The sequence below is a fragment of the Lutimonas vermicola genome (assembly GCF_038433205.1).
Lineage (GTDB): Bacteria > Bacteroidota > Bacteroidia > Flavobacteriales > Flavobacteriaceae > Lutimonas > Lutimonas vermicola.
The window spans coordinates 346,028-461,370 of record NZ_JBCDNA010000003.1; the positions used below are offsets into that span (position 1 = coordinate 346,028).

The 115,343-nt window shown below is 36.9% G+C and carries 98 protein-coding genes and 2 tRNA genes (1 of these 100 cut by a window edge); 35 read left to right on the forward strand and 65 right to left on the reverse strand.

The window, feature by feature from the left end; all coding sequences use genetic code 11:
• Positions 1 to 280 precede the first annotated feature (280 nt).
• From AABB81_RS13545 to AABB81_RS13590, 10 genes are all read right to left on the reverse strand, one after another.
• Entirely contained in the window at positions 281 to 2,005 is a 1,725-nt protein-coding gene (locus tag AABB81_RS13545; RefSeq protein WP_342161092.1) for a tetratricopeptide repeat protein, read from the reverse strand.
• Between the two features lie 225 nt (positions 2,006 to 2,230).
• Entirely contained in the window at positions 2,231 to 2,647 is a 417-nt protein-coding gene (locus AABB81_RS13550; RefSeq protein ID WP_342161093.1) for a putative quinol monooxygenase, read from the reverse strand.
• A gap of 233 nt (positions 2,648 to 2,880) precedes the next feature.
• Positions 2,881 to 3,564, reverse strand: coding sequence for a DUF4386 domain-containing protein (locus AABB81_RS13555; protein WP_342161094.1), 684 nt, complete (start codon positions 3,562 to 3,564; stop codon positions 2,881 to 2,883).
• Positions 3,565 to 3,580: 16 nt separating this feature from the next.
• On the reverse strand, positions 3,581 to 4,027 hold the full coding sequence (locus tag AABB81_RS16090) for a DUF6326 family protein (RefSeq protein ID WP_425287346.1): 447 nt from the start codon (positions 4,025 to 4,027) through the stop codon (positions 3,581 to 3,583).
• Positions 4,028 to 4,425: 398 nt separating this feature from the next.
• On the reverse strand, positions 4,426 to 6,057 hold the full coding sequence (locus AABB81_RS13565) for a M28 family metallopeptidase (protein WP_342161096.1): 1,632 nt from the start codon (positions 6,055 to 6,057) through the stop codon (positions 4,426 to 4,428).
• A gap of 107 nt (positions 6,058 to 6,164) precedes the next feature.
• On the reverse strand, positions 6,165 to 7,625 hold the full coding sequence (locus tag AABB81_RS13570; RefSeq protein WP_342161097.1) for a hypothetical protein: 1,461 nt from the start codon (positions 7,623 to 7,625) through the stop codon (positions 6,165 to 6,167).
• A 192-nt stretch (positions 7,626 to 7,817) separates the two neighbouring features.
• Positions 7,818 to 9,164, reverse strand: coding sequence for an amidohydrolase (locus AABB81_RS13575; RefSeq protein ID WP_342161098.1), 1,347 nt, complete (start codon positions 9,162 to 9,164; stop codon positions 7,818 to 7,820).
• 245 nt (positions 9,165 to 9,409) lie between these two features.
• Positions 9,410 to 10,594, reverse strand: a complete 1,185-nt coding sequence (locus AABB81_RS13580) for a dipeptidase (protein ID WP_342161099.1) — start codon at positions 10,592 to 10,594, stop codon at positions 9,410 to 9,412.
• Positions 10,595 to 10,885: 291 nt separating this feature from the next.
• Positions 10,886 to 12,571, reverse strand: coding sequence for a gamma-glutamyltransferase (ggt, locus tag AABB81_RS13585; RefSeq protein WP_342161100.1), 1,686 nt, complete (start codon positions 12,569 to 12,571; stop codon positions 10,886 to 10,888).
• A 1,028-nt stretch (positions 12,572 to 13,599) separates the two neighbouring features.
• Positions 13,600 to 13,673, reverse strand: a tRNA-Ala gene (locus AABB81_RS13590).
• 261 nt (positions 13,674 to 13,934) lie between these two features.
• Here AABB81_RS13590 and AABB81_RS13595 point away from each other — a divergent pair.
• Positions 13,935 to 14,582 (forward strand): DUF433 domain-containing protein, encoded by a 648-nt coding sequence (locus AABB81_RS13595; protein WP_342161101.1) that lies wholly within the window; start codon positions 13,935 to 13,937, stop codon positions 14,580 to 14,582.
• Positions 14,579 to 14,995 (forward strand): PIN-like domain-containing protein, encoded by a 417-nt coding sequence (locus AABB81_RS13600; RefSeq protein WP_342161102.1) that lies wholly within the window; start codon positions 14,579 to 14,581, stop codon positions 14,993 to 14,995. The genes AABB81_RS13595 and AABB81_RS13600 overlap by 4 nt, the downstream gene beginning before the upstream one ends.
• 22 nt (positions 14,996 to 15,017) lie before the next feature.
• On the opposite strand, the gene AABB81_RS13605 is transcribed toward AABB81_RS13600, so the two are convergent.
• The 4 genes from AABB81_RS13605 to AABB81_RS13620 all read right to left on the reverse strand — a co-directional run bounded on the left by AABB81_RS13605 (position 15,018) and on the right by AABB81_RS13620 (position 17,989).
• Positions 15,018 to 15,272 (reverse strand): hypothetical protein, encoded by a 255-nt coding sequence (locus AABB81_RS13605; RefSeq protein ID WP_342161103.1) that lies wholly within the window; start codon positions 15,270 to 15,272, stop codon positions 15,018 to 15,020.
• A 391-nt stretch (positions 15,273 to 15,663) separates the two neighbouring features.
• Positions 15,664 to 16,014 (reverse strand): 4-fold beta flower protein, encoded by a 351-nt coding sequence (locus tag AABB81_RS13610; protein WP_342161104.1) that lies wholly within the window; start codon positions 16,012 to 16,014, stop codon positions 15,664 to 15,666.
• A complete protein-coding gene (locus AABB81_RS13615; RefSeq protein ID WP_342161105.1) occupies positions 15,998 to 16,675 on the reverse strand; it encodes a hypothetical protein in 678 nt (225 codons plus the stop codon). Before AABB81_RS13615 ends, AABB81_RS13610 begins: the two co-directional genes overlap by 17 nt.
• A gap of 429 nt (positions 16,676 to 17,104) precedes the next feature.
• Positions 17,105 to 17,989 (reverse strand): DNA cytosine methyltransferase, encoded by an 885-nt coding sequence (locus tag AABB81_RS13620; protein WP_342161106.1) that lies wholly within the window; start codon positions 17,987 to 17,989, stop codon positions 17,105 to 17,107.
• 307 nt (positions 17,990 to 18,296) lie between these two features.
• Here AABB81_RS13620 and AABB81_RS13625 point away from each other — a divergent pair, with 307 nt between their 5' ends.
• The 5 genes from AABB81_RS13625 to AABB81_RS13645 all read left to right on the forward strand — a co-directional run bounded on the left by AABB81_RS13625 (position 18,297) and on the right by AABB81_RS13645 (position 21,789).
• Positions 18,297 to 18,872: a tyrosine-type recombinase/integrase gene (locus tag AABB81_RS13625; RefSeq protein WP_342161107.1), complete on the forward strand. Its 576-nt coding sequence runs from the start codon at positions 18,297 to 18,299 to the stop codon at positions 18,870 to 18,872.
• A 164-nt stretch (positions 18,873 to 19,036) separates the two neighbouring features.
• Positions 19,037 to 19,759, forward strand: coding sequence for a hypothetical protein (locus AABB81_RS13630; RefSeq protein WP_342161108.1), 723 nt, complete (start codon positions 19,037 to 19,039; stop codon positions 19,757 to 19,759).
• A 130-nt stretch (positions 19,760 to 19,889) separates the two neighbouring features.
• Complete coding sequence (locus AABB81_RS13635; RefSeq protein WP_342161109.1) at positions 19,890 to 20,189, forward strand: hypothetical protein; 300 nt, start codon at positions 19,890 to 19,892, stop codon at positions 20,187 to 20,189.
• Positions 20,190 to 20,242: 53 nt separating this feature from the next.
• A complete protein-coding gene (locus AABB81_RS13640; RefSeq protein WP_342161110.1) occupies positions 20,243 to 20,530 on the forward strand; it encodes a hypothetical protein in 288 nt (95 codons plus the stop codon).
• A 5-nt stretch (positions 20,531 to 20,535) separates the two neighbouring features.
• On the forward strand, positions 20,536 to 21,789 hold the full coding sequence (locus AABB81_RS13645; protein WP_342161111.1) for a tyrosine-type recombinase/integrase: 1,254 nt from the start codon (positions 20,536 to 20,538) through the stop codon (positions 21,787 to 21,789).
• 169 nt (positions 21,790 to 21,958) lie between these two features.
• Here the strand turns inward: AABB81_RS13645 and AABB81_RS13650 are convergent, their stop codons facing one another.
• The 5 genes from AABB81_RS13650 to ahcY all read right to left on the reverse strand — a co-directional run bounded on the left by AABB81_RS13650 (position 21,959) and on the right by ahcY (position 28,637).
• Complete coding sequence (locus AABB81_RS13650) at positions 21,959 to 22,747, reverse strand: RHS repeat domain-containing protein (RefSeq protein ID WP_342161112.1); 789 nt, start codon at positions 22,745 to 22,747, stop codon at positions 21,959 to 21,961.
• Between the two features lie 66 nt (positions 22,748 to 22,813).
• Positions 22,814 to 23,845 carry a hypothetical protein gene (locus tag AABB81_RS13655; protein WP_342161113.1) on the reverse strand — a complete coding sequence of 344 codons (1,032 nt, stop codon included), beginning with the start codon at positions 23,843 to 23,845 and terminating at the stop codon, positions 22,814 to 22,816.
• A 402-nt stretch (positions 23,846 to 24,247) separates the two neighbouring features.
• A complete protein-coding gene (locus AABB81_RS13660) occupies positions 24,248 to 25,660 on the reverse strand; it encodes a hypothetical protein (RefSeq protein ID WP_342161114.1) in 1,413 nt (470 codons plus the stop codon).
• Between the two features lie 771 nt (positions 25,661 to 26,431).
• Positions 26,432 to 27,229, reverse strand: coding sequence for a universal stress protein (locus AABB81_RS13665; protein WP_342161115.1), 798 nt, complete (start codon positions 27,227 to 27,229; stop codon positions 26,432 to 26,434).
• A 91-nt stretch (positions 27,230 to 27,320) separates the two neighbouring features.
• A complete protein-coding gene (gene ahcY, locus AABB81_RS13670; protein ID WP_342161116.1) occupies positions 27,321 to 28,637 on the reverse strand; it encodes an adenosylhomocysteinase in 1,317 nt (438 codons plus the stop codon).
• A 55-nt stretch (positions 28,638 to 28,692) separates the two neighbouring features.
• On the opposite strand from ahcY, the gene AABB81_RS13675 reads away from it, so the two are divergent.
• From AABB81_RS13675 to AABB81_RS13705, 7 genes are all read left to right on the forward strand, one after another.
• Positions 28,693 to 29,334, forward strand: coding sequence for a 4'-phosphopantetheinyl transferase family protein (locus tag AABB81_RS13675; RefSeq protein WP_342161117.1), 642 nt, complete (start codon positions 28,693 to 28,695; stop codon positions 29,332 to 29,334).
• Positions 29,335 to 29,382: 48 nt separating this feature from the next.
• Positions 29,383 to 30,117 (forward strand): phosphoglycerol geranylgeranyltransferase, encoded by a 735-nt coding sequence (locus AABB81_RS13680; protein WP_342161118.1) that lies wholly within the window; start codon positions 29,383 to 29,385, stop codon positions 30,115 to 30,117.
• Positions 30,101 to 30,361: a hypothetical protein gene (locus AABB81_RS13685; RefSeq protein ID WP_342161119.1), complete on the forward strand. Its 261-nt coding sequence runs from the start codon at positions 30,101 to 30,103 to the stop codon at positions 30,359 to 30,361. The genes AABB81_RS13680 and AABB81_RS13685 overlap by 17 nt, the downstream gene beginning before the upstream one ends.
• Entirely contained in the window at positions 30,345 to 30,968 is a 624-nt protein-coding gene (pnuC, locus tag AABB81_RS13690) for a nicotinamide riboside transporter PnuC (protein WP_342161120.1), read from the forward strand. Before AABB81_RS13685 ends, pnuC begins: the two co-directional genes overlap by 17 nt.
• Positions 30,938 to 31,534, forward strand: coding sequence for an AAA family ATPase (locus AABB81_RS13695; RefSeq protein WP_342161121.1), 597 nt, complete (start codon positions 30,938 to 30,940; stop codon positions 31,532 to 31,534). Before pnuC ends, AABB81_RS13695 begins: the two co-directional genes overlap by 31 nt.
• A gap of 36 nt (positions 31,535 to 31,570) precedes the next feature.
• The gene (arfB, locus tag AABB81_RS13700; protein ID WP_342161122.1) at positions 31,571 to 31,975 is read left to right on the forward strand and encodes an alternative ribosome rescue aminoacyl-tRNA hydrolase ArfB; all 405 of its coding nucleotides are present in this window, start codon (positions 31,571 to 31,573) and stop codon (positions 31,973 to 31,975) included.
• 223 nt (positions 31,976 to 32,198) lie between these two features.
• Positions 32,199 to 34,382 carry a TonB-dependent receptor gene (locus AABB81_RS13705; protein WP_342161123.1) on the forward strand — a complete coding sequence of 728 codons (2,184 nt, stop codon included), beginning with the start codon at positions 32,199 to 32,201 and terminating at the stop codon, positions 34,380 to 34,382.
• A gap of 124 nt (positions 34,383 to 34,506) precedes the next feature.
• Here the strand turns inward: AABB81_RS13705 and AABB81_RS13710 are convergent, their stop codons facing one another.
• From AABB81_RS13710 to AABB81_RS13745, 8 genes are all read right to left on the reverse strand, one after another.
• Entirely contained in the window at positions 34,507 to 35,076 is a 570-nt protein-coding gene (locus tag AABB81_RS13710; protein ID WP_342161124.1) for a Tll0287-like domain-containing protein, read from the reverse strand.
• An 11-nt stretch (positions 35,077 to 35,087) separates the two neighbouring features.
• On the reverse strand, positions 35,088 to 35,507 hold the full coding sequence (locus tag AABB81_RS13715) for a rhodanese-like domain-containing protein (RefSeq protein ID WP_342161125.1): 420 nt from the start codon (positions 35,505 to 35,507) through the stop codon (positions 35,088 to 35,090).
• Positions 35,508 to 35,589: 82 nt separating this feature from the next.
• On the reverse strand, positions 35,590 to 37,011 hold the full coding sequence (locus AABB81_RS13720; protein ID WP_342161126.1) for an MBL fold metallo-hydrolase: 1,422 nt from the start codon (positions 37,009 to 37,011) through the stop codon (positions 35,590 to 35,592).
• Between the two features lie 82 nt (positions 37,012 to 37,093).
• Complete coding sequence (locus tag AABB81_RS13725; protein ID WP_342161127.1) at positions 37,094 to 38,827, reverse strand: SulP family inorganic anion transporter; 1,734 nt, start codon at positions 38,825 to 38,827, stop codon at positions 37,094 to 37,096.
• Between the two features lie 55 nt (positions 38,828 to 38,882).
• Positions 38,883 to 40,604: a SulP family inorganic anion transporter gene (locus AABB81_RS13730; protein ID WP_342161128.1), complete on the reverse strand. Its 1,722-nt coding sequence runs from the start codon at positions 40,602 to 40,604 to the stop codon at positions 38,883 to 38,885.
• A gap of 142 nt (positions 40,605 to 40,746) precedes the next feature.
• A complete protein-coding gene (locus AABB81_RS13735; protein ID WP_342161129.1) occupies positions 40,747 to 41,778 on the reverse strand; it encodes a TlpA family protein disulfide reductase in 1,032 nt (343 codons plus the stop codon).
• Between the two features lie 46 nt (positions 41,779 to 41,824).
• Positions 41,825 to 44,728 carry a molybdopterin-dependent oxidoreductase gene (locus tag AABB81_RS13740; protein ID WP_342161130.1) on the reverse strand — a complete coding sequence of 968 codons (2,904 nt, stop codon included), beginning with the start codon at positions 44,726 to 44,728 and terminating at the stop codon, positions 41,825 to 41,827.
• A 57-nt stretch (positions 44,729 to 44,785) separates the two neighbouring features.
• Complete coding sequence (locus AABB81_RS13745) at positions 44,786 to 46,402, reverse strand: 4Fe-4S dicluster domain-containing protein (RefSeq protein WP_342161131.1); 1,617 nt, start codon at positions 46,400 to 46,402, stop codon at positions 44,786 to 44,788.
• A gap of 230 nt (positions 46,403 to 46,632) precedes the next feature.
• Here AABB81_RS13745 and moaD point away from each other — a divergent pair, with 230 nt between their 5' ends.
• Positions 46,633 to 46,875 carry a molybdopterin converting factor subunit 1 gene (gene moaD, locus AABB81_RS13750; RefSeq protein ID WP_342161132.1) on the forward strand — a complete coding sequence of 81 codons (243 nt, stop codon included), beginning with the start codon at positions 46,633 to 46,635 and terminating at the stop codon, positions 46,873 to 46,875.
• Between the two features lie 7 nt (positions 46,876 to 46,882).
• On the forward strand, positions 46,883 to 47,308 hold the full coding sequence (locus tag AABB81_RS13755; RefSeq protein WP_342161133.1) for a molybdenum cofactor biosynthesis protein MoaE: 426 nt from the start codon (positions 46,883 to 46,885) through the stop codon (positions 47,306 to 47,308).
• A 1-nt stretch (position 47,309) separates the two neighbouring features.
• On the opposite strand, the gene AABB81_RS13760 is transcribed toward AABB81_RS13755, so the two are convergent.
• The 10 genes from AABB81_RS13760 to AABB81_RS13805 form a co-directional block, all read right to left on the reverse strand.
• Positions 47,310 to 49,079: a MutS-related protein gene (locus AABB81_RS13760; RefSeq protein ID WP_342161134.1), complete on the reverse strand. Its 1,770-nt coding sequence runs from the start codon at positions 49,077 to 49,079 to the stop codon at positions 47,310 to 47,312.
• 44 nt (positions 49,080 to 49,123) lie between these two features.
• Positions 49,124 to 50,206 carry a ThiF family adenylyltransferase gene (locus AABB81_RS13765; RefSeq protein WP_342161135.1) on the reverse strand — a complete coding sequence of 361 codons (1,083 nt, stop codon included), beginning with the start codon at positions 50,204 to 50,206 and terminating at the stop codon, positions 49,124 to 49,126.
• Between the two features lie 15 nt (positions 50,207 to 50,221).
• Positions 50,222 to 51,337 (reverse strand): NTP transferase domain-containing protein, encoded by a 1,116-nt coding sequence (locus tag AABB81_RS13770; RefSeq protein ID WP_342161136.1) that lies wholly within the window; start codon positions 51,335 to 51,337, stop codon positions 50,222 to 50,224.
• A 159-nt stretch (positions 51,338 to 51,496) separates the two neighbouring features.
• On the reverse strand, positions 51,497 to 51,970 hold the full coding sequence (gene moaC, locus AABB81_RS13775; protein ID WP_342161137.1) for a cyclic pyranopterin monophosphate synthase MoaC: 474 nt from the start codon (positions 51,968 to 51,970) through the stop codon (positions 51,497 to 51,499).
• Between the two features lie 10 nt (positions 51,971 to 51,980).
• A complete protein-coding gene (locus AABB81_RS13780) occupies positions 51,981 to 53,192 on the reverse strand; it encodes a molybdopterin molybdotransferase MoeA (RefSeq protein ID WP_342161138.1) in 1,212 nt (403 codons plus the stop codon).
• Positions 53,193 to 53,200: 8 nt separating this feature from the next.
• On the reverse strand, positions 53,201 to 54,193 hold the full coding sequence (gene moaA, locus AABB81_RS13785; RefSeq protein WP_342161139.1) for a GTP 3',8-cyclase MoaA: 993 nt from the start codon (positions 54,191 to 54,193) through the stop codon (positions 53,201 to 53,203).
• A gap of 87 nt (positions 54,194 to 54,280) precedes the next feature.
• Entirely contained in the window at positions 54,281 to 54,694 is a 414-nt protein-coding gene (locus AABB81_RS13790; protein WP_342161140.1) for a DUF6691 family protein, read from the reverse strand.
• A 12-nt stretch (positions 54,695 to 54,706) separates the two neighbouring features.
• On the reverse strand, positions 54,707 to 55,264 hold the full coding sequence (locus AABB81_RS13795) for a YeeE/YedE family protein (protein WP_342161141.1): 558 nt from the start codon (positions 55,262 to 55,264) through the stop codon (positions 54,707 to 54,709).
• Between the two features lie 65 nt (positions 55,265 to 55,329).
• Entirely contained in the window at positions 55,330 to 55,965 is a 636-nt protein-coding gene (locus AABB81_RS13800) for a Crp/Fnr family transcriptional regulator (RefSeq protein WP_342161142.1), read from the reverse strand.
• A 24-nt stretch (positions 55,966 to 55,989) separates the two neighbouring features.
• Complete coding sequence (locus AABB81_RS13805) at positions 55,990 to 57,240, reverse strand: 3-deoxy-D-manno-octulosonic acid transferase (protein ID WP_342161143.1); 1,251 nt, start codon at positions 57,238 to 57,240, stop codon at positions 55,990 to 55,992.
• 94 nt (positions 57,241 to 57,334) lie between these two features.
• Between AABB81_RS13805 and AABB81_RS13810 the strand changes: the two genes are divergently transcribed.
• The 3 genes from AABB81_RS13810 to rfbB are packed head-to-tail and all read left to right on the forward strand — an operon-like array spanning position 57,335 to position 60,634.
• A complete protein-coding gene (locus AABB81_RS13810) occupies positions 57,335 to 58,480 on the forward strand; it encodes a DegT/DnrJ/EryC1/StrS family aminotransferase (protein ID WP_342161144.1) in 1,146 nt (381 codons plus the stop codon).
• A 43-nt stretch (positions 58,481 to 58,523) separates the two neighbouring features.
• Positions 58,524 to 59,540 carry a UDP-glucose 4-epimerase GalE gene (gene galE / locus AABB81_RS13815; RefSeq protein WP_342161145.1) on the forward strand — a complete coding sequence of 339 codons (1,017 nt, stop codon included), beginning with the start codon at positions 58,524 to 58,526 and terminating at the stop codon, positions 59,538 to 59,540.
• A 35-nt stretch (positions 59,541 to 59,575) separates the two neighbouring features.
• Positions 59,576 to 60,634 (forward strand): dTDP-glucose 4,6-dehydratase, encoded by a 1,059-nt coding sequence (gene rfbB, locus AABB81_RS13820; protein ID WP_342161146.1) that lies wholly within the window; start codon positions 59,576 to 59,578, stop codon positions 60,632 to 60,634.
• Positions 60,635 to 60,642: 8 nt separating this feature from the next.
• Here the strand turns inward: rfbB and AABB81_RS13825 are convergent, their stop codons facing one another.
• The 3 genes from AABB81_RS13825 to AABB81_RS13835 form a co-directional block, all read right to left on the reverse strand.
• Positions 60,643 to 62,364 carry a TonB-dependent receptor gene (locus tag AABB81_RS13825; RefSeq protein WP_342161147.1) on the reverse strand — a complete coding sequence of 574 codons (1,722 nt, stop codon included), beginning with the start codon at positions 62,362 to 62,364 and terminating at the stop codon, positions 60,643 to 60,645.
• A gap of 20 nt (positions 62,365 to 62,384) precedes the next feature.
• A complete protein-coding gene (locus AABB81_RS13830) occupies positions 62,385 to 65,294 on the reverse strand; it encodes a tetratricopeptide repeat protein (RefSeq protein ID WP_342161148.1) in 2,910 nt (969 codons plus the stop codon).
• 240 nt (positions 65,295 to 65,534) lie between these two features.
• Complete coding sequence (locus AABB81_RS13835) at positions 65,535 to 66,791, reverse strand: peroxiredoxin family protein (RefSeq protein WP_342161149.1); 1,257 nt, start codon at positions 66,789 to 66,791, stop codon at positions 65,535 to 65,537.
• Between the two features lie 389 nt (positions 66,792 to 67,180).
• On the opposite strand from AABB81_RS13835, the gene AABB81_RS13840 reads away from it, so the two are divergent.
• A complete protein-coding gene (locus AABB81_RS13840; protein ID WP_342161150.1) occupies positions 67,181 to 67,840 on the forward strand; it encodes a cell division ATP-binding protein FtsE in 660 nt (219 codons plus the stop codon).
• 2 nt (positions 67,841 to 67,842) lie between these two features.
• Here AABB81_RS13840 and AABB81_RS13845 read toward each other — a convergent pair whose 3' ends face one another.
• Both AABB81_RS13845 and AABB81_RS13850 read right to left on the reverse strand, forming a co-directional pair.
• Positions 67,843 to 68,952, reverse strand: a complete 1,110-nt coding sequence (locus AABB81_RS13845) for a glycosyltransferase family protein (RefSeq protein ID WP_342161151.1) — start codon at positions 68,950 to 68,952, stop codon at positions 67,843 to 67,845.
• Positions 68,945 to 70,039 carry a glycosyltransferase gene (locus AABB81_RS13850; RefSeq protein ID WP_342161152.1) on the reverse strand — a complete coding sequence of 365 codons (1,095 nt, stop codon included), beginning with the start codon at positions 70,037 to 70,039 and terminating at the stop codon, positions 68,945 to 68,947. Before AABB81_RS13850 ends, AABB81_RS13845 begins: the two co-directional genes overlap by 8 nt.
• A 138-nt stretch (positions 70,040 to 70,177) precedes the next feature.
• On the opposite strand from AABB81_RS13850, the gene AABB81_RS13855 reads away from it, so the two are divergent.
• From AABB81_RS13855 to AABB81_RS13865, 3 genes are all read left to right on the forward strand, one after another.
• Positions 70,178 to 70,720 (forward strand): UpxY family transcription antiterminator, encoded by a 543-nt coding sequence (locus tag AABB81_RS13855; protein ID WP_342161153.1) that lies wholly within the window; start codon positions 70,178 to 70,180, stop codon positions 70,718 to 70,720.
• Between the two features lie 2 nt (positions 70,721 to 70,722).
• Complete coding sequence (locus tag AABB81_RS13860; RefSeq protein WP_342161154.1) at positions 70,723 to 72,066, forward strand: UDP-glucose dehydrogenase family protein; 1,344 nt, start codon at positions 70,723 to 70,725, stop codon at positions 72,064 to 72,066.
• A gap of 73 nt (positions 72,067 to 72,139) precedes the next feature.
• Positions 72,140 to 72,931, forward strand: coding sequence for a polysaccharide biosynthesis/export family protein (locus tag AABB81_RS13865; protein WP_342161155.1), 792 nt, complete (start codon positions 72,140 to 72,142; stop codon positions 72,929 to 72,931).
• A gap of 14 nt (positions 72,932 to 72,945) precedes the next feature.
• Here AABB81_RS13865 and AABB81_RS13870 read toward each other — a convergent pair whose 3' ends face one another.
• Genes AABB81_RS13870 through rsmI form a run of 3 tightly spaced genes read right to left on the reverse strand, consistent with a single transcriptional unit; the run spans position 72,946 to position 75,143 of the window.
• The gene (locus AABB81_RS13870) at positions 72,946 to 73,374 is read right to left on the reverse strand and encodes an OsmC family protein (RefSeq protein ID WP_342161156.1); all 429 of its coding nucleotides are present in this window, start codon (positions 73,372 to 73,374) and stop codon (positions 72,946 to 72,948) included.
• Positions 73,375 to 73,405: 31 nt separating this feature from the next.
• Complete coding sequence (locus tag AABB81_RS13875) at positions 73,406 to 74,443, reverse strand: dipeptide epimerase (protein WP_342161157.1); 1,038 nt, start codon at positions 74,441 to 74,443, stop codon at positions 73,406 to 73,408.
• A 16-nt stretch (positions 74,444 to 74,459) separates the two neighbouring features.
• Positions 74,460 to 75,143, reverse strand: coding sequence for a 16S rRNA (cytidine(1402)-2'-O)-methyltransferase (gene rsmI / locus AABB81_RS13880; protein ID WP_342161580.1), 684 nt, complete (start codon positions 75,141 to 75,143; stop codon positions 74,460 to 74,462).
• 199 nt (positions 75,144 to 75,342) lie between these two features.
• On the opposite strand from rsmI, the gene aspS reads away from it, so the two are divergent.
• On the forward strand, positions 75,343 to 77,091 hold the full coding sequence (gene aspS, locus AABB81_RS13885) for an aspartate--tRNA ligase (protein ID WP_342161581.1): 1,749 nt from the start codon (positions 75,343 to 75,345) through the stop codon (positions 77,089 to 77,091).
• 83 nt (positions 77,092 to 77,174) lie between these two features.
• Positions 77,175 to 78,965: a chloride channel protein gene (locus tag AABB81_RS13890; protein ID WP_342161158.1), complete on the forward strand. Its 1,791-nt coding sequence runs from the start codon at positions 77,175 to 77,177 to the stop codon at positions 78,963 to 78,965.
• Here the strand turns inward: AABB81_RS13890 and glpQ are convergent.
• Positions 78,962 to 79,942 carry a glycerophosphodiester phosphodiesterase gene (gene glpQ, locus AABB81_RS13895; protein WP_342161159.1) on the reverse strand — a complete coding sequence of 327 codons (981 nt, stop codon included), beginning with the start codon at positions 79,940 to 79,942 and terminating at the stop codon, positions 78,962 to 78,964. The genes AABB81_RS13890 and glpQ overlap by 4 nt on opposite strands.
• A gap of 65 nt (positions 79,943 to 80,007) precedes the next feature.
• Between glpQ and AABB81_RS13900 the strand changes: the two genes are divergently transcribed.
• The gene (locus AABB81_RS13900) at positions 80,008 to 80,241 is read left to right on the forward strand and encodes a hypothetical protein (protein WP_342161160.1); all 234 of its coding nucleotides are present in this window, start codon (positions 80,008 to 80,010) and stop codon (positions 80,239 to 80,241) included.
• On the opposite strand, the gene AABB81_RS13905 is transcribed toward AABB81_RS13900, so the two are convergent.
• On the reverse strand, positions 80,238 to 80,687 hold the full coding sequence (locus AABB81_RS13905; RefSeq protein ID WP_342161161.1) for a nucleoside deaminase: 450 nt from the start codon (positions 80,685 to 80,687) through the stop codon (positions 80,238 to 80,240). The genes AABB81_RS13900 and AABB81_RS13905 overlap by 4 nt on opposite strands.
• Before the next feature lie 2 nt (positions 80,688 to 80,689).
• The gene (gene murI / locus AABB81_RS13910; RefSeq protein ID WP_342161162.1) at positions 80,690 to 81,478 is read right to left on the reverse strand and encodes a glutamate racemase; all 789 of its coding nucleotides are present in this window, start codon (positions 81,476 to 81,478) and stop codon (positions 80,690 to 80,692) included.
• 57 nt (positions 81,479 to 81,535) lie between these two features.
• On the opposite strand from murI, the gene AABB81_RS13915 reads away from it, so the two are divergent.
• Positions 81,536 to 83,323 (forward strand): 1-deoxy-D-xylulose-5-phosphate synthase, encoded by a 1,788-nt coding sequence (locus AABB81_RS13915; protein WP_425287347.1) that lies wholly within the window; start codon positions 81,536 to 81,538, stop codon positions 83,321 to 83,323.
• A gap of 22 nt (positions 83,324 to 83,345) precedes the next feature.
• Positions 83,346 to 84,650 carry a DUF3078 domain-containing protein gene (locus tag AABB81_RS13920; RefSeq protein ID WP_342161163.1) on the forward strand — a complete coding sequence of 435 codons (1,305 nt, stop codon included), beginning with the start codon at positions 83,346 to 83,348 and terminating at the stop codon, positions 84,648 to 84,650.
• Between the two features lie 8 nt (positions 84,651 to 84,658).
• Here the strand turns inward: AABB81_RS13920 and AABB81_RS13925 are convergent, their stop codons facing one another.
• On the reverse strand, positions 84,659 to 86,002 hold the full coding sequence (locus AABB81_RS13925; RefSeq protein WP_342161164.1) for a deoxyguanosinetriphosphate triphosphohydrolase: 1,344 nt from the start codon (positions 86,000 to 86,002) through the stop codon (positions 84,659 to 84,661).
• Between the two features lie 185 nt (positions 86,003 to 86,187).
• On the opposite strand from AABB81_RS13925, the gene AABB81_RS13930 reads away from it, so the two are divergent.
• Positions 86,188 to 88,446 carry an inorganic phosphate transporter gene (locus AABB81_RS13930; RefSeq protein ID WP_342161165.1) on the forward strand — a complete coding sequence of 753 codons (2,259 nt, stop codon included), beginning with the start codon at positions 86,188 to 86,190 and terminating at the stop codon, positions 88,444 to 88,446.
• A 57-nt stretch (positions 88,447 to 88,503) separates the two neighbouring features.
• Here AABB81_RS13930 and AABB81_RS13935 read toward each other — a convergent pair whose 3' ends face one another.
• Positions 88,504 to 90,261 carry a Na/Pi cotransporter family protein gene (locus tag AABB81_RS13935; RefSeq protein WP_342161166.1) on the reverse strand — a complete coding sequence of 586 codons (1,758 nt, stop codon included), beginning with the start codon at positions 90,259 to 90,261 and terminating at the stop codon, positions 88,504 to 88,506.
• Between the two features lie 148 nt (positions 90,262 to 90,409).
• On the opposite strand from AABB81_RS13935, the gene AABB81_RS13940 reads away from it, so the two are divergent.
• On the forward strand, positions 90,410 to 90,757 hold the full coding sequence (locus AABB81_RS13940; RefSeq protein ID WP_342161167.1) for a carboxypeptidase-like regulatory domain-containing protein: 348 nt from the start codon (positions 90,410 to 90,412) through the stop codon (positions 90,755 to 90,757).
• Between the two features lie 111 nt (positions 90,758 to 90,868).
• Here AABB81_RS13940 and AABB81_RS13945 read toward each other — a convergent pair whose 3' ends face one another.
• The 13 genes from AABB81_RS13945 to AABB81_RS14005 all read right to left on the reverse strand — a co-directional run bounded on the left by AABB81_RS13945 (position 90,869) and on the right by AABB81_RS14005 (position 108,883).
• Positions 90,869 to 93,268, reverse strand: a complete 2,400-nt coding sequence (locus AABB81_RS13945; protein ID WP_342161168.1) for a ribonucleoside-diphosphate reductase subunit alpha — start codon at positions 93,266 to 93,268, stop codon at positions 90,869 to 90,871.
• A 246-nt stretch (positions 93,269 to 93,514) separates the two neighbouring features.
• Positions 93,515 to 94,486: a ribonucleotide-diphosphate reductase subunit beta gene (locus AABB81_RS13950; protein WP_342161169.1), complete on the reverse strand. Its 972-nt coding sequence runs from the start codon at positions 94,484 to 94,486 to the stop codon at positions 93,515 to 93,517.
• 234 nt (positions 94,487 to 94,720) lie between these two features.
• Positions 94,721 to 95,569 carry a DUF4412 domain-containing protein gene (locus AABB81_RS13955; RefSeq protein WP_342161170.1) on the reverse strand — a complete coding sequence of 283 codons (849 nt, stop codon included), beginning with the start codon at positions 95,567 to 95,569 and terminating at the stop codon, positions 94,721 to 94,723.
• A 311-nt stretch (positions 95,570 to 95,880) separates the two neighbouring features.
• On the reverse strand, positions 95,881 to 96,723 hold the full coding sequence (locus tag AABB81_RS13960) for an alpha/beta hydrolase family protein (protein WP_342161171.1): 843 nt from the start codon (positions 96,721 to 96,723) through the stop codon (positions 95,881 to 95,883).
• Positions 96,724 to 96,745: 22 nt separating this feature from the next.
• Positions 96,746 to 99,517 (reverse strand): PD-(D/E)XK nuclease family protein, encoded by a 2,772-nt coding sequence (locus AABB81_RS13965; RefSeq protein WP_342161172.1) that lies wholly within the window; start codon positions 99,515 to 99,517, stop codon positions 96,746 to 96,748.
• 80 nt (positions 99,518 to 99,597) lie between these two features.
• On the reverse strand, positions 99,598 to 100,962 hold the full coding sequence (locus AABB81_RS13970; protein WP_342161173.1) for an OmpA family protein: 1,365 nt from the start codon (positions 100,960 to 100,962) through the stop codon (positions 99,598 to 99,600).
• A gap of 164 nt (positions 100,963 to 101,126) precedes the next feature.
• Positions 101,127 to 103,262, reverse strand: coding sequence for a peptidylprolyl isomerase (locus AABB81_RS13975; RefSeq protein WP_342161174.1), 2,136 nt, complete (start codon positions 103,260 to 103,262; stop codon positions 101,127 to 101,129).
• A gap of 95 nt (positions 103,263 to 103,357) precedes the next feature.
• Positions 103,358 to 104,617: a hemolysin family protein gene (locus tag AABB81_RS13980; protein ID WP_342161175.1), complete on the reverse strand. Its 1,260-nt coding sequence runs from the start codon at positions 104,615 to 104,617 to the stop codon at positions 103,358 to 103,360.
• Complete coding sequence (locus AABB81_RS13985) at positions 104,614 to 104,811, reverse strand: hypothetical protein (RefSeq protein WP_342161176.1); 198 nt, start codon at positions 104,809 to 104,811, stop codon at positions 104,614 to 104,616. Before AABB81_RS13985 ends, AABB81_RS13980 begins: the two co-directional genes overlap by 4 nt.
• Positions 104,812 to 104,813: 2 nt before the next feature.
• Positions 104,814 to 105,380, reverse strand: coding sequence for an LPS export ABC transporter periplasmic protein LptC (gene lptC / locus AABB81_RS13990; RefSeq protein ID WP_342161177.1), 567 nt, complete (start codon positions 105,378 to 105,380; stop codon positions 104,814 to 104,816).
• 6 nt (positions 105,381 to 105,386) lie between these two features.
• Positions 105,387 to 106,871 (reverse strand): tetratricopeptide repeat protein, encoded by a 1,485-nt coding sequence (locus AABB81_RS13995; protein WP_342161178.1) that lies wholly within the window; start codon positions 106,869 to 106,871, stop codon positions 105,387 to 105,389.
• An 18-nt stretch (positions 106,872 to 106,889) separates the two neighbouring features.
• Positions 106,890 to 108,158: a BamG family beta-barrel-assembly machinery protein gene (gene bamG / locus AABB81_RS14000; protein WP_342161179.1), complete on the reverse strand. Its 1,269-nt coding sequence runs from the start codon at positions 108,156 to 108,158 to the stop codon at positions 106,890 to 106,892.
• On the reverse strand, positions 108,155 to 108,883 hold the full coding sequence (locus tag AABB81_RS14005) for a type III pantothenate kinase (protein ID WP_342161180.1): 729 nt from the start codon (positions 108,881 to 108,883) through the stop codon (positions 108,155 to 108,157). The genes bamG and AABB81_RS14005 overlap by 4 nt, the downstream gene beginning before the upstream one ends.
• A 99-nt stretch (positions 108,884 to 108,982) precedes the next feature.
• Between AABB81_RS14005 and AABB81_RS14010 the strand changes: the two genes are divergently transcribed.
• Positions 108,983 to 109,055, forward strand: a tRNA-Phe gene (locus AABB81_RS14010).
• Between the two features lie 477 nt (positions 109,056 to 109,532).
• Here AABB81_RS14010 and AABB81_RS14015 read toward each other — a convergent pair.
• Entirely contained in the window at positions 109,533 to 110,339 is an 807-nt protein-coding gene (locus AABB81_RS14015; RefSeq protein WP_342161181.1) for a M48 family metallopeptidase, read from the reverse strand.
• A 169-nt stretch (positions 110,340 to 110,508) separates the two neighbouring features.
• Here AABB81_RS14015 and AABB81_RS14020 point away from each other — a divergent pair, with 169 nt between their 5' ends.
• The gene (locus AABB81_RS14020; protein WP_342161182.1) at positions 110,509 to 110,985 is read left to right on the forward strand and encodes a hypothetical protein; all 477 of its coding nucleotides are present in this window, start codon (positions 110,509 to 110,511) and stop codon (positions 110,983 to 110,985) included.
• A complete protein-coding gene (locus AABB81_RS14025) occupies positions 110,975 to 111,181 on the forward strand; it encodes a helix-turn-helix transcriptional regulator (protein ID WP_342161183.1) in 207 nt (68 codons plus the stop codon). The genes AABB81_RS14020 and AABB81_RS14025 overlap by 11 nt, the downstream gene beginning before the upstream one ends.
• 54 nt (positions 111,182 to 111,235) lie before the next feature.
• Here the strand turns inward: AABB81_RS14025 and AABB81_RS14030 are convergent, their stop codons facing one another.
• Positions 111,236 to 113,446, reverse strand: a complete 2,211-nt coding sequence (locus AABB81_RS14030; RefSeq protein ID WP_425287352.1) for an acylase — start codon at positions 113,444 to 113,446, stop codon at positions 111,236 to 111,238.
• Between the two features lie 203 nt (positions 113,447 to 113,649).
• Here AABB81_RS14030 and AABB81_RS14035 point away from each other — a divergent pair, with 203 nt between their 5' ends.
• Together AABB81_RS14035 and AABB81_RS14040 are read left to right on the forward strand one after the other, a co-directional pair.
• Entirely contained in the window at positions 113,650 to 114,222 is a 573-nt protein-coding gene (locus tag AABB81_RS14035; protein ID WP_342161185.1) for a PH domain-containing protein, read from the forward strand.
• Positions 114,182 to 115,343 carry the 5' portion of an SDR family oxidoreductase gene (locus AABB81_RS14040; protein ID WP_342161186.1) on the forward strand. 263 nt of this gene lie beyond the right edge of the window, so the window shows 1,162 of its 1,425 coding nt (coding positions 1-1,162); the start codon lies at positions 114,182 to 114,184; its stop codon lies beyond the right edge, outside the window. Before AABB81_RS14035 ends, AABB81_RS14040 begins: the two co-directional genes overlap by 41 nt.

Genomic DNA, 115,343 nt, shown 5'->3' on the forward strand with positions numbered 1-115,343 from the left:
CTTCAACTTTTAGATTTTATTATTTATTTTTAAACTCAATCAGTCATATTGTAATCAGAGATCAAGTCTCGATTTATTTCATTTAGTATTTTGTCATTTTTTTTTGGTTTAAGTCCAGCGCACCGTTTGACTCCTTTACTAGCAATGATTGAACTGACCTTTACTTTCTGATTGGCCCTTTAAAGAATTTCTCATTGATTAATGGTTGGTCATCATGAAGAACAATGGTTTTGTAAATGAACGTTACCGTTTTAGGTATATACATTGACAGCAATAGTTATTAGAAATTCATATCCTTGCGCAATTTGATAAAACGCGGATGCTCTAAAAGATCATTCCTGTAAAAAATATCTATATTAAATAAATAGGAACTTGCTTCTTTTTCAGCAATGCTTCTTTCAGCCCAATCCAGAGCTGTTTCCAGCTCTCCTTTTAAATAGTAGACCATGAATACTGCATAGGGATCATCATAGTTGTCAGCATTCACATGTCTGAAAAAATTATCGATTAATTCTTTCTTTTTTTCTTCATTACCGCAAGTGCCGTAATTGAAAATAAATGTACTTTCTATAAGCTCAGATCCCCAGTCTCCCAGTAATTCTCTTGCTTTAATGGCATCAGCCTCAGCTAATTCACATTTGTTTTGAAACATGCGTGAATAACCTCGTTTAACATAACCCCAAATCCAATTAGGGTGTAAAGCCAGGGCTTCACTAAATGCATCTTCTGATTCTTTAAAATTTCCTGCAATCAAATGCACCCAGCCTAAATTATGAAGACTGGAAATTGAAATGGGATCTAAAGCAATGGCTTTATCCGCCATAATTATGGACTCTTTATGTCTTTTCATTGCCCCTAAAAAGGCAGAGTACCTTATGTATGCATTCACATTATAAGGATTAATTTCTAATGATTTTTTATATGAATTTTCTGCACCTTCCCAATTAAAATCGCCATAGAATTTAATGGCTCCATCAACATAATACGCTTCAGATGAGTTGGGATCAAAAGCCAATGCTGTTTGCACTGCAGTCCTGGCCTCATTAAAAATCTCTTCTCGGGTAGCTGTGGAAAACATGGCTTGTATTATTTTTTCATTAGCTATTGCTACATAGGCAGGAGTAAAATTAGGATCGATTTCTATAGCTTTTCTGAAATGTTCAAGTGCATTTTCAGCCTCTTCTTTGGTAGAGCCATAACTTAAGGCTCTCCCCTTCATGAAGTGGGATTTTGCTTTTGGGTTTATTGCTTTATCATTTTGGAAATTACCATCTTTTCTTCTTAAAGAACTTGGCAAGCTATTGAGTAACGATGTAACAATATTTTCTTCTAATTCAATTACATTCTCGTTGTCATAAAACACTTTTTCTCCCCAGATTTGAACATTATCATTCACATTGATGAGTTGGCAGTTCACAACCAATTGATTATTTAAGTTTTCAACTCTTCCGGTTAGTAATAGGTCAGCATCTAATTTTTTTCTAACTCCCGAAGAGTTTCTGTCAGCATCATCCAGAATAAAAGTCGAATTTCTTGATAAAACTTTTAAATTAGTCATTAATGAAAGCCTATTGATTAAATTTTCGGGGATACCATCAGAAAGATATATAAGGGAAGAATCTGTGGATTTATTTTCAAAAGGTAAGACCGCTAATCTATTGGATGAATCGCCAATACTTGCATCAGAAGCTCCATTCACGGTTGGCGTGTTTTTCCAATAATATCCTCCGCAAAATAAGGTTATGGCGAGCACAATTCCATAAGACATTATTTCTTTATATGTAAATTTCTGAATGCCCTTTTCCCCATGATTCCAGTTCCACATGACTGAAACAAAAAAACCGCCAATTAAAAGAATAAGGGAAAAAGTCAATAGCTTTGGGTTAAGCTCATAATTGTTTATAAAAAATTCCACGGCTTGAATAATAACAAACGCGGCAGCCGGATAAGCCAATAAAGATCTCCAGATTTGACGTTTCTTAATATTTTTAAGCTGGTTTTCCATAAACGTGGTTGATTCTTTTAATCTAATGTTTTATTTTTAGTTATGGCTAAGGTGTCGTATGGTCAGTTGATTATTAAAGCACCTAATTTAGCAAATTAAAACCTAACCGGCTTCCCGGCAGGCAGGCAGAGAATTTCTGAGGCAGGAGCGAAGCGAACCGGCTCAGTAATTTTCGCAAGTAATCGAGTATAGATATTTACCTACAGCCAATATTGGCTCATGATTTCACTTCATTTTTTTAAAAATCATTGACATAGTCGGTCTGTCAATTGCTTTCATATCAATTAATTTAAATGACTTAACCATTTTCAGGGTTGTTGTTTTGTAGTACTTAAAATGGGGTGTTTCCAAATGAGATTTATATGCTGTTTGGTCTGCGTAAATTTCCAATATTCTTATTTCAGTCGGATTTTCTGTTTGATACATAGGATAAATGGAAATCACATCTGGTTCTAATTCCATCGAAGCTTTTGCCTCTTCTTTTAGTATTGTTACATATTCATCAAGGTATTCAGGTACGATTTCAATTTCCGAGATTCTAATCATCATTTTATCAGAATTGAATTTTTTATTTTGTGGTTTTTCCTTCCCGCAAGACATACAAAGAACTGTGGTGAGTAATATCAGGCATATTTTTTTCATATTTTGTTTTTTGAGCTTGCAGGTAATGCGTCTGAATATGAAAAGCAGCAGATTTTAAATGTGATACTTTCCCGGTAAAAGAAAGATAATAAAAATGCACAAACCAAATGGCTTACGCTAATACTTCTATTTTTTATATACCATATTGCAGGAATTTATGTGAGTCAGGACCTATATTTTGGTTTATTTTAAATAAGTCTTGCTGGTCCCGTTTCCTTTGGTATTATTACGAATTATTCATTCGCTGGCCGTATTCCAAAAATCAATAAATATCCTATCATCCAGAATTCTCCAACTGTAGCAGGAATGGTTAAATAACTTACCAGGGGGCTTTCAACTCCAATGTAATTAATTGTAGTACTTATCAAGTAGCCGATACCACCGGCAATCAGGGTCCACCCCAACCATACAGGCATTCTTTTTGTGCTTGTTATAATGTATCCCAACGGGATAAGCCAAAGTCCAAAGAAAAGCCCACCGACACCCCAGGCATTTGTAATTAAACTACTTAAAAGTTCAATTAATATTACTTTGTCATCAAGCGATTGAGAAGAATGTGCAATTTTAATGGCAGAACCCATTGAAATTGCACTAATCATAATAGCTACCGAGTTGACCATACCCCAAATACCAACTGACCATGCTGCCCACTCATTTATATCTCTAAACAACCTGTAAAACCATACTGCAGTAAGCGCTTGTGAAACAATAATGGCAAATTCCAATAGAAGTCGGGTTCTGGCAAGGGATTCAAGGTCAATCAGATTTGTTAATGTTTTCTGAGCGTCTTCTGAGTCAAATACCTGAGAGTGAAATATAAGAAATCCCAAAATGCCTGAAATTGCCATGGTTAAGTACCATATTCCTGCGGTTCTTGCTATCCTTACCAATTCACTTTGTTTGTGTTTTGAGTTCATATTATTTATCTGCTTTTTATGAATATTCCTCTCTCGGCCATTTCCATGCCTGTGATATGATTATTGCAAAAACTACAATTTCAACGAAGTTGAATATAACAAAAAATAACTGCCATTCATTATCGATACTAGAAACTATAATTAGAATGGAAATACACGCATATATGGATGCAATAACGATGTTCAACCACTTATTGATTTGCGGTTTTAGAAAAATTGAAAGAAATATCATCAAGGTTGGAATAATTAAAATCACAGAAAAAGTGACTAAAATCCCGGGTGATGTAGGTCCCATTGGAGTTTGAAGCTTCATCATTCTCTCCAATTTCTCTGGGGTCATTAACCGAAAATAGTCGGCATATATGTACAGAAACATCAAAGCTGTCCAAAGAACTGTTAGTTTAACTTTTATGTTAATACTATAATTGGTCAATGGCTTAGGACTGGTCCTTTTTAAACTCATGTTTGTTTTATTTTAGCATTTGGTGTTAAAATATGACGATAAATTGGGATTGTTGTTACAGATTCACTCCTTCATTTTTAAATGTCACATTCTCTGTTTTTATTGAGTCTGTTGATTGTGCTTTTACCTGAAATGATAGAAAAAAATAATAGTCCAGATAAAAAGAAAAAATTCTTCAAATATTTAGTTGTTATAGTGTCAATCGAAATCCAATTCTTTTTGGTTAAAATATATTTCATCATTTCTTTAGCGTTTTTTTGAAGGCATTGCCTATAACGGTCTCGGCTATGAGTAGTTGCGAGGATTTTCAGAAGTAGGCGAGAACAAGCAATTACTTATAGCCATCTTAAGTTTGTAATAGTTTTATTTTTTAATAATATCACTTTCTCATGGAATTATTAATTGTTTTCTCTGATAAGTTTGAATTCGCTTCCTTTCTTCCATTTTGGAAAAGAATTTTCGTTGGCCAGTTTAAAACCAACTTGAAATAAAAGCTGTGCATCAAATTGAACACCACTTAACTCAGTGGTGTTAGGGTTGTATTCATCTGTAGGTTGATGATAAATATTTTTTCTGTAATTTTCATTCCATTGTTTGATTTTATCAATGTTTGAATTAAAACCTTCATAAGATCCTTTGGCATAAAGTGCAGGAATACCAATTTTTGCAAAATTAAAGTGATCTGATCTAAAGAAAGAACCTGCTTCAGGTTTTGGATCAGGATTTATGTAACGACCTTGGGCTATAGCAGCTTCTTCTGCATAATCGTCTAATTCTGATTGACCATAACCAATAACAGTGAGGTCTTTCTTTGCCTCTGGGCTATTAAAAGCATCCATATTAATATTTGCTACGGTTTTTTTCGGGTTGAAAATAGGGTTTTCGGCATAAAAAGCTGAACCTAATAAACCTTGTTCTTCTCCAGTTACTGCCATAAAGACAATAGAACGTTTTGTTACATTACTTTTCCTGAACGCTTCTGCTATAGCTAATAAACCTGCAGTTCCAGATGCATTATCTACAGCACCATTATAAATTGAATCACCTTCGATAGCTTTACCAATACCAAAATGATCCCAATGTGCAGAGTAAATTATAAATTCATCTTTTCTTTCAGTACCAGGTATAAGTGCTACTACATTCTTAGAAACGTCTTTCTTAATTTTATTTTTAATGTTTACAGAAACGTTTAAATTTAACGGAATTGGTTTAAAGCTTTTATTTCTAGCTATGGTTTTATAATCTTGCTCTTTCATGGAAGAAGCATCAAACATTTTTTCAGCACTTTCACCGCTTATCCATGATTCGACATTTAAAAGGGGCAAATCACTTTCTATTATTAAATGAGCGCCACTCCCACTAGATTCTATTACATTCCATCCATAAGAAGCTGGTTCGGTATCATGAATTATAATTAGTCCATCAGCACCTTGCCTAGCAGCTTCCTCATATTTATAAGTCCAACGTCCATAATAAGTCATTTCATTACCTTTAAATAAGGTTGAATCACCAGATTTAAAACCTGGGTCATTAATTAAAACTACAGCTGTTTTGCCTTTCCAGTCGATATCTTCATAATCATTCCATCCATATTCTGGAGCAACAATTCCATAACCTGCAAAAACAAGTTCAGAATTTTCAAGACTAACTTCAGTCACGGTTTTATTTGTCGTGGCTACAAAATCTTTTAAGAGTTTCAAATTGAAACTTCCATTTTTACCAGAAATCACCATATTTTCAGAAGGAGTTCCTGTTATTTCTATCATAGGAACATCTTGAAAAAAACTATCACCATTTCCTGGTAAAAGCCCCAGTTTCTCAAACTCATCTTTTAAATAATTCACGGTTTTTACTTCTCCTTCAGTAAATGGTTTTCTCCCTGCGAATTCATCTGATGCTAACCGTTCAATGTGATTACCAATAGTTGTTTGATCTACTTCAACTATGTTTATTTTTAACTTTTTGTCGTTTTTACAACTGCTAAAAAGCACTGCTGCTGCTGCTAAAATTTTTAAATAATTTTTTATCATTTGTAATTTAAATTAAATGTGTGGTTTAATTATTGCCAACGGTTTGTATATGAAGCGTAGCCCTAAGGGTATGCGCCATACACGGTGTTATGGGCATCATTTTTCTACTAATGGCTAAGCTCACTAACCTCAAGTTCAATCTTTATTTTTTCTTTATCATGTATAATCTGAAGACCATCATTTATTGAGTCGTAATCAGAAATAATTAGGATGTAATAATGAACCCCTTTATGCAACATTGTAATGATCTGTTCCTTGGAACTGTCAATATCAGGTAGCCAATCTAATTTTGCTTTTAATCGAGCATACTCATCACCATCCTTTTGGAGAATAGCGACCTTAGTACCTAGCGAACTTTTCCATTTTGAAATATTGTCGTGATTCACCCCTTTTTCATCATTTATAGAACGCATAGCGAAGTGGGAGAAAAATGGAGCAAAAACTTTATTTCGGTCCGAGTAAGCTTCACTCATCAAAATATTTACGTTGCTGATGTTAGATTGAATATCTGTCAAGTCCTCAGGAAAATCTTCTTCGTAAACCTCTAGATACCTATCTATAAATAAAGAATCAATGGTTCGATCTTTATGTAGGTATTCAGCGACTAAGGGGAAAATAGATTTTGCTACCTTATTGACTTGTGGTACATCGTACCAGTTACCCTCATCGGCTTTTCCTGTAATGTACTGGTAATAAAAGCCCTGTCCAAGTGCAGTGGCTAAGGATTCATCCAATACGCGGTATCCTATTACTTTGTATGGAGACTGGTGGTTTAAAGAATATTTTTCTAATTTATTCTGTAAATCGACTGGCTGATTTTTATAAAGAATATGATCTAATTCATGAAAAACCACACCTAAATCCTCTGCTATATCTCTCCCTTCTCTAATATGCACTGAATAGGTCAATACATTACCATCCGGAGAAGCTATTTCAATGATATTTTTTTCAACTTCAGGTAAGGGTAGTACATAGACAATCATGGGGAAATTATTATTCCAATTTGTCCCGTAAAAGTTTATTGCCTTTTCAAATACTTTGTTGAAATCACCTTTAGAAGCTTCTCTGGTAAGTTCTTCAATATATGTTTCAAGGGCTTCTTCATTTGGTTTCCATAATAATTCTTCGTGAAGATCTTGCAAATTAATTAAGCTTTCTGCTATGCTATTGATGTCATTTACTGGTAACATTCCAGCAATGCCTAATTTAAACTCATTGATGTCGGCTGAGTTAGCCGCTGCCACTTTTAATAATTGCCATAATTGAACGTTATAATTTCTATATTCTGGATACCCTTTAAAAGTATAGGAGTAGAAAGTATTAATATTCTTGATTGTTTTGATCGCCCTGATTAGATCCTTATTTTTTGCATACTCACTTTGATCAAAGGCCATTTTTATCGTGGGAGATGCAGCTGGGGAACCAACTAGACCTTGTGCAAACATATAAAGCGAGTAAAACTTGTTGGTCTTAAAGTTGATTTGCTGATCAGCTATATCAATATCCTGTGCGTTTAACTTTAAGACAGTGGCTACACTAATTATGATTATAAAAATTTTTCTTCTCATTTTTTTAAATTGAGTTTTACATCATGAATGAAAAAGTCATTAATAATAGAACTAGGATATTGCCCATAACGGTTTGTATATGAAGCGTAGCAACCGAATGGGAGATATGATTTCATATACATTGTTGTGCTTTCATTATTTAGCTTACTAAGCTTTGCTAAAAGCACGATAGCCTCTTCCTTAACTTATCTTTTATTGACTGTTCAACTCCATATAATCAAACACCAAATTACACAAGGCATTGACACCAGTCTTAAACGCACTATCATCCATGAGGAATTGTGGCGTATGATGGTCTCCGACGGTTTTTGGATCTCTACCTTTGGTCGTTGCGCCAACGAAAAAATATAGTCCTGGTACTTTTTGGGCAAAGAATGAAAAATCCTCTGCACCTGTAGTGGGAGGGATCAAAATCACATTTTCCTTTCCAGCGGTTTTCTCCAAAGTTGGTAACATCAAACTCGTTAACTTTTCATCATTATACGTGACCGGAAAATGAGTGGAGTACGGAAGTTCAATCATTGCGGTCGTTCCACCGGCACGTGCAGTCAATTCAGTAATCTCTCTGATTCTTTTAAGCACAAAGGCCTCGTCTTCATTGGTAAATGTTCTGATCGTGCCCAACATTTCTACCTGTTCTGGTATGATGTTACTGCGATTCCCACCATTGATAGCTCCAATAGTTACCACAGCCGGGTTATTGGTTAATGTAACGTTGCGACTTACAATAGTTTGCAGGCTTGTAATAATTTGAGCCGAGACCACAATTGGATCAATACCAACCCAGGGATATGCGCCATGTGCTGGGGTTCCTTTAACGGTAATTTTCATGTCATTGACGCCTGCCATTATACCTGCGGGTCGGTATGCAATTGTACCCACTTCGTAGAAAGCATCCAAATGCAGTCCGAAAATAACATCCACCTGCGGATTTTCGAGAACCCCTTCCTTTATCATTAATGATGCACCCCCTTCTTCGCCTGCTGGGGCACCTTCTTCGGCCGGTTGAAAGATAAATTTTACGGCACCCTTTAAATCGGTCTTCATTGCTGAAAGTATTTCTGCAACTCCCATTAAAATAGCGACGTGACCATCGTGTCCGCAGGCATGCATTACCGAAGTTTCATTGCCATTATAAGTGGTTTTTACTTTCGATGCATATGGTAAATTATTCTTCTCTTCAACAGGCAAGGCATCCATGTCTGCTCGAAGTGCTACAACGGGACCAGGCTTATCCCCTTTGAGAATCCCAACAACGCCAGTCATACCTACTTTTGTTTGTACATCTATACCAAGTGATTCTAAATGTTTGGCTATTAGAGCCGCTGTACGAAATTCACGATTTCCCAATTCTGGATTTTGGTGTATATCGTGTCGCCAATCGATAACTTTCTGCTCTATCTTATCAGCTATTTTATTAACCACTTTACTGTGGTCTTTGAATTGGGCAAAAGCTAAAGTCGTAAAAAGCATTAATATGAACAACGATAAAGTTTTTATAGGGTATTCAAAGTGTGATTTGTTGATTTTTATTTTCATTTATTCAGTATATTATGGATTAAGTGTTTTTTGAAAGTATTTAAACATTTGTTGTTGATTGGTATTTCAATTTATGGGAAGGTAGGATAATTAATTAACTCGAGTTTTAGATAATGAAGCACAACGGTGTGGGTATGAGTAGTAGCTCTCCCCTGATGTTGATTATATTTTATTTGTTTTTACTTTGATCTTCCTTGTGTTACGAATTAAAGCTATTGCTTATACCCGTCTTAAGTTTGTAATAACTATATTTCATTTGCTTTTAAAACTCTTAAGAAATTACTTCCGAGAATTTTGACAATATCTTTTTCGTTGTATCCTTTTTCTAATAATGCTTTAGTAATTACAGGATATGTTGAAACATCATCCAATTGTAGAGGAGTAAGATTAATTCCATCAAAGTCGGATCCCAGACCAACATAATCTACACCAACCAGTTTAACAATATAATCTATATGATCAATCAACTTAGATAATGGTGGTCTCATCAGTTCTGCTTCAGTTGTATATTTTTTATATAGGTAATCCATCATATACCATTCATCCATTCCGCTATTCATGAGAGAATCACCTTCAATAGAGTACTTTTCAAGAAAGGCCATTTCTTTTTCACCAAAACTATTGTCAATAAAACCAGGATGAAAGTTTATCATAATGACACCACCATTGGTGGCAATTGCTTTTATTTGATCATCTTTTAAATTTCGACGGCTCGGGACAAGACTATAGACCGAGCTATGAGAAGCAATAATTGGCTTGTTGGTAATCTTAATAACATCCCAAAATGTCTGATCGCCAGAGTGACTCACATCTATCATCATTCCTAATTCATTCATTTTAGTTACAACCTGTATTCCAAAATCTGTTAGTCCTTTTTGTGGAAGGTTTGGATTTGTTGTTTCATCTGCAGCGCTAGTTGCCCAAGAAGGAGCTACATTATGAGTTAAAGTTAAATATCTAGCGCCACGTTTATAGAGAGCTTCTAATTTATTAAGGTCATCTTCAATCATATGACCACCTTCAACACCAAACATTGCTGCAATTTTATTTTCATTTATAGCTTTTAAAATCATATCAGAGTTGGCAACTTTAATAATCTTATTTGGGTTACGAGCTATTGCTGCATCTAGACTGTCCATTTGCCTATTGGCTAATGTAAATGCATTTTCCACACCTCCATCGCTATACACAGAAAATATTTGAACATCTAAACCTCCCTTTTTCCAACGGTTCAAATCGCTGTGTGTTTTCCCTGTTAAATCTTGATCTAACATTATTCCTAAGTCCGCAGTTTTCATCAGTATGTCATTGTGGGTGTCAATTACAATTGCCTCATTATGAATCTCTATAAATGTTTTAGATTCAGATTCTTTATCTGGTGAAGATTTACAAGATGATAAAACAATAAGCAGGACAATAAAATATCTCATAGATTTAAATTTAGAATTTTGGTTTTTAATTACTGCCAACGTTTATGTATAAGATTAGTTGCGTGGTTTAAGCACCTAATTTAGCAAATACAAACCGAATAGAAAATCGGCGATACACGAGCGAAGCGAACTGGCGCAGCAATTTTCGTAAGCAGGCTTGCTCTAGCAATTAATTTTATACGGTGTTGTGCTTAGTTGTTTAGTGAATTCTGAATTTCACCTATCTAAGTTGAATTTGATTTGTCGGTAAAGAATTCTCCAATTAACAGGGACAGCAATCAATAACGAAACTCAATACCCGGCTGCCTGACCGTCTTTTCGGCTTTCGGAAGCGCCTCGATAGACTTTGTTAATGCTATCCCACATGATGCCCTGATAGCCACCATATGACCCTCCATGAATGACCTTGTGTCTTCTGGATCTCAAGCCTCGAATGGTCTCATATGAGATGCCGGATTCCACATAAACTTCTCCCGATCCATTGGCTTCTTCTCCTGTAGGAGATGAGGAGCCTCGATGCTCCCAGCGTGGGGCATCACCTGCCTCTTGCATATTCATGCCAAAGTCAATCAAATTCATTACGATCTGTGTGTGTCCCTGTGGCTGGAAGTCTCCACCCATCACGCCAAAACTCACCCAGGGCTGACCATCTTTGGTAATGAATGCAGGGATGATCGTATGAAAAGGTCTTTTGCCCGGCTCATAAGTATTGGCCTGTCCTTCCTTTAAGGAAAACAGTTCACCCCTGTCTTGCAGCATGAATCCAAGTTTTGGTGGTACCATACCAGATCCCATGCCTCTGTAGTTGCTTTGAATGAGTGATACCATATTGCCATATTTATCTGCTGTGGTCATGTAGATAGTTTCCCCGATACTAATCTCACCAGCGCCGTATTTTCCGGCGCGATCGCCTATTTCTTCTTTCCTTTTCTTGGCGTATACATCCGAGATAAGTTCTGCTACGGGTACATTGGCAAAGTCCATGTCTGCGTAGTATTTTGCACGATCTTCAAAAGCTAGTTTTTTTGCTTCAGTAAAAAGGTGCAAATGCTTTTCGCTACCAAATTCAATAGCTGAAAAATCATACTCCTCCAAGATTTGAAGCATTTGTAATGCCGCAATACCTTGCCCATTGGGAGGGAGTTCCCAAACATCATATCCTCTATAGTTGATGGAAACTGGCTCCACCCATTCGGATTGATGGGTTGCCATATCTTCCATAGACAGAAATCCGCCTTTTTCCTTAATGAAACTAGTGATAGTTCTGGCGATTTCTCCTTTGTAAAAGGCATCGCGTCCCTGCTTAGCTATGGTCCTGTAAGTATTTGCCAGGAACGGATTTTTATAGATTTCCCCTTCTTGAGGTAGTTTTCCTCCATTTTGATCTATATAAGTGGCCTTGATATTGTCATATCCCGATGCTTCAAATCGATTGACCGACCCAAGATAATAACCTATGAGCTGTGTAAGCGGAAAGCCTTCCTCTGCATAGTTGATAGCAGGCTGAAGGATATCAGCCATATCCATAGTTCCAAACTTTTTCGAAAGTTCAAACCAGCCATCAACAGCTCCGGGTACACTAACTGGAAGCGGCCCGTAGGCTGGTATTTTCTCCATGTTTTCCTTTTGGAAATACTCCAACGTCAAACTTTTTGGAGACCTCCCACTGGCGTTGAGTCCATAGAGTTTCTGGGTTTTGGCATCCCAAATGATAGCGAATAAGTCACCACCGATTCCATTTCCGGTTGGTTCCATCAGTCCTAAGGCTGCGTTTGCGGCTATTGCAGCGTCGATAGCATTGCCTCCTTTTTGTAAAATATCTACACCCACCTGTGTAGCTAGTGGATGACTGGTGGCCACCATACCATTTTTAGCGATAACTTCAGAGCGTGTTGCGAATGATTTGCCGACCAGACGGTCCTGCGCCTGAAGAGAGAAAGAAAAGATGAAAACGAAGATGGGTAGTGAGTATTTCATAAAGATTAGTAATTGGAATAAGGTATAAATATTTTTAGAAACTTTAAATAAGCAGATTTTATATGGAATTTTATCATTGGTTGGTCATGATTAAGCAGAACTAGTTAATAAAGTGTATATAGTGTTTATACGCAATTATCCGCATACGCTGTCATCCTTTTCTATTATTGACTTTCTACTCAATAATTACGTTAAAAGGGCTTTTTATTTTTGCGAGAGAGCGACTTCTTACTTGAGCATATATTTTTTAAAACCAAAACAGCACTGTCTGATAAGATGGTTGTTCTATCTTTCTTGCCCTTACCTACCCTGACGAAGATAAGTTTTTTATCATAATTTAAATCCTTAACTTAAATAGCAGCATCAAAGATTTGGATAATGACCATTTATTTTATGGTTTCAACAATAAAAGCTGGCTGATAGACTAAACATCATCATTTTGATTCATGGACTAAATTAGAGTTCCAATTGTGAATATTCATGTAAATTGCCTAGCAGCAATTTTACATTTTCTCGCATAAAAAGACGTTCAATTATGTTCGATTTTATATGTAGCCGGATTAACTGCGTTGATCCCAATTATGGGCTCTTAACAACAAAAAGAAAAGCCCATCGGGGTTTGAATTTTTATTTCTTTCAGCGATGATATTAAGGGATTATGTTCCATGATCCCTAAATGGTGCCCCTAACAACAAAAAAGAAAAACCACGCTAAAAGCGTGGTTTGAATTTTTATTTCTTTCAGTGATAATATTAAGGGATTATGTTCCATGATCCCTAAATGGTGCCCCTAACAGCAAAAAAGAAAAACCACGCTAAAAGCGTGGTTTGAATTTTTATTTCTTTCAGTGATAATATTAAGGGATTATGTTCCATGATCCCTAAATGGTGCCCCTAACAACAAAAAAGAAAAACCACGCTAAAAGCGTGGTCATTTTTATTCCCTAAAATTTTATTCTCAAACTTCGTTTGGCCCAAAATATTTGGGAATAAAAAAAGCCTTCTACCGAAGGCTTTTCTTTTTTGTTGTGGAGCTACGGGGATTCGAACCCCGGACCTCTTGACTGCCAGTCAAGCACTCTAGCCAACTGAGCTATAGCCCCATAAACTGTAAATACAGGATTTACAACACTTTTCTATTTCTCATAGAAAAAAATAGAAGTGCAAATATATACAATTGTATACATTTTACTACAAAAACCCACCACAAAAACCCACCACCAATTTAATTCATAAAAAAAACTTAAACATTGATGACATAGACCTTCTAAAAAATTTTTACATCCCTTTAATAGAAAACCCAAAGTACATTTAGTACTTTTGAAAATAATCATTTTTAAATGAACTTCGAGAATAAGCCAAAATTGGGATTAGGAATTTATACTGCATCTGAAATTGCACAAATACTTCGTGTTCCTTACAGAAAAGTTTATACCTGGATGAACAAATACTGGGATGGTAAACTTGGTGAAGAGTATGACACTAAATACTCCTGGCAGATGCACGGCACAAGGGCTGTAAGTTTTCATACATTCATCGAATTTTACATAATGATGCGGTTTTCCGAAGCGGGTGTTCCACCTAGAAACGTATTAAAAGCGCATTCTGAATTAGTACAGATGTATAATACTGCTTTCCCTTTTGCCTTAAAGGAAGTTCTAATGGGTATACATAGTGATGGAAAACAAATTTATTTAAGAACCAAAAAAGGAATTATTGAATTAAATGGCACAAAGCAATTTAACCTTGAAATAATTCAATTGTTTTTTGTTAATCTAGAATTTGATAAAGATAATTTGGCTTCTCGTTTTTGGCCTATGGGTAAAAACAAATCCATTTTAGTAGACCCAAAGCGAAGATTTGGTCACCCTATTATTGATGGTAAAAACATAGAGCCAGGAATAATTCAAAATCATTATAAAGCTGGAGACCCCGTCAAATATATTGCCCATGTTTACCAATTGTCTGAAGAAGAAGTGAATCACGCTTTAGAATATTGTAGTGCGGCATGATTATCTATTTGGACGAAAATATGCCACCCCATTTAGCCAAAGGATTCCAAATCATTCAATTTCCTGAAGGCTTAAAAACCAATCTAAATATAGAAGTTAAATTTTTACCCGATACATTTGGACATGGAAGTAAAGATGTTGATTGGATTCCAAAAGTTGGAAAAGAAGGAAGTTGTGTCATCACACAAGACATTAATATTTCAAAAAGACAAGATGAATTGGATTTGTTTCAAAAACATAAAGTAGGTATCTTCTTTTTAAAAGGTCCGAGTAAAAAAAAGGGGTTAAGCATATGGGAAATGACTCAAGCCTTAGCTAAGAATTGGGATGAAATTTGTCATATAGCAACTGCTCATAAAAAGCCATTTGGATACGAGTTTAGTTTAACAAGAAAAATGAAGAAGGTTATTTAAATGAAAAAGGAAACGTTTTAGATTAATTTACATTTTTATATTTAATCCTGACCCATTTATATAATTCAACGAACAGTATCACCAGCAAAACAATAATTCCTATAACCATTTTTAGTACCGTTCCGATTACCGATACACTGTCACCAAATGAGGACGTATTAGAATTAAGTTGAGCACCTCTAAATGCCCTAGTCCAATGTTCAGCTTCCAAATCAAATTTAATTTGATTAGAGACACTATTGTCGTTTGGTCTGAATTTGTAATCTTGGGTGGTCATATTATAGGATTTAATGGTAATGAATCTAATTGTTTATACAAGGATAACAAAATTATATAATTGATGCAAGAACCTGGTAATCATATTGTTACCATTCGTAAAAAATAAATCAAAATTATACTGTCAAATACTATCCTGTGAGCTCCCAGGGATTGATTTAAGAGCTTTTCTCTGTAAATAAACCAAATAGTATTGAACAAAAAATAGAGCTCTTTAATCCAATACATCAAGTCTTATTCTTATTTAGATATTTGCTATTTATTATTATATGGATATCGAAACTAATAGTAATAAAATTGCATGTCAATCAGTAGATTTCGATTTTAAGAAAGAATTGGAGTTACTCAAACAAAAGGCTCATATGATAAATGCTGAACCATCAACTAGAGACCTAATTCATAAAATCTTCCCACTGAAGTTTTGACCACCCAAATTTTGGTGGTTTTGGTGACGGTGGAGGTGGAGCTACTTTGGTAGATGGCCTAGGTTTTTTGATTGGTCTGGATGGTTTTGACTTTAATGATGGTAATGCGGGTCCATTTTTAGCCCCATTCATAAATGCCACCACTCGACCATCTATATCTCTAAAGAAACTTTGGTTCAGAATTCCACTGTAGGTAGCATTGGAATTATAAACGGCATGACCAATGAAAAAACCAATGAAATTACCTTTTATATCATATAGGTCTTTACCATTGAGCCAAGCAACAACTTGGCCTTGTCTGTTATAAATTGCTTGCATCTTTTATTTTTTTGATTTTGATTCCATCTGATTCAAGGTTATTTCCCAGTACGCCCCAATACAGACCATTCATATCTTTGTTCATCTCTTTACATATATAGAATATGGCGGCCAATTCATAATCATAGCGTTGTACATCTATAACACCTATAGGTTCTAATCCTTGTAAGAGTTCTTTTACTTGGTAAAGCTTAAGGTCTGTTTTTAGTACAGCATGATTATGATTTCCATTATTAACTGAATAGGTCTCTGTGGTGTAGAACATTCGAGTATTGCCAGAGGTGCTATTAACTTCTATCTTACCGTAAAGCTCGTTCATAAGGGTAACACACTCCATTTTGGTTTTAGGCTCCTGATAAGTCACTGTTACAAAGTAATCCCAATTTAAAAATGATAAGTGTTGTTCTAACGTATCGTTACGATGCATACACTCGATGGTATTAGATAGGCTTCTGTTTCTTTGTATAAGGTCAAAGAGTTCAGGGCTGGTGAATTGTTCCATCATTTTGAAACTGTACTTGTAAGGTTTGGATTTCATTTTAAACCAATCCAAATCTGGATTCTCCTTGAGTAGCCTATCCCTTCTTCTTTCCAATGTTCTGACGGATATATTATTTATACTGCTAAATTCTTTTGCCGTGTACCAATTTTTTAACTTCATAATCTTTAATTTTTACTATTAGCCGTAAAGACTCAATACAAGGTTTCTTGTACTTATATAATTAACCATACGTCATTTGTCCAGAAAGTCAATAGTTTTCCTTAAAATTTTTATAATATTTTATTTGGACAATTGTCGTAATGCTTCTTGGAGCGTTTTGATAGCCCCCAATTATAAATATGTTTGTTAGTCCAAAAAAGTGACTATTGTCAGAATAAATTTATAAGGGAAGGTACTAGGGAGGCATTTGACAGATTGTAATACGCTGATAATAGGGATTCTATGATGGGGTGCAGGTCTGTTAGAAATATGATATTTTATTAAAATTTATTTCAATGGGTCCGTCTAACCCCACTGCGTTAACGTGCTGGCAGGGCATAATTTTGATTAGGTTATTTTCAAACCAGTATCCTGACGGAATTCATAATGTTAAGCCAATAGATTTGCACCCCTTAAGATATGTTTTATTACTTCTAAGGTAAATCCATTACCGATGGCATGAGCTGCTGGTGTTTTCTTCAATAGCCTAGTATAACCATCAGGTAAGGTCTGAAGTCGTTCCAGTTCTTTTATGCTGAATAGTCTGAATAAGGATTTAACAGTATTATCATCCATTGTATCTATTGTTGATAGCTTTTGTTTCTTGGTCAGCTCAGCAAATGATTTATCTAAATAAACCACGTTACCCAGGGATTTGTTAAGGTATCGAATCAGCCCTTTTTTAGTGTGGGGCACATTTTTGGTCAGCACACAATTGGATTTGATTCTATCGGTATATCCATTGGTGATATTATCGTTTAATATGATTTGTTTATCGTCTGGAATGGTTATCGGTATATTGCTCCAATAGATACGGTGTCGATTCTGGGCACTTACCATATTAGAGTTCATTGAAATGCCCTTTACTCCCAGAAGCTTATCAAATAGGCTCCTATCTGTCCTAGACATAGACCCAACATTTTCAAATAAAAAATATTTAGGTTTAACCTCTTCCAATAACCTCAGCGCATGAAAAAATAAGGATGATTTTTTACCATGTAATCCCTGACGGTTTTTTCGTATACTCGAAAGGTCCTGACAAGGGGAACCACCAATCAATAAATCAATTGGTGGTAATGATGTACCATCAATATTTATAATATTACCCAGTTGAAATGTATCTGGAAAATGATGTTGACTAACCTCGATACAATTTTTATCAATTTCACTAGAAAAATAATTGTTGATGGGAATGTTTAATTCTTTTAATGCTAATTGCGCTACACTAATTCCATCAAATAGTGATAACACGTTGATTCCTGTTTTAATGTTCATTGATTGCTTTACCAATAAATATTTGGCAAAACCTCAACCGACCTTATTTACAACATGATTCAGGAAAAAAAATCACTCATCTCAATAAACATGGGGTTTCCCATAGGATTATAGTTCAAAATAAATTATAAAAGGCTGGCATGGGAACATTTTTCCTCCTATCCTTGTTGAACAACTTTCACTTTTAGTAGTAAGTGAAAGGTACGCTATAAAACACAGTATAATAGATAGTTACATAAAATAGAATATTAACCACTTTCACTTACATCAAAATAGTGGTAATAGTGAAGGATAAAACCAAAAAATTATGGCACTTAAGGGACAGAAAACAAGCTCCGATTTTTTAGAATGGGAAAAGATGAAGACCCTAGTATTAAAATTAGAACGAGATGGTGATTACAAATTTGCATTATTAATTGCAACGGGTTCCTATATTGGATTAAGAATATCAGACCTTCTTCAGCTCAAATGGGAACGGTTATTGAATCAAGATACTTTAACGATTACAGAAAAGAAAACTGGTAAGACCAGAACCATCACGGTCAATCCAGAACTTCAAGAAATCCTGAACCGTTTGTATATAAAGATGGAAGCCGCACCTGAACAATATTTATTTGTGAATCGTTTTGGTAAAAAACCAATTTCGGTACAACATGTGAACACCAAGTTGAAGGAAATTTTTACTCATTATAACATACCTGGTAGATTTTCTAGTCACTTTATGCGAAAAACCCTTGGTCGGAGAGTATGGCAGATGAATAAGTATAGTGACCAAGCTTTATTATTGTTATCACAACTATTTAATCACTCATCAACCTCAACCACAAAGATATATTTAGGAATTAGGGAACAAGAAATTAGTAATTTGTATCTAAGTGTTTAAAATATTTTAAAACCTTTATATGAAAGAGTTTTTAACTTTTCTGCATATCATTTATAATAAAAGACATGTTGTAATATCGTAAATATATTGAATATAACTTGTTTAATTCAATAATAAATGTTATATTTGCATAAAATATATGAAAATACAACAATATTCAATATATGAATGATAACTATAAGCATTGGACCACTGAACTTTTAACCCTATTTGGGATGTGGTTATGGGAAGAAGAAGAGTATGGTCATGCACTATTATGCATCCATGGACCACAGTGGGGTTATAAGATAGGTCAACAACTCAAATTATCATGGGAAGATGTGTTCAATGATGATTGGGGTGAATTTAAACATGAGCTGGAATTAGAAGACAATTCCGAAATTGTCAGACCAATTACGGGCAAGGCTTTGGAATATCTTGAGAAGGCCTTTAAAATGCTAAAAGAGAGAAATGAAGGTGATAGTATTTATTTGAATTATAGAACGGGAAAACCTTTGACGACTTCAACGCTTAACAGAGAGTTAAAAAAGCATAGTGACCAATTTTTATATGAATTAACCGAGAAACTAGGCTATGAAATAAAATTAAAGCCATTGAAATCAAATGCTTTTCAGATTGCTTGGGTACTCAAAATGTTGGACCGTTATCGCTATTCAAAAAAATGCATGATAGAAATGTCTAAATTCATGGGGCATCGTACCTTAAAAGATACCATCGAATTGATAGAGATTGAACCAATGGAAAAGATTATTTATGATTTTCTTGGCAGTGAAATGTGCAGAACTACTTCTGATATATTACAAGACAAAGAACAACTATCAATATATGTTAATGACGCAATAAACGATAGTTATACTGAATTTAAGAAGAGTATAACTCACCTATAAACAACCCCATATATCAACATCTAAAAATTCAGAAGTTTCCTGAAGGAGGATATTTATGACCTAAACAGAACGAAAATAATTTATAACCAGAGTAGTTAAATTACACAACTAATCACAAAACCATGAGATTATGATATACCAAATAGATATGAGAAAAGAAAGCCTATTAGCCGATATAAACTATATGTCAAATTACGTTAATGAAAATGAAGAATTGTTATCATCTGACGGTAATGAAAAATTAGATGAAGCATTTCTAAGAAAGGATGATTTGAATGAAAACTTAGATTCAAATCCAATCGAATTATTATTAGAAGTACATGAATTATATATTGAACTTCAATGTGCATTTGAAGATTATGAAAGTGATATTGAAAATGATTTGATAATATCAGAAGAAGAACGTCATAATAAAGTGCAATTAAGATAATGCTATGTTTATTTCTACATATAGACCACCTTAAATTAGGTGAAATAGCCAAAATGCTTGGCTTGATAGACAATAGGTCAGCTAAAAAATGGCTGACCGATAATGGTATTCCAATTAAGAAAATTGGGGGCAAAAATGTTGTGGACAAATTTACTTTTGAATTCAAGAGGCAACAATTAGTAGTAGAAGACCTAAAAAAAAGTTATCCGAATAACTGGTTCGAGATATATGACGCAAACACAGAAGACAAAGGGATGGTACAAGCTATTCGTGAGTTGTATCCAAATTTGGATTTAATTAAAAAAACAAGTAAGAACCGTATAAAGAAATATATAAAATGATGAGGTTGAAAATTAAAAAGAATATGTACAGTTTGAGGGTTTATTGTACAAAATGTAAAAGACAATACAACTATCATAACATAGAAAATTGTGACCATGCCGAATACCAACATTATAAATCTTTGGTATCAGATATTAATGGAAGAAGAAGAACCAAAATGTATCGAACAAAAAATTTTGATGAAGCATTGATTTCAGCTATTCAATTTAGAAAAGATGTGAAAAACGGAGTTTTGGAGAATTATTCCAAGGTTGAGGTTTATGACCCAAATAATCTATCAATTATTGATGCTGCCAATTTATTCTTAAATTTTTGCCATGGAAACAATGTGCCTAGCCATAAAAAAAAGAATATATCTAAAAATCACCTCTCGGATATTGAAAGAAATGTTAAGCAGCTAATCAATATTTTTAGGGAAAATAATGTCAATGTCGAAATGACGACCATAAATTCGTTGAATGATTATCATGTTGGATACTGGTACGACCACGTAACAAGCAACTATTCCGTTGGAAGTTATCCAACAAAGCTCAAAATTATCAAGTCCTTTATCAACCATATGATTGATGAGGTTGGTGTTACAATGGGTAACCCATTCAAAAGTGTGAAATTTGATGCGATAGTATATGACACAAGCTCAATTACAAAAAAGGAGTTTTTAGCTGTATTGGATGCGGTTGATAATAAATCACCTTACAAGCAGCTCCAGGGCAAGCGTAGAGAGCGCAAAAATCACTACAGACCCTATTTGATTGATGGATTCAAACTAGCCTTATATACTGGTCTAAGGCGTGAAGAATTAGTTACTCTATCTTGGAATGATTTGTATTTTAGTGAAAAAACTGATGGTCTCATTTTTTTAACCGACAATCTAAAAGTTGAAAGAATCACTGGAAAAAAGTATAAGAAAAAATATATTCCAGTAGGCCCTGACCTCTACAGTTTACTTGTTGAATTGGGATATGAAGATTTCAAGGATAGCACCTTAAACGTTCTTCATCCTCATAGAGTTTCTGGTATAAAGACCATAATAGCCAACCTATCCAAAGGATTTACCCATTTTTATAAGCAAGCCTTTCCTAGTAAGAAACGAAAAACATTCAAAATACTTAGAAAAACGTACCTATCATATTTGAATAAAGCTGTTGGAGATGATTCAATTGAATTAAGTTCTCATGGTAGTAAGAAAATACTTTCCACTCATTATATTGATGCCGAGGTTGTTGCTAAGGGATTAACTATGAAAATTTTTAAATAAAAAATATATCTAATTATTGTCAACAGAATAATGAACGTACCACCTAGTGTTTACATCAGACCGAACTGGGTCAATTTTAAGCCTAGTCAATTTTCAACATGAATAAATCACTCGTTTTCATTAATCAATTTGAACCTTTTATCGTATAGTTCAAAAACGAAATAGAATTTTAATCGTATTCTATTTTTCTTTCTTCTATAATAATTGGCACTCCATCAAGATATTCTATCTTTTTAATAATATTACCCTTCTTATCAAACTCATATGTAAAACTCTCTGTATAATCATATTTTTCTCCATTATCAGTACTTCTTCCTTTATACTTTTTCGAAATCAAATAACCTTCATCACTGTATTTCAATAATTGTATATTTTCATCATTAGGAACATAACTACTAAACTCTGTAGTTTTGATTAACCTTCCTTCATTATCATATTCATATGTAAAATAATCTTTTTCTGTTCGAGTTGCTCTTATTAAATTTCCTTCATTATCATATTCATATTTAAAATTACCTTTTTCAAAATCAATATATTTGGAGCTACCATCCTCCTTAAAGTGTGTTTCCCCTATCAAAACACCATTGTCATCATATTTGTAAGTTCTTTTTAACACAAACTGACCTTCTTCATTTATGATTTTTTCAATTTCGTTACAATTATTATCATATTTAATTAATTCTTCATAAGGCCCTCTATATTGTTGTTTGTCATAAATAGTTTTAGTAATAAAACCAATATTATCGTACATTATTAAAAGTGTTTTTCCACTTTCTTTTTTATAACCTTTAAAAATTTTCCCACCCTTTTCTTTAGCTTCATAAAAATCACATCTTATTGATTTGACATCCCCTCTTAAACTCAAATGGTTTAGGTCACAATCTCCTATTTTATCTTTAGCACAATTACTGAGTAAAATAATCAATAATAAGTTGCGGAATAGTTTTATGTTCGTCATGTACAATTTTATTAATTAGTTAATACTTACTGTTTGATTTTATAATAATAATTCTTTTTTATATCATTATTTTGGAGAATTTACATATGTACGACCACCTAATACCGCAGGTGCAACTTGCATTGCTTCTCCTGGTTTAAATGATATAACATTTTCAATCCTATTCTTTTTAAATAGAACTCTTATATGTCGGATTTCATTATCTGAATCATCTAGTGCTGCATACCAGTAAAAATAAGTGTCATAAATCATTACGGTACTATATTCTTTATCTGGCTCCCCCAGTAACTGTTTCATTTGATAACTACTACTTCCCATTAATAAAGATTTTAATGCGCTAAATTTCAGAACAGGTTGGCCATTTTTTTCATAAACTTTTTCCGTATGTTCATCAGTATCCCTTGAATCCATTTCAATTTCAGACTGATTATTGATAATGTTCTTATTAATTTTAATTCGCTCTAGGACTCTCTGATTATCGTCATTGCAAGTCCAACCACTTCTACCTTCTATAAGCATCAATTGATTTGCTGATTTGACTTCAATTTCAATTTCAAATGGCTCCTCAGGATAAAAACCTCCGTACTCTCTGGAATTTTCTTTTAGGATTAATATGTTATTATCATATGAAGAATTACCCTTGATTTTCCCTAATCCTGCACAGAGATTTACTATGATTTCAAATTTGTTATTCGGTAACAGTGTTAGATAATAATCAGCTAAATTATCCTCAATTAAATACTCTCCAATTAAATCAGAGTATCTTGACACATTACTTTTTTTAATGTCAATGATTGAATTGCTTAAAACGTATCCAATTCTTTCCACAGTTTCGTGATTTTGACTTTTTTGATAAAATTTAACCTTTAGCCATTCGGCTTTGACTCCATTAATTTTATCTTTCTTGTTGGTAATTTCAATGACTTTGATTCTAATCAAGTATGGTATTCTATCAATTTCAAATGCATCAATATTAGGTTCATTTCTTATCGAAATACCTTCAACTGTTGAAACGAAATAAATATCATTAATTTCATACTTTTCATTTGTACAAGAGGTTAATAGAAAGATAGCAACGATAATGATATAGTTTCTCATAGCAAGAATTTTAATTAGGAATTTAGAAAAAAAATGAAGCCATTAAAGACAGAGATAAGTAGATAATTTTTGTCATATTTTCTCTAGAATATAGGATTAAAACTGCCTATTAAAGGTATTGGGTTATGCCGTGTTCTGAAAATAGAATTAAATTTAGAGCTTAAATCTTTATAATGAGGTGATTTATATCAGTTTAAGGTAGTTTACCATTCTATTATAGAATAGAGTCAAATGAAATGATTAGTATTTATCTCAAAATATTATGTTCGTAATTGAAAGTGCAATAACAATGATAAGCAGAGTTAAGTTCTCTACTTGTTACCGTAAATTTATGGGTAAGAGTTTTGCAATGCATTCAAGACAGGGGTCTGAGCCTCCTAATCGACTATAAATAAATATTTCTTATCGGAATAAATCATTAGAAAACTCCCCATTACTCAATAAAGAATCGTTTATCAAATAAGAAGTACCATATGCTTTTCGAGTAGATTTGTCTCTTGAAAACCCTACGGTGATTAATATGGAATTGTTTATGATTAACATATTATTTATAGAGGCATATTTTTCTGAAATATAATGATTGTTTAGAATTTTTCCTGATTTGGCTTCAATAATTTCAATGTATGGATTATCAAATCCAAGATACCCTCCATCTCCAGAAGCTCCTCCAATAATAATTTTAGAATTAGTTTCACAAATAGAATTTAACTGTGTGAAATATTTTTTTTCAATTGACCAAAGACGGTTATTTAAAATTGAAAATCCTTGTAATCTAAAATGGTTGGAAATAGAATTATTATTGATATTTAAATTGGAAACATTTACAAATATACCCTGTTCTGGCAAAAAATATACTTTTTCATATTTACCCTCAAATTCATCAAATAGAACTTTGACAATTTTATTATCTTTTATTATATAATAGAAAATTCTTGATTCACTCCTTATTGCAACATAATGAGTATTATTATAAACCCAATAACCAGCCAATCTAAACCAGTTTGAAAATCTCTCAGAATTAATGTCAGATTTGACCAATGTTTCAAACTTCTCTGTAGCACCCTCGAAATGAGATGATTTGTAAAATATGTAAGGATTATCAGTTGTAAGGTCAATTTTAGTTTCAAATGATTGTCCTTGGGGTTTTATGAATAAAAATCTTTTATCAGAGAAATGTGATTTTCCAATAACTGCAATTGACCTGGAATTAGTTTTTCCGTCTTCAAAGGAAAAGGACTCTACAGTATTTCTTCCTTTAATTTGAAAACCACTGTTGTAATCATATAACTTAAATGTTTTATTACTTGTTGAACCAAATTCTAATTTTAAATTGCCACTATCCGAATATAATTCACTGAATAAATTAAATTGGGAGGTAAAAGTTGATGAAGTAATTAACCCACCTGGGTCTTCATACTCAGTTCCTCTTTCAAACCAAAAGTTACCCCCCATCATGGTTTTTTTAATTATGTGAAAAGATGCTACGATATTCTGATACTTGTAACTTCTTCCTATTACATACAAATCACTTCCAGTGGAATAAATAAAATCTGTTTCTCCTAGACCTTTTAACTCAACCTTAAATGGAGGCATATTTTCCTTTTCTAAAGATTCACGGACTTTATTTGAATTATTCAAAAATCCCTTGTTGTATTTGATTGAAGAATCTGGTTGCATGAATTCAACCATAACTAAATCAAAATTATTATTTTCAAGATGATTAGTTGTTTTTATGAAATTCTGTGAGTACGTAAAGGAACCGAATAAAAGAGTTATTGTTATCAATAATAAAAGATTAGTTTTTGCCTTTTTCATGTTTAATAAATTTATGTAATATGATAATTTCGCTTCCTTATTTTGAATATTCATTTAATTTAAAAAAGAGAATAAATTTAGAAGCCCACTCTGACTTCACTCCCCTTGAATATCCAATTGTGCTATAGTTTTATTTTTAAACCGTTCCATCCTCTTTAATATTCCCAGTAGAATTATAGTTGCCCAATTGTATTCTTTAGGCATTAATGGATATAACACTTAAATGAGAAGTAATAATAAAACAGAAGTTTTCATATGAGGGGAGTTCAAAGGTTTACTTGTAAAAGATAAGACATAATTCAAATTAAGATACTGATATTTATCACCTTATGGGAAAATACCCTGATAGGGGTATTCTAAATCATATAATAATTTATGAAAGAATAATTTTCCTGTAAGTTAGATTAGAACAATTTATGAATGGATTTCATCTAAAATATGTTAATATCGAAAAGCAAAGTCTATTAACATTGACAAGTAGAGTTTAGTTACTCCTTGCATTACTCTATATTTTGGGTTGGAGTGAAGAGTGTGTTAATAGTACATACAAGACTAGGTGTCGGTGCCTCTTTCTTGGTATCAATTATAAATTAAAAAATTACTTAAATACGCACCACCATACCCCACCACCAAAAAAAATATAATTTGATAAATCTCTTGAAACCCGTGATATATATGGAATTTGATGTTGTTGTTAAAGTAGATGTATTTGACTGCCAGTCAAGCACTCTAGCCAACTGAGCTATAGCCCCATAATTTTGAGGAAGCAAATTACGACATTCCTTTTAAAACAAGCAAGGGAATATTACTGTTGAAGTCAATTTTTTTGACCCTGTCGTCTTCCCATAGTTTTTTAAAGAAACCCCTTCTTCGTCGAATCACGCATAGCATGTCAGGCTTCTCTACATTCAGGAATTGAAGAACTCCTTGATAAACAGTTGCATTGGTTGTGGGGATATGAGTATCAATAAGGCTTTTCAACTTATCATTTAATTCAAGGTCCTTTGCATCTAACTTAGGCGTTTTTACCTGTAGCAAATTAATGTTTGAATTAAAAGTTTGTTGAATTTTCACAAGAAGATCCAAAGTCTCTACTGATTTTATTGAGCCTGATTTAATGGTCATCAATATCTTTTTAACAGGTTTGAATTTGACCTGTGCAGGAATGATTAAAACAGGTACTTTGGTGTCTTTTATGATACTTCCCGTGATTTTCCCCAGAAAGACAGTATCATCCGCTCCATCGTTCTTGGTGGATGCAATAATAAGGTCAATATTCAAAAGTTTATTCAATTGCTTCAAAGTATCAATCACCGAATATCCTTTTAAGGTACTTGTGATGATCTTTACATCCTTTCTGTCTACATTGTTCAAATGTTCTTTTAAGGTCTCTTTACTATCCCGTTCCATAATCTGGTCAACATTCAACAGGCCGCCACTTATCTTGGGGCTACTATAAACGTGAACCAAATAAATTTTGGCACCAACAGCTTGAGCAAAATCAATTGCGTATTGTAAAGTGTTCAGGGCATTAATATTGCTTCCAACCGGAACTAGAATGTTTTTCATAAGGCAATGACTTAACTATACTTAGGGTTAAAAATAAATAAAACTTCCAAGTTATAGACCGGAAGTTCTATTTATTTAGTCTTATACTATATTAATACCTGTAATAATCAGGTTTAAAAGGGCCTTCAACTTTCACGCCAATATAATCAGCTTGTTCAGGACGAAGTTCTTCCAGCTCAACTCCAATTTTTTCCAAATGAAGCCTTGCCACCTTTTCATCCAAATGCTTAGGAAGCATATATACCTTGTTCTCATAATTAGCTGAGTTCTTCCAAAGCTCGATCTGTGCAAGGGTCTGATTGGTAAATGAGTTACTCATTACAAAACTAGGGTGGCCAGTGGCACAACCAAGATTTACAAGCCTTCCTTCAGCCAGAAGAATAATTTCCTTACCATCAATATTGTATTGGTCCACCTGAGGCTTGATCTCGATTTTTGTATCACCGTAATTTGCATTTAACCAGGCCATATCAATTTCATTGTCGAAATGCCCGATGTTACAAACAATGGCTTTGTCTTTCAACGCCCTGAAATGACGTTCCTGAACAATATCTTTGTTTCCGGTTGTAGTGATAACGATGTCTGCTTTGCCAATAACATTGTCCATTTTTTTAACTTCAAAGCCTTCCATTGCTGCCTGTAATGCACAAATTGGATCTATTTCGGTCACAATTACTCTAGCACCTGTTCCTTTAAAAGAGGCTGCTGTCCCTTTTCCAACATCACCATATCCTGCGACCACAACAACTTTTCCTGCCATCATCGTATCTGTGGCTCTGCGGATTGCATCAACGGCGCTTTCCCTGCAACCGTATTTATTATCAAATTTTGATTTGGTAACCGAATCATTTACATTGATCGCAGGCATGGGTAAAGTGCCTTCTTTCATTCTTTCATATAATCGATGTACGCCGGTAGTAGTTTCTTCAGAAAGTCCCTTGATCCCTTTAACTAACTCAGGATATCTATCAAGTACCATATTCGTTAGGTCTCCTCCGTCATCAAGAATCATATTCAATGGTTTTTTGTCTTCACCAAAGAAGAGCGTTTGTTCAATACACCAGTCAAACTCTTCTTCTGTAAGGCCTTTCCAGGCATAAACAGACACCCCGGTTTCTGCTATGGCAGCTGCAGCCTGATCTTGTGTTGAGAAAATATTACAGGAACTCCAGGTTACTTCGGCTCCCAAGGCAACAAGGGTTTCAATTAAAACCGCAGTTTGAATGGTCATGTGTAAACAACCAGCAATTCGCGCACCTTTTAAAGGTTGCTCGTCTTTATATTCTTCACGAAGACTCATTAAACCCGGCATTTCAGCTTCAGCCAAATGAATCTCTTTTCTTCCCCATTGGGCAAGGTTAATGTCTTTAACCTTATATTTTACGTAAGTAGATGTTTCTGAACTCATAATTTTTATATTTGTTTAGAGTTTGCAAAAATACAAAATACCTATTTAAAATTGTATGCCTATTTATAAAACCATTAATTCTGAAGGGGGAACCAAGATCTTTGTATGGAAAATCGAAGAATCTTTTGACGAATTGAGCCGCGGTTTGATATTGACCGAAAACAGCAGGTCCAGGCTGGAAGGAATGAAATCTCTGCTGCATCAAAAAGGGTTTTTAAGTGTAAGGCAATTACTGAAACATGCTGGTTATCAAGATAAAGATCTTTATTACAACGAATATGGAAAACCTTTTTTGAATAACGAAAAACATGTTTCCATTACGCATTCCTTTGAATTTGTAGCAGTTTTGATCAGTGATTATGATGCGGGAATTGATGTCGAAAAGAACAGGGAAAAAATTATTACAATTCAACACAGATTTGTGAATACCCAGGTGGATTCGCTGTCTGATGAAGATCTGGTTAAGCAATTGACAGTCATTTGGGGGGCAAAGGAGTCTATGTACAAAACCTATCCTTATGGGGGATTAAGTTTTCATGACCACATTGGGATTAAACCTTTTTTGTTTGCTGAAGGCAGGTCATCAGGAAGCGTTATATTTGACACCTGGAAAAAGGACTATGAAATAAGGTTTGAGTTTTTAAAAGAAGGATTTACACTGGTTTATGCTATAGATAACCAGGCTTTTTTGAATTAGTTCAAGAAGCATTATATATGTGAGCAGTGAAACGAAGTCAGCGCAAGTATGATTTATGAGCATTTTTTATCGGCGATGAATGAAGGCAGCAAGCTTCTTGCTATTTTATTGGATCCAGACAAGGTGGATGATGATGCTCTGCTTGAAACGCTTGGCAAGATTAATGATTCCATTGTCGATTTTATTTTTGTGGGAGGAAGCAGTGTTGAGGATGAAGCAACAAACAGCTTGGTATTGAAACTGAGAAACCTGACCACCCTCCCTGTTGTTTTGTTTCCCGGGCATTATCAGCAGATAACAGCTCACGCTGATGCCATCTTGTTTTTATCCCTGATTTCGGGAAGAAATCCTGAGTATTTAATCAATCAGCAAGTCAAGGCCGTTCCTTATATTCAAAAAACTGCATTGGAGGTGATTCCTACCGGATATATCCTGATTGACGGGGGGAAGGAAACCGCTGTGCAAAAAGTGAGCGAGACAAACCCCATGGCCTCAAATGATATTGAAAAAATCACACAAACTGCTATCGCCGGAATGTATATGGGGAATAAGTTGATTTATTTAGAAGCAGGGAGCGGTGCTACAACACCGGTAAGTACTTCTGTGATCAGATCAGTAAGAAATAACATAGATGTTCCGTTAATCGTTGGAGGCGGAATCAGGTCAAAGGAAGAACTACTCGAAGCCTATAAGAACGGGGCGGATCTTGTGGTCATTGGAACTGCCTTTGAAGAAAACATAGATTTCCTCACTAAATTCATGAAAAATGAACATATCTATTGATATATCCATGTATCCATTACATGAGAATTTTGAACAGCCCGTTATAGAATTTATCAAAACGTTGAGGGACTCTTCCTTTCATGTGGAAGAAAATGGTTTGAGCACTCAAATTTTCGGGCCTTATCAAGAAGTCATGGCTTTTGTTAATTCAAATATTCACAGTTCGCTTCTGAATGAAAGGAACTGTGTTTTTATTTTAAAAATCGTCACCGACGACAGAAGTCATCATGCACCAGATTATTGATTACCTGTTTGAACAGTATCGGGATTACCAAACGCTGGATATTATTCTGGAGATCGTTGCCGTGATTTTTGGGTTTCTTTCTGTTTGGTATTCAAAGCAAAACAAGATTTTTGTTTTTCCAACCGGTATGATCAGCACTTCTATTTTTGTCTATTTACTCTATAACTGGGGGCTACTGGGCGATATGATGATCAATGCCTATTATTTTATTATGAGTGTTTATGGCTGGTACATTTGGACAAGAAAAATAGACGCAACTCATGTAACCCCTATTAGCCGAACCAACGATCTGGAGAAAAAGCAATCGGTATTTATTTTTCTCGTCACAATAGTTTTTGTTTTTATCGTATATTATTACAGCGATAAATGGAACAACTGGACAGCCTATGTTGACACAATAACAACTGCTATTTTCTTTGTGGGAATGTGGTTGATGGCCAAAAGAAAAATTGAGAATTGGATTTATTGGATTTTAGGGGATATTATATCAGTACCCCTCTACCTTTATAAAGGCCTGGCCTTTACCAGTTTTCAGTATTTAGGATTTACATTTATTGCGATTTACGGATATATAGCATGGAAAAAGCACTTGAACAGTTACCGGTAAATTTGGTTAAGATTGTATTATTTGGACCTGAATCAACGGGTAAAACAACCATGTCGGAGTTGCTGGCCAAGCATTACAACACCGTGTGGGTTCCGGAATATGCCCGGGAATATTTACAGGAGAAATGGAACAACGAAAGAAAGACCTGTGAAGATGACGATCTTATCCCCATTGCCAAGGGTCAGATAGCCTTGGAGAATAAGCTCGCTTTAAAAGCAGATAAGATTCTGATTTGTGATACTGATTTGCTGGAAACCAAAGTATATTCTGAAGAATATTACGGTGGGTTCGTACACCCGAACCTGGATAAATACGCCCTTAAGAATCAGTATGACCTTTATTTGTTGACCAATATTGACACCCCATGGGAAGCAGATGATCTGCGCGATCGCCCTGATCAAAGAAGGGAGATGTATGATGCATTTGAAAACGCTTTGATAAGCTATAATCGCCCCTATGTTAAATTAAACGGAGATATCAAAAACAGGATGTCGGTGGCCATCAAGGCCATTGATGCCATCTTAAAAAACAGAAATGATTTGGACAGTTACTCCAGTCAGTTATAAATTTTCATTACAGATTTAGGTCTTATTTGCACTACTATGGATATTGAAAAGCTTTTGAATGAAGTGACATTCACCTTTACAAGGTCAGGAGGTCCCGGAGGGCAGCACGCGAATAAAGTTTCCTCAAAAGCGGTTATTATTTTTGATATAGAAAACTCTCAAGCTATTTCTGACGAGGAAAGGATGAGGCTATTGAAAAAACTTACAGGAAGACTGAACAGGAAAAATCAAATTATATTGACATGTGACGAGAGCAGAAGTCAGCATACCAACAAACAGATTGTAACAGATCGCTTGTTGTCAATACTCAGAAATGCCCTTAAATTATCTAAAACAAGGGTTCCTACCAAGGTTAGCAAATCAGAAAAAGCAAGAAGGCTGGAAGCCAAAAAAAGGCATGGAAAAAGGAAGGCTCTGCGACAAAAGCCCAAATTTGACTAATTTGTTCAATATGATTTTTTAATTGACAAATGTTGGTTACATTTGCATTGATCTTATAAGGGGTGCCCAATATAGGCTGAGATTAAACCCGTTGAACCTGGAACAGATAATGCTGTTTAGGGACAAGATTTTCAACAAAACTGAGAATCTGAGTATATCCATTCGAATTTCACCTCTTTAATTCGAATTTTGCAAACTAAAATATCCCATTTGGGAATTAAAAATGAAACAACTTGTTGTTATTTTCATCATGTGCGCTTCTATGGGGTCATATGCACAGGAAAAAAGTATTTTAAAGGACACCATAAATCTTGATGAGGTACTGGTCAAGGCTACAAGGGTGGATGAAAAGGCCCCTTTTGTCAGGAGCAATGTCACAAAAGAGGAAATTGAATCCAGGAATCTTGGGCAGGACATTCCTGTACTCCTGAATTTTTTACCAAATGTAGTGTCTACATCTGATGCGGGCAACGGAATAGGCTATACCGGCATAAGAGTTCGAGGTAGTGATGCGACAAGGGTCAATGTAACAATTAATGGGATTCCATTAAACGACAGTGAATCTCATGGGGTATTTTGGGTGAACCTGCCTGATTTTGCCAGTTCTACCCAGAGCATGCAATTGCAAAGAGGGGTAGGGTCCTCTACCAATGGGGCAGGTGCCTTTGGAGCGAGTTTGAGTCTCTCTACAAATGGTATTCAAGAAGACGCTTTTGCCGAAGTTGGATTTTCAGGAGGGTCATTCAACACTTTAAAAGCAAACATTCAGTTCGGTTCGGGAATCCTTGGGGGAGATCAAAAGTTTAAATCTGAGTTTACCGGAAGGGTCTCAACGATTCAATCAGATGGTTATATTGACAGGGCTTCTGCGGATCTTAGATCCGTTTACCTTTCGGCAAGTATCTTTAGTGAAAAAACCTTGATCAAGGCAATTGCTTTTGGAGGTCATGAAATTACCTACCAAGCCTGGTATGGAATTGACAAGGAGACACTTAACACGAGCAGAAAATACAATCCTGCCGGGGAGATCTATGACGAGAATGGTGCTTTAACAGGATATTATGAGAATCAGGTAGATGATTATAAGCAGGATCATTACCAATTGCATATCAATCATGACTTTGGTAATGAATGGACAGGTAACCTGGCCTTTCACTATACCTATGGAAGAGGTTTTTATGAGCAGTATGAAAATGATGCCGATTTTTCTATCTATGGTTATGATCCCATTACAGTTGGCGGAGAAGAGATCAATTCAACCGATTTGGTGCAAAGGAAATGGCTGGATAATGACTTTTACGGAACAACCTTTTCGGTTCTTAAGAGCTTTGACAAAATAAATATGATTGTCGGAGGTGCTTTTAATCAATATGATGGTGATCATTTTGGAGAAGTGAAATGGGCAAAATACGGTAGTGAAATGATTGATGACCGCTTTTACGATAATACCGGAAAAAAAACTGATTTTAATCTTTACCTCAAGGCCGATTATGCATTGAATGAACAATGGAGCTTGTTTGCTGATATGCAATACAGATTTGTAAATTACGAAGTAGAGGGGATCGATGAAGGACCTGTAAATATTGAGCTTAAGGATAAAAATAATTTTTTTAATCCAAAATTTGGCCTGACTTATTTTCTTGATAAAAGCAGCTTTTACCTATCTTATGCCAAAGGTCATAAAGAGCCCAAACGAGCTGATTATTTAGCCAATAACAAGGTCAAGCCAGAATCCTTGGATGATTTTGAATTGGGCTGGAATTATAACACCGGTAATTTTAGGTTAAAGACGAATCTGTACTATATGAATTATGTCGATCAACTTGTTTTAACCGGGAACATAGATAATGTGGGAAACCCCATTGCCGATAATATTGGGAAGAGCTATCGATTAGGCCTTGAGATTGATGCAGCCATAAGATTCGGTGAAAAGTTTTCCTGGCAACCAAATCTGGCATTCAGCACAAACAAAAATATTGATAAGTATTATGAATTTGATGGCAAATTGACCAATTTTGGAAATACCGATCTTTCATTTTCCCCGGGTTTTATTGCCGGAAGCAATATCGTTTTTGAACCATTGGCAAATATGAAAATCAGTTTACTTTCTAAATACGTTGGCGAGCAATATATGAGTAATATTAAATTGGAGGCTTCTAAACTGGAGGCATATTTTGTGAATGACCTTCATGTAAGCTATGAGATTACAATGAATAAGGCATTAAAATCGATTGTCTTCAGTGGTTTGGTCAATAATCTTCTAAACGTCAAATACGTATCAAACGGATACTTCTATACCTATGATGACACATGGAGTGATCCTGATCAAATCACTACAATTACCGGGGCCGGATACTATCCTCAGGCCGAATTGAATTTTTTGTTAGGGGTTAATCTTAAATTTTAAACTGCAGCCTAAGCCGAAGAATTATTTATATATAAGCCTGTTAGAGCCATGCTTTCAATAGTAAAAAGGTTTGATGGAGCAGGTTTCAAAAGATTAGGACAGCGATAAAACCCTTGGATCAGGATTAGGGTTTTGAAAAGGCAATGCTCCATATACCCCTAAGGTCTCCTTCTTTAAAACCTGTGGCGAGGTCATTTGGGTAATGAGATTTGATGATTGAATCTGCAGCTCTGGAAAGTTCCTGATCAAGCGTCCCATGACAGATTAAACACTTTTTCTCAACTAAAACAGGAGCATAATAGTTTGGATTTCCGTGTTGGTCAAGTCTTACAATGGGCTCAAGGGGAATTCCTTTTTCTATATTTGCTTCAAATTCCCTGAGAATGATTTCTTCATTTTCAGAAGGCTTATTCAAAGGATTTCTTGTTTTTAGAGAGGTTCTTTTTATCTCAATGCCAAAACTATCTGCCATTTTTTGGGTCAGGGGAAGTGCTGCAGTATTACAAAATTCAACCGCTTCAACAAGTCCTCCGGATTTCATTTTGTTTGTAAGAGTTCCGGACAATTCTGCCCCTGTGCTTTTTGAGATGATGCCTCCTTTTTCCTTATAGGCTTGAGTTTCTTTATCAGACAAGGATGTGTTGCATGAGGCCAAAAGCATTGAAAAAAGAAGAAAAAACATCAACTGATTCATACTTCGATGTTTTAGTTAACTTTTTTAAAGCCTTCCTTTTCCCATTCCATAATGCCTCCTTTAAGGTCATAGATTTTTTTAAAACCCATTTCTTCCATTATTTTGGCCGCACTGCCACTTCTTCCTCCCATTTTGCAATAAACATACACCTCTTGATTTGTGTCAAGTTCCCCTAAAAGCTCTTTAAAGTTTCCTGCTCTGAAATCAATATTCACCGAATTTTCAATATGGCCTGAAGCATATTCCTTAGGCGTTCGCACGTCGATTAAAAGAATATCCTTATTGGCTTTGTTTAAGTCTGCAGGGGCAATCAGGCTAATTGCAGAAGCTGAATCCTGATCTGAGGATTTGTCATTTTTTTTCTGATCACATGATACCAGGCTTATCCATAACATCACAATCAGTAAAATGCTTTTGTTTTGAGTATTCATCTTTACTTAGTTTAAGGTATTTTACGTAAAATTACATAAAAAAAGGGAGCTTGCGCCCCCTTTATGATTTGTCTAATCTAAATTATAATAGTGTTGTGGGACAAACATAATCTGTCATCGGAACCTCTGTTTCCTTGAGATCCTTAAATCCACCCCTGACATCTGTTACTTTTTTTACGCCATTAGCCTTGAATATAGATGCAGCAATCAGAGAACGATATCCACTGGCACAGTGCAGAAAATATTCTTTATCAGGATTTATCTCAGAGAAATTCTCATGAATAAAATCGAGGGGGAAATTTTCTACCCCAACAACATGTTCCGATAAATACTCTGATTCTTTTCGTACATCAACAGGTTTTTCCATTTCGCCTTTAGTCAATTTCTCAGCGAATAAATGCGCTGATATTGAGCCAATCGTATCCACTTCAAAACCATGGCTTTTCCAATTTGCTATTCCACCTTCTAAATAACCTAATGTGTTATCGTACCCAACTCTTGAGAATCGTGTTACAATTTCGTTTACCCTGTTCTCACTGTCGGCAATAAAAATGATTTTTTGATTGATGTCTTTTATGAGTGCTCCAACCCAGGGAGCAAAATTACCGTCAATACCAATATACCAGGCTCCGGGAACAGTTCCTTCTTCGGCATATAATTCTTTACTGCGCGTATCAACAACAAGAATATCTTTTTGTTCACTCATTTCTTTGAAAGTTGCAGCATCCAGAGGGGTTGTTCCTTTATGTAAAATGTCTTCAATACTCGTATTGATAGTTTTATTCATTCTAACATTATTTGGGAAATATTGAGGTGGTGGCTTTAAACCAGTAGTGACTTCCACAATAAATTCCTCCTTTGTCATATCCGCACGAAGTGCATAATTCGTTTTCTTTTGATTTCCCAGGGTATCAAACGTTTCGCTACTCATGTTTTTTCCACAGGCAGAACCTGCTCCATGATTAGGATATACAATGATATCATCAGGAAGTGTCATAATTTTATTTCGAAGGGAATCATACAAGTGTCCTGCTAAGTCTTTTTCTGTTAATTTACCTTGTTTTACAGCTAAATCAGGTCTTCCAACATCACCTATAAATAAACAGTCACCTGTGCATACATAAGGTGTATTTCCCTCATCATCGGTAATTAAATAGGAGGATGATTCCATTGTATGACCCGGAGTATGCAGCAACGTTATTTTACCTTCACCAAGGGGGAATTCTTCTCCATCTTTTCCATTATAAATGTCATATTCAGCAGATGCGTTTGGCCCAAAAATGATTTTAGCCCCGGTTTTTTGCGCTAAGTCATATTGTCCGGAAACAAAATCTGCATGAAAATGCGTTAGGAAAACATATTTTATTTTAGCATTATCGGCTTCCGCCATTCTTAAATACGGTTCGGTCTCACGAAGAGGATCAATAACAGCAGCTTCTCCATTTGACTCAATATAATAAGCCATTTCAGCCAGGCATCCTGTGAATAATTGTTCTACTTTCATTGTTTTTTATTTTAAATTTACTCAAAGTTAAGGAAAGATGAATTATCATATGTAACACTTGTTACCATAATCTTCCACTTTTTTAACGATTAGATTGTTTCGTATACTCCTGATAACTATAAGGTTTCGGTAGCTCAAAGCAGTTTTCTTTGTAGCAATCGACAGCTTCTTGTATACTCATAAAGCAATGATCGTACCGAATTTTTTTCATGAGTTTTGATTTCACCAGGGCATCTCTTACGGGGCCTTTCAGGCCTGCGAAAGCCAACGTAATATCTCTTGAAGAAAAATAGTCGTGGACTTCTTCAAGGGCATAAACGGCACTGCTGTCTAAAGCATTTAAGCTTTCAGCATCGATAATAAGCAATTTGAGCGACGGACCTTTTTCCAGCGAAAATTCTTTAAGCTTATCCTTGAAGTATTGGGTATTTGCAAAATATAATTGGGCATCAAATCTCACAATCAGGATTTCTTCCTCAATGATTACATCGTCAAATCGATTTATGTTTCTGTAGAAATGGGTTCCCGGTACATTGCCAAGAACAGCCATATGGGGTTTGGTTGATTTGTAAATCAGCATAGCCAAAGAGAGTACAATACCAAAAAGGATGCCCTCCTTAATTCCTACAAAAATTGTAATCAACAAAGTAGTGTTCAGAATAATCAAATCCCTTCGGTTATAACTCAATAGGTTTTTCGGCATGGAAAAATCCAATAGCCCGAACGCAGCAACTATAATAATGGCGGCAAGGATTGCTTTTGGTAAAAAGAAAAAAGTTGGGGTAAGGAATAATAAAGACAAAGCGATAATTAATGCTGCTATCAGAGATGAGAGCGGAGTCTTTGCTCCCGATTGGTCATTTACTGCTGTTCTTGCAAAGCCTGCCGTGGCAGGATAGGTTTGAAAGAAGGATCCAACCATATTTCCAAAACCAAGGGCAATTAATTCTTTATTGGCATTTACCTGATAACTGTTGTGTTTTACCTCTACTGATTTAGCAATTGAAATGGCTTCCATAAATCCAATGAGGCCCAGGGTCAATGCCAGCCCTGAAAGTTCCTCCATCAAGGCCATATCAAATGATGGAATGATGAATTTGGGCAACCCTCTGGGAATTTCTCCCAGAATCATAATCCCTGCCTGATCCAATTTGAATGCGTAAACGATAAGAATTCCAAGGACGACAACCAGCAGGGCAGCAGGAATTTTTTTATTGATGTTTTTGAAGGCCAAAAGCATTATTATACCTGCGAGTCCGATAAGGGCAGTCGGCCAGTGAATTTCAGAAAATTTGTGAATAATGTCTATGAGTAAAATGTGCATTTGGTTACTCCGATCTACTTGTATGCCAAAAAGATTACCCAATTGGTTTACAGCAATGATAACAGCCGAGCCTGAAGTAAAACCACTAATGACCGGTTTGGATAAAAAGTTAACTAAAAAACCAAGATGAAAAAGGCCAAACAGAAGTTGAAAAAACCCTACCATAAAAGCAAGCAGTATGGCTAAGACTATAAAGTGTTCCGATCCTGTGGCTGCAAGAACGCTAATTCCCGAAGCTACGATCAATGAATCCATGGCCGCAGGTCCAACAGAGAGTTGCCTTGAAGTTCCCAAAATAGCATAGACTATTTGAGGGATCATAGCGGTATAGAGTCCATAAATAGGAGGAAGGCCCGCGATAATCGCATAGGCAATTCCCTGGGGAATCAGGATGACGCCAATCGTCAAACCAGCAAAAAGATCATTTTTTAGCCAGGCCTTCTTATAATTTGGCAGCCATTGTAAAATAGGAATATGCTGTTTTAAATGCATAAACTACTGTAAATACATGAGTTAATTACTTTTTTATAAGATAAAAAAAGGAGTTTTAGCATTCGTGAAAGATACGAACTTTACAATTCTCACAAATCTTTTTATCCAGCTTATCGAAGATAGCATGAATAGCCGTTGCTTTATCCACATAAAAGTTTTCTACCCCGATTTCTTCTCTGAACCCTCCTTTTTTCAGGATTTGCTGACTTACGATTTTTAGTCCGCTGAAATAAATTCCACCACCTCTTTGCTGCCATTTTTTTGCCTCATAAGCAAGCCATGTAGCTCCGGCAAGATCAATAAAATTAATTCCTTTGGCGACGATTAATACGTGTTTTACTTCTCCTCTTTCATAGAGATTCGCAAAGAACTCCGAAACGACCTCTAGTGCTCCAAAATAAATTGAACCATCTATCCTTACGATTTTAAGCTGCGGGCATTCCTTGACATCAGGGTTTCTAATGACATTGATAAAGCGATGTACCTTGGTAGTTCCAAGAACGGCAATATTTGGTTTTGCCGTTTTTTCCAAATAAAAGAATAAAGAAAGTCCTATCCCCGAGAACAAAGCTGTTTCGAGTTCAAAAAACAATGCCCCAAAAAGGGTGGTTCCCAAAACGATTAGTTCTCTTCCACTGCTTTTGAACACCTGTTGGATATGATGAAAGTCAATAAGGTTATAACCCACGAGCAGGATAATCCCTCCCATGGCCGATTTAGGCAGAAATGAAGCATACTGTGAGAACAACAACAAAACAACCATCAAAAAAATAGCGGCAAAGATCGCAGACATTGGGGTTTTGGCTCCGGCCTGATAATTGACTCCTGATCTTGTAAAAGATCCGGATCCCATATAGCTTGAAAAAAAACTGGCGACGATATTAGACAATCCCTGTCCTTTGAATTCCTGGTTTCCGTCTATCCTTTGATGAGAAGACAGGGCAATAGACCTGGCGATGGCAACAGCTTCAATCAGTCCGAGCAATGCCAGGGTAAGGGCTCCTGTACTTAATTCCTGAATGTTTGTTATTGAAAAAGCAGGAATGCGAAAAGGAGGTAAACTCGATGGAATCTCACCTACATTTTCTATACCATTTGCTTCGCCGCCTAAAAAGTAGGCAAGAACACTACCAAGAACCATAGCGATAAGCATATAAAACCTCGAAAGAGGTTTTATAAATTTTTTAACGAGAATAGCAATCAGCATGGTTCCTATGGCTACACCAAAAACATACCAATTCGTTTGATCAATGTTTAAAATAATTGTTTTTAAAATCGTATAGAATGAACTCCCTCTGGGAACTTCTAATCCAAATACATGCTGAAGTTGTTTAAAGGCAATCAACACGCCTGCTCCTGCAGTAAAACCAATAATCACCGAATGCGAAACAAAATTGACCAGTTTACCCATTCTGGCGAGGCCCATGGCAAATTGGATAAGACCTGCCATAGCTGTTAATACAAGAGTAAGCGCAACATAGTTTTCAATATCTGTAGTGGCATCTGCCATTTCGCTCACCGTGGCAAAAACAACAATTGAAATTGCCGTGGTAGGCCCTGAAATCAAATGATAGGAAGAACCAAATAGAGCTGCGATAACAGGGGTAATCATCGCTGTATAAAAACCATATACCGGTGGTAAGCCTGCAATAATTGCGAAAGCCACGGCCTGCGGTATCACAATTATTGTTCCTGTCAACCCTGCAATTAAATCATCCTTCCAAGACTTTTTTGCCAAGGGCAACCATACTAAAAAAGGAAAAAATCTTTGCAGCATCGTGTGCAATTTTAGGTTTATTATAGTCGCAATTCCACCAAAAAACTTAACAGTTTCTCGGCCAGGAATTTAAAATCGTGAATCATTTGGTGATCCCTGTACCAAAAGACCTTGACAATAAGGTCAAGCCTATAATTTATGGTTATATATTTTCTTCTTCAAATAATTTGATCAGTGCTTCACTTGAAGGCCTTGGTGCACTTGCACTCACGATGTTGCCTTCCGGATCAACAAGAATAAACCGCGGAATTCCATTGATTCGATAGTCTTGAACAAATTCTGATTTCCATCCCTTAGGTGCAAAAATTTGTATACCTCCCAGTTCTTTTTCTGCAACCATTTTTTTCCAGTCTTCATTGGCTTTTTCCCATGATCCACCATGTGATCTGTCATCGTCTATGGACATACTCACAAAGGCAATATTTTTGCCGTGGTATTGTTTTTCAATCTTTTTCAAGGAAGGAATTTCAGCCTTACACGGTCCGCACCAAGTAGCCCAAACATCAATATATACGTATTTTCCTTTAAGATCAGAAAGGGAAGTTTTCTCACCAGTAATATTTTCATAATCGATAAACAAAGGAGAGGGTGTCCCTTTAGGGAGGTCTCTTTTCATTGCCAAATCTGCATTGATATACCTTCTGTAAGAATTAAGCATAGGATCTATGCTTTTTAAACTGCTGTTCACAACCGATGTATCAATGCTCTGGTCTGAATTATAAAAGCTAGTCAGCTCATCCTTTATTGACATAAATTTTTCTTCACGAGCAACAGAATCTAAAGCCATAAGCTCATCAAGGTCAAGTAAACGTTCTTGTAACAAAGATTTTTGGGCTAGGAAATTACTGTGCTCAGCACCATTTCCCGAGAATTTAACCGTTTCATCAAACATTTTAGTATCCAGAGTTATGACAAGGTCAAATCCATTTTTCAAAAATACAGAAGCAGATTCGCCTCCGTCATAAAAAGTGTATTGCCCGGTTTCTATCTTAAGAGTGTCCCTAAACGACCCATCCTCATTAACAGGAATAGTTTTGGAATAGTTTCTACTTCTAATGACTACAGAATCACTGTTCTTATCAGTAATATTTCCAGATAACGAAACATAATCTTTTGGCTCGTTTTTACAGGATGCGATGGCCAGCGCAACCATGAAATAAGCAATTTTTCTCATTTGTGTTTTTTTAATGTAACTTTTACGGCCAAATATAAAATTAATTCTACTTTTCAGGATTGTTTTTATCGTCTTTTATATAATACGTTGATTCATCAGGTTTAAATGCTCTTTTGAACCATAGTGGTCTGCGAAGACCGTCCGGACCTGGTGCCGGCCTGGCCATGGCTAACCATTCTTTATATACCTCATGTGATTTATTGGTGTCGACAAAAATATCACCATAGTTGTCATCCGGCCCTGGTTTTTCGATGCGCACCCTTTGATGCCAGGTGTGCATGCCACTGATCGGGTCGGGATGAACAGCATGAGTTATGTTTTGATGAACTCCTCCGTCTTTCCAAAATATCCTTTTTGAGTCACTATCGCTTGATTCAAAAGGCTTAATACCCCTTTTTGTACTCATTTTCCATTGTCCTGTAGCTGTATTTTCAATGTCAACAGTGTTTGTGGCCCAACGGTTTCCATCAGAATCTTGTTCTCTTCTCCATCTTCCAATATGATGAGAACAAGCTACGACTCCGGGCTTCATTGACTGGGTGACCCACACTTTATCAATGAAATATCCTATATCCGTGTTCATTTTAACCAGGTCCCCGGTTTTAAAATTCCATTTGGCAGCATCTTCAGGATGCATCCAGATAGGATTTCTATTTGAGATTTCCACGAGCCATTTGGCATTGCCCGACCTTGAATGAATAAGGGTTGGCAGCCTAAATGTCGGAACCAGCACGTATTCACCTTTGGATTTGTCTAATACATCATTATGGATATGACTTTTGATATAGGTTGGTGTTGAATATTCGGGCCAGTTCCAGTCAACCATCGTTTGAGAATAGAATTCGTTTTTCCTTGACGGGGTTGGAAAACCAACCATGGCTTCTCCGTTGATCATAACCCCGATATCTTTGCCATTCTTCCTGATGACGCCGTTTTTTTTATCTACCACAGATCCCTTCAACTGTTCTTTGCTCAACAGGTTTTCGTTCTTTTTGTAAGACTCTCCTTTTTCAATTTCAAAGGCCCCGTATTTAGACATATATTCAAATTCTGACAGACCTTCTTTTTTTGCAGCTTCCGGTAAACCCTGGATTCTTTCAAATATATATTGATAGTATTCTTCAATGGTAATTTTTTCGCCGGGTCGTTTTGGCGATTCAAAATGTTTGCGGATACCCATGCTTCCGTCCGGATCAATCCTCCAGCTCAACTCGATCCAGAATTCATCTTCTTCCCATACTTCTCCGGGGTTCGCTTCATAGGTATATTGAACAGGGGTTCCGTTTCTTCGGGCAGCTTCCCTTAACACGGGTTGCCTGAAGGCTACCCAGGTTCCGCCATGTGTAGCATATGAATTAATGTCGTGTCGTTCAGGCGCCAGACCCATGGGTAATACAAGGTCGGCAAAAAAGGCCGTTTCGCTCCATATTGGTGTTAAGGCAGCATGAAGGCCGAATTTTGTTTCATCCATAAACATTTCCATCCAGGTAAATCCGTCGGGATAGGTCCAGACAGGATTAAATACCCTTGAAAAGTAAACATCCATTTTTCCTCTGCCTTCCTTAAGGAAGTGAGGCAGCAATTGACTCATTTCGAAAAACGCCAATGGATATTCTTTTGGGAAATGCAATTCATTCCATTTTTTCTGAGGTTTTGGCGGGTTAGGAACTTCGGGTTTGAATTTGTTCCAGGAGTTTGGAGATGTTCCGCCTTTTGCTCCTACGGCACCTGTTAGCACAGTGAGAAAATGTAAACAACGAGCCACGGCCCAACCGCCTAAGTTGGAGGCTCCGGCACTTCTCCAGTTATGACTGGCAAACCGTTCTCCGGCTTCACCAATTTTCACTGCAATCTCACGGATCATTTCCGCTTTTACCCCTGATTCTTTTTCAGCAAATTCAGGAGTGAACTCTTTGTATTCCTCCTTCATGGCCTCGATATAATTTTCAAACGTTATCTCTTTATCCGGGTGTTTGGCTTCAAGGTACTCTTGCCAATTGGTCCAGTTTTCTAGATATGGCCTGTTGTATAAATTCTCTTCTAATATGATCAGCGCCATGGCCAAAAGCACTGCAGCTTCTGTTCCGGGATAAGAAGGCATCCAATAGTCACTCATAGAAGCCGTGTTGGATAGCCTTGGGTCCATGGTGGCCAGTTTGGCTCCTTTCATTTTTCCTTCAATAATACGCTGTGCATGAGGATTAAAATAATGCCCGGATTCCAAATGTGCCGAGATGAGTAAAATAAATTTGGCCTCTGCATGATCTGGTGAAGGCCTGTCGTATCCGTACCATATATTATAGCCAAATCGCGCTCCGGAAGAGCAGATGTTTGTATGTGAATTATGTCCGTCAATACCCCATGACGGCAATACCCAATTCATAAATCCTTCGTGCCCGGGTCTTCCAACGTGATAGGCAATTTCATTGTGTCTGTCTTCTTTCAAAGCTTTTCTGATCCTGTCGGCAATGGTATCAAGGGCTTCATCCCACGAAATTCTTTCCCATTCTCCATCCCCACGTTTCCCCTTGCGTTTCAACGGAAACAAAATACGATCGGGATCGGTTACCTGGTTGATGGTAGCTGGTCCCTTCGCACAGTTTCTGCCGCGACTCCCCGGATGATAGGGGTTGCCCTCAAACTTTTTGATCTCTCCTGATGATTTATCAATAAAAGCAGTCAAACCACAGGCACTTTCACAGTTAAAGCAGGTGGTTGGTACAATCTGATAATTGGTTTTCTTCTTTTTGGGCCAAGACTTGGGATCAAATTCTATCCAGTCATTCCACTTTTCAGGAGGAGGGAAATTTTCATACATCTCAGCAACTTTTTCGTCACTAAAATGACGCATATCAGAATCAAATTCCTGATAACCTTCTTTGTGAAGGTCTGGAATAAGGCCAATTTTCTCAGCCAGATTTTCTATAAAGGATGCTTTTTTATAGCCCATATTGATGTATTTATAAGTTCAAGACTCTTTGTTGACGTCTTTCGTTTTTTTGTTTCACTAGGCCAGAGGAATTCTTTGAGGCGCCTCTACCCATATTTTTTCTGTGATGTAGATTCCAATGAGAATTAAGATTCCGGCTCCTGCCAGGGTTAAAGGACTTGGAAAAAATTGAACCAAAATCAACGGTAGAATATTTCCTACAATCACGGTTCCAAACCAGAATAAGCCCTTGTATTGCTCTTTCAGGATCATATGCACCACTTTTTTTGCTGCTTTTGTGGGATGCGTAATAGTGAGCTCACTAATAAGCGTCATCAGATTTACAAGCAGGGAAATACTAATAATGGTTCCTAAGCTCTCCATCCATCCTTCAGGTTCTAATACAACTGCTAAGATTGAAAACACAGCTGCACCCGCAAGAACGCTATGCACAAGCATGTGCAACGGGAGTGTTGGGCTTTGCCAAAAATCTCTTCCTTTAGCCTGAGCAAACAGGAATGCCGTGTAGATGGCAAGGACAATTCCAAAGAAAGCGGTTAATCCAAGCAGTAGGTTTTCAGGAATGTTCCATTCGAAAAATGTTGCAACCCCCCAAATTGTCATTAAAAGGCCAAAAATAGAAATGGTATAGCCTCCTTTGACCAGCCAGGAATTCCACTGTGGCCGAAGCAGTACATTCAAAAATCTATCAGGCCTGTCCAGATCCATCACTAAAAACAGTCCGGTGAGCCCTAAAAACACCAAAGAGATTCCCACAGAAAGTAATTTAGTGGTATTTGAAATTTCATAACCTAAAACAATGGCGAGCAATGGAACTAAGAATGCACCTGCAGCAATCGCTTTTGTAGTGACATAGGCCGATACTTCCCAGCCCCAAAGAATTCCTTTGTCCGGGGTATCATATACCCTTCTTGCTTTGCCATTGAGCACGTCTATATAATTTGGATTCTCAGAGTCCTTTTTCTGATAGGCAGCCTGTATCTCATTGTCAATACTCATTTGCAACAAGTTAATATCGTCATTTGAATGCATCAGTTTTTCGGCAGCCTTGGCATAGTGGCCAACACCCCTTGATTGCGAATTCCACAAGCCGGGTCCTGATTTATCTGTTGAATCAGGATCAAGAGACTGATAATCTCCATCAATATAGAATAAATTGGGTTTGGTTCCTTTTTCAGGTTTTCTGACCATGACCTGTTCCCTGGCAAGCAAAGTTGCAATCTCAGTTTCCGGATTGTCCATGTCTCCGGCAATAATCGCATGCTCGGGACATACATCCACGCATGCCGGTGCCCTTCCTACTTCAACCCTGTGGGCACAATAATTACATTTGGCAGCGGTGTTATTATCCGGATCAATATAAAGCGCATCATATGGACAAGCCTGCATGCATGATTTACATCCTATACATCTGTTATTGTCAAAATCAACAATACCATCTTCCCTGGTGTACAGGGCCTCAACCGGGCAAATCTCAACACAAGGAGCATCTGTGCAATGGTTGCACCTCATCACTGAGAAAATTCTGCGGGTATTGGGAAAAACTCCTTTTTCGACTTGTTTTACATAGGTCCTGTTGACCCCTATAGGCACATCGTGTTCACTTTTGCAGGCAGTTGTACACGCATGACAACCGATACACTTTCTGTTGTCAATAATAAATCCGTATTTCATATTCGAAATGGCTTCGTATTAATGGGAATTCCTATTTAATAATGCAATTGAGAAAAAGTACAGGGATATTTTAAAGGCGTTCCGGGTACCGTTTATCAAATTTAATGAAATGCCTGTTTTGGGCTGTAACATTAGTTACTTAAAGATACGCATTGATACTGAATTTTTAAGAGTATGCTTATTAATTTTTTCCTCTAGCGGGTATTGGTTATTTTTGTGAAAACTGAATTATGAAAATTCATGCACTTTTTTTCGGGATGTCAAAGGATTTGGCAGGACAAAGCAAGGCATCCGTGGAATTGGAAGAGGGTAAAACAGTAAAGGAGTTTCGAGAACTTCTTCAACAAAAATACCCTTCATTTTCAACAATGGATACCTATGCTGTTGCTGTTAATGAAACTTATGCGGATGAAGAATTTGTATTATCGGATAAAGACACAGTGGCTATCATTCCACCAGTAAGCGGTGGCTAAATCATTTATGGAAAACAGGATTTTTATAAAATTAACCGAAGATCGATTATCGCTGGGCGAATGTTATCAATTCGTTCAGGACAATAGCTGTGGTGGTTTGGCTCTTTTTGTGGGTACCGTAAGAAACAACACTGAAAACAAGGAGGTTAAAGCACTGGAATTTTCATCTTATGAACCTATGGCAGTCAAAGAAATGAATCTTATTGCTGAAAAGGCACTTGAATTGTTTGGTATCGAAAAAATTGCAATACATCATGCAATCGGAAACCTTGAGGTTAGTGAGGTCCCCGTGATCATATCGGTTTCATCCGCACACAGGGATGCGGCATTCAAGGCCTGTCAGTATGCAATAGATACGTTGAAAGAGACTGTTCCTATTTGGAAAAAAGAATTTTTTGAGGATGGTGAAGTTTGGGTGAATGCACATCCTTAAATCAGATGATCTCCATTTTTTTCAGCAGGAATGAGGCATTCATGTTGGTGCAGATACCTTCTTTTAAAGTATAATCGAAAAAAAGCTCTTCGTTTTTTATCTTGGCGTCAAAAAACTGGTTATGGATTTGAGGGTAGACCTTTTCTATATCGCAGAGGCTAAGATCATGAGTCGCAATGATGCCCGTAGAACCCGATTTAACAAGTCTTTCGACAAATTTTCTTGAACCCATGGCTTTATCTTTACTATTGGTTCCTTTTAAAATTTCATCCAGGATAATAAAGTATTCTTCATTTTTCATCTGCTCTACTATGAATCGCAACCTCATGATTTCTGCATAGAAATAAGAACTTTCATTGGCCAGGGAATCAGAAGTTCTCATGCTCGTGATCAATTTGATTGGTGAATAATACATTTTATCTGCACAAACCGGCAAACCTGTATTGGCCATGACCAGACTCAGTGAAACGGTCCTTAGAAAAGTGCTTTTTCCAGCCATGTTGGCCCCTGTGATAATATGAAAATCTTTCTTATTGATCGAAAAGTCATTATTTACCCTAATTTTTCTGTCCAGTAAGGGATGACCCAGCGCCTTGGCAAGAATAACTGTTTCATTCTGGATTATTTCAGGATAGTGATGATCAGGATGATTATAGGCATAGTTTGACAGGGATATCTGAGCGTCAAAATATGCGATCACTTCGAACCAGCTTTCCACCTGAAACTGATAGGTGGCAACCCACGTATCAATCTTTGATGTTTGACGAATGTCCCGCAGCAGGAATCCGTTTCCAAGTAAACCGACAAGCATATTATTTCTTTGATCAAAGGCATCAAGAATTTTTGAAAACTCTTTAAAAATAACGGAGGCCTTTTTTTTTGACGACCTGATCTTTAGTTGCTGTTCTAAAGCCAGTGAAGAATGAATTGACAAGTCTTCAATTTCTTGTAACAAGCTGTGATACTGTTTGAAGGTATCTTTTATTTTTCCGGCATCTGTGTAGAGATGATTGATTCTTTGAAAATAGGGAATGGTGATGAATAACCCAATAAAAAACCAACCCACAAGAAGATAAAATGAAACCAAATTAAAAACCAGCATTAACGTAATAAGTAGGGATACAAAAGAGAAAACCGCGGGAAGATATATCATCATTGCTGGAAGAAATGACCTGTAGGAATGAATCCATGAGATAATCGTATGATGATCAAGTTCAACCCTTACCATGTTGGCCAAGGCCAAAAAACGTTGTCTCCATGAAACTTTCAGAGAGAGTTCCCTGATAACCTCCTGTCTTGCCTGAATTTGATTTATATTATTCTCCAGAAGCAACTGAGCCAAGGCTTTCTTTCCCGAGATAGTGGCAGTTCTGTTCAAATATTGAAAAAAGGATCCATTGCCAAAAAGATCTATATCATTGCTGTAAAAGTGATCTGTATCTATAAATTCAGTTCCTGTAGGTAACGAATCAAAATTGCCTTTTATAACTTCTATTTCAACATTGTTGATTTCGATCAATTGCTCAGAAAGCCTTCTTTTAATAACAAGTGATTGATGCCTAAGAACCAGAAGAACAAAGCCCACAAGGCAAAAAACAATAATGCCTGTAAATAGGGCTTTATTTTGATAAGTAAAATAGGCCGAGGGAAATGCGAGGAGAAATAATCCAATTCGCAATAAACTGGAAATATGGATTTTTTTTCTCAACAGATCTCTTTGCTGCTCAAAATGTTTTTTTTCCTTTTGATAAAATGTTAAAGGTACTGACATTGGGGAAAGACTTTTATTTCTTTTTGTTGGATGAGTTAACTAAATTAATAATAATCGATACCATTTTTTAAACTGTAAACCATTATATCAGGAAACATTTTTTTTATCTGTTGTGTTGCCGTATAACTTGAAATTCCTTTCTGGCAGATCACAATGACTTCCTTTTCTTTAAAAGGTTCCAGCTTGGATGGTTCAAGTTTTGAAAGAGGAATTCTAAGGTCAATGGCAAAGGGATGAGGGATTGCTTCGTTTTCAATGACTGAGATGATCCTTATATTGTCATCAGGTATCCTTTTCTTCATTTCTTCGGCATCTATGAGTAAAGAATCATCCTGTACCTGACACCTGGCATCAAAATAACTGTTCGTATTATAAATGCTTTCAAGCTCAGTTAAGCTGAAGCCTGGTTGCAGTTTCATAATAAACTGGGAGTTTTCCATTGAATTATAGATCAGGATCTTATTGATCAAGGACTCCCCGGTTTCGGTTATAATTTTAATGACTTCATTAGCCTGCATCAATCCTATGATCCCGACGATAGGGTTTAATGTACCAACCTCAGAGCAGTTGGGCACGTGATTTCTGGGAGCAGAAGGAAAGGCATCCCTTAAATGTGCACTGTGCGCTCCCTTTGATTTAAGATTAAAAACACTTACATAGCCATCATGTTTGTATAAAGAACCGTATACAAGTGTTTTGTTTTTAAGGACACAATAATCGTTTAAAAGGTACTTGGTAGGGAGGCTGTCGGTACAGTCAACAACGAGTGAAAACGTGCTTAATCGTTGATCTATATTCGATTTGGAAATAGGTTCTTCAGTGTAACTAATATTTACGAAAGGGCTTATCTGCTCAATATAATCGGCAAGTATTTTAGCCTTGGATTTTCCAACCTGATCACGCCGGTAAAAAACCTGTCGATGCAAATTACTGAGGTCGATTTTGTCATAATCAACCAGATGAATATTTCCTATGCCACTTGCAGCCAAATAAACTGCTGCAGCGCTCCCTAAGCCACCGCAACCTATAATTACGATTTTTCCATTCTGGAGTTTTTCTTGTCCGGCCATACCAATTTCGGCTAAAGTGGTTTGCCGTAAAAACATTTTCTCCTTGTCAGCGTACATTTGGATGTGTAGTTTTTATTTGTGGATGTCTTTTTTTACTGTCGAGAATTCTTCAGGGGTATTTACATTAATAATAAAGTCATCATCAACTTCTACAATTTTAACATCTGAATTGATCAACACCTTTCTGGGGCATGAAATACCCAAGGTTAAAAACTGTAACATTATGGGGTAAGCCCTTGGTTCCCATATCGTGATAAGGGGCTCGGGAAATTGCTTGTTTTTCCCTTTTATTGCTGTCGCCACTTTACTGGGATCGCGATGATTCATTAATTGGCGCACCAGTTTCTCGTCAACATAGGGTAAATCTGTGGCCAATGTCAACCAGGCTGAATTAGGGTTGTGCTGAAATGCTGAACAAATAGCTCCAAAGGGACCCAATCCGATAAAGCTATCTTCAATGACCTTGTCTTGTTTAAGTTTTTGCTCTTTCCTTACCGATAAAAAAGCGTTCAAATTCAATTTTTCGAGCATTTCCAATGAATAAACTCTTTGAGATTTACCAAAATAGTCTAACAGTCCCTTGTCAGTGCCCATTCTGACGCTTTCACCTCCTGCCAGGACCAGCCCCGAAAGAGGAGCTGTATTCGCTTCAATCAATTTTGCAATATGTGCGCTTATTTGAGCAATATCATTAATGGAATATCTTTTGAGATCGGATATGTTTGGGTGTTTTTGACTAAGACAATCAAAGATGTTCGATTTGTGGTTCAAATTGATCAAAAAGGCAATGTTGTCAAGTTGCTCAATTCTTTTTAGAACCGACGCTTCCTTTTGTTCATCCAAAATCAGTATTTGAGTAATACCGGGATAATGATTGCCATTTATAAATACAAGATCATAACCTGAGAACATGATCTTATCCGTGTAAGGATTCATATGATAGGACCGGTTGTTTGCCAGATCCCCGGAATTATGAAATGTATAATCGTCAAATATTGGCTCCAGAGTTTCCTTATTATGCGATGCATCCGCATAGGCAATCTTGAATCGGTTATTTACCGATAAACACACTTCCTTGACAAGTTCTCTGATGATGGAACATTTTGTTCCAAGAACAGCCAGTTCGAATGGAGCCATTTGGCCTGAATTCCGTCTGTTGAGCGCCGCATGTTTTACATGTTTTTTCATGAATCAATTAATAAGTAGGTTATTGCTGAATTTTTGTATTGCTAAAATACTTAATAAAGATGATTCTATGAATTTCTGATAACATCTTTGCGTTTTGGTGATGATGATTACAAGGTAGTATCATCTTGACGAAGGGTTTAAATAAAAAAGTATAAAACCTTATTTCTTTATATCGCTCTTTCCACCTGTTTTTTCGATAACACAAATTTCCTTGATGATCATATCCTGAGAGATAGCTTTACACATATCATAAACGGTTAAAGCTGCTACACTTGCACCGGTTAATGCCTCCATTTCAACTCCGGTTTTCCCTTCCATTTCCACGCTACACAGAATATTGATGTATTCTTCGTTCATAATTTTGATATCGATGTCTATTCCGTCAAGTGGCAGCGGGTGGCACATGGGGATTAATTCAGAAGTTTTTTTGACTGCCTGCACGCCGGCTATGATTGCTGTTTGAAAAACGGGGCCTTTTTTAGTATGGATCTCAGAGCCATCCAACAGCTTGACAACCTCTCTGCCTAAAAACATTTCCGCCTGAGCCAAAGCACGCCTTTTGGTGATTTTTTTGTCAATAACATTCACCATTTTGGGCTTGTTATCCTTATCGATATGTGAAAATTTGTTCAAATCAAAGGGTTTAATATCTGTATTGAATTAATGGGAAAACCTCTCCTTTTTTAAATTCTGTTCTATGTGATGGTAATTCTAAAAACCCATCGTTCCGACTTAAATTTGCAAGGTCTCCAGAGCCGTTTCCGGCTTTCGGAAAGGCCATAAGTTTACCTTCTGTATTGACGATTTTAACTTGTAAGAAATAGGTCAGTTCAGGCAGAAAAGGAAAATCTTCAGCCAATATGGCAAAACTTTCATGCTGTAAATCCGTTTCAAGGCTTTTAGCAAGCCATGGCACAAAATACTTGAGACAACTTACAAAAGTAGACACCGGATTACCGGGATAGGCAAAAAAGGTTGTCTCATCTTTTTTTCCAAACCAGAAAGGTTTTCCGGGTCTTTGGCGCACTTTGTGAAAAAGCTTTTGTACATCCAATTCATCTAGTATTTCAGGCAAATAGTCAAATTTACCTTTACTCACGGCTCCACTGAACATCAGGACATCATATGCTTTAAGAAGAGAACTGATCTTCTTTCTGAGCTGTTCTTTATCGTCACTGATATGAAATATATCTGCGTTAAGTTTAAACCTTTTTAAAAGAGAATCAAGGGTGTGAACATTGCTTTTCCTGATCTGAAAAGGAGCAGGGATCTGGTCAACATCCACGAGTTCATCACCGGTTGAAATAATTGCGACTTTAGGCAATACGGCTACTTTAACCACTGCTTTTCCAACGGTAGCCAACACACCGATTTCCGCAGGGGAAATTTTTGTGTTTTTGGCTATAAGAACTTCATTTTTTTGGCGATCAAGACCCTTTTTATGAACATTTTGAAAATGGCTTATATCTTCCACTTCGACATGTGCGATTCCACTCACTATGCTGACCTGTTCGTATGGAACAACTGCATCAGTACCTAAGGGAAGCATTGCGCCTGTCATGGCCTCAAGGCAATTTTCATCATGAGCAAGGGTCAATTGTTTACTTCCGGCCGCCTGAATATTTTCGATTTTAAAGTGTCGTTTTCCCGATTTAAAAACGGTCGATTTCAGTGCAATGCCATCCATACTAACACGGTCAAAAGGGGGCATTTCGCGATCGGCTTTTATCTCTTCCTTCAAAATTCTTCCGTCAGACAATTTAAAATCAATCTCTTCAATACCAAATTTACGGGTTTCTCCCAGGACGATATCCAAGGCATCTTCTACACTGATTAATGTTCCTTTATCGTTCATAAAATTCATTAGCCACCAATAGTGGACATACTTTCTGACACTTTATTTGATTTTCTGTTTGCTTCGGCAACGAATCCATTGATTGGTTTCTGCTGTACGGTTGCGATAAATAATTGTTTTAAATCATCATCACTTGCTCCTTTTCTAATAAAATCTTTGATATTGAATACGCCATCGTCGAACAAACAATTTTTAAACAATCCCGTAGCCGTTATCCTGATTCGATTACAATCGCTGCAAATAGTTCTTGTAAATGCCGGAATGATTCCAAAGGAGCCTTTATAATCTTTAACTTTAAAGTTCTTTGAAGTTGACGACTTTTTTGCAGTCAGGTATTCCACCTCCTGATAATGGGCCTTAATTTTTTCCAGAATCTTATTGTAGTTCCAAACTTCTTTAACTTCTCGCTGGCCTTTGCCATTAAAAGGCATTTCTTCTATGAACCTGACTGATACGTCATCGCCTTTTGTCAATTCTATAAAATCAATGATTTCATCTGTATTGATGCCTGATTGGATGACCACATTTAGTTTTAAAGTCAAATTACTTTTGATCAAATCCTGATACGTTTGCATGACTTTTGGAAAAACATCCCTTCTTGTGATCTCAAAAAACCGCTGTTTGTCAAGGCTGTCAATACTGAGATTTACAGCATTGATCTTCATTTTTTCAAGACTTGCAATATGGTTGGAGATCAATGCCCCGTTTGTGGTAATATTTATTTCTTTCAGATTTTTATTGAACGAAAGGGATTCCAGAAAATTAACGAAATCCTTCCTTACGAAAGGTTCACCTCCGGTCAATCTCACCTTGTCAACCCCCAGTTCGCTTAAGACCCTTGTAATTCTGTACATTTCTTTATAGGTCAGCAATTCCTTTCTGTCAACAATGTTTATTCCATGCGCAGGCATGCAATACTGGCAGCGTAAATTGCACCTGTCAGTTACCGCTAAGCGAAGATAAGTGATTTTGCGTCCGTATTTATCTAATAGTTGATTCATGGAATGCGATAAAAATTGAAGGGTAAATTTATGAAAATACCCTTAGTATGTGATTGGATTAAGGAGTTAAGTGGATCAGGCCCTGAATTAATGAGGAAGTTTATGTTTTACTGCATGATATAGGAAAGCACCAAGATGCGCTCCAAAAAGAACAACAAGTATTGAAACCACGCCTTTTCCTAACAGGATGTACATTGGTCCGGGGCAAGACCCTCCGAGGGCCCAGCCAAGGCCAAATATGATTCCACCAATCAAATTTCTGGGAATACCTTTTTTCTTAGGCTCTACAACAATAGGTTGGCCCCATAAATTTTTAATCGTTTCATTTTTGAACAAGTACATTAAAACCACCCCGATTGCGACAGCAGATCCTATAACTCCATACATATGAAATGACTGTAATTTAAACATTTCATAGATTCTGAACCAGGAGATCACTTCAGCTTTACTTAATGTAATTCCGAATAAAATACCCACCAGCAAATATTTGATATATTTCATCTTTAGTTTTGTTTAGAAAATATAAGGTAAAATCAGCCAGGTCATGATCAGTCCTCCAATAAAGAACCCACCAACGGCTATAAAAGATTCTATGGATAAACTGCTTAATCCTACAATACCATGGCCTGAAGTGCAACCTCCGGCGTATCTCGAACCAAAACCAACCAAAATTCCGGCAACGATCAAAATTAAAAAACCCTTGACTGAGAGCATGGCCTCAATACTGAAAATTTCATCCGGCAGATAAGTCTTTCCGGCATCCTGAATACCTATTTCTGCCAGGTCTTTAACAGTTTTAGCACTGATTGCAACAGTTTCATCTGGTGTTAACCATTGATCTGCAATAAACCCTCCAACAATTAAACCGATGACAAAAACAAGATTCCATTTGTTTTTCCTCCAATCAAACTTAAAAAAATCAACAAACTTTCCTGCACCACCCATGGCACAAACGGTTTCGAGATTAGATGAAACCCCAAATTTCTTTCCGAAGAAAAACATGAGGAACATACAAAGCGCTATGATAGGCCCCGCGACATACCATGCCCATGGTTGTAATAAAAAATCCATATTCTTTCTGCTTTAATGGTAAAAATAAATTATTAACTGCCGAGTCAGGTAACATTTGTTACACATCAAAAATCCAATATTTCAATCTTGTTTCTAAACAATTTGATCCTTCCTTCGTTTTCAAGCTGTTTCAACAAACGGGAAATAACCACACGAGAGGTGTTGAGGTCTATGGCGATTTCCTGATGCGTGGTATGCAATTCAGTACTCCTCATAATCTGAACCTTGTCAACAAGGTACTTGTACAACCTCTCATCCATTTTGAGGAAAGCGAGGGTATCTATAGCTTCCAGCATCTCATTAAGACGTAAATCATAGCTGTCGATTACAAAACTTCTCCAGGACGCATACTTTATCATCCATTCCTCGAGTTTTTCCACCGGAATAAAAATGAGTTCAGAATCTTTTTCTGCAATTCCCCTTACCTTGCTTTTATTACTTTGAATACCACTGCCAAAAGTAATGGTACAGGTATCACCTCTTTCTAAAAAATAAAGGACGATTTCATCTCCTTTTTTGGTTTCACGACTTATTTTAATTGCTCCGGTCAAGATAAGTGGTATATGATGAAACGTATCTCCAATATCTAGCAACAATTCGTTTTCCCGAACTTTTTTGTACGTGCCGACTTCGGCAATTTCATCAAGCAATTCTTTCTCGAAAACAACACTGTAATATTCTTCCAGTTTTTCTCTTATCATCTCTATAATTATTAAGGCTACAATTTAAGAATTATCTGGAAGTTGTTGCTTAATATAATCCAAAATAATTTCAGTGGCACCTTGGTTCTTATGAATATAGGCTTTTGTGATATTTCCAAGTTTTTGCCTGTAATTCCCTTCATGGATCAGTTGCTTAAAATAGTTATCTAACTGCTCTTGGTGATGAGCTACCAGACAGCCTCCAAGTTTGACTAAATCCTTGGCTTCCTCAAATTTTTCGTAAACCGGGCCTATGACCAATGGGATTCCGAAAACTGCCGGTTCTAGCACATTGTGAACTCCATCCTTATCAAATCCCCCACCTATATAAGCGAGGTCAGCATAACTGTAGATTTTAGTCAAAATACCAATAGTATCTACTATTAACACTTTGGCATCCTTATCAAAATGGCCGTCAGAGTATAGAGAGGTTTTACAATTAAGCGCTTTTTTGAGCTTCTGGATTTCCCTGGGGATTATGTTGTGCGGAGCTATGATATACTGCACGTCATTATCGGGGTTTTGATTGATGAAATTCACCAAATGCGATTCGTCTTTTTCCCAGGTACTTCCGGCAACCAGTATCGTTTTATTTTTGTTGACAAACTGATCGAGAAAATCGAGTTTATTGTTTTGTTCGAGAATTTGTGCAACTCTGTCAAAACGGGTATCCCCGCTAACCGATGCATTGTTGATGCCAATGGATTCCAAGAGGGCCTTCGAATTTTGATTTTGAACAAAAAAGTGAGAGAAAGAAGCCAGGGATTTTCTCATCCAGCCACCATAGGGCTTAAAAAAAAGTTGGTCCGACCTGAAAATACCTGAAACCAGTATTGTTTCGATGGAATGATCTTTCAATACACCCAGTATGTTGGGCCAAAATTCATATTTTACAAAAATGGCGAGTTCTGGATGAACCTGTTCGATAAATTTTCTTGCGTTTGAAGGAGTATCTATGGGCAGATAGACAACGACATCTGCATTTTTATAATTTTTTCTAATCTCAAAACCGGAAGGAGAATAAAATGAAAGCACTATTTTATATCCCGGTCTTATAAGACGTAATTTTTCGATAAGTGGCCTGCCCTGTTCAAATTCACCTAAGGAGGCGCAATGTATCCATATGGTTTTGTCATCAGGCTTGATGGCTGAGGTCAATCTTGGAAAAGTTTGCTTCCTTCCATTTACGAAAAGGGATAACTTCTTATCAAAAACCGCCAGTATGTTAAGTAGTATTCCCAGAAGGGAAATGGCAAAATTATACAAGTATTTCATTTGTCAGCTAAATTAAAAATTTAGAGTAAGAGCGCGCAAAATATTTGTATTTTTGTCGGGCTAAAAGGTGAAATAGAAATTAAAAAGAACCAAAATGAAGAAAATCCAAATGGTTGACTTGCAGGGTCAATATAAGAAAATCCAATCGGAAATCGATCAGGCCATGAATGAGGTGGTCGCTTCGGCAGCTTTTATTAATGGGCCTGAAGTCAAAAAATTTCAATCTGACCTGGAGGAATATTTAGAGGTCAAACATGTTATTCCATGCGCAAACGGGACAGATGCCCTGCAGATTGCCATGATGGGTCTGGGTTTGGAACAAGGAGACGAAGTAATCACTGCAGATTTTACTTTTGCTGCCACGGTTGAGGTTATCGCCTTACTTAAATTGACACCCGTTTTGGTTGACGTTGATCCAAAAACCTTCAATATTGACCTTGAGTCCGTTAAAAAAGCAATTACCCCAAAGACAAAAGCCATAGTGCCGGTACATTTATTCGGACAGTGTGCCAATATGGAAGGAATTCTTAAAATTGCGGAAGAACATAATTTATATATTATTGAAGATAATGCTCAGGCTATTGGTGCTGATTATACATTTGCTGACGGATCAACTAAAAAGGCAGGAACCATAGGCACCTTGGGTACTACATCTTTTTTCCCTTCTAAAAATTTAGGATGTTATGGAGATGGCGGTGCTATTTTTACCAATGATGATGATCTGGCCCATGTCATCAGGGGAATTGTGAACCATGGGATGTATACAAGATATTATCACGATGTTGTGGGTGTGAACTCACGATTGGATAGTTTGCAGGCCGCAGTATTAAGATTAAAGCTTCCACATCTGAATGACTATTGTTCCTCAAGAAGAATGGCTGCGAGGTATTACAATAATGGTTTCAGAGACAATCCTAATATCATAACTCCGGTAACTGAAAAGTGTGGTGACATATGTGACACCTGTAATTGTCATGTTTTTCATCAGTATACCTTAAAAATAACCAACGGGAAGAGGGATGCCCTTCATCAGCATTTGATGGACCTGGATATTCCGAACGCTGTTTATTATCCTGTTCCTTTACACAAACAAAAGGCTTATCTGGATGATCGTTATAAGGAAGAAGATTTTAAAGTGACCAATGCATTGGCAGAAACAGTTATTTCACTTCCAATGCACACAGAATTGGATAAAGAGCAGCAGGACCTGATCATTAAAACCGTAATGGATTTTGTTTGAAAACCTATAGCCAAGGTCTAACAGACAGTACGAAAGAATTGATATGAAGAAAAATAAAATACTTGTTACCGGAGGTTTAGGATTTATAGGTTCGCATACTGTGGTTGAACTGCAAAAGGAAGGGTTTGAAGTGATTATTATAGATGACCTTTCGAATACGAGATTAGAGGTTTTAGATGGAATTTATGAGATTAGCAAAATTCGCCCGGAATTTGTAAAGTTGGATCTTAAGGAGAAGGAACAGGTTGCCGCTTTTTTTGAAGAACATAAGATTGACGGGGTAATTCATTTTGCTGCCTCTAAGGCCGTAGGTGAAAGCGTAGAACAACCCCTGAAGTATTATGAGAATAATATATCGACTTTGATATACCTCTTAAAGAGCATGGCCAAGAATAATGTACCTCACCTAATATTTAGTTCTTCCTGTACGGTTTACGGGCAAGCCGATGAGTTGCCTATCACGGAAGATGCCCCGATAAAAAAAGCAGAATCCCCGTATGGAAATACCAAGCAAATTGGAGAGGAAATCATTCAGGATGTAACGAAGGCAGGAAATCTTACCGCTATAGCTCTTAGGTATTTTAATCCTATTGGCGCCCATGAAAGCGCACTTATTGGAGAGCTTCCCCTGGGTGTTCCTCAGAATCTAATACCCTTTGTAACCCAGACGGCGGCCGGTATAAGAGAGGAGTTATCAGTATTTGGAGACGACTATCCGACTTCGGACGGGACTGCAGTTAGAGATTATATTCACGTAGTGGATCTGGCAAAGGCCCATATAAGTGCTTTACAAAGATTGTTGAAAGGGAAGAACAAGTCTAAGATGGAATATTTCAATGTGGGGACCGGAAAGGGAAGTTCGGTTCTTGAAGTAATCAATGCATTTCAGAAGGCAAATCACAAGGAGGTAAAATACAAGATTGTCGACCGGAGGGAAGGTGATATTACAGCTGCATACGCCAATACCGAGCTGGCCAACAAGGAGCTTGGCTGGAAAGCTTTATTGAGCCTGGAAGAAGCTTTGGCATCTGCATGGCAATGGCAGCTAAAACAAAAATAATCATTGACAATATTGATTTTAAATAGTTTAATAATATGACAGATTCGAGTAAAAAAATTCTCATTACCGGAGGTGCTGGTTTTATAGGGTCTCATGTTGCGCGACTTTTTGTAACCAAGTATCCTGATTATAAGGTATACAACCTAGATGCCCTGACTTATGCCGGCAACCTTGAAAATGTTAGTGATCTGGAGGGCAGTTCTAACTATAAGTTTATCAAAGGAGATATCAAGGATGCGGAGTTTTTAAATAATCTGTTCAAAGAATACAGGTTTGATGCCGTTATACATCTGGCAGCTGAAAGCCATGTGGATAGATCAATTACCAATCCGAATGACTTTATTGAAACCAATGTTTTGGGCACGGCTAACCTGCTCAACGCATTTAAAGAAATTCATGCCGGTTTTTTCGACGGAAAATTATTCTACCACGTTTCTACAGATGAGGTTTACGGTTCTTTAGGTAAAACAGGACTTTTTAAGGAAACCACTCCTTACGACCCCCAATCACCTTATGCCTCTTCAAAAGCCGCTTCGGATCATATAGTTAGAGCATATGGTAATACCTATGGCTTGCCTTTTGTAATAAGTAATTGCTCAAATAATTACGGGGCCAATCAGTTTCCTGAAAAATTGATACCCCTGTTTATCAATAATATAAAACAATCTAAACCGCTGCCCGTTTACGGCGATGGCAACTATACGCGGGATTGGCTTTACGTAGAAGATCACGCCATAGCCATTGACGAGATTTTTCACAAAGGTAAAACATTAGAAACCTATAATATTGGAGGCTTTAATGAATGGACGAATTTGAATCTCATCAAGCTGTTGTGCAAATTAATGGACCAAAAGTTAGGCCGCCCCAATGGGAGTTCAGAACAATTGATTACCTATGTTAAGGATCGGGCCGGACATGACAGGCGCTATGCGATTGATGCAGGAAAGCTGAATCGGGAACTGGGTTGGAAACCAAGCGTGACTTTTGAGGAGGGCCTTGAAAGAACAGTCGATTGGTATTTAACCAATGATGAATGGTTAGAGCATGTTACTTCAGGTGCTTATCAGGACTACTACAAGAAAATGTACCATTAAGGCGATACCTAAAAATCGAATTTGTATTTTACGCCACCGAAAAATTGAAGGCCCTGCACCTTATAATTGGTATAGACCTGGTAGTTGGTTCCTAACAGGTTATTGACATTGATAAAAACATCGAATTTATCATCAATCGTATAAACTCCATTGAGATTGATATCAAAGTAAGCTGCATTGGTGATTCGAGTATTCGTGTCTGGAATGATAGACAATTCATCCTTTCTGTCTGTTGAAAAGAATAAATCAGCTCCGGCACTCCATTTTTTTCTGGTATATTTTGCCAGCAGAGTTGCTTTCAGAAGTGGTAAGTTCCAGGCCTGATCCTCATTTTTAAGGCTGTAGGAATTAAAATCAAGATTGCCCCCAAACTTGAATTCTTTGAAAAGGTCGAAAATTATTTCACCGTTGAAATAAATAGTATTCACATCATCATAAACTACCTGAAAGGAATTTGCTGCCTCATATCCCTTATCGAGCTCAACACTTCCATCGGTAAGCGACGGGTTTAATTTGTACAGTGGTTTGTCTTTTTCATTGATATAGGCTGCTTTTAAATTGAAACGGACTTTTGAATTCAAAAGGCCTTTTATTCCTGCATAAGCGTTATACTGTTGGTTGGTCCTTTGAATGTATAAGGTCGGTGACACAAAAGGATTTTTATCAACGAAATTTTTATAACTGTTTTGCTGAAGATCCCCAATTACGCCGGCATAAGCGATCAAGGCTTCCTCACTTATGTTATATGAAGCTGTGACATTTGGATAGATATAAAATTTACTCCCTTCAAAATTATTGGTGATGCTGTAGTAAAATTTAGCACCTGCGTTTAGCGTTAAATTATCTCGTAAAACCTCAAAGTTCGGACTAAACCCGATGTTGAAATATGTATATTTCAATTTCTGAGTCTGGAAAAAATCATTTTCGAATTTTCCGTTTAACAGTTCAAGACTGATTTCAGAATACATTAACTCTTGCCCTATAGGGAAATCGATCACAGAATTGAGTTGAAGATGATTTTCACCGCTTTTGTATTTATCGGAAAACCTGCTGATCGAAACATCTCCTTTATGGATCAATGCATCAAAGAATTCTATTTCACCACCCAATGAAAGGTCTGTATAAGACTGTCTTTCTTCAATGGAATTGATCACGGTTTCAGAATAAGCAATGTCTTCAGACAAGCCATACCAGTTGTTGGAAAGATACTTAAGCTCCCCTTCAACTTTCCAGTCAAATGTCCGTTCAGATTGCTTGTAATAAAGATCAACATTCAAATCTTTGAAATCATCGTTTAATACAATTCCATCAATACCACCTCCTGAAGAATGATAGTTAAAAAAACCTCCGAAATCATTGTAATTGGAGGAATTACCATGTGCAAAAATTTCTATAATCGGGGTTTTATAATTTCCGTATCCCAGGGAGACATAGTTATTATAGAATCTCTCTTTTGGCTCTCTGCTAAGGGTCTTTGCCTTGCCTTTTGCAGGGGTAAAGGTAGATGCCACAGGGATCGAATTGATCGTATAAGAGATCTCCTTTTTCTCTCCAAGATCGATGCTGTCGATTTGCGGCTCAGCGTTGATCTTAAACGCTTCAGAAACAGTTGGTGAAAAAGGCTTAACCACATTGATTTCTTCGGTGGTGATCCTTTCTTTTTTCTTTTTTTGAGAAAAAACCGAGCCACTGATCATTAAAAAGATAAGAATTAAGATGTATTTAGTCATTTGTTTGATTCCGATTTTACTTATTCTTTTTCAATTATAACAGACGAATTGGTTTTTGATTCCAGGGTCTTTATTCGGTTCAATTCTGTTCTTGCCTCCTGCACAAGGTCTTCAAAGTCAGAAAATTTCTGTATCACACTCTCAAGTATATATGTGGCCTGATAGGCATCTTCAAGTTCATAAAAGTTCTTCGCCATGATTACCAACCCTTTACCTACCCAATACCTGTAGGGAGATAATTCTGAAGCCAGTTTCTGAACTGAAACATTTGATAATTTATAATTGCCTTCTTCATTTTTGAAAAAAGCATCATAATAGACAGCCTCTGCTTTCAACTCACCGGTTGCCGTTTCTTCAACCACTTTAAAAGCGTCCTGAGCCTTTAAAAAATCACCTGTTTCAAAGGCAGATCTCGCAATAATGATCTGCGCATCTGATATAATTTTAGGTTCTAATTTTGGATGTTTCATGACCATTTCAGCATATTGCACTGCTACCTCGAAGTTTTTTAAAGCGTAGTTTCCTTTCATAAGGTTGCTTTGGGCAAAAATGATATTCTGGTCGGTTTCAGCCTCTTTTTCCAATCTTGAAAGCAGCAGAACTGCCTGTTCCCAGTTTTCCTGATCAAGGTAAAAATATGCCACGTTGACGAGTGACCTTTCCGTGAACTGGTTTTTGTCTTTGTCGAGGATGAATTGGTAATAGGGGATCGCTTTTTCAAGTTGATCAGATCTTTTATAGGCATCTGCAAGGAAGAAATTGGCTGATAGTGCATTGGCTCCCAAAGGGAAACGCTCAAGATATTTTTTAAGCGACTCAATTGATTTGTCAAGGTTATTGGTCAAATAGAATTGTTCGGCTGATGAAAACATCGCACCCTCGATTTCTTCATCGGTTACATTAACAAAATCCAAATTTTGAATAAAACGCTCATATTCATCCACACGACCTTGTTGTACATAAATCTGTTTGGCATTCGCTATGGCTTCTTTTGCCTCCTCGGTTCCGGGATAAGAGTTAACCACAGTTTTGTATTTATTTAAAGCCGCGTCATTTTGGTCAGCATTGAAATAGACAAGCCCTTGCTTCAGCAATGACTTTGACACTAAAGAACTCATTCTGTAATTAGTAACAACTTCATTATAAGCATCCATTGCCTCATCCACTTTGTTCAATTTCACATATGAATTACCCAATTCATAGAAGGCATCATCTCTTAAGGTGGATTTTAGATTCAATTCTGTGAATTCGAGCAGTGTACTTACCTTTTTTTCAGTTTCTCCCATATAACCGTAACAAAAGGCAATTTGAAGCTGAGCATAGTCTACATCCGTTTCATTATTTTCTATAACTTTTTTATAAGCAGGAATAGCTTTAAAGTAACTGCTAAGCGCAAAAAAACAGTCACCAAGCCTGAGATAACTGTCATTGATGAGATTTTGATCATTTCCAAGTTCGATATATTCATTAAAATGACCACCAGCCTGGTTGTAATCTTTCAATTGAAAAAAGGTGTAGGCCAAATGATAGAGGATGATCTCATATTCTTGTGACTCCTTAGCTTCAGCCATTGAATTGAAAGCCTGAAAAATGCTCAGAGCTTCCTCATAGTTCTTTAATCTGTATAATGACTCAGCCTTCCAAAATAATGACCTTACGTGATAAACTGTATTGGTGGAGGTTTCTATGGAAAGGTTAAAATTTTCAATTGCATTTTTATACTCCTGTTGCTTAAAGAGTTGTACCCCGTACAAAAATGCAACCTTATGATAGGTATCATTGTCCTTGGCGTTGGCATTTTTAAGATATTCAAGTGCCCCCTGGTAATCATTGGCCTTTAAATAGGCACTAACGAGGTATTCTTTTATTTCAGTTTGATCCAAATCTTCGGGATAAGCCGCCAAATACTCCTGGATGACCTCAGCCACACTTTTATAAGGGTTGCCAATCTCATAACTCAATTTAGCATAATTTAACCAGGCATCTTTTTTAATTTCGGCATTAAAATCCATTTGTTTGGCATTTCTAAATGCATTTAATGCCTCCTGCTTTTTTTCACTTTTAAGATAACATTCAGCCAAATGATAATAAGCATTTTGTGAAACGGCATTGTTTCCATCAATGATTTTAGTAAACCAAATGAGAGCCTCCTCATAATCTTTCTGCTGATAATAGGCATAGCCTAAAAGGTAATAGTCAGTATTGTTCCATTTGCCTTTTTTGCCTTCATAGCCTAAAAGAAACGGCACTGCCTTTTCAAAGTCATTTAAATTGAAATAACTCTCCCCTATAATTTTGGAAAGCTCAGATTTTTGGATGCCATTTGATTTTTCCAGCAAGGGAGACGCAGCGTCAATTGCTTCTTGAAATTTTCCGGTTTTAAATTTAATATTGGCCATATAATATGGAATATCATCATTAAAACTTTTGTCATCTGCTATCTGATTCAAATACTTGTCAGCTTCAGTATAATCATCGTCCTGATAGGCCATGTATCCGTAATAATACTTTGCCTGTGCCCCGTATTTTTCTGAATTCAACAATTGTGAGAAATATTTCCGGGAATTGGCAAAGCTTCCTACTGCGAATAGGGCATAAGCTTTTTTAAAAGAAAATTCTTCTTGACTGTAAAGGGTAAGATGGCTTTCATTCACCTTGTTGAACCATTTCAATGCATAGGCATAACTTCGATTTTTAAAATAGTAATCACCGACCTCGAGAAAAGCAGAATTTCTTTTTGTACTCGTCGGAAACTTTTCGAAAAAAGCATTCATCAATTCGTCTGCGTCCTTTTGCTTTAACCGAATGGCGCAAAATGCTTCGTAATAGTAGGATCTGGCTTTTAATTCAGAGGCTCCGTCAAAAGTGTTTTTAATTTTTTTAAAGATCACTTGAGAGGCAACATAATCTCTGTTTGAATACAATTGCATGGCGTGGTTATAATCTACGAGATCATGGCTGTATATAGCTGATTTCTGGGCAAAACCTTGAAAAATCGAAAAGAGCGTGAAAAAAAATAATACGTTGAATAACTTCATTGCGTGGAATCCCTTATAAAAATCAAAAATAGTACTTACATTATTTAGCTAACGTCAAAAAGCCAATAAATTGTAAAATTGTTGATTAGTTAAACAGATTGTTGAAAAGTTGCTTCAATTTAATAAAATTGTCTAAGATTCTTCAATGAGTTCTTTCATGAATTGATTAAAATCGTCGACGAATTCTTCGTAGTAAACCCCCGTAGCCGGGCCAGAAAACCCTGTGTGAATTCTTCTTACTTTGCCCTGTCTGTCAATGATAATAGAGGTAGGAAACGAGATGACTTTATTCAACATTGGCAAGGATTCTGAAGCGGATTTTGTTGAAGAGGTTCCAGCAATAAGAAAATCATACGGAACATTTAATTTTTGTTTCATTGTTAAAACTCTGTCACGGGCATACTCAAAATCGGGTTTAATTTCATATGCCAGTCCTATGATTTCAACTCCTTTTGATTTATTTTTATTATACCATTCTGACAAAAACCTTGTTTCATCCATACAGTTTGGGCACCAGGTGCCGAATATTTGAAGAATGACAATTTTATCTTTGTATTTTTCATCATCAAGAGAAGTCATTTGTCCATTGAGGTCTGGAAAAGAAAATTCAATAGTTTCAAAGCCTTCCTTAAGATAGGTCAGGCTATTCGCATCGGGTAAACTGGCAGTATCATTCTTTACTGAAACAAAGGTTTTATAACTTGTTTTGCCAGACCAGTATTCTCCTTTTAAAATCGAATCATTTTCTTTAACGGCTCTGAATTTATAGATATGATTACCGTCGAAAGTATACAGGTACATGGTGTCTTTCACGGTGTATCCGTCTAAGTAACGATAGTCTCCTGTTTTACTCAAAAAAGTACCCCTTAAAGTGTTTCCTTCTGATTTGAATATGCCTATTGCAGAATTTTTTCCCCCGTCTTTGTCAGTAAAAGTAGTTTCCCAGGTTCCGTCGAATATAGCTGAACTTTTAGCATTGTCAATACGTCCTTCCTTGCCATAAAATGCTTTGAATGGAAGAATATATCCTTTTGCATAATTCTTCGCATAGGAGCCGGTGAGGCTGTCTTTATATATTTTGGCTTTGATACTGATGTCGAAGATATGCATATCAAAAAACAATGAATCACCCAGGATATTGAGGCCTTCAATATCGAGCCTTTCAGAACCATTGATCAATTGAATCTTATACGTGCCTTCATTTTTCATCACCTCAAAGTTAAAGGGGATCTTATTTCCCTGAGCCGTTATTTCCCCTCTCCACATACCTGATTTTAAACCTAACTCTTGTTTGGGATCTTCACATGAACTCAAAATCATCATCATGCAAAAAGCGATAAGTCCTTTTTTTATGATATGCTTTATGGCATGAATTTTAATTTTTTGCATTTTCGTTGCGTTTAATTGGCCTTTATGAATGATTTGTACATCTTTTAACGGGCATCTTTAATTGAGTCGATAATATTAGTAATTCCTCTCAAACCAAACGGTATTTTATTTTTAAAATCTTTGTTAAAAGATGTATTTTGATCTTTTATCTTAACCTTGGCCCTAGAAACCTTGCTTTGGTGTTTAATATCGATCTCTATTGACAAAATTCATATCTTAATTAATTTTCCTGCAAAGTAAAACATTTGTCAGATTTTGAAACAATCAAACTAATCCATTATAAGGAACTTTAATATTTGAAATTTAAACATTAAGTTTGTCTTTCTTTAGTTCAAAAACAATTTTGAAACCAGAGAACAGTTTGTTTTTCTATGATCAATAAAAGTGAAATGCTTCAATTAAAAGACGCCAAGATATTCCAAAGGGAAAATCTCATTTTATCGGATATAAATCTTGATATTAAAAAGGGAGAATTTAACTACCTGATTGGAAAAACAGGAAGCGGAAAGAGTAGTTTGATGAAAACACTCTACGGGGATTTACCTTTACAGAGTGGCGAGGGATCAATCGCCGGCTTTGATCTTAGAAAATTGAAAGAGAAGGAGATTCCTTTTCTAAGACGAAAAATTGGAATTGTATTTCAGGATTTTCAGTTGTTAAATGATAGATCCGTTGCCGACAATTTGCTGTTTGTGCTTAAAGCGACGGGATGGAAAGGCAAAAATCAAATGGATGCCAAGATTAATGAAGTACTTGAAAAAGTGGATATGAAAACCAAGGGGTTTAAAATGCCATATCAACTGTCGGGAGGGGAACAACAGCGGGTTGCAATAGCAAGAGCCTTGTTGAATACCCCGGAGATTATTCTTGCTGATGAGCCTACCGGGAATTTAGATCCTAAGACATCTGTAGAAATCATGAATGTTCTTGAGGATATCAACAAGGCAGGAATTACCATTTTAATGGCAACGCACGATTATGCCCTTATCCTTAAATTTCCTCATAAAACAATTAAATGTGAAGGAGGAAAGATCTTCGAGGTAGTGTGATCTTACAGCAGGTCTAAAAGAGTTTTTACATTTGATTCATTATTATACGCCCTGAGTATTTCCTTTCTCAAGGTGATTTGTTTCTCTGAAAAATCCTTGTCCATAATTTTTAACAACTCATTTGTGATTTCCTTTTTATTGTTGGCGGTAATGCATAGTGGTTCTAAACCAGAGCCTTCAGTTACTTTGGAATTCGCAATGACGTACCTGCTTTGGAAAAGCGCATTGATCAATTTTAGTTTTACACCCGAGTTATTGAAAGAAAACAAAACATTGACTTGGGCCCTGTGAAATAATTCCAGAAGTTGGTCGTCGTCCTGTATTGAAATGAAGCTAATATTTTTATATTGTTTGATTCTGGACAACAGTTTTTTATCAGTACTCTGACCGGCAATAACCAAAGGGTAGTGAATAGACTTAAAAACATCGATAAGAAGATGCGCTGACTTCATATTGTCAGTGACGGTTAAATTGCCGTGAAACAAGGCAAAATAGCCTTTTTTAGACAATTCATGTACGTTTTTGTTAGGATGAAAAGTGGCTAAATACGTGACTTTACCACCATATTTTTTTTGAAAATATGCCGCTTCAACAATTGAAAGCGGTAAAATATGATCGCAATGTTTTAAAACCTTCTCATAGTATCTTAGCCTTAGCGCCTCTATCCAATAGTAGGATTTTTTAAGTAGATTGGATTCATTCGCGGCAAGCTGTTTATAATATTGATGTTCTATATTATGGGTTCTTACGAGGAGTTTTCGGTCTTTAAAAAGTTTTGTTCTCAAAATCAATGTGGTATGCAAGCCTTCAAAAAGAATAGGGGCATCGATCCGTTTCAGGTTTTTGATCAATTGATGGCTGCTTCTTGATTGAACGATATAGGGCAAATAGCCCATGGCTCTGAAAACCGAAGTATGCCTTTTATAATAGTGCACCTCGGAGCAATACTGATTCAGAATCGATTGTTCATTCCTGCCGTATTGAAACACGTGCAAATAGATTTCAGTTCGGCTTTTTGCTAATTCTTTAATCTTGCAAAACACATCCATGACACCTCCATAGTCTGCGGGGAAAGGCACGTCAAAACAGATAACATGTAGTTTTTTAGTCAATTTGATTGATAAATTCGGTGAATACTTTTTTTTCGTTCTCCCAGTTCAATTGTCCCGATGCGCTTATTAACCCGTCCCGGTAATCATTTTTATGCCGTATTATATTTTTAATTGAGAACGCAAGGCTTTCGGGATTTCTTTGTGTCAGACATTCTCCAATGGCATAGGTTGATACAAGTTCCTTCAGCAATGGCAGATCAGATACCAGAACAGGTATTTGTGCCTGGATGTAATCAAACACTTTATTGGGTAAACAATACCTGTAATTCAATCCGAGATCTTCCTCAAGACTCAGTCCGATATCGGCCTGATTGGTCACGCCCTGAAGTTGTTCCGGCAATAATTTCCCAAGAAAAATGACTTTATCTTCCAGATGATTCTCTAATACCCTTACTTGAAGCTGATCCAGGATATCTCCCCCACCGGCTAAAACCAACAGGTGATTTTCTAAATGCATCATGGCGTCTATCATCAGTTCGAGCCCCCGGCCCATATTCAAGGATCCTTGATACAGGACCATTTTCTGATCTTCACTTAAAGCCACAACAGGATCAAAAACTTTTTCGACAGCAGATCTGGGGACATTTTTGATCACTGTAACGGGGACTTTATATTTTGAACTATAAATATCAGCTAATTTTTGATTTACAGTTATCACATTTTTTAGACGGGGAAAGATCGAATTTTCAAGTTTTATCCAAAATGACCTGATTTTCGGTCTGGAGATTAATTCGGGTACCTCCGTAAAATACTCATGACTGTCATAGATCAAAGCACAAGAAGTTATTTTACTCATCAGATAATTCGGCAGGAGGGTGTCAAGATCATTTGCATAAAGAAGATCCTTCCGGGTAAATAACAATTTAATAAACAACCTCAGATTGTATTCAGCATAAAATAAGAACCCCTTGTTGAATAAAAGACGAAACCTATGTGTTTTATATGGGAGATTGATTTCAAAACTGTTTTTCAATTTTCTTCCAATTAACAATATATCATAGCCCAATTCGTTAAAACAATCACAAGTTCTAAGTAACCGTTGATCGGTTGCAAAATCATTGGTTACAGATATGATGATCCTGTTCAAAAGCCTGAAATTATTGAGGTTGAATGATTAGAGATTTATGGATTATAATTGAATGGTAAATATATTAAATATTATATTTGCTGGTCTAATGTGAAAGTTTGAAAAATAAGGAACTTTGTTCAATAAACACTTTGACGCATGAATTTGAATAAAAATGATGACAATCCCAATTGGTACGCTATTTTTACCAAGCCAAGATCTGAGAAAAAAGTGTACCAAAGAATGCTGGATCAACAGATTGAAGCTTTTTTACCTTTGGTTAAGACCGTAAGACAATGGAGTGATCGGAAAAAAACCATTGAAATTCCCCTAATATCTTCATATGTTTTCGTGTATTTACCTGAAAAGGATCTTTATCAAACACTTCCTATACAGGGAACTGTAAATGTCTTAAAGCACTTGGGGAAACCTGCAAAAATCAGACCTGTCGAAATTGAAAATTTAAGGATTTTGAGTGGTACTGGCGAAAACCATCAGATTTCAAGTAGTATCAACCTTTCCAGTGGAGACGATGTAGAGGTTATCAATGGTCCTTTTATGGGTTTGATTGCAACCTGCTTGAGAGAAGGAAAGAACCACCGTGTTGTTGTTAAAATTGACTCCTTGGGAAGTTGTTTTAATGTAAATATTCCTTTGAGTTTTTTGAGAAAAATTCAAAAAGGAGAAACTATAAAAACCTGATTATGAATATTACTGTAGTAGGATCCGGTTATGTCGGCTTAGTTACCGGAACATGTTTTGCCGAAATGGGTAACCATGTTACTTGCATAGATATAGACCAGGATAAAATTGAAAAATTAAAAAAAGGAATCATACCTATATATGAGCCTGGTTTGGAAGCCATGGTTGCAAAAAATGTCGAAAACGGGAGCTTGCACTTCAGCACGAACCTGGAAGTTGGAATGAAAAAGTCCAAAGTGATTTTTATTGCTGTGGGAACGCCTATGGGAGAGGATGGATCGGCGGATTTGCAATATGTTTTAAGCGTGGCGTCCGAGATAGGGCAAAAGATGCACAAACCGATTATAGTAGTTGATAAATCCACTGTGCCGGTTGGAACCGCTGATAAGGTTGCAGAGGTCATTAGTAAGGAACTTAAACAGCGCGATGAAGACATAGAATTTCATGTGGTTTCAAACCCTGAATTTCTTAAGGAAGGGGCTGCTCTTCAGGATTTTATGAAGCCCGATCGAATCGTTATCGGGGCTGATAATGACATGGCTTTTGAGACCATGAGGGATCTGTATGCGCCGTTTACTGTCAATCATGACAGAATGATAGAGATGGATGTGAGATCGGCTGAAATGACCAAATATGTTGCCAATGCCATGCTGGCCACTAAGATTTCTTTTATGAATGAGATTGCGAATATCTGCGAATTGGTTGATGCAGATGTGAATCAGGTAAGGATCGGGATTGGATCTGATTCTCGAATTGGCTATAGTTTTATATATCCGGGAAGTGGTTATGGAGGCTCTTGTTTCCCGAAAGATGTAAAGGCTTTAAAAAAAATTGCCGAAGATCAGGGTTATGATGCAGGGTTGATTTCATCGGTTGAAGCCGTGAATGACAAGCAAAAATTAGTGATTGCCGAAAAGATTGTTAAAAGATTTGGAGACGACTTATCAGGGAAGGTTTTTGCCCTTTGGGGTTTGGCTTTTAAACCAGGAACCGATGACATGCGAGAAGCTCCTGCTATTTATATTGCCAAGGAATTGGTAAAACGTGGAGCTAAAATAAAGGCCTATGATCCAAAAGCAATGCATGAAGCACAGACTTTTTATTTAAAAGATACCCCCAATATTAGCTATTATGATTCAAAATATGAAACTCTGGGAGATGCCAATGCCATGATACTTTTAACCGAATGGAAGGAATTTCGTTCACCGGATTTTGAGGAATTAAAAATGAAATTGGTTGAGCCGATCATATTTGACGGTAGAAACCAGTATTCACATCTAAGGTTGGAAAGCAAAGGATTTGAATATTATCAAATAGGCAAAAGGACCGAAACCGTAAGTGTCTAATGTGCTTTAAATTAGAAGTGTACATTTGGATAATTAAAATAAATAAGTATATTCGTTAAGAAAACCCCTCGTTATGAAAAAAATTATTGCTTTAATTGTATTCATCGGATTGTTGCATTCCTGTGCAACAAAAGATGACGTGGTCTATTTTAATGGGATGAACAGTACTGACAACTCAATTGGATTAGACAGCTATTCTCCTACCTATCATATAGATGATGAATTGATTATTATCGTGAACGCCCTGGATGCAGAGGCGGCGAGACCATTTAATAAGTCTTCTGTAAGTGTATCTCTGGATAATTTAGATGCGCGTGGAAGAGAAAGAATTCAGACCTATCGGGTTGATCCTGACGGGAACGTTAATTTTCCTGTGCTGGGTAAATTGAAAATGGCCGGGTTAAACAGAACCCAGGCAACAGAAATGCTACAGGAAAAATTATCAGTTTATATTAAGGATCCCATTGTAGATATTGAAACAGTCAATTACAGAATCACCGTTTTAGGAGAGGTTAACAGACCTGGAACCTTTACTGCAATAAATGAAAGAATTACCTTGGTGGAAGCCATTTCTCTGGCAGGTGACATGACCATTTACGGAGAGAGAGAGAATGTTCTTGTCATTCAGGATTATGACGGAAAAAAAACATATACAAGAGTAAATTTAAAATCGGATGAATTATTTAACTCACCCGTTTATTATTTGTCACAAAATGATGTGGTTTACGTAGAGCCAAATAAAACAAGAGCCAAGAATTCATCTATTGGCGCGCAGACAGGCGTATTGTTATCAGCTTTCGGGCTGTTGATCTCGGTGTCGGCTTTGGTGGTTACCATCATCAATACTTCTTCCAACTCAAACTAAAAAAAGAGCTCCTGTCAGGAGCTCTTTTTTTCTATATATCTAATTTCAGTTGTAATCGTTGCGAATTGACGAAACATTTCCATGACGCCGCAGTATTTCTCATCCGATAATTGCACTGCCTTTTCGATCTTATCTTTTTTAAGGTCTTTTCCGTAAAATATATATTCCAAATATACTTTTTTGTAGATTTTAGGGTGTTCCTCTGTAAGCTCTCCGGTTACATTGATATCCAAACCTTCAACTTCAGCCCTCATTTTCTTTAAAAGGGATATGATATCCATTCCTGTGCATCCCGCCAAAGAAGTCAGCATCAAGGCTTTTGGCCTAACGCCCTTTCCTTTGCCACCAAATTCAGGTGCAGCATCGATTTTAAAATTCCCTCCTAAAGTGTCGGCATTGAAAAGCATGTTTCCTTCCCATTGTGTTTTTATCTGTTGTCCCATATTGTTTTATAAAAATTAGGTTAAAAATATATTAAGTGATCATCGTGATCGGTTTGTTGTTTAAAAGTGCAGCTCCTGTTCCTTTTGCAACTGAATAAAAGACTTCTCCCTTATGTATAGTCACCCCACTGGCGATATCCTTGCGAAGGAGCAAGGCTCCATCCATGTCAGCATAATCAAGGACAGGCAGCAAATGAGCTATGGCAGAAATCCCTACAGACGACTCGGTCATACAACCTAACATGGTCTGCATGTTTAATTTTCTGGCCCTTGCCAGCATTCGCCTCGCAGGAGTTAAGCCTCCACATTTTACCAATTTGACATTGACGCCGTGAAACATTTCAAAACAGGCGTCAACATCAGTTTCAATCTGGCAGCTTTCATCTGCGATAATGGGTAAGGCTGAATGTTTAAAAAGATACCTAATTCCATCTAAATCCTCAGCGGGAAGCGGTTGTTCTAGAAACTCAACGCCAAGTTTTTTAAATTCCACTGCATTCTGCAGTGTTTCCTCAACTTCCCAGGCTCCGTTTGCGTCAATTCTGAAGATGGCATCGGTATGTTTTCTCAGCGCCTTGATGATATTCAGATCTTCTTGGGTTCCTAATTTGATTTTATATATTGGCCAGGGCGTTTCTTTCATCTTAAGAACCATATTATCAACTTTATCAATACCGATAGTGAAATTCGTAAGAATGTTATTGTCGATGCTGTAGTTCCAGTATTCGTATAACTTTTTCCCAATTTTCTTCGTATAAAGATCGTGGTAGGCAATGTCAAGTGCGCACAGGGCAAACATGTTTTCTTTTAACAAGGGATACATTCTTCCCCAAAAAATTTCAGGAGTTTCATGAAGTCCGTATTCTATTTCGTTCTTTACCCTGCTCAGGTCATCAATCATTGTGTCCAGAGTTTGATGATAATATGGGTTTTCAGAGGCTTCTCCGAAACCTGAATATCCGCCATCTTTTAACTCAACGATCAGCACTTTTTTGCTATCGAAAGATTGCCTGGAAATAGTAAAGGTGTGTTTTAATTGCAAATTATATGTTCTTAGAACGAGTTTCATAGCCAAACAAAAACCTTTACTGATTGTTCTTTGAATTTCCTTTAAGGACGATTACAATTTCGCCTTTGGGAGGATGTTCAATATAATGATCTTTAACTTCTTTAATGCTGCCTCTTCGCGTCTCTTCATATAATTTAGTCAATTCACGGGAAACAGAAACCTGGCGATTTTCTCCAAAATATTCTTCAAATTGCTGCAGCGTTTTGATCAATTTATGTGGTGATTCGTAAAAGATCATGGTTCGGGTTTCCTGAGCCAGCATCTTTAGTCTTGTCTGCCTTCCTTTTTTTACAGGAAGAAAACCTTCAAAAATAAACTTGTCATTCGGAAAACCACTATTGACTATTGCAGGAACAAAAGCAGTGGCGCCGGGTAAACATTCCACAGCAACCCCTTTTTCAATACAAGCTCTTGTGAGTAAAAACCCGGGATCTGATATAGCCGGGGTTCCTGCATCTGAGATCAACGCGAAATTTTCTCCGGCAAGGATCCTGTCAACGATGCGGTCGACCATTTTGTGCTCGTTATGCATATGGTGCGAAAGCATTGGGGTGTCAATTTCATAATGCTTGAGTAATTTGCCCGAAGTTCGTGTATCTTCAGCTAAAATAACGTCTACAAACTTCAAAATTTTCAGCGCCCTTAAAGTAATATCTTCAAGGTTTCCAATTGGCGTAGGCACAAGATAAAGTTTTGAAATTTGAGTATTGTCTGAATTCACGGAACTGAGTTTTATGCAAATATAAAGTTAATTAAAGGCAATTGATACTGTAAAGTGATTTCTGTAGCAAAAATTACATAATCGAAACTGTGATGACATCTAATTAAAAATTGTCCCAAAAACACGAAACTCTTAGCTAATTGATTAAATTTGCAGCTTCAATAAAATGAACATTACTATGTACAGAAGTCATAACAACGGGGCGTTAAGATTGGAACATGTCGGGCAGGAAATACAGCTATCTGGCTGGGTTCAGAAAGTTAGAGACAAAGGATTTATGGTTTGGGTGGATCTTAGAGACAGATACGGAATCACGCAGTTGATCTTTGATGGTGAAAGAACAGATGTAAACCTGGTTGAAAGTGCACGTTCATTAGGGCGTGAGTTCGTCATACAGATTACCGGCAAAGTGATTGAACGGGAAGCCAAGAATAACCAAATGGCAACCGGAGATATCGAAATCTTAGTGAGTGATTTGATTATTCTGAACAAATCGAAAACACCTCCTTTTACCATTGAGGATGAAACTGATGGGGGAGATGAACTGAGAATGAAATACAGGTATCTGGATATTCGCAGGAATCCTGTAAGGGAGAATTTGATTTTTCGCTCAAAGGTGACTATGGAAGTTAGAAATTACCTTGCAATGGAAGGATTTATTGATGTGGAAACACCATATTTGATAAAATCAACGCCTGAAGGAGCGAGAGATTTTGTGGTACCCTCCAGAATGAACCAAGGTCAGTTTTACGCCTTGCCTCAATCTCCGCAAACATTTAAACAATTATTGATGGTTGGCGGCCTTGATAAATACTTTCAAATCGTAAAATGCTTTAGGGATGAAGATTTAAGAGCCGACAGACAGCCTGAATTCACACAAATAGATTGTGAAATGGCATTTGTGGAACAGGAAGACATACTAAATACCTTTGAAGGCCTTGTGAGACACCTTTTAAAGGAGGTCAAAGGAGTTGATATCAATGAATTTCCGCGGATGACCTATAAAGAGGCTTTGAAGACTTATGGCAATGATAAACCGGATATAAGATTCGGAATGAAATTTGGTGAATTGGATGATCTTGCCAAAGGGAAAGGCTTTGGCGTTTTTGATGCACAGGAATTAGTGGTTGGGATAGCCGTCCCGGGTTGCTCCGAATATTCAAGAAAGCAACTTGATAAGCTGGTGGATTTTGTTAAAAAACCACAAATAGGGGCAAATGGACTTATTTGGGTCAAATACAATGAGGATGGGAGCTTTAAATCTTCTGTAGATAAGTTCTTCAATCAGGATCAGCTAAAAGGCTGGGCAGACAGATTGAATGCAGAAAAAGGAGATTTGCTGCTTGTCATGGCAGGAGCAGAGCATAAAACCAGAACTCAACTGAGTGCACTGAGAATGGAAATGGCTGAGGTACTGGGCCTTAGAAAACCAGATGAATTTGCACCCTTGTGGGTTGTGGATTTTCCTTTGCTGGAATGGGATGAAGAGACTCAGCGATATCACGCCATGCATCATCCATTTACTTCTCCAAAACCGGAGGATATGAACTTGTTGGAATCAGAACCTGGAAGGGTCCGTGCTAATGCTTATGATATGGTGCTCAACGGAAATGAAATAGGAGGTGGATCCATAAGAATATTTGATAAGGAAACACAGTCGAGGATGTTTGACCTGTTAGGGTTTTCGAAAGAGCAAGCCAAGGATCAATTTGGTTTTTTGATGAATGCATTTGAGTATGGGGCACCGCCTCATGGAGGTTTGGCTTTCGGGCTTGACAGATTGGTGGCCATTATGGGCGGTCAGGAAACGATAAGAGATTTTATTGCTTTTCCTAAAAACAATTCCGGAAGAGACGTAATGATTGATGCACCTTCAAGGATTGACGAAGCTCAATTAAAAGAGTTGCACTTAATAACAGATGTATAAAGTGCCGGACAGTTTTAAATAAATTGAAATTGAAAAGATGATTAATTTGTGTTTGATGATGAAATTTCAGTGAACCTTTACCTATGCCAGACAGCAAACGTTTATTAGTAAGGTTTTTAAAATGGAGGTATAAGCATATTTCCAATAAACAATTTATCAGCATAGCGAGTGCGGTTATTGGTCTGTTATCAGGACTGGTTGCTGTAACCATTAAAAACTTAACACACTTTATTCAGGAATTACTTGAAGGAGAATTTATCAGGGAGATACATCATGTGTTTTATTTTATCTTTCCGATCATCGGGTTGCTTTTGGTGCTTCTAAGCATCAAATACATTGTAAAAAAAGATGTAGAACACGGTATCCCTTCTACTTTATATGCCATATCCAAGTTAAAAGGACTGATGCCTCGCCGTATGATGTGGGCTTCTTTATTGACCGCTCCTTTAACGGTTGGTTTTGGAGGATCTGTTGGATTAGAGGGACCAACAGTTGCAACCGGGGCCGCAATCGGATCGAATTTTTCGCGTCTTTTTCACCTAAATCAAACAACGCGCACTTTGTTGATTGGTGCCGCTGCCGCAGGTACAATGTCTTCAATTTTTAAAGCGCCTATCGCAGCGATCGTTTTTGCCGTTGAAATATTTAGTCTGGAATTGACTCTGGCTTCCATGATACCCTTGCTGTTGGCTTCAATCACCGCTGTTTTAACGTCGTATTTCTTTTTTGGAGATGATGTGTTGCTGCATTTCCAGGTTCAGGATAAGTTTCATCTATCGGATGTGAGTTTTTATGTTTTTTTAGGAGTTGCGACATCCTTAGTTTCCATTTACTTCAGCAAAGTATATTTTGGCATAGGGAATTTCTTTAAGCGATTTGGGAATCCATATAAACGTTTGTTGATAGGAGGTATTCTGTTAGGAACGGTTGTGTATTTTATTCCACCTCTGTTTGGGGAAGGGTTTGTTACGATAAACAATGTTCTTAAGGGTAATATTGAGGCAGTTGTTAAGAATAACATATTTCATACCCTAACAGATAATATATGGATTGTCGTTTCTTTATTAGCAGGATTGGTATTGTTTAAAGTAGTGGCGATGTCATTGACCTTTGGTGCCGGTGGTATTGGAGGGGTATTTGCCCCGACGCTTTTTACGGGAAGTGTTTTTGGATATTTGACGGCAATAATTATCAACAACAGCAATTTATTCACGCATCAGCTGTCGTTGACGAATTTTGCCATGGTTGGAATGGCCGGACTAATGGCAGGAGTATTGCATGCGCCACTGACGGCCATATTCTTAATTGCAGAAATAACGGGAGGATATGAGCTTTTTGTCCCTTTAATGATCGTTGCTTCAATATCGTTTTTGATAACAAAAAAGTATATTCCTCATAATATATATGCTGCGGAATTGGCCAAGAGAGGTCAGCTCATTACACATGACAAAGACAATAATGTTTTGATGATGCTGGACCTCAAAAAAATTATTGAAACAAATTTTATCGTATTGACCCCTGAAATGAAATTGGGAGATATACTTAAAAATGCAGTTACAAAGTCATCCAGAAATCATTTTCCCGTTGTAAATGAGGAACGTGAATTCCTTGGCGTTATTAGATTAGACGATATCAGGCATATTATGTTTGACACGACAATCTACGATAAAGTCATTGCTTCGGACCTGATGCATGCTGACGCGGGAATTATTGATATTGACAAAGATAATGCTCAGGAAATCATGAAAAAATTCAAGACCACCGTAGCCTGGAATCTACCGGTTATAAAAAACGGAAAATATTATGGGTATATCTCAAAGTCAAGATTGCTCACAGCGTACAGAAGAAAATTAATACATGTAACAAACACTTAGTGTTGCAAGAAACCGACGACCAGATCAGGAAAATCGGTAAATGCCCCATCAAGTTCCAAATCGTTAAAAGCGAATTGAAGCAAGGCCTCAAAACTCTCGAAATTAGGATGTTCATCCTTTCTGAAGGTATAGGCATGAACCTTAAGGTCCAAATTATGGGCCCGTTTGATAAAATCTTTTTTCCCCTGAATGGTTTTCCCATGTGATGTCAGTACAAGTTGCTCAATGGAAGGACCTATGGCATTTGCATAGCCTGCATACTTTTCAAGATTGTCAAGGCTTTCGGGAAATTCTAATAACTGGGTCAAAAAGAGTTCAGAATGCAATTCCTGCCGAATTCTTTGAAGTTCTCCGGCATCAAAGCACTGTAAGATACAGGCGTCTGATTTATTCGTGTAACCAAAGTCGGTTAACACCTCAAGCACGATTTTTGAAATATCCTTTCCATTTTTTTTGTGAAACCCCGGGTTTTTAATCTCGGGATAAATACCGACATTTTTCCCCGTACTGGCATTTAAACCTTGAATCAGGTCAAGTTCATCCTGTAAGGTGTGTAATTTAAAATTTGATTTATTCAGGGGAAAGCGATTTGGGAATTCGGCTTTTTTTGTTATCAGATTGATACGTTCATGAACCGAAAGCCTCATTAATTCGTCCAAAGTAAAGTCAATGACATAAAACCGGCCGTCTTCTCTGGACCTTTCAGGATATACAAGAGCCACATCTGTCACTTCTTCGAGGTAGATATCATGAATTACAATAGGAACACCATCCTTGCTCAGCACAACATCCTGTTCAATATAATCGGCATTCATAGCGTGAGCCATGGCTTTGGATTCCATTGTGTGTTCGGGAACATAGCCTGAAGCCCCTCTGTGGGCAATCACTGTTTTATTAGACAAATTATGAGTTGACATGGTGCACGAGAATGACAAGATTAACCCTAAAAGAGTTATATATTTCAATGAATTGATCAAATCTGAAAATATTTAAGATTAAAGATAAGACATTTTGTAATTTTGCAGCTAAATCTTTTACTCGTATGAAAACAGTCTTAACATTGACACTTTTTTTGGCGCTTGGCCTTATAGGGTATGGGTATTATTTAAATTCATCTGCTACAGGGTCTGGAGAAAAATTCATAGGTGTTGGTGTTTTGGTATTTGCATTTGTTCTCATGCCTTTGTTTATTTATCACCGATATAAGAACAAAGACCTTAAGAATTATTCATTTAAAGACTTTGCGAACCCGCCAGACAAGAAGAAAGAGGACTAATTCAGGTTTCTTTTTTCTATAAAAAACCTATTGATGATTTCGCTGCACTCACCAGTTAAAATCCCACCTGTAAATTTGGTTTGAGGATGTAATGTAGTTTTGAAATGCCGGAACCCTCTCTGTGGATCAAACGCCCCAAAAATGATCTGATCAATTTGTGTCCAATAACTTGCCCCGGCGCACATTTGACAAGGTTCCAAAGTAACATATAGGGTACATTTTTTCAAATATTTTCCTCCAAGATAATCAGCAGCAGCAGTAAATGCCTGCATTTCAGCATGGGCAGTAACGTCATTTAGGGTTTCGGTCAGGTTGTGGGCTCTTGCAATAATTTTTTCACCAATTACAATCACGGCTCCAATGGGGACTTCATTTTTTTCAAAAGCTTTTTCTGCTTCCAATAAAGCCTTTTTCATAAAATATTCATGTGTAAACGGACTTTCCATCTCTAAAAATTGGTTTTAAGCGCTTTGAATCCCTCATCAAATTCATCAAGGATCTGTTGCATGACCAGCGTATCCTTATTCGTATAAAAGACCCTGCTAATCTCACCTATATCCAGATTCAGAAGATTTTCCTGTTCGAGGATGACCTTGGTTTGTCTTGCGATAGCCTCTCCTGAATCCAGAATAGTTACTTGATCACCTACAATCTCTTTGATTTGGTCAGTCAAAAAAGGATAATGTGTACAACCTAAGACCAGATGATCTATATTTTTCTGAAGCATGGGGACGATATGTTTACGGAGCAAATTCGTCATTTCCAAACTGTGCATTTTACCTGATTCGATTAACGAAACCAAACCTTCACCAACTTGCTCCACGACTTCCACTCCCTGCGCAAACCTTTGAGAGGTTTCAAACAACAACTCACTTTTCAGCGTTCCTTTGGTGGCTAGAATTCCCACAACCTTGGTTTTCGAATTCAATGCCGCAGGCTTTATAGCAGGTTGTACCCTTATAAAAGGAACAGCATAATGATCCCTTAGGTATTTAACTGCGTTTGTTGAAGCCGTGTTGCAGGCCACAACAATCAGTTTACAGCCTTTTGACAGCAGGAATTCAGTATTCTTAACGCTGATATCAATGATTTCCTCCTTGGATTTTTCACCGTAAGGGGCATTCTTGCTGTCAGCCAGATAAATAATATTTTCATGTGGCAGAAGTTTATGTATCTCTTCATAAATGGTTAATCCTCCCACTCCTGAGTCAAAAATTCCGATTGGGCTATTACGCATAGAATATATGAAACTTATTATTTTGGCTCCACCAAAGATAATTGTAGTTTTGTATCCGTGATTAAAAAATATTTAGAAAATATCAACAATTCCAGCGATCTGAAGAATTTATCTATTGAAGAACTCAGTTTGTTGGCACAGGAACTTCGGGAATTTATTATCGATGTGGTATCTGTTAAAATGGGCCATCTCGGTGCAAGTTTAGGAGTTGTTGAACTTACGATTGCACTTCATTATATTTTTGATACCCCCAACGATCTTTTGGTATGGGATGTAGGACACCAGGCATACCCTCATAAAATTTTAACGGGGAGAAGAAATTCATTTCATACGAACCGCGAATTTGGAGGAATTTCAGGTTTTCCAAAATTAGGGGAAAGCGTTTTTGACGCGTTCGGAACGGGTCATTCCTCGACTTCCATATCCGCTGCCTTGGGGATGTCAATAGCTTCAAAATTAAAAGGAGAAAATAACAGGCACCATATTGCTGTCATAGGGGATGCCAGCATTGCCAGTGGTATGGCATTTGAAGGATTGAATCATGCAGGGGTTACCAAATCCAATTTGCTGATCATTTTAAATGACAACGAAATGGGGATCGATCCGAACGTAGGAGCTTTAAAAAACTATCTTACTTCTGTCAAACAAGGCAAGGATATTCATCAGAAAAATGTATTTGAGGCCTTCGACATCTCTTATTCAGGACCCATTGATGGCCATAATTTAAATGACCTCATTGATGAGTTGAAAAGGCTTAAATCCATAAAAGGGCCTAAGTTACTTCATGTGATAACGCGAAAGGGCAAAGGCTTGAGAAAAGCCGAAGACGATCAGGTTACTTATCATGCCCCGGGTCCATTTAATAAATTCTCTGGAGAACTAATTGATCAGAAGGAGCTGGATTTGGCACCTAAATTTCAAGATGTATTTGGATTAACCCTGGTGGAACTGGCCGAAAGCAATGAAAAAATTATTGGGATAACCCCGGCCATGCCAACGGGTTCTTCCTTAAAGTACATGATAGAAAAGTTTCCTGATAGAGCTTTTGATGTTGGTATTGCAGAACAGCATGCGGTTACTTTGGCCGCCGGGCTTGCCACACAGGGAATGCTGCCATTTTGCGCCATTTATTCAACTTTTCTTCAAAGAGCCTACGACCAAATCATTCACGATGTGGCCCTGCAAAACTTGCCTGTTGTTTTTTGCATCGACAGGGCCGGATTAGTGGGTGAAGACGGACCAACACATCACGGAGCATTCGACCTGGCCTACCTGAGTTGTATTCCGAATATGATTGTTTTTTGTCCAATGAATGCTATGGAGTTAAGGGATATGCTATTTAGTGTGCAATTTGATTTAAACGGCCCAGTAGCCATTAGATATCCCAGAGGGCGGGGAAGACATGTAGACTGGAGGAAGTCGTTTAACAGAATCGAAACAGGTAAGGGCCGGTTAATCAAAGAAGGAAAAGATCTGGCGATTTTATCAGTTGGCCCACTTGGAGAAACCGTCCAATTAATATGTAAGAAACAAGCGTACAGCAATGTGGCACATTATGACATGCGTTTCGTAAAACCCCTTGATGAAAATTTACTTGATAAAATCTTTCAGACCTATACAATGATCATCACTATTGAGGAAGGTACTGTCAAAGGTGGTTTTGGTGCTGCTGTTTTGGCCTATAAAAACATAAAAAAGGCAGACCATGTTGGTATAGAGTGTTTGGGCCTCCCAGACAAATTTATAGAACACGGAAGCATGCAACAATTATATGAATTGGTTGGCCTGGATCAAAAAAGCATTGAAAAGGTAATCGATCGAACCAGAATTAATAAAAATTGTTAAATTCGCGCATCGATTTTAACCGATGATTAGAACAATCAAAATAGTTTTTTTTCTATTGTTTGTCTCTGCGGTCAATGCCCAGGTCAGAGACTCTGTGCAGGTTGAAATTGTTATTGACACCACAGTGATCAGTCAAAGCATTGACAGTATCATAATGGTGCCGGAGGAACATCCCGAAAATGACAGGCAGCCAGGCAGCCTCAGAGCTGATTCAATACAAAAACCCAGGATGATCTATATTGAAAGAGCACTTTTGGATTCTCTTTTAAGGCCTTATTACAACATAGAAATAGATTCAACAAAAAAAAGAATCTATGGCCGGGACATTCTCATTACGCCAAAGTACAGAATGGTAATTGACGAAAAATCCTCCGACACTTCCTATATCCCATTACCCAAGAAAATAGAGTATTTCTCAAAAATAAAAACATATGGTATTGATACTTTAGGGTTTTCTAATGCCATTGAGCTTATAAAAATAAAAAGGATCAAAAAGGCCAAGAAACCTGTCTGGTGGGATCATAAGAACAGCATTGGTTTTGATCTGAATGAAGTAGCCTTTGTCAATTGGAACTCCGGAGGTCAAAATTCTGTTTCGGGTTTATTTAAGGTCCAGTTTGCCAGAATTTACGAAAAACTTTACACGCTTTGGAGTAGTGAAATATCAGCAAGATATGGCTTGAATAATCAGCAGAATACCGGTTTGATCAAAACAGATGACGAAATACGTTTGACTTCCACTTTTGGTTACAGAAAAGACACATTGTCAAACTGGTATTTTTCTGCTCAAGTCAATTTCAGAACACAATTTACGGATGGATATAAAAATCCTGACGACGAAGAAGCAATTTCGAAATTCTTCGCGCCTGCTTATTTTCATTTGGGAATTGGAAGCCAGTTCAATTTAAAGGAAGAACGTTTTTCTGTTTATATATCGCCACTTACCCTAAAATCGACTTATGTGTTTGACGAAAGTCTTTCAAACGAAGGCGCATTTGGGGTAGAACCAGGGGAAAATGCACGGCACGAACTGGGAATTCTCATAAGAACAAAATGGGAGAAGGAGATTTTCCCTAACGTGGCAATGGTCAATGACCTTGACCTTTACTCAGATTATATTAATGAGTTTGGAAACATTGATATTGATTGGGTATTGAGTTTTCAGTTTAAGATCAACAAAGTTTTTCAAGCCAGTTTCAGGAGTCACATGATTTACGATAATGATATAAAAATCAAAGAGACTAATGAAGAAGGTGAAGTTGAAATCCTTGGAGCCAGAGTACAGTTAAAGCAACAGCTGGGAATTGGTATTATTTACAATTTCTAAGCCGGGCATTAAACCAGGTCAATCCCTTTAATTTTTTTATGAAGTAAAATGCCCGAACTGTCTGAGAAATTTGCTACAAGATTGCATATGCTGAGGATTCTGCTGTACAGGTCATCCGATGTTTGTTTGTATTTATCGGGTAACAACATCAAAACCAGTTTGTCATAATTAGAAAGCCTGTGAGCATGTTTATTGTTGACCGCCGTAAGAAAAACATCTAGCAAATCTGCAATTACTTGGTAACCAGCTATTTCTTTTTCAATCACTTCTTTACTTTGATAGATTTTATCTACACTCAGTTTAATGATATCATTGATCTGTGCTTCATATTTACACTTCTCAAGCAGGGAATGGTTAAAATCCCCTTTAAGGATGTGATCTTCATTTTCAATAAATATTCGAGCAGCTTCCTGAATAAGGTTTCCTATGGCAAGGGCTCTTAGATAACTGATACGGTCCTTGGTATTTTGAAGGGAGTTGTATTTTTTTGTGTTGATCGTATCCCTGACCAGGTTGATCAGATATTCCAAAGCGTAATCCTCGGATATCAATCCCAAATTGATGCCATCCTCAAAATCTATTATGGTATAGCATATATCATCAGCAGCTTCGACAATATAGGCAAGAGGATGCCTCGAAAATGACACATTAGTGTCTTTCCCCCTTTTTTTGAGCCCTAATTCGTGAACAAGTTCCTTAAAGAAATCAAGTTCAGACTGGAATATGCCGTATTTTTTATCAGCAATATGCTGGCTGGGTTTTTTTGGCAATGACTCTTTAGGATATTTTATAAAGGCCCCTAAGGTTGCATAAGAAAGCCTTAATCCACCCTGTATGTTGTTTACTGACTCGCAAAGAATCTTAAAACCATTTGCATTTCCTTCAAAATCAATAAGGTCTTGCCATTGTTTTGGATTCAGATTGTTTTTGAATTGTTGACCTTTCCCCGATAAAAAAAACTCCCCGATCGACTTTTCCCCACTATGTCCGAAGGGAGGATTCCCGATATCATGAGATAGGGCAGCAGCAGCAACAATGGCTCCAAAATCGTTTGAGCGGAATCCCTTTTCTTCCAATTCCGGATATTTTTCAATGACATACTTTCCAACAATACGACCCAAGGACCTTGCTACAACAGAAACCTCAAGGCTATGGGTAAGTCTGGTGTGAACAAAATCTGTTTTTGATAACGGAACTACCTGGGTCTTGTCTTGCAGGCTCCTGAATGAATCAGAAAAAATGATCCTGTCAAAATCAACTTCGAAACCCAGCCGGGCCTCATCCTGATCGATTCTTCTTCTAATGGTCTGATCTCCGTATCTTTTTAAAGAGAGTAATTTTTCCCAGTTCATGTCTGTAATTTAAGGGTGGAAAGATACATTATTTTGTATATTTTTTCAGGAAAGTTAAGCCTTCTTACAGGTGATTTTATTCCTTGCAGATACTTTCGATAAGTAATCTTATGCAACAATATTTTTATTTAATGGTAATTATTCTGTTTTCTGTTTTATATTTATCTTCTAATTAGACCTTAATAATGGAGAATATTTACTTTTTAATGATCATAGCCTTGATTATTTTGGCTATTGCAGATTTGGTGGTTGGAGTGAGTAACGATGCTGTCAACTTTTTGAATTCGGCCCTTGGTTCAAAGGCGGTCTCTTTCAGAACCATCATGATCGTGGCAAGTCTGGGTATAGCCTTTGGAGCAATATTTTCAAGTGGTATGATGGAGGTAGCCAGAAAGGGGATATTTGTTCCGGGGGAGTTTTATTTTAACGAAATCATGATTATTTTCCTGGCGGTGATGATCACGGACATTCTGTTGCTCGATTTTTTCAATACGCTTGGAATGCCAACTTCTACAACAGTGTCTATAGTTTTTGAATTATTAGGTGCCGCTGTAGCTATGGCAATGATCAAAATCGGGGCCGATAATGGTTCTTTTTCTGAAGTTGTAAATTATATCAATACAGAGAAGGCAACAGAAATTATATTTGGAATATTGCTTTCGGTTGTTGTAGCTTTCTCTGTTGGGGTCCTGGTTCAATATGTTTCCAGGGTTTTACTATCATTTGATTTTGAAAAAAAGGCAAAATGGGTAGGTGCGGTTTTTGGAGGTTTTGCCCTTGCTGCCATTACTTATTTTATTTTTATAAAAGGCTTGAAAGGAACTGATTATTACGCGAATATCAAGCCATTGATAGAAGGGAAGACCTTTTTAATCATAAGCCTGAGTTTCGTGATTTGGAGCTTACTATCTTATGTGGCAATAATTGTTTTTAAACAAAATATTTATAAGATTATCATCATTATAGGCACTTTTGCATTAGCTCTGGCATTTGCAGGAAATGATTTGGTGAACTTTATAGGAGTCCCTATCGCTGCATGGCAATCTTACGAAGCCTGGGTCGTTACGGGAATTCCGGCCACTGAGTTCAGGATGGACGTATTAAGTCAAAAAGTATCAACACCAACCTTGTTTCTTGTGATTGCAGGATCAATCATGGTAATTACTTTATGGTTATCCAGTAAGGCTAAAAATGTTGTAAAGACATCCATTGACCTGTCGAGTCAGGAGGATACCAAGGAAAAATTTGAACCTCATTTTTTATCGCGAAATCTCGTGAAATTCACAATGATGCTTTCAGAATACACGTCTACGGTTTTACCGGATGGTCTGCAGAGAAAAATTGAGCGTCAGTTTAAAAAACCGGTTATCAAATTATCAAAAGGCAAGAAACACGAACTTCCTGCATTTGACATGGTCAGGGCCGCGGTGAATCTTATGGTGGCGAGTGTACTTATTTCAATTGCAACCTCCATGAAATTGCCACTTTCCACTACATATGTGACTTTTATGGTCGCAATGGGTACTTCATTAGCCGACAGGGCCTGGGGAAGTGAAAGCGCAGTGTACAGGGTTGCAGGAGTCCTGAATGTTATAGGGGGTTGGTTTTTTACTGCCATTGTAGCATTTTTGGCATCGGGAACAGTTGCCTATTTGATCCATCTGGGAGGCGCAACCATGATCGCAATTCTACTATTGCTTGCGGTTTTATTATTGTCCAGAAACTATATCAAACACAGTAGAATGGTAAAAGAGGTTAGGGCTGAGGACACCTTAAATAAGGCAGAAAGCGGTTCGATTCACGGTGTTATTGAAGAGAGTGCAGATAATATATCAAAGGCTTTGAAACGTGTTGGAAAGATCAATTCGATTACGATTAATGGATTGATTGAGCAAGATTTGAACAAGTTAAACAAGGCAAGGAAAACAGTTGTGAAACTGGAATCTGAGGTAGAAGATCTTCAAAATGACATTTTCTACTTTATTAAAGATTTGGACGATTCTTATCTGGGAGCTAGTAAGTTTTATATTGATGTCATAGGAAGCCTGCAAGACGTAGCACAGTCGTCGGGCCTGATTGCCAAGGTGAGCCATAAACATGTAAACAATCATCACAAAAAGTTAAAGAAAAACCAAACGGATGAGCTTTTGGATATCAATGATAAACTCTTAAAATTGTTTGCCAAAATTAGTGAGGTTTTTGATTCTCGAGCGTTTGATAAAATTGTACCTGATATTATCAATTCAAAAAAGACACTGTTGGAGGAAGTGAAAGCATCAATTCAAAAACAGGTGGAAAGGACCAGAGAAAGTGATTCAATGAGTCCTAAGAACACCACACTATATTTTGTTATTCTTCTGGAAACGAAAGATTTAATTATGGCTTGTATTAATTTATTAAATCTTTATTATGAGGAGTATGATGAAAGAAATAGGCCCGTTTGATATGGAAATATACACAACACCGGGTTGAATTTATTCGGATTCTGATGGCAGAAAGTGTTAGACCGGTTCAAGAATACTATCTTTTTCACTGTAAAGCAATCCGCCAACTTCAATAAGTTTTTTGATCATGTCGTTTACATTGGCATGATCGTTTACTAAAGAAGAAGCCATGTCGGTTGTAATCAGATTTTCCCTGATGAGCTTGTTAATATGCTTGTTTCCCAATTTTGATTCTTCCTTGGCTTTATTTCTCATTTCAATCAACTTGGCGTAGTGGTCATCTTTATTCTCCTCGAGCTTAAACCGGGAAATTGCGCGAAAAACCTTTACAACCATTCTTCGGAAATTATTGTATTCTTTTTTGATATATTCGTTATCTGAAAAAGTATATACCGAGATATTTCTTCTCAGTTCCTTAACATCCTTGATCACTTCGACCATTTTTCGATTTGCAATTTTGATTTCAGAGATCCTTTGATGCTGTTCTTCACTCAGTTCGAGCTCAGATTGAGCGATAGTAGCATATCTCAGGATTTTGCCATAAATGGTTTTAACTTTATGAATATAAAGATCTCTTATGTTTATATCGATCTCTGCCTTGGATTTTTTTACGAGCGTCTTTAGTTTTATGTCTGATAACACATCACTTCTATGGATATTCAAAGCATGGAGAACGATTTCATAGATAGCGTTCTCAAATAGATATTTTGTTTCATTTTCAAGTGAAGAAATTGCAGTTTGGGGAAATTCAAGTGCTGCTCTGTTAAGGAATTTTGGCTCATCTATATCTTTAATTCTATGATCTTTAACCAGTCGTAGGAGCAAAGACTCCAGTTTCTTTATAAGAGGAACCATAATAATGACGCCCAAAATATTGAAAATAGTATGGAACAGGGCTAGTTTCAAGGTGTAATCATCCTGACTTATGCCAATAATGTGAGCTAATTTGTCTACCAATTTTTCCAACGGGTAAATTAATGAAAGAGCCACCACTCCTGTAATAAGGTTAAAAATTAAATGAGCCAATGCAAGTCTTCTTCCGGCAATATTTGATCCAACTGAACCAATCAATGCCGTAATGGTGGTTCCAATATTAGTTCCAATAGCCAGTGCCAGGGCATTTTCATATTCTATCTGCCCGGCAGACAAGGCGGTAAGCACCAAGGCCAGCGAAGCGCTGCTTGATTGCAGAATAGTTGTAATAAAGATACCGATACCGGTATAGATTACAACTCCCCAAAATCCTGGAACGGCATAGACCGTCAGGTCAAAATATCTACTGAATACATCAAAGCCCTCTTTCATAAAATGGATCCCCAGAAAAAAGAAACCTAGTCCCGTGAGGATGTTTCCGAAGCCCTTAAGGGAATTGCTCTTTTGAAAAGAGAAGATGATCCCGAAGATCAGCATGGGCATGGCAAGTATTGAAATTTGAATTTTGAGACCAAATCCGGCAACGAGCCAGGCAGTGGCGGTAGTTCCGATATTGGCCCCGAAAATTAGCCCGATTCCTCCTGCCAGGCTTATTAAACCGGCACTTATGAATGATATTGTTATGACGGATACCAAGGAGCTTGATTGAATAAATGCGGTTACCAGGGCGCCCAGAGAAATGCTTTTATAAAGTTTGTCGGTGGCCTTTCCTAAAATACTTCTAAGCGGACCTTTGGTAAAAACTTTAAATCCTTCTTCCAAGGTGATCATTCCGAACAATAGTATAGATACCCCGGCGGCAATGGTTTTAAAATTGGGATTAAGGAACAGACCTAGTCCCAGGACAACAAGAACAATCAGGAAGATCCATCTTTTAATCATAATAGTGCTATTTCTATATAAACTTAGTAATAAGCACAGAATTTAGCAACCTGGAAAATAAATTAATTAACCAATTCATTATGATTCCTTAACAATTGATTAACCCTGAATTTATCAAATTGATCTTCCTTTGTACTTTATGATTAAAATGAGAAAATTTATATTAATTATTGGCCTGCTCATATCAGGGGTATGTTTTGCCCAGGATATAGATGTACAGGGTACTGTGCTTGACGGAGCATATGGGGAAGAACCTCTGGCTTTCGCAAGCGTTAAAGTTAAAGGATTGAATATTGATGCAGAGACCACTATGGACGGTGGGTTTGAATTTCGTCTTTTAGAAGGGAACTACACTTTTATTGTTGATTTTATAGGGTATAAACCTGTCGAAATAGAGAATGTTTTGGTCACAGGTACAATGATCACATTGAATCCGGTAGTGCTTAAGGCATTAAAACCCGGATATGACCTGGTTTTGGCAGCAAATGGCGAATAGCCTCGATGAGTGCATTACATAAATTTGGAATTATAGTTTTCTGTTTACAGAAAACAAAAAAGAGGAATCTATTTAGGATTCCTCTTTTTATGTTGAACTATTTGCTGCTCGCTAAGATCCGCACATAAGGCAGTCATCTGGATTTTCCCTTGATTTGATAATCATTTCTTTCAAGGCTTCTCCTGTTAATGGTTGTTCCTCAACCGCGCCGGCAGGCAGAGCTTCCGATTTTTTAGACACGGTAAATTGAATAGCATTCACCGCAGATTTAGTTCTTAAATAGTACATGCCTGTTTTTAAACCAGATTTCCAGGCATAAAAGTGCATAGAAGTTAATTTAGAAAAGTCAGCATCCTGCATGAATAAATTCAACGATTGCGACTGATCGATAAAATAACCTCTGTGTCGGGCCATATCGATAATATCTTTCATACTCATTTCCCATACAGTTTTGTATAGATCCTTTAAATCCTGTGGAATTGATTCTATATGCTGAATTGATCCGCTGGCACGCATGATGTCTTCTTTCATGTCGTTGTTCCACAATCCCAGATTGACAAGATCTTCCAAAAGATGTTTGTTCACCACAATAAATTCACCGGATAACACCCTTCTGGTATAAATATTCGAGGTATATGGTTCAAAGGCCTCGTTGTTTCCTAAAATTTGAGAAGTAGAAGCTGTTGGCATAGGAGCAACCAGCAAGGAATTCCTTACTCCGTGTTCCATAATACTTTCCCTCAGTTTTTTCCATTCCCATCTTCCACTTAACTCATCCTCGCCAATATTCCACATGTTAAACTGAAATTCACCCTGAGAGATTGGAGATCCCTTATAAGTAGAATAAGGCTCTTTCTCTTGAGCCAGTTCCATAGAAGCGGTAAGCGCTCCGAAATAGATGGTCTCGAAAATCTCCTGATTCAGTTTTTTAGCTTCCTCAGATGTAAATGGCAATCTCAACAAGATAAAAGCATCAGCAAGACCTTGAATTCCTATTCCTACAGGTCTGTGCCTCATGTTTGAGTTTTTTGCTTCAGGAACAGGATAGAAATTTTGATCAATTACCGTATCAAGATTCCTGGTGATCTTTTTGGTCACTTTAAAGAGTTTTTTGTGGTCAAAGAATTTTTGACCATCTGCACCCTCTGAGATAAACATTGGAATTGCAATAGATGCAAGGTTACACACGGCTACTTCATCCGGAGCGGTATATTCCATGATTTCAGTACATAAATTGGAAGAACGAATCGTACCCAGATTTTTATGGTTTGATTTTCTGTTCACCGCATCTTTATAAAGCATGTATGGATTTCCGGTTTCTATCTGAGCCTCAAGGATTTTTTCCCACAACTCTCTTGCCTTAATTGTTTTTCTTCCCTTCCCAACTTTTTCGTAACTCGTATACAGTTTTTCAAATTCATCCCCGTAGGTATCAAAAAGGTGCGGACATTCATTTGGACACATCAGGGTCCATTCTGCATTTTCTTCAACTCTCTTCATAAACAAATCAGGAATCCACATCGCAAAAAACAGGTCCCTTGCCCGCATTTCTTCTTTTCCATGATTTTTTTTCAAGTCAAGAAACTGAAAAACATCAGCGTGCCATGGTTCTAAATAAACGGCAAAAGATCCTTTTCGTTTTCCGCCTCCCTGGTCTACATATCTTGCAGTATCGTTATATACCCTAAGCATGGGAACAATTCCGTTCGAAGTACCGTTAGTGCCTCTGATATAAGATCCTGTGGCCCGTACGTTATGTATAGAAAGACCTATCCCGCCAGCTGATTGAGAAATTTTTGCCGTTTGTCTCAGGGTGTCATAGATTCCTTCAATACTGTCATCCTGCATTTGCAATAGAAAACATGAAGACATTTGAGGCTTTGGAGTACCTGCATTGAACAAAGTTGGAGTGGCGTGCGTGAAATAACGCTTACTCATCAATTCATAGGTTTCCACTGCGGCATCAAGGTCATCCTTATGAATTCCAACTGAAACCCTCATTAACATATGCTGAGGTCTTTCAACAATCTGTCCGTTGATTTTTAGAAGATATGACCTTTCCAGTGTTTTAAATCCAAAGAAGTCATAGCCAAAATCACGGTTATAAATAATAGTCGAATCCAGCTTGTCTGCATTCTCTTCTATGATCTTATAAACATCTTCAGCGATCATTGAAGCCTTTTTGCCGGTTCTTGGGTTGACATAATCATGAAGATCCTTCATGGTTTCACTAAAAGATTTTTTAGTGTTCTTATGCAAGTTTGAAACAGCTATTCTGGCTGCTACTTTTGCAAAATCAGGGTGTGTAGTTGTTAAAGTGGCAGCGATCTCTGCTGCAAGGTTATCTAATTCCGAAGTAGTCACTCCATCATATATTCCTTCTATCACTCTCATCGAAATCTTGATAGGATCAACTAAATCATTTAATCCATAGCACAATTTTCTAACTCTTGCGGTAATTTTATCAAACATTACCGGTTCTCTTTTGCCGTCTCTTTTTACTACATACATTTATTTATTATGTTTATTAAGGTTAGTTATTCTCATGCCTTAGTCATGAGCCCATATTACTAGTTAAAAATTACAATATCAGAACACGATATTATAATGGAATTGAATAGACTTTTAATCTGTTCTAAAATAGAATAAAACTGAAGTCAATTCGAAAAAATCTTTAAGATATTGTTAACAATTCACCGTTAATAATTATTCATATAATTGATTATCAGCAAATTAAAATCAAAAAAAGACAAAAATTTAAAAATCGGCATCGAAAGAAATACTTCCGGTACCTCCTGATTTCACGCCTGCCTTCTGGTATTCTGAAACTCTTTTCTCAAAGAAATTCGTTTTTCCTTCCAAAGAGATCATTTCCATAAAATCAAAAGGATTCGTGGCATTGTATACTTTTTCACAACCGTATTCCAGCAATAACCTGTCAGTCACAAATTCGAGGTACTGGGTCATAAGGTTAGCATTCATACCGATTAAACTTACAGGAAGAGATTCTGTAATAAATTCTCTTTCAATATTCAGGGCGTCAACAAGAATTTCGGTAATTCTTTCTTTAGGCACCTTATTTTGCATGTGATTTTGATGCAAATAAACAGCAAAATCAGCATGGAGTCCTTCGTCCCTGTTAATTAATTCGTTTGAAAAGGTCAGTCCGGGCAATAACCCTCTTTTTTTCATCCAAAAAATAGAGCAAAAACTCCCGGAAAAGAAAATTCCCTCTACCGCTGAAAAGGCTATCAAACGTTCAGCAAAACTATCGCTGTCAACCCATTTTAGTGCCCAGTCGGCTTTTTTCTTGATCGCCGGGAATATCTCAATGGCTTTGAAAAGTTCATTTTTTTCATTTTCATTTTTGATATAGGTATCGATCAAAAGAGAATATACCTCAGAATGGATATTTTCCATCATTAATTGAAAACCATAGAAAAATTTGGCTTCGGTATATTGTACTTCACTAACAAAATTTTCTGCCAGATTTTCATTGACTATACCATCAGATGCCGCAAAAAACGCCAGGATATGTTTAATAAAATACTTTTCTTCATCACTCAATTTATTTTCCCAGTCAATTACATCTTGTTCCAGATCTATTTCTTCGGCGGTCCAAAACGAAGCCTCCTGTTTTTTATACCAGTCCCAAATATCTTTGTGTTGTATTGGAAAAATAACAAATCGGTCTTTGTTAGGACGTAGGATAGGTTCAATATTTGACATAATTAGCGTATAGTTTATTGAAAAATGAATAAATGGTTGGGAATAATTCAAGGCAAAGATTCGACTATTTGTTTGAAAATAAAATCTTAGTTATTCACATTGACTCGAAAGTTTTTAACACAGTGGTTAAAAAGTATTTTTCAGGCAACTGATGCACTAGGTGATGTCTATAGATATCATATATCAAATCAGTGGATTAGCTTTGATATCAAGGATAATAATTTATAGGAAAAATTATTTTTGCATAAACTGTCCAAGGCTTAAAAGTTGGTAATCATCCATTCGAATAGTTTTGTCCTCGTTTTGGATATCGGTAACTACCATGTTACCTTTTTCATTATTCGATAAGTTTTCGTAACCCATTTCCATCATAAAGCCTTGAGCCTCTTTTGGAATATCTTCAAAAGTATTGCCACCTAAAGATTTACTAAGGTTAAAAAACATATTTTTTTGAAATAAGTCCAATTCTTTGGATACCCAAAAACTAAACTTATTGATCTCGTTTTCAGACATAAATTCTTCACAATTGTAGCCAAGAATCTTCTTGGTATTACCGGTTTTTTTAATGGCCTTAAAACCTGTATTGTCATCATCTATTTCGTTTTCCTCGACAGCGATATCCTTAATTTTAGCCATTGACAGTAATTGGGCCATTTTTTGTTCCTCCATAATAATGATCATGGCTTGATTTTTATCATCCAGAATAGAGAGTACATAGCTGGGCATACCTCTTGAGTCGGTATTTTTTTCACTATCAACTTTTGTTGCCATATATGCTTCGTTGTCAGAGAGCCACATTTCATAATTGACGACTGAAGATTCATTTTTATCAGAAACAGTCATTTTATAAATGATTTTTGTGTTGAAAAGGTAAGATGCTTCAACAGGGATGTTTTCACTCCCGGCAGCCATCATTTGCTCCAGCTGTTGTTGATACCGGGGTTCGTAATCAGGGTCAATTTCTAATAAACTGTCAAGCATCTTTTTACTTTCCTGTGCTGCTTTTTCAGCGATGACATCTTCAGTGGCTTCTTTAACTCTGTTTTTAAGTTTCTTAAGCAGTTGTGCCTCGAGACTGTTCATGGGTAAAAAACTGATCAAAAGGGCAAGTGATATGCAATTAAAAAGTTTTACAATGAAGTTGTTTTTGGGGGTTAGGGGTTCTATAAAATTACGAAAAGTGCCTTTATTCTAAAAAAAAGAGCCAATAAATATTGACTCTTTCTTGACGTTCCTCCTTTTCAAAGAGAAACAGTACATCCAAAATACTCTTTCGTTTATATAATTAAATAAAGTTTTATTTACTTATGTATTGATGACCAATAGATAACCAAGGTTAACATAAGATTCAATAAATTTTTATAAAAAAATCTAAACAGCCCAAAGTGAATGAGTTATAATTTTATAAATTCCAGGGATTGTTCACATACAGCCTGTAAATGAGGAGGTAGGGATGTTTTATTCCATGGCTGTGAACTTCCAAAAGTATGGTTAGCGCCTTCAATAACCTCAAGTTGACTTTCTTTGGACCAGGCATTTAATTTTTCCGCTTCGGCTAAAGGCACTGTTTCATCCATATTGCCGTGGATAATCAAGTAAGGAATTTTTAATTCTTGTGCTGCAGTGCTGATTGTGAGCATTTGTTCATTTTCAATAAAGGTCGAATAAAATTGAAAATAGTGAGGCATTTGCTGGTTAGTTCGGGCATTAGTGATATAGGCAACACCGTTTTTTTTCCATAAATCAAGGGCTTCACCATTAGGGAACCTGCTTCCGAAATCTGAAACGCCTGCCCATGTAACAAGTTTTTTAATACGTTTGTCAGAAGCAGCCTTTAATACCACAATTCCGCCTCCTCTTGAATGGCCGATAACCGTTATCTTAGCAGCATTGAGTTCACTTTTGTATTCATCCGCTGCATCAACCCATGACAATACGCTATCGAGATCGTCAATTTCCTTTATAAAATTATTTTGCCCAAAAGCTTCCAAATCTGGAAAATCTATAGGTTGTTCTTTTGTGCCACCATTGTGTGAAAAATTCATTTTAAGGAAAAAAAAGTTTTCTTTGGCAAAAGCTTCGGCCACCAAATTCCAGGCGCCCCAGTCTTTATATCCTTTATACCCATGACAAAAAATGACAACATCTTTTGGGGATTCATTTTCCAGGTAGAACAGATCGGTTAGAATTGGCCTGTTGTGTTTTCCTTTAATTTCGATGTTTTTGATAACTCGCATAGGGCTTTTAAAATTTTCATTATTAGTAATTGAAAACTGGCAGTTCCTTTTCAAGAAAAGGAATGTCTCTGTTGAATATTTCCAAGATTAGATTATCCAGTTCAGTTGTAAAAGACTCCATAATTTCTTGTGACAGCTTTCCATTGTTAAAGGGCATAAATCCTTCTTTAAGGTTTTTAAATGAAATGATGCCCGTTTCCAGAGAAAGTTGATTTACAGACAGGTTAAATGTACTGAGGTACATATATGCATAGGTCATCACTTGAAAACTCTTAGAAAACTTTTCATCAGTGCTTAATAAGCTCCAGTCATTTATTTTGAGCTGGCCAGGCAATACTTTGCCCGTTTTATAATCTATAATCCTGCAAACCCCGTCAACCTCATCAATCCTGTCAATCTTTCCTTTTAATTTAATATTAAAATTCAATCCTTTAACAGCGTGCTGCAAGTTTATGGGAACCTCGAGTCCGGTAATTTTAATCTTTTTTCCTTTTTCAAGTTCAGCTAATTCATAGTTAAGAAAATTAAAAATGAATTGCTTGGCAATCTCAAAGGCCAAATAGTTCTTTCCGGAAGCGATAGAAATTGAAGAATAGCTTTTTTTGAATTGACGTTCTACTTCTTTTTCCAGGAGATTCATCATCAGTTTCACATTGTCGCGTTCGAGGAATTTATTGACATAAGGAAGGTAAAGCTGCTCCAGCGTATCGTGTATAATGGTACCGAAAGTATGAGCCGCTATAGTTTCTTCAACTTCCCTGAATTCTTCCAGCCCCAATATACTTCTTTTATAAAAATCCAGGGGATTTCTAATATAATTGATCAAAGCAGTAGGAGAGTATCCTTTTTGAGCGATTTCTTCTAACCTGACAATGATTGCGTCAGTTTTTTCTATCGATTGAAGTACCAGTGGAGAGACCTGCAATTCCGGACTTAGAATCTTCTTCTTAAAAACAACCCGATTAAGCTGGCCCAGTGCCTTGGCAGTATCAAGTTGCCTGATAAAACGACTCGGTTCACCTGATCCAAAGTCATCTGTTATGGTATTGTAAATCAAATAGATGTTTTTTGCTCTGTGGAACAATCTGAAAAAATGGTAAGAAAAGATAGCATCCTTTTCAAAAAAAGTTGGAATTTTTTTTTCCAATTTGATATCGAGAGGAATAAACGAATTATTCGAACCGCTGGCAGGTAAGAAACCTTCATTGACCGATGTGATGATTAGGTTTTCGAAATCGAGCCCCCTTGATTCCAGAAGCCCCATGATTTGTAAGCCCTCAAGAGGTTCTCCCTGAAACGATAATTTTTCGGTTTTAAGTATTTGCTGAAAGATCTGATACAAGGTATCAATGTCATCAATAAACCCGAAATTTTTGTTAAGGTTAGAAAGCTGTAAAAAAATGTTGAAGTACCTGAATAGATATTCCTGGTTTAAATTATTGAGGTCTTTTGATTTTCTCAATTGCTCAGTGATAAGAATAAGTTTTTCAATGACCCTGTCTATTTTGCCTTCCCAGCCTGAAAAAATTAATTTGAACAAAGAAGAAACGTCATCAAAACCGTCAACAAGGGTCATTAACTGTTTGGTACTGATAAAAATGGTTTTATCAGTATACAGAATTTTTCTAAGGCCTATTTTAATTTCGTTATGTTGGCTCCAAAGACCTTGCAAAAAAGGGTCATTTAAAAGGGCCGAGAGATCTTTATAGTAAAAGGCATCTTCTTTTTTCCATTTTGAGCTATTGAGATGTAATTTAAAAAGTGCCTGAAAAAAAGTACTTAATGAAACGTTCTGCAATTCATAACCCATGGTAATATTAGCAGTAGCAATCTCTTCGGGTAAAGAATTTAATAAGGAAGGCAGCAGTTTCTCATTGCCAAGTATCACAGCTGTATCGTCAATGCCCTGATCTTCATTGAATGTTTTTAACAGGGAACCAACATGTTTGATCTGACTAATATTTTTTGGCAATCCATGAAAATGAATGATTTTTGGACTGTTAAAATTGTTGGCTTTCCATAAAAAGTCATTGGAGACATAATAGGGCCAGGACCGTTCATACTTTTTAAAAAATTGTTCTGATTGGTTATTTGACTTTGTATAAAATTCATCATGATCCCAGTATACTTCGGCAAGATCGTTTATCAATAATTCCTGAAAAATTGTTTCTTCAGCTTTACTTAAGGCATTGAATGCGGCAAAAACAAATTTTTCGTTTTTGTGTTTTTCCCTGAAAGCATCCATTGACTGAGCCGCAATTCTGTATACCAGACCCTGATACCCTGTTTTTTTATCAATCAAATGTTCTTTAAAGGCCTTGTAATATGTAATGATCTTATCGAAGAAGGAGAGGTAGTTTTTTACCATAGGGCTTCCGGTTTGTGCTCCTGGATCCCATTGTTCTATTCTTTTTGTGTCACTGAGATAGGCTAATATTGAAACTGTATCAAAAAGGTTGCTGTCAAGATCGTTGAAATCCTGAAGAAGGATTGTTGCCCATTTCGAAAAATTGTCGAATTTATCTGTTTCAGCTTTTGGGGATTGTTCTTTATAAACACTGTAGAATTCAAAAACCAGACTTACATTATCAAGAATTTCAAACCCCGAGACCTCTTTAACAAGTTCTTCGATACTGAGTATTCTGGGCATAAAAGTAGTGTGCTCCAGTTGATTTTTTAATATATCCCGCAAGAATAAGCCCGACCTTTTGTTCGGAAGAACAAAGGTTATTGAAGATAAAGGCGTATCACCTTTTAATACTTCGGAGGTTACTTTTGAAAGGAAAGACTGCATGCATCAAATGTAAACATTATTGCATAAAAAAACCATCCGTCGGATGACGGATGGTCTTAATTTTTCTAATACAAGATAGACTATCTTTCAGCGTACTCAGAGAAGATTTCAACTCTTCTGTTCTGCTGTCTTCCTTTTCTTGTTTTATTATCTCCAATAGGATTGGCTGAACCAAATCCTTTCGCAGTGATCATGTCAGCTGGGAAACCTTTTTCAATAAGGTAAGTTCTTACAGCGTCAGCTCTAGCTTGAGATAATTTGCTATTGATCGCGTCGCTACCAGTACTGTCAGTATGACCTTCAACATCAAATCTTAATGTCTTGTATTGGTTAATAATACCACTAATTTGCTCCATTCTGATTGAAGTTTCATCGGTGAACTTAGAACTTCCTGTTACGAAGTAAATAGCTCTTGCCAAGTCAGTGATTTCTTTTTGAACTTCAGCAGAAACGATAGGACAACCATTGTTTTCAGCTACACCAGCGATATTCGGACATTCGTCATCTTTATCTGCTATTCCGTCTCCGTCGCTATCTGGCCATGGGCAACCATTGTTTTCAGCAGGACCTGCAACATCCGGACACTTGTCATCTTTGTCAGCAACACCGTCACCATCTCTATCAGGACATCCGTTTAATTCAACAGGACCAGCTTCGTTAGGACATGCATCATCTTTGTCAGCAACACCGTCCCCATCAGTATCAGGACAACCATTAAATTCAGCTAAACCAGCTTCCATAGGACAAGCATCTTCAGAATCCTGGATTCCGTCACCGTCAGTATCAGGACAGCCGTTGAAAGCTTCTAAACCGGCAACTTCCGGGCATGCATCATATTTGTCATAGATTCCGTCACCGTCACTATCTTTTCCACCAAATTTAAATACTAAACCTGCAGCATGTTGAAAGTGAGGTAACATTTTGTCTTCATCAAATGAGTGCTTGTATTTTGTTTGGATGTTAAATCCTAACCAGTCGTTAAACCAAAGGTTAAAACCTAAACCAACATTAGCGGTACCGTTACCTTCTGAATCCAACCAAGTGTAACCTCCACCTGCAAGAATATAAGGATCGAACCATCCTGGTTCTCTAACAAAACCGTACTTGATATCAAGGTCAGCTCCAACATAAGACCAGTCTGTAACTTCAGACTCTCCAATATTACTGATTGTGTTGAAAGTTCCAGTCAATCCAACTGAAAATCCACTACCAACATAATATCCAAGTCGTAACCTTGAAATTACACTACTGTTGTTCCAATGATCCGTGTTGACAAAATCTTCAAAAAATCCGCCAACAGCTGGATTATCAGCTCCGGTAGGATAGAAGTCAACCACATTGGCTCCCAGCTCTATAACCCAGCGATTATCCTGATCCTGTGCATTGATGTTGTTCGCAAAAACAACAACTAACGCGATTAATAATACTTTTTTTAAATGTTTCATTGTAATCAATTTTAAATTATAATCTATTAATTGTTAAGTAAGCTTAATTTTAAGTAATATTTAACAAATATATAAAATCTTGCCAAATAACTCACTTTAAGCATTTTTTTTTTATTTGTTCACTTTCAGGGTCCTATGTTATAAAACGGAGCAGGTACTTTCTATTAGTAAAAAACGGCTCTGTTATCAACAATCTCTGCGTTCTCCTTTAGCGCCTCAAAAATAAGCAGGCTTCGACCCGTTAAAGATCGTTCGAGATTCATTTTGTTCGCATTGTAATTTTGTAATTCTGCAGGGAGGGTTTTTTTCGTAACCACTGCAAAGGCAACACCATTTTTCCCAATGATGTTTTTAGCCAGTTCATTTTCATCTAAAGCCGTTACAACTCCCGAAATATCAACAAATCTTCCGACCCCTGCAAAAACCGGGCTCGTATTGCTAACAGCCAGACTGCTGCTTTTAGTAACATTATTTTGTTCGGCGATTTCATCCAGCGTAGTTCCGGTTGACCTTTCTTCGATCAGTGCCGCTTTCTTTTGCTTCATGATAATGTTTCTCACATTTTGACCTTTTCCAGACAGCCCTGCCTTGTTTTTAGAAGTGAGCATAGCAACGCAATAGCCATTGTCAAGATCAAACCTTTTGATGTCTCCCACTTCCGAATTTTCTTCAAATACCCATCTTACGATTTGTCTCTGAGAACCAAGTTCGGCCAAATTATCGCTAAAAACTTCTAAACCAAGTACTGGCCTTACCGAAAGATTCTGTTCTTTAGCCAACTCTAACATGTTCTTTCCAGAATTTAAATCTGAAGCAAATGTTTCTGCCCTTTCAAAGATTTCATTTTCGGTTTTTTCAGAAGGCTCTATTTTTTTCGAGAATGTAGCGATCTGTACATTTTTTTGTATGTTCTTCTGATCGTCAATTCGAATCACATGGTATCCAAACTGAGACTCGACAACTCCTGTTGAACCAATTGGGTTTTCAAATGTATAATCTCTGAATTCAGGGATCATTGTTTTGTACACAAACCAACCAAGGTCTCCTCCTTTGGCACCCGATACTTTATCGACTGACATAGTTTTGGCCAATTCCTCGAATTTAGAGGTATTTCCACGAACAACAGCCAAAACGCTATCTGCTACTTTCTTTGCTTCCTCTGAACTTTGTACTACTGTCTGATCAGCTGATGCACTTCCTTGAAAAGGAATGAGGATATGACTTGCTTTTACTGAATCAGGTAATTGTTTGACCGCAGTAATTTTTGATAATTTATAAAACCCATTTTCCTTGTAAGGTCCATAAACCTCACCAATTTTTTTGTCAAATATTGAATCAGCAACAAGTTTTGGTAAGGCACCTTTATTATAAAAGGCACCGTCATAAGGTATGTCAGATTCGTTCTCTGCATTAAATTCATTCATGTCAACTGCATTTCTGAAACCCGGAACAGTCACATTTGATTTAGCTGCATTGCTGTATTCCTCCCGATCTTCAATCATCTGAATCAATTCTTGCTTGATTTCATTTTCATCTTCTTCAGTTGCTTCAATTTTGAACTGAACAAATTGAATATCTCTGGATTCATTTACGGTATATGCTTTTGGATGTGCCTTGATATAGCTTTTTATTTCATCGTTGGTTACGGTGATCAAACTATCAGGAATGCTCGAAAACGGAACATAGACATAATCCAGATCAACACTGGTGTTTTTAAAGAAATAATCTCTCTTTCCTTCACTTAGGGTACTTCCTAATCCAGCTCTGATTAAGGCATTGTAAGTATTTTGCTCCAGATTTTTTTTGATGCTTTTTTCATAATTGATCCAGCCTAGCCAGGCAGCAGCACCTTGCTCATCCTCCTCGGCATTATCTTTTAAGGTAGCGATATATTCTTTTAACTTTTCCGGATCAAAGAGACCGACTTCGTTAGCGAACTGAGGGCTGTTTTGTGATGAAATCTGTGAAACCATTGCGTCCCAAACGTCTTTTTCTCCAACCACTACTCCGGATTCTTCTAATTGAGTTTGATAAATCTTTTCACGAACCAAATTGTTCCATGCATTATTAATATTTTGCATGTTGGATGATCTTCCATTTGATCTGGTTCTCAACAATTCTACCTGTTGTGCAAATTCCTCCCTTGTAATGGGTTCGCCGTTCACCTCCCCTATGTTCGATGCAGTTTTGTTAAAAAGGTTTCCATCAAAAAGACCGCTTAAAACAAAAGAAAACAATGCCAAAGCAATTATAATGATTAAAAACAATGATCTCTCTCTAATTTTTGATAATACTGCCATTTTCTTTCCTATTAAAAAATTTAGGTTGCGAAAATACAATTTACCTTTTAATAATGAAAGCAGTTTAGTACTAATTTTTTAGCTTAAAAACAGGCCTATGTCTCTTTAAATAAAACTTTTAAATGGACTTCTTCAATCTTGGAAGCAGATTCTTTTATTATAGTGAATTGATAATTGTCTATTTCAATGATTTCTCCGGTGGATGGAATGTTTTCTGTGTGATTTACAATAAGCCCTCCAAGGGTTTCATAGTTGCTGTCTTCGGCTAGAGCAAGATCATAAGTCTCATTGATATAATCAACTTCAAGTCGCGTGGAAAACTTGAATTCCCTGTCGTTGATTTTTTCCTCTAAAAGCGTGAATGAATCGTGTTCGTCTTCAATATCCCCAAAAAGTTCTTCGATGATATCTTCAATAGTAATTAAACCAGAGGTTCCTCCGTATTCGTCTAAAACAATGGCAACACTTTTACTTTTGAGGATCAGTTCATTTAAAATGTCATGGATCATCATGGTTTCAGGAACAATCTCAATGGGCAAAAGAATCGACCTGATACTTTTTGGTTTTTTAAAAATGTCAAAAAAATGTGCATAACCAATGATATCGTCAAGTGAGTTATTATATACCATGATTTTTGACATGCCGGTTTCCATAAATAGTTGGTTAAGGTTTTTTATGGAATCATGAACTTCCACCGCAATAATTTCCGTTCTTGGAATCATGGCTTCTCTGGCTTTCACATTGTGAAAATCAAGTGCATTTTGAAAAATTTGAATCTCCGAGTCAATCTCATCTTCAGCAGATTCCAATTGTTGATCGATATAGTGACCTAGTTCTGCTTTACTGAAAGCAAGCTGTACCTGGTCTTCTCTGGTGTTGAAGAAAACTCTGAGGAAAAAATCAGAAATTGATGTTATAATTATGGATATGAAATAAAAGATCAGGAAAAAAAAATAAGTAGGGATAGCAAAAATATTCATCGCCTCATTGGCATAAATTCGAAAAACCGCTTTTGGAAGGAATTCGGCAGTAACCAAAATAATAATCGTCGAAATGAAGGTCTGGGTCAACAAAAGGATGAATTCATTTGAAATATTGTCGAAAAATAAACTCATCAATAGATCTCCCATGAAATAACCATAGACAACCAAAGCTATATTATTTCCAACAAGCATAGTGGTAATAAACTTCGAAGGTTTTTGCGTAAGCCTTCTCAATATGTTCGCCAGCAGTGTATCCTTTTTCTTTTCAAGCTCCAGATGCATTTTGTTTGAGGAAACAAAAGCGATTTCCATTCCCGAGAAAAAAGCGGATGACAGAATAGAGGCGAATATGATGATCAGTGTGGTCATCATTTTTTTCTTTCGTGATTTTCAAATCTTTTTCGGTATTTTTTCCTGAAAAAATACATAAAAACGGCCAACACAGAAAATGCCAGAAAGATGTAGGCCTTATTTGGTTGAGAATTCCATCTGAGAATTGCTTCAACAACGAATACAATCGCTATCACAAGGTAAGCGATTTCAAAAAACTTAAAATATTTTGCCATAACTAAGGTGATTCATTAACATATACACTGCCTTTAACAGACTTCATATTGACCTTGCTAAGGTCTTCATTAGATTCAAATCCCTGACCGCGAATGGTGTCTGCCTGAGTGATCAATGTGAATTTTTTTTCAGTATAAATATAATGTTCATTTGAATCCCAAAAAAGCTGACTGGTGAATAATTTCATTTTCTCTGCCGGGTTGACCACACTAACGCTGTCTTTTACCTCCGAGACATTTGTATTGGTAAAGGTAATGGAATATCCGGCAGTAAGAATAACAGAATCACCCTTTGAATTAAAACTTACAATGCGAACCCCATCAGGGAATAGCGTATAAGGATGATCTTCTCTATTCGAAAAATCATGCATAACAGGAGCGGTTAAAATGGTCTTTACCCTTCCTGAATCAGTATGAACCAGGTAGACATTTGTCGCGGCTCCTATGGGCAGGTTTTTCTCGGCTAAAAAGTCTTGTACCTCTTTGATATCATTACCACAAGAAAAAAACATTGCTACTATGACTATAGTAGCAATGTTTAATAAGCGGTATGATATTTTTTTAGCCATAAATTATTATGGGATTTTTGCTGTTTCATTGATCCAACATCCAATCTGATGGTTAGTACCTGAAGCGAGGCCTTCGGTAAAAACCAATTTTTTTGACGGGGCACTGGCCATATAACTTTTTATGTATTTATTGGCTGTTGATGTAATTCCCGGGTCAGCAGCCTTAGCTTGTCTCGCCTTGTCGGCAGCAGCTACATAAACCATCCTTTTTGAGATTTCATCTGTTCCACAATTATTAGCACTTGCAGCGTAAAGATTTGAGATCAGTAAATAAGCACTACCCATACTTGGTCTTTCTTTAATTGCCAGACGTGCATATTCTCTGGCTTTAGACCTTGAACCTTTCTTTTTCATGATCAGGGCAACTCTGTAATAGTACTTTGCTTTTTTATAATTATCCGATTCAAGACCAATTGCTTTATTAAAGTATTCAATGGCTTTATTATCTTCACCTTGTTCCATCAAGATTCCTGCATAGAATACATAAGCATCAGACGATGGGGCTGCATTCACATAAGCTTCTACCATCTGCGGGTAAATAGGGCTGTCTGTACATTCTTTTTGATTCAATCTGGACACAGCTCTTTTTAGCCAGGTTACATTATTTTTATTACTTTCGAAATTGCCTTTATACAAAGGGATCAATCTATCACAGGTAGCAACTTCAGTTAAGGTATTGTCAAGATATCCTTCAACCTGACCAAGGGCAGTAAGGTTTACCTCCGCGGCTCTCTTCTTGCTTTTCTCTTTTGACGTAAGTTGTCCTCCTTTTGCTACCTTATCGTTCATGGCATCAAGCTCTCTGGAATAATTTTCCATTTTCATGCTGACTGCTTCAGTAATATCATCATAAGTGTCAAACACCAGTTGCGGATTGGTGTCTTTTGAAAGTTCGGTTACAGTTTCAAAGTATTTACCCAAATTTTTAATACTCATTCCGGTTGGATCAGCTTTAAACGATAAACCTAATTTTTCATAGATTTCATCATCCAACTCCAATTCCTCCAATACAGCTCTTTTAAAAAGGAAGTTGGCCCAGTCGCTATAAACTTTTCCCAGGTTTTCAGGAAAGTATTTTATCCTCATATTATAAATAAGGATGACTTCCTGAGCATGTTTACCCATTTCTGCTTTGTTTGATTTAGTAGTGTCATAGTACGACTTCTCTACTTTGAAGATATAATCGTTGGTTTGAACTTTTTCACCCTTACTAACAACAATCTCACCAGCCGCCATGTCGTACTTGGCCTCAGCCATTTTTAACCCATCACTGTAGATGACTTTTGAAGCTTCAGGACAGTTTTCAAGACACCATTTCCAAGGTTCATAAGCAGCGTCATAATTTGCCATTTTTACTGCCTCATGGAAAAGTGAGAGGTTCGTTTTACATTTGTCGGGTTCACTACCGTACTTGTCTTGAGCATAAGCAGTAAAGCTCCCACCCGTAAGTAAAAGAACTACTGCTACCAATACCGTCTTTGCTGATTTCATGTTTAAGATTTGTTAATATTAATAAATTTTTTGTTTTCTAAACCACTTGTCATTAAGTGACAAACTTAATCTAAAGTTAAAAAATTGTTCTTCAATTAAGTTATTATCTGTTGTACCCCGCTTACCAAGTTCAATTCCCAAATTTACATTAGATATTTTTAATCCCATAGGTAAGCTTACACCAAAAGATATGCCATATTCATTTATTTCAGTTTCATCGACCACCAATCCTGTTTGTTGGAAATTAAAACCGGCCCTATAGGTCATCCTTTGAAAATAGTTGCCCAGTGAATTTATTTTTGGTGTGTAAAAACCTCCAACTGAAATATTTGTAAATTTATCATAGCGATAAAAATCAATGTCTTCATATATCCCACCGGTAAACTCCAAAGGGTTTTGAAAAGTGTATTCGGCCCCTACAAACCACTTATTATTTTCACCAATACCGGCACTAATGGCCGTTTTTAATGGAGAAGTGATCGTCGAAGAAAACTGTGAGCTACTTAAAGTATCAACAGGAAATCCGGATCCATCCTCAACGTTAACCACTGAATAAAGTTGATCAGTGCCCTTTTCTTTTAGTGTTGATTCGAGATCGGCAGCCAGCCCGAATTTAAGACTAAGGTCTTCACTGATCTTAGTTTCATAATGCGCTCCAATCTTTAGGGAAGTTCCCTTCACATTTGAATCGGTAAGGTTTCGGGTAGCCAATTGAATATTATTTCTTCTGTTTAATACGTTCTTGTCAATATTACCAAAAACATAGGCAAGTTCAGCACCTAAAGACAAATTAAATGGGAAACGGTAGCCATATCCTAAAAAAACACGGTTAGTTCCTCCATTTCCAAAATAACTGTCAATCTGGGTCAAATTACCCTCATTGTCAAAAGCCTGATCGATCAATGAATATCCAACAGCAGTATTAAGTTGAAGCCCCATTACCAGGCCCTGATTCCCTCTGATGGGAATTCCCAGAGCGATGTAGCTCAAGGCTGCTGCAGAACTGGTTTGGTTGCTTTGACCGTCATCTACAAAATTGGTTTTATTCCCTCCGGAGAAGACATAGGTTGTGTAGTTCAACGATCCATAAGAAGCAGGATTCGTAAAACTCAGCTGATATTCGCTATTTAATGCTCCACCCATCTGTCCCATCGCAATTTCTTCAACTGTTTTAAGATTTGCCTGATCTCCAATTCCGAATAAAGAATATGGAGAAGAATTGGTTGTCTGTGAAAAACTTAGTGTTGATATAAAAAGAATAGCAATTACTATTAAATCTTTTATCATTCGTCTATATTATGTATCAAAATACTATTCAATCCTTCCAATAAAAAATTTGGAATGGCAAATATGCTACTTTTTAAGTTTTTTGCCAAGAAAATTGTGTCACCTCCTGTTAAAACTACTGTTAATTTTTGATATTTCCACTTATATTGCTCAATCACGCCTTCAATTTCCTGAATGACACCGTTTAAGATACCGCGATGGATGGCATTTTCAGTAGAATTGCCAACCTCGGGGATACTTTCGGATTTACTGAGCAAAGGAAGATTTGCCGTATAATGATTTACTGCCTTGTATCGCATTTCAATTCCCGGCGAAATACTTCCGCCAAAGTATTCGCCAAATTCATTCAAAAGATCAAATGTGATGCATGACCCGGCATCGATGACCAGGGTATTTTCATCGGGAAACTGTGAGCTGGCAGCCGCTATCAAGGCCAGTCGATCTACTCCTAATGTTTTGGGTGTTAAATACTTGTTAAAAAAAGGAAGTTTGGTTTCATGATTCAGCTCAATCAAAGGAACAATTTCTTTAAGCGAAACAAGTATTTGCTTATCAATCTGGGCCACATGTGAAATGATACCCTTTTCAACATTATATTGATCCGTAACATCCAGAATGCCGGATAAAAAGGTTTCGGTTTTGAAATTATCTTTGAAAATTAGAATTGTCTCGTCGAAAACAGCAACTTTTATTTGCGAATTGCCAATATCAATAACTAAATTCATGGTAGGATGAAATGAAAAGCAAAAGTACGGCAGATTTTTTAATGAATTGTTTTGATAAGAATAAAAAATAAATTTATATTTGCACCCGCTCAAAGCGATGGTGCCTTAGCTCAGTTGGTAGAGCAATGGACTGAAAATCCATGTGTCCCTAGTTCGATTCTTGGAGGCACCACTTTAAAGCCCTTAATTCTTAGTTGAATTAAGGGTTTTTTCTTTCTATTACCTATCTTATCATATTTAAAATTGATCAATTATTATTGTGGTTTTAGGTGGATAATTTATTTTTTGCTTTTTTTATATTGCCTTTTTAATCATTTATAAAAGCTTCCTTAAACAGAAACACATATTGAAAACTTAACGTATTAAAGGATGCTTCCTGCCAAAATAAATCGACCTCATTTACAAAGAAAACTTGGAAAACAACAATAATACATTTTTATCCAAATTAAAGCGCTTCAGCTTGCGGAGTGGTGATTACAGGCTTTATTAAAAAAAAAGTATACTGTAGGTACAGGATTCAGATATAAAATCGCACGACTGCTGGGAGTGAACATGGGTACAGACTTTGCCTGGGGCAATGGTAAAGATTTTGCTTTTTATATTGTGTTCGGCACTTCCTGGTTGAGATAAGTTTACTTTTCCTGATTTTTTAATTTTCAATGCCGTATTGCTTGGCATTCATTCTGGCAACGGGGAGATATTTTATTAAATTTTCGATACGTGTATCATTTGATGGATGGGTACTTAAAAACTCAGGGGGCGCATTGCCTTTGGCACTTTCCTTCATTTTTTTCCACAACTCAATGGACTCTTCAGGATCATATCCGGCCATGATCATAAAAACCATCCCAAGTTTATCGGCTTCAGTTTCATGGGTCCTGCTATAAGCCAGCATCCCAACCTGTGAACTAATTCCGTATATATTATTCCACAATGCACGAGTTTCATTGCTTTGACCTGAAGTTCCCATGGCAACTGCTATTCCTCCCAATTGTTGCCCGTAAGCACTGGTCATTCTTTCTTGCCCGTGTTTGGCAAAAGCATGGGCGATTTCGTGGCCCATCACTGCTGCAATTCCGTCGGTATTATTACAAATGGTCAACATTCCTGTAAAGAATACAACCTTGCCTCCCGGTAAGCACCAGGCATTCATCTGATCGTCTTCCACAAGATTAAATTCCCATTGGTAATTATTGGCCTCTTCCGTCATCCCGTTAGCCCTCATAAATCGATCAACAGATTTTGCAATTCTTTTGCCAACCTCCTGGATTTCTTTAGTCTTGGCCTTATCATCTGATAACTTATTTTCCTTTAGAAAAGTATCATATTGCGCAAAACTAACCGGAAGTACTTGGGAATCGTCAACAATATTTACCCTTTTTCTTTCGGTTATTGGAACTGTACTGCACGAATAAAGAGTTATAAATACGATGAAACACAAGGTTATTTTTTTCATTGACAAATGTGATTAAGCTGGGCCAAAGGTATGAATTATGTACTAAATAATGGCCAATTAAGTCAAACTAATCTGGTTTATATTGGAAAAAATACAGTACATAAAGTAAAAAATACTTTACATTATGATAAATAATTCTTACATTTGTTTTGAATTTAAATTTTACACGATGAAACTAAACTATTTATTCCCCCATCGATTCAAGCGCATTGGATTGATGATTTTGGTGCCTTTTGTGCTAATAGGCTTTTACGTAGTTAATAATGATATTGAACCTGAAGTATTCGATTTAAATGTACCAGCCATCTTTGTTGATGAGATCATTGGTGAACAATTTGTTTTTGAAATGACTGAGAACAATGTGTTAAATGAAATTATTGGAACAATCTTGATCCTGAGTTTTCTTATGGTGGCTTTTTCCAAAGAAAAACAGGAAGATGAATTGATTGCAAAAATCAGGCTGGAATCACTGGTTTGGGCCACTTATGTGAATTATGCTGTTTTGTTTGTAGCCATGCTGTTTGTTTATGGCATATCTTTTCTTTGGGTAATGATCTTTAATATGTTTACGATCCTGTTGTTTTTTATCATCAGGTTTAACTGGCAAGTAAGAAAACTTAATAAATCCATTGGCCATGAAGAATAGTATCAAAGTTGAAAGAGCCAAAAAGAATATCACCCAGGCGGAACTGGCGCGATTGGCAAAAGTAAGCAGACAAACAATTAATGCCATGGAATTAGGAAAGTACGTTCCTTCAACGGTTCTGGCACTGAGACTTGCCAGTATTTTTGAAACCGAAGTAGGTAAAATCTTTGTACTTGAAGATACCGATTGGGACTAATTGTTCATTGAGTCCAGGAGTCTGATCTGTTATCTCTCTTAGCATTCAAGACAATTATTTTTCAATATTGCCTCCCGGATGATAAGTGGAAACTGCCCTTTTGAGAACATCCTCTTTATAGTAGGCAACATCTTTAAATTGGGCATCAGCATAACGCTGTGCCTGATCATCAAAGTGTGGTGAATTTGGATCACTACTTTGTCCTCCAGCCAATAAGGTTTTTGCTTTTACCTTGTCTCCGAACTCTACAACAGCAACAAAACTATTACCCGACACACCATATTGCCGCTTTGTGTTTTCACCTCTTCTAGCACCAAAGGAAGCCAATGCCCCCCAACGACCAGAAGCCATACCAACTGCAAGACTTGGCTTTGAGTCATCAAATTCCTGATGAATTTCACCATCATTTCTTTGATATCTGTTGAATTCTCCCCAAGGCGTTTTCCAGGAACCAAAATCTGCTGTTAGATTTTCTAAGCCAGTTTGAAATACTTCTAAACGTTCTTCAGGAGCAGATGCTTTACTCATATAGTCAAATACCTCAAACCAATAGTTTCCCTTATTGTCTAACGTCCTAGGAATTTTATCAGATTTCAAATAGGCATATACATAAAAATGAAACAGGGTCATTTCAACCGAGTTTACAGATACGCTAAAATCCCAGGTCTTTAAAAGTTCAATAGCTTCTTTAGCTTCCTGTGATTTAACTGAAGAAGTTTCTGAAGCCTCTAATAAACCGCGAATTAATATTTCTGCTCCCGGCAAATAAGGATCATAAGCCAATTCAATTAATGTGTCTAAGGTCAGGTTCTCTGCTTGTTGCAATAATGAAATGGCATGTAAACCTCTAAAATTTTCTGGATAAGACGTCATATAAACCGGATAATCTTCTCGTTTCGGACTGTATTGATCTGCACTTGTAAAAGGGGTAGAGTTGCAATTTTGGATCCAGCCATTAGGAGGATTTAAAACCAAAATATTATCTTTTAAATCGTGTAAACCTTGCCAATCGGTTTTTGGATTACTTCCATCTACAGGTTTTGTATAATCAAAACTCACATCTCTTTTTGGAATAAAATTTCCATGATAATAGGCAATTGTCCCATCTGCATCTGCATAAACAGTATTGTTTGATGAATTTGTCCTGATATCCATCATGTTATAAAACTCATCATGATTAGATTTCTTGGTTCTTGTAAAAGATTGTTCCAAGGCTTTAATCGGGCTCCACATTAAAGCGGTGGAAACCCATTTCTCACCAATTGTGTGTGTAATTGGACCATGATGCGTGCGGTACATCATGAATGTTTTTTGCCTAACACTATCAGTGCTTTTGTAATTTAAAGTTACTTCCAAAGAATCAACAGGACGCAACTCGTCACTATATTTATAAGATGTTTTACCGTCTTCCACAACGATGGTTTCTTCAAACTCATCAATAATATCTGTTCCTGTTGAGGTATGCATCCAACCTGTTTTTTCATTAAATCCCTGGTAAACAAAAAATTGCCCCCAGGTTACAGCACCGTAAGCATTAAGTCCTTCTTCACTAACTACATGAACTTCACCACGAAAAAAGAAAGAAGTGTGCGGGTTAATGAGTAACATGGCATCACCTGATTTTGTTAATTTTCCTGAAATGGCAAACCCATTAGATCCTCTTGGTTCATTATCTTTTAGTCTGATCAATCCATCATTTATCACCAATTCATCCGAAGCAGTTTTATCGTAAAGATTTTTAATTTTCGACGTTGAAACACGTTCAATATCACCACCAATTGAACCTTCGCTAAAATACATTGGCATCCAGGGTTCAAAATATGTCAGGAGTTTGGGCTTTACCTCAGGATGTGTTTTAAGATAGTAGTTAACCCCATCAGCAAAAGCTACACAAAGCTCTTGCAACCATTTAGGACTATTCTTATAGTTTTCAATAGCTTCTTCTTTTGTCATATAAAGATTCGCACGCAAATCACTATACAAAGATGTTTCTCCTTCAACTTCAGCGAGCCTCCCAATGGCCCAAATATAATTTTGTTCTACTCGATTAAAATCATCTTCACATTGGGCATATAACAAACCAAAAACAGCATCGGCATCCGATTTGCCATAAATATGAGGCACACCAAAATCATCTCTGATGATTTCAACATTACTCGCTCGTTCTTTCCAGCGTTTTTGGTCTTTATTGTCTTTTGATTCATTTTGGTTTTGAACACAGCTGGCTAAGGCGATCAAAAGAAAAAGAAAAAATGATTTTTTCATAAGTGTCTGATAGGTTGTAAATAAATCAATCTGAACAAAGGTAATTTTTTTCCCGGATGTATTACCGCAGCTCAATAAATCAACCATCATTTTTATAAGGTTGAGATGAGAACGAATCCATAAAAATTTTCAGTATTTTTATGCGAGCAATTCCTGATCAAAAGCAATGAATTTGAAATTCTTTAATTTATGAATAATTCCTTATGAATCAAGCCCCCATTATTTTGGAAGCTTCTTTTAGCGAGAAGATCAAAACCTATATTTTGTTGTCGGTTGGATTTTTCCTCTTAGTAACCATCATTGGTATTCCATTTTTAATAGTTTGGTTACTGGGTTTTGGTCAGTATGTTAGCAGGCGTTATTATGAGAACCTGAAATGCAGTCTGAGCACCCGACACCTTATTTTTAGTAAAGGAGCCTTTTTTAAAGTGGAAAAGACAATTCCCCTGGAGAATATTCAGGATCTCACCTTTCTGCAAAACCCTATATTGAATTTGTTGGAATTACGCGTGTTGAAAATTGAAACTGCCGGCAGCAGTAACCCACATGGGAGTGACATAAAGTTGATCGGAATCGTAAAGGCAGAGGAATTCAAGCAAAAAGTATTAGAACAAAGGGAATTGCGTATGAGAAAAATCGATGACAAGCCCTTAGAACCTAAAGATCGGGAATCTTTGGAAGTACTGCTCGAAATAAGGAATCTTTTAAAAGAAATTAGCAAAAAACAACCAGATTATGAAAATACTTCTCACAGGAGCTACAGGTTATATTGGTAAAAGATTGTTGCCTGTTCTTGTGGAGAATGGGCATCAAGTGATATGTGGGGTAAGGGATTTGAAAAGATTTAATCCTCCGCAATCTTTGAAACCAAGGATTCAAATAATTGAACTTGATCTTCTAGACCAGACAACCCTGGCCAACATTCCAAATGATATTGACGGGGCCTATTATTTGGTGCATTCCATGTCTTCTTCTAAAGATTATGAACAGCTCGAATTTCAATCTGCTCATAATTTTAAAGAAGCAATGAACCGGACCCAGGTAAAGCATGTCGTTTACCTAAGCGGGATCATTAACAGTGAAGTTTTGTCAGAACACCTCAAGTCACGGAAAAATGTCGAGGAAGAATTGTCGTTGGGGAATTATAAATTGACCACCCTTAGAGCAGGTATTATTATTGGTTCGGGCAGTGCCTCTTTTGAAATTATAAGGGACCTGGTGGAAAAATTACCCATTATGATTACTCCAAAATGGCTTCTAACCAAATGTCAGCCCATTGGAGTAAAAGATGTAATTAGATTTCTTGTAAAAACTTTGTTTAATGAAAAGGGCTATGACAAAGATTTCGATATTGGCGGGCCTGATATTTTGACTTACAAGCAAATGCTGGAAGAATTTGCAAGTGTAAGAAATTTAAAAAGGCGTATTTATATTGTTCCGGTCATGACTCCCAGGTTGTCTTCTTACTGGCTGTATTTTGTTACATCAACATCTTATAACCTAGCGATAGCCTTGGTGAACAGCATGAAGGTCGAAGTGATTTGCCGAAATAATGATTGGGCAAAAACGCTTGGGATAGAACCCATTAGTTACAGGGAATCTTTGATCAGGGCCTTCAGCAGAATAGAAAGCAATGAGATTATCTCAAGCTGGAAAGACGCGATGAGCAGCGGGACCCTGGATATGGAAATCTCAGATTTTATCAATGTGCCTTCCTTTGGCTGTTTTAAGGATCAGAGGGAAATGAAATATGGTGATTTACAAACCACAATCGATAAGATTTGGAGAATTGGCGGGGAAACCGGATGGTATTATGGTACCTGGTTATGGAAAATTCGCGGTTATATTGACAAATTAGTCGGAGGCGTAGGGCTTAGGAGAGGCAGAACTAATGGAA

Excerpts from the sequence above, each read along its gene's own strand:
- AABB81_RS13545 (WP_342161092.1), bottom strand. The coding sequence starts at position 2,005 with ATGGAAAACCAGCTTAAAAATATTAAGAAACGTCAAATCTGGAGATCT.
- AABB81_RS13550 (WP_342161093.1), bottom strand. The coding sequence starts at position 2,647 with ATGAAAAAAATATGCCTGATATTACTCACCACAGTTCTTTGTATGTCT.
- AABB81_RS13555 (WP_342161094.1), bottom strand. The coding sequence starts at position 3,564 with ATGAACTCAAAACACAAACAAAGTGAATTGGTAAGGATAGCAAGAACC.
- AABB81_RS16090 (WP_425287346.1), bottom strand. The coding sequence starts at position 4,027 with ATGAGTTTAAAAAGGACCAGTCCTAAGCCATTGACCAATTATAGTATT.
- AABB81_RS13565 (WP_342161096.1), bottom strand. The coding sequence starts at position 6,057 with ATGATAAAAAATTATTTAAAAATTTTAGCAGCAGCAGCAGTGCTTTTT.
- AABB81_RS13570 (WP_342161097.1), bottom strand. The coding sequence starts at position 7,625 with ATGAGAAGAAAAATTTTTATAATCATAATTAGTGTAGCCACTGTCTTA.
- AABB81_RS13575 (WP_342161098.1), bottom strand. The coding sequence starts at position 9,164 with ATGAAAATAAAAATCAACAAATCACACTTTGAATACCCTATAAAAACT.
- AABB81_RS13580 (WP_342161099.1), bottom strand. The coding sequence starts at position 10,594 with ATGAGATATTTTATTGTCCTGCTTATTGTTTTATCATCTTGTAAATCT.
- ggt (WP_342161100.1), bottom strand. The coding sequence starts at position 12,571 with ATGAAATACTCACTACCCATCTTCGTTTTCATCTTTTCTTTCTCTCTT.
- AABB81_RS13600 (WP_342161102.1), top strand. The coding sequence starts at position 14,579 with ATGATTATCTATTTGGACGAAAATATGCCACCCCATTTAGCCAAAGGA.
- AABB81_RS13605 (WP_342161103.1), bottom strand. The coding sequence starts at position 15,272 with ATGACCACCCAAGATTACAAATTCAGACCAAACGACAATAGTGTCTCT.
- AABB81_RS13610 (WP_342161104.1), bottom strand. The coding sequence starts at position 16,014 with ATGCAAGCAATTTATAACAGACAAGGCCAAGTTGTTGCTTGGCTCAAT.
- AABB81_RS13615 (WP_342161105.1), bottom strand. The coding sequence starts at position 16,675 with ATGAAGTTAAAAAATTGGTACACGGCAAAAGAATTTAGCAGTATAAAT.
- AABB81_RS13620 (WP_342161106.1), bottom strand. The coding sequence starts at position 17,989 with ATGAACATTAAAACAGGAATCAACGTGTTATCACTATTTGATGGAATT.
- AABB81_RS13625 (WP_342161107.1), top strand. The coding sequence starts at position 18,297 with ATGGCACTTAAGGGACAGAAAACAAGCTCCGATTTTTTAGAATGGGAA.
- AABB81_RS13630 (WP_342161108.1), top strand. The coding sequence starts at position 19,037 with ATGAATGATAACTATAAGCATTGGACCACTGAACTTTTAACCCTATTT.
- AABB81_RS13635 (WP_342161109.1), top strand. The coding sequence starts at position 19,890 with ATGATATACCAAATAGATATGAGAAAAGAAAGCCTATTAGCCGATATA.
- AABB81_RS13640 (WP_342161110.1), top strand. The coding sequence starts at position 20,243 with ATGCTTGGCTTGATAGACAATAGGTCAGCTAAAAAATGGCTGACCGAT.
- AABB81_RS13650 (WP_342161112.1), bottom strand. The coding sequence starts at position 22,747 with ATGACGAACATAAAACTATTCCGCAACTTATTATTGATTATTTTACTC.
- AABB81_RS13655 (WP_342161113.1), bottom strand. The coding sequence starts at position 23,845 with ATGAGAAACTATATCATTATCGTTGCTATCTTTCTATTAACCTCTTGT.
- AABB81_RS13660 (WP_342161114.1), bottom strand. The coding sequence starts at position 25,660 with ATGAAAAAGGCAAAAACTAATCTTTTATTATTGATAACAATAACTCTT.
- AABB81_RS13665 (WP_342161115.1), bottom strand. The coding sequence starts at position 27,229 with ATGAAAAACATTCTAGTTCCGGTTGGAAGCAATATTAATGCCCTGAAC.
- ahcY (WP_342161116.1), bottom strand. The coding sequence starts at position 28,637 with ATGAGTTCAGAAACATCTACTTACGTAAAATATAAGGTTAAAGACATT.
- AABB81_RS13675 (WP_342161117.1), top strand. The coding sequence starts at position 28,693 with ATGCCTATTTATAAAACCATTAATTCTGAAGGGGGAACCAAGATCTTT.
- AABB81_RS13680 (WP_342161118.1), top strand. The coding sequence starts at position 29,383 with ATGATTTATGAGCATTTTTTATCGGCGATGAATGAAGGCAGCAAGCTT.
- AABB81_RS13685 (WP_342161119.1), top strand. The coding sequence starts at position 30,101 with ATGAACATATCTATTGATATATCCATGTATCCATTACATGAGAATTTT.
- pnuC (WP_342161120.1), top strand. The coding sequence starts at position 30,345 with ATGCACCAGATTATTGATTACCTGTTTGAACAGTATCGGGATTACCAA.
- AABB81_RS13695 (WP_342161121.1), top strand. The coding sequence starts at position 30,938 with ATGGAAAAAGCACTTGAACAGTTACCGGTAAATTTGGTTAAGATTGTA.
- arfB (WP_342161122.1), top strand. The coding sequence starts at position 31,571 with ATGGATATTGAAAAGCTTTTGAATGAAGTGACATTCACCTTTACAAGG.
- AABB81_RS13705 (WP_342161123.1), top strand. The coding sequence starts at position 32,199 with ATGAAACAACTTGTTGTTATTTTCATCATGTGCGCTTCTATGGGGTCA.
- AABB81_RS13710 (WP_342161124.1), bottom strand. The coding sequence starts at position 35,076 with ATGAATCAGTTGATGTTTTTTCTTCTTTTTTCAATGCTTTTGGCCTCA.
- AABB81_RS13715 (WP_342161125.1), bottom strand. The coding sequence starts at position 35,507 with ATGAATACTCAAAACAAAAGCATTTTACTGATTGTGATGTTATGGATA.
- AABB81_RS13720 (WP_342161126.1), bottom strand. The coding sequence starts at position 37,011 with ATGAAAGTAGAACAATTATTCACAGGATGCCTGGCTGAAATGGCTTAT.
- AABB81_RS13725 (WP_342161127.1), bottom strand. The coding sequence starts at position 38,827 with ATGCATTTAAAACAGCATATTCCTATTTTACAATGGCTGCCAAATTAT.
- AABB81_RS13730 (WP_342161128.1), bottom strand. The coding sequence starts at position 40,604 with ATGCTGCAAAGATTTTTTCCTTTTTTAGTATGGTTGCCCTTGGCAAAA.
- AABB81_RS13735 (WP_342161129.1), bottom strand. The coding sequence starts at position 41,778 with ATGAGAAAAATTGCTTATTTCATGGTTGCGCTGGCCATCGCATCCTGT.
- AABB81_RS13740 (WP_342161130.1), bottom strand. The coding sequence starts at position 44,728 with ATGGGCTATAAAAAAGCATCCTTTATAGAAAATCTGGCTGAGAAAATT.
- AABB81_RS13745 (WP_342161131.1), bottom strand. The coding sequence starts at position 46,402 with ATGAAATACGGATTTATTATTGACAACAGAAAGTGTATCGGTTGTCAT.
- moaD (WP_342161132.1), top strand. The coding sequence starts at position 46,633 with ATGAAAATTCATGCACTTTTTTTCGGGATGTCAAAGGATTTGGCAGGA.
- AABB81_RS13755 (WP_342161133.1), top strand. The coding sequence starts at position 46,883 with ATGGAAAACAGGATTTTTATAAAATTAACCGAAGATCGATTATCGCTG.
- AABB81_RS13760 (WP_342161134.1), bottom strand. The coding sequence starts at position 49,079 with ATGTCAGTACCTTTAACATTTTATCAAAAGGAAAAAAAACATTTTGAG.
- AABB81_RS13765 (WP_342161135.1), bottom strand. The coding sequence starts at position 50,206 with ATGTACGCTGACAAGGAGAAAATGTTTTTACGGCAAACCACTTTAGCC.
- AABB81_RS13770 (WP_342161136.1), bottom strand. The coding sequence starts at position 51,337 with ATGAAAAAACATGTAAAACATGCGGCGCTCAACAGACGGAATTCAGGC.
- AABB81_RS13780 (WP_342161138.1), bottom strand. The coding sequence starts at position 53,192 with ATGAACGATAAAGGAACATTAATCAGTGTAGAAGATGCCTTGGATATC.
- moaA (WP_342161139.1), bottom strand. The coding sequence starts at position 54,193 with ATGAATCAACTATTAGATAAATACGGACGCAAAATCACTTATCTTCGC.
- AABB81_RS13790 (WP_342161140.1), bottom strand. The coding sequence starts at position 54,694 with ATGAAATATATCAAATATTTGCTGGTGGGTATTTTATTCGGAATTACA.
- AABB81_RS13795 (WP_342161141.1), bottom strand. The coding sequence starts at position 55,264 with ATGGATTTTTTATTACAACCATGGGCATGGTATGTCGCGGGGCCTATC.
- AABB81_RS13800 (WP_342161142.1), bottom strand. The coding sequence starts at position 55,965 with ATGATAAGAGAAAAACTGGAAGAATATTACAGTGTTGTTTTCGAGAAA.
- AABB81_RS13805 (WP_342161143.1), bottom strand. The coding sequence starts at position 57,240 with ATGAAATACTTGTATAATTTTGCCATTTCCCTTCTGGGAATACTACTT.
- AABB81_RS13810 (WP_342161144.1), top strand. The coding sequence starts at position 57,335 with ATGAAGAAAATCCAAATGGTTGACTTGCAGGGTCAATATAAGAAAATC.
- galE (WP_342161145.1), top strand. The coding sequence starts at position 58,524 with ATGAAGAAAAATAAAATACTTGTTACCGGAGGTTTAGGATTTATAGGT.
- rfbB (WP_342161146.1), top strand. The coding sequence starts at position 59,576 with ATGACAGATTCGAGTAAAAAAATTCTCATTACCGGAGGTGCTGGTTTT.
- AABB81_RS13825 (WP_342161147.1), bottom strand. The coding sequence starts at position 62,364 with ATGACTAAATACATCTTAATTCTTATCTTTTTAATGATCAGTGGCTCG.
- AABB81_RS13830 (WP_342161148.1), bottom strand. The coding sequence starts at position 65,294 with ATGCAATTGTATTCAAACAGAGATTATGTTGCCTCTCAAGTGATCTTT.
- AABB81_RS13835 (WP_342161149.1), bottom strand. The coding sequence starts at position 66,791 with ATGCAAAAAATTAAAATTCATGCCATAAAGCATATCATAAAAAAAGGA.
- AABB81_RS13840 (WP_342161150.1), top strand. The coding sequence starts at position 67,181 with ATGCTTCAATTAAAAGACGCCAAGATATTCCAAAGGGAAAATCTCATT.
- AABB81_RS13855 (WP_342161153.1), top strand. The coding sequence starts at position 70,178 with ATGAATTTGAATAAAAATGATGACAATCCCAATTGGTACGCTATTTTT.
- AABB81_RS13860 (WP_342161154.1), top strand. The coding sequence starts at position 70,723 with ATGAATATTACTGTAGTAGGATCCGGTTATGTCGGCTTAGTTACCGGA.
- AABB81_RS13865 (WP_342161155.1), top strand. The coding sequence starts at position 72,140 with ATGAAAAAAATTATTGCTTTAATTGTATTCATCGGATTGTTGCATTCC.
- AABB81_RS13870 (WP_342161156.1), bottom strand. The coding sequence starts at position 73,374 with ATGGGACAACAGATAAAAACACAATGGGAAGGAAACATGCTTTTCAAT.
- AABB81_RS13875 (WP_342161157.1), bottom strand. The coding sequence starts at position 74,443 with ATGAAACTCGTTCTAAGAACATATAATTTGCAATTAAAACACACCTTT.
- aspS (WP_342161581.1), top strand. The coding sequence starts at position 75,343 with ATGTACAGAAGTCATAACAACGGGGCGTTAAGATTGGAACATGTCGGG.
- AABB81_RS13890 (WP_342161158.1), top strand. The coding sequence starts at position 77,175 with ATGCCAGACAGCAAACGTTTATTAGTAAGGTTTTTAAAATGGAGGTAT.
- AABB81_RS13900 (WP_342161160.1), top strand. The coding sequence starts at position 80,008 with ATGAAAACAGTCTTAACATTGACACTTTTTTTGGCGCTTGGCCTTATA.
- AABB81_RS13905 (WP_342161161.1), bottom strand. The coding sequence starts at position 80,687 with ATGGAAAGTCCGTTTACACATGAATATTTTATGAAAAAGGCTTTATTG.
- murI (WP_342161162.1), bottom strand. The coding sequence starts at position 81,478 with ATGCGTAATAGCCCAATCGGAATTTTTGACTCAGGAGTGGGAGGATTA.
- AABB81_RS13920 (WP_342161163.1), top strand. The coding sequence starts at position 83,346 with ATGATTAGAACAATCAAAATAGTTTTTTTTCTATTGTTTGTCTCTGCG.
- AABB81_RS13925 (WP_342161164.1), bottom strand. The coding sequence starts at position 86,002 with ATGAACTGGGAAAAATTACTCTCTTTAAAAAGATACGGAGATCAGACC.
- AABB81_RS13930 (WP_342161165.1), top strand. The coding sequence starts at position 86,188 with ATGGAGAATATTTACTTTTTAATGATCATAGCCTTGATTATTTTGGCT.
- AABB81_RS13935 (WP_342161166.1), bottom strand. The coding sequence starts at position 90,261 with ATGATTAAAAGATGGATCTTCCTGATTGTTCTTGTTGTCCTGGGACTA.
- AABB81_RS13940 (WP_342161167.1), top strand. The coding sequence starts at position 90,410 with ATGAGAAAATTTATATTAATTATTGGCCTGCTCATATCAGGGGTATGT.
- AABB81_RS13945 (WP_342161168.1), bottom strand. The coding sequence starts at position 93,268 with ATGTATGTAGTAAAAAGAGACGGCAAAAGAGAACCGGTAATGTTTGAT.
- AABB81_RS13950 (WP_342161169.1), bottom strand. The coding sequence starts at position 94,486 with ATGTCAAATATTGAACCTATCCTACGTCCTAACAAAGACCGATTTGTT.
- AABB81_RS13955 (WP_342161170.1), bottom strand. The coding sequence starts at position 95,569 with ATGAACAGTCTCGAGGCACAACTGCTTAAGAAACTTAAAAACAGAGTT.
- AABB81_RS13960 (WP_342161171.1), bottom strand. The coding sequence starts at position 96,723 with ATGCGAGTTATCAAAAACATCGAAATTAAAGGAAAACACAACAGGCCA.
- AABB81_RS13965 (WP_342161172.1), bottom strand. The coding sequence starts at position 99,517 with ATGCAGTCTTTCCTTTCAAAAGTAACCTCCGAAGTATTAAAAGGTGAT.
- AABB81_RS13970 (WP_342161173.1), bottom strand. The coding sequence starts at position 100,962 with ATGAAACATTTAAAAAAAGTATTATTAATCGCGTTAGTTGTTGTTTTT.
- AABB81_RS13975 (WP_342161174.1), bottom strand. The coding sequence starts at position 103,262 with ATGGCAGTATTATCAAAAATTAGAGAGAGATCATTGTTTTTAATCATT.
- AABB81_RS13980 (WP_342161175.1), bottom strand. The coding sequence starts at position 104,617 with ATGATGACCACACTGATCATCATATTCGCCTCTATTCTGTCATCCGCT.
- AABB81_RS13985 (WP_342161176.1), bottom strand. The coding sequence starts at position 104,811 with ATGGCAAAATATTTTAAGTTTTTTGAAATCGCTTACCTTGTGATAGCG.
- lptC (WP_342161177.1), bottom strand. The coding sequence starts at position 105,380 with ATGGCTAAAAAAATATCATACCGCTTATTAAACATTGCTACTATAGTC.
- AABB81_RS13995 (WP_342161178.1), bottom strand. The coding sequence starts at position 106,871 with ATGAAATCAGCAAAGACGGTATTGGTAGCAGTAGTTCTTTTACTTACG.
- bamG (WP_342161179.1), bottom strand. The coding sequence starts at position 108,158 with ATGATAAAAGATTTAATAGTAATTGCTATTCTTTTTATATCAACACTA.
- AABB81_RS14005 (WP_342161180.1), bottom strand. The coding sequence starts at position 108,883 with ATGAATTTAGTTATTGATATTGGCAATTCGCAAATAAAAGTTGCTGTT.
- AABB81_RS14015 (WP_342161181.1), bottom strand. The coding sequence starts at position 110,339 with ATGAAAAAAATAACCTTGTGTTTCATCGTATTTATAACTCTTTATTCG.
- AABB81_RS14020 (WP_342161182.1), top strand. The coding sequence starts at position 110,509 with ATGAAACTAAACTATTTATTCCCCCATCGATTCAAGCGCATTGGATTG.
- AABB81_RS14025 (WP_342161183.1), top strand. The coding sequence starts at position 110,975 with ATGAAGAATAGTATCAAAGTTGAAAGAGCCAAAAAGAATATCACCCAG.
- AABB81_RS14030 (WP_425287352.1), bottom strand. The coding sequence starts at position 113,446 with ATGAAAAAATCATTTTTTCTTTTTCTTTTGATCGCCTTAGCCAGCTGT.
- AABB81_RS14035 (WP_342161185.1), top strand. The coding sequence starts at position 113,650 with ATGAATCAAGCCCCCATTATTTTGGAAGCTTCTTTTAGCGAGAAGATC.